At 68.1% G+C, this 111510-nt stretch carries 100 protein-coding genes, 1 tRNA gene, 1 other RNA gene and 2 pseudogenes (1 of these 104 running past the window's edge); 62 read left to right on the top strand and 42 right to left on the bottom strand.

Features of this window, described 5'->3' with window-relative positions; genetic code table 11:
• From FG99_RS11680 to FG99_RS11655, 6 genes are all read right to left on the bottom strand, one after another.
• Window positions 1–931, bottom strand: the 5' portion of a protein-coding gene (locus FG99_RS11680) for an APC family permease (protein WP_043269742.1). It extends 602 nt beyond the left edge of the window; only the first 931 of its 1533 coding nucleotides appear in the window; its start codon is at window positions 929–931; its stop codon lies beyond the left edge, outside the window.
• A gap of 109 nt (window positions 932–1040) precedes the next feature.
• Window positions 1041–2057: a heme-dependent oxidative N-demethylase family protein gene (locus FG99_RS11675; protein WP_043269740.1), complete on the bottom strand. Its 1017-nt coding sequence runs from the start codon at window positions 2055–2057 to the stop codon at window positions 1041–1043.
• A gap of 14 nt (window positions 2058–2071) precedes the next feature.
• Window positions 2072–3040 carry a PDR/VanB family oxidoreductase gene (locus tag FG99_RS11670; RefSeq protein ID WP_043269737.1) on the bottom strand — a complete coding sequence of 323 codons (969 nt, stop codon included), beginning with the start codon at window positions 3038–3040 and terminating at the stop codon, window positions 2072–2074.
• Window positions 3037–3633: a dimethylamine monooxygenase subunit DmmA family protein gene (locus tag FG99_RS11665; protein ID WP_043269736.1), complete on the bottom strand. Its 597-nt coding sequence runs from the start codon at window positions 3631–3633 to the stop codon at window positions 3037–3039. Before FG99_RS11665 ends, FG99_RS11670 begins: the two co-directional genes overlap by 4 nt.
• A 601-nt stretch (window positions 3634–4234) precedes the next feature.
• Window positions 4235–5659 (bottom strand): sigma-54 interaction domain-containing protein, encoded by a 1425-nt coding sequence (locus FG99_RS11660; RefSeq protein WP_043269734.1) that lies wholly within the window; start codon window positions 5657–5659, stop codon window positions 4235–4237.
• On the bottom strand, window positions 5656–6786 hold the full coding sequence (locus tag FG99_RS11655) for a PAS domain-containing protein (protein ID WP_043269731.1): 1131 nt from the start codon (window positions 6784–6786) through the stop codon (window positions 5656–5658). The genes FG99_RS11660 and FG99_RS11655 overlap by 4 nt, the downstream gene beginning before the upstream one ends.
• A gap of 282 nt (window positions 6787–7068) precedes the next feature.
• Between FG99_RS11655 and FG99_RS11650 the strand changes: the two genes are divergently transcribed.
• Window positions 7069–8718, top strand: a complete 1650-nt coding sequence (locus tag FG99_RS11650) for a SulP family inorganic anion transporter (protein ID WP_043269730.1) — start codon at window positions 7069–7071, stop codon at window positions 8716–8718.
• 379 nt (window positions 8719–9097) lie between these two features.
• On the opposite strand, the gene FG99_RS11645 is transcribed toward FG99_RS11650, so the two are convergent.
• Entirely contained in the window at window positions 9098–9280 is a 183-nt protein-coding gene (locus tag FG99_RS11645; protein ID WP_009615001.1) for a ribbon-helix-helix domain-containing protein, read from the bottom strand.
• Window positions 9281–9370: 90 nt separating this feature from the next.
• Window positions 9371–9808: a CBS domain-containing protein gene (locus tag FG99_RS11640; RefSeq protein WP_043269727.1), complete on the bottom strand. Its 438-nt coding sequence runs from the start codon at window positions 9806–9808 to the stop codon at window positions 9371–9373.
• A gap of 236 nt (window positions 9809–10044) precedes the next feature.
• On the opposite strand from FG99_RS11640, the gene FG99_RS11635 reads away from it, so the two are divergent.
• Window positions 10045–10224: a hypothetical protein gene (locus FG99_RS11635; protein ID WP_043269725.1), complete on the top strand. Its 180-nt coding sequence runs from the start codon at window positions 10045–10047 to the stop codon at window positions 10222–10224.
• A gap of 13 nt (window positions 10225–10237) precedes the next feature.
• Here FG99_RS11635 and FG99_RS11630 read toward each other — a convergent pair whose 3' ends face one another.
• On the bottom strand, window positions 10238–10966 hold the full coding sequence (locus FG99_RS11630) for a hypothetical protein (RefSeq protein ID WP_043269723.1): 729 nt from the start codon (window positions 10964–10966) through the stop codon (window positions 10238–10240).
• Window positions 10967–11249: 283 nt separating this feature from the next.
• Between FG99_RS11630 and sfnG the strand changes: the two genes are divergently transcribed.
• The 6 genes from sfnG (at window position 11250) to FG99_RS11600 (ending at window position 17761) form a co-directional block, all read left to right on the top strand.
• On the top strand, window positions 11250–12341 hold the full coding sequence (gene sfnG / locus FG99_RS11625; RefSeq protein ID WP_043269721.1) for a dimethylsulfone monooxygenase SfnG: 1092 nt from the start codon (window positions 11250–11252) through the stop codon (window positions 12339–12341).
• 192 nt (window positions 12342–12533) lie between these two features.
• Window positions 12534–13748, top strand: a complete 1215-nt coding sequence (locus FG99_RS11620; RefSeq protein ID WP_043269719.1) for an SfnB family sulfur acquisition oxidoreductase — start codon at window positions 12534–12536, stop codon at window positions 13746–13748.
• A 9-nt stretch (window positions 13749–13757) separates the two neighbouring features.
• The gene (locus FG99_RS11615) at window positions 13758–15131 is read left to right on the top strand and encodes an LLM class flavin-dependent oxidoreductase (protein WP_043269717.1); all 1374 of its coding nucleotides are present in this window, start codon (window positions 13758–13760) and stop codon (window positions 15129–15131) included.
• The gene (locus FG99_RS11610) at window positions 15128–15793 is read left to right on the top strand and encodes a methionine ABC transporter permease (RefSeq protein WP_043269715.1); all 666 of its coding nucleotides are present in this window, start codon (window positions 15128–15130) and stop codon (window positions 15791–15793) included. The genes FG99_RS11615 and FG99_RS11610 overlap by 4 nt, the downstream gene beginning before the upstream one ends.
• Window positions 15794–15893: 100 nt before the next feature.
• Entirely contained in the window at window positions 15894–16664 is a 771-nt protein-coding gene (locus FG99_RS11605; protein ID WP_043269713.1) for a MetQ/NlpA family ABC transporter substrate-binding protein, read from the top strand.
• Between the two features lie 53 nt (window positions 16665–16717).
• A complete protein-coding gene (locus FG99_RS11600) occupies window positions 16718–17761 on the top strand; it encodes a methionine ABC transporter ATP-binding protein (protein WP_043269711.1) in 1044 nt (347 codons plus the stop codon).
• 6 nt (window positions 17762–17767) lie between these two features.
• On the opposite strand, the gene FG99_RS11595 is transcribed toward FG99_RS11600, so the two are convergent.
• From FG99_RS11595 to FG99_RS11575, 5 genes and pseudogenes are all read right to left on the bottom strand, one after another.
• Complete coding sequence (locus FG99_RS11595) at window positions 17768–18895, bottom strand: sigma-54 interaction domain-containing protein (protein ID WP_043269709.1); 1128 nt, start codon at window positions 18893–18895, stop codon at window positions 17768–17770.
• Between the two features lie 9 nt (window positions 18896–18904).
• Entirely contained in the window at window positions 18905–20092 is a 1188-nt protein-coding gene (locus FG99_RS11590) for an acyl-CoA dehydrogenase family protein (protein ID WP_009615013.1), read from the bottom strand.
• Window positions 20093–20103: 11 nt separating this feature from the next.
• Window positions 20104–20664, bottom strand: a complete 561-nt coding sequence (gene msuE, locus FG99_RS11585) for an FMN reductase (protein WP_043269707.1) — start codon at window positions 20662–20664, stop codon at window positions 20104–20106.
• A gap of 280 nt (window positions 20665–20944) precedes the next feature.
• Window positions 20945–21127, bottom strand: a pseudogene (locus tag FG99_RS11580) (helix-turn-helix domain-containing protein); the annotation flags it as partial.
• A 136-nt stretch (window positions 21128–21263) separates the two neighbouring features.
• Entirely contained in the window at window positions 21264–22307 is a 1044-nt protein-coding gene (locus FG99_RS11575) for an LLM class flavin-dependent oxidoreductase (RefSeq protein WP_043269702.1), read from the bottom strand.
• Between FG99_RS11575 and FG99_RS33215 the strand changes: the two are divergent.
• Together FG99_RS33215 and FG99_RS33210 are read left to right on the top strand one after the other, a co-directional pair.
• Window positions 22282–23598, top strand: a pseudogene (locus FG99_RS33215) (cache domain-containing protein); the annotation flags it as partial. The gene FG99_RS11575 and the pseudogene FG99_RS33215 sit on opposite strands and share 26 nt — an antisense overlap.
• Before the next feature lie 129 nt (window positions 23599–23727).
• Window positions 23728–24456: a methyl-accepting chemotaxis protein gene (locus FG99_RS33210; protein ID WP_371263865.1), complete on the top strand. Its 729-nt coding sequence runs from the start codon at window positions 23728–23730 to the stop codon at window positions 24454–24456.
• Window positions 24457–25242: 786 nt separating this feature from the next.
• Here the strand turns inward: FG99_RS33210 and FG99_RS11565 are convergent.
• Window positions 25243–25728 carry a flavin reductase family protein gene (locus FG99_RS11565; RefSeq protein ID WP_043269698.1) on the bottom strand — a complete coding sequence of 162 codons (486 nt, stop codon included), beginning with the start codon at window positions 25726–25728 and terminating at the stop codon, window positions 25243–25245.
• A 564-nt stretch (window positions 25729–26292) separates the two neighbouring features.
• Between FG99_RS11565 and FG99_RS11560 the strand changes: the two genes are divergently transcribed.
• A complete protein-coding gene (locus tag FG99_RS11560) occupies window positions 26293–27699 on the top strand; it encodes a purine-cytosine permease family protein (protein WP_043269696.1) in 1407 nt (468 codons plus the stop codon).
• Window positions 27700–28176: 477 nt separating this feature from the next.
• Here FG99_RS11560 and FG99_RS11555 read toward each other — a convergent pair whose 3' ends face one another.
• The 5 genes from FG99_RS11555 to ribBA all read right to left on the bottom strand — a co-directional run bounded on the left by FG99_RS11555 (window position 28177) and on the right by ribBA (window position 33587).
• The gene (locus FG99_RS11555; protein ID WP_043269694.1) at window positions 28177–29316 is read right to left on the bottom strand and encodes an ABC transporter ATP-binding protein; all 1140 of its coding nucleotides are present in this window, start codon (window positions 29314–29316) and stop codon (window positions 28177–28179) included.
• A gap of 17 nt (window positions 29317–29333) precedes the next feature.
• Window positions 29334–30143, bottom strand: coding sequence for an ABC transporter permease (locus FG99_RS11550; protein WP_009615023.1), 810 nt, complete (start codon window positions 30141–30143; stop codon window positions 29334–29336).
• A gap of 6 nt (window positions 30144–30149) precedes the next feature.
• Window positions 30150–31097 (bottom strand): ABC transporter permease, encoded by a 948-nt coding sequence (locus tag FG99_RS11545; protein ID WP_116424685.1) that lies wholly within the window; start codon window positions 31095–31097, stop codon window positions 30150–30152.
• Window positions 31082–32107 carry an ABC transporter substrate-binding protein gene (locus FG99_RS11540; protein ID WP_043270318.1) on the bottom strand — a complete coding sequence of 342 codons (1026 nt, stop codon included), beginning with the start codon at window positions 32105–32107 and terminating at the stop codon, window positions 31082–31084. The genes FG99_RS11545 and FG99_RS11540 overlap by 16 nt, the downstream gene beginning before the upstream one ends.
• 349 nt (window positions 32108–32456) lie before the next feature.
• On the bottom strand, window positions 32457–33587 hold the full coding sequence (gene ribBA, locus FG99_RS11535; protein WP_043269690.1) for a bifunctional 3,4-dihydroxy-2-butanone-4-phosphate synthase/GTP cyclohydrolase II: 1131 nt from the start codon (window positions 33585–33587) through the stop codon (window positions 32457–32459).
• Window positions 33588–33664: 77 nt separating this feature from the next.
• Here ribBA and FG99_RS11530 point away from each other — a divergent pair, with 77 nt between their 5' ends.
• On the top strand, window positions 33665–33958 hold the full coding sequence (locus FG99_RS11530; protein WP_043269688.1) for a DUF1330 domain-containing protein: 294 nt from the start codon (window positions 33665–33667) through the stop codon (window positions 33956–33958).
• Between the two features lie 342 nt (window positions 33959–34300).
• On the opposite strand, the gene FG99_RS11525 is transcribed toward FG99_RS11530, so the two are convergent.
• The 7 genes from FG99_RS11525 to FG99_RS11495 all read right to left on the bottom strand — a co-directional run bounded on the left by FG99_RS11525 (window position 34301) and on the right by FG99_RS11495 (window position 39668).
• Complete coding sequence (locus FG99_RS11525) at window positions 34301–34864, bottom strand: NUDIX hydrolase (RefSeq protein ID WP_043269686.1); 564 nt, start codon at window positions 34862–34864, stop codon at window positions 34301–34303.
• 4 nt (window positions 34865–34868) lie between these two features.
• Window positions 34869–35621 (bottom strand): GntR family transcriptional regulator, encoded by a 753-nt coding sequence (locus FG99_RS11520; protein WP_043269684.1) that lies wholly within the window; start codon window positions 35619–35621, stop codon window positions 34869–34871.
• A gap of 41 nt (window positions 35622–35662) precedes the next feature.
• A complete protein-coding gene (locus FG99_RS11515) occupies window positions 35663–36052 on the bottom strand; it encodes a carboxymuconolactone decarboxylase family protein (RefSeq protein ID WP_043269682.1) in 390 nt (129 codons plus the stop codon).
• A gap of 191 nt (window positions 36053–36243) precedes the next feature.
• Window positions 36244–36729, bottom strand: a complete 486-nt coding sequence (locus tag FG99_RS11510) for a flavin reductase family protein (protein WP_009615031.1) — start codon at window positions 36727–36729, stop codon at window positions 36244–36246.
• Window positions 36730–36739: 10 nt separating this feature from the next.
• Window positions 36740–38221 carry an aldehyde dehydrogenase gene (locus FG99_RS11505; RefSeq protein WP_043269680.1) on the bottom strand — a complete coding sequence of 494 codons (1482 nt, stop codon included), beginning with the start codon at window positions 38219–38221 and terminating at the stop codon, window positions 36740–36742.
• Window positions 38218–39051, bottom strand: coding sequence for an alpha/beta fold hydrolase (locus FG99_RS11500; protein WP_009615033.1), 834 nt, complete (start codon window positions 39049–39051; stop codon window positions 38218–38220). The genes FG99_RS11505 and FG99_RS11500 overlap by 4 nt, the downstream gene beginning before the upstream one ends.
• A gap of 26 nt (window positions 39052–39077) precedes the next feature.
• Complete coding sequence (locus FG99_RS11495) at window positions 39078–39668, bottom strand: amino acid synthesis family protein (protein WP_009615034.1); 591 nt, start codon at window positions 39666–39668, stop codon at window positions 39078–39080.
• Between the two features lie 300 nt (window positions 39669–39968).
• Here FG99_RS11495 and FG99_RS11490 point away from each other — a divergent pair, with 300 nt between their 5' ends.
• The 3 genes from FG99_RS11490 to FG99_RS11480 all read left to right on the top strand — a co-directional run bounded on the left by FG99_RS11490 (window position 39969) and on the right by FG99_RS11480 (window position 41669).
• Window positions 39969–40532: a peptidase associated/transthyretin-like domain-containing protein gene (locus FG99_RS11490; protein WP_070065485.1), complete on the top strand. Its 564-nt coding sequence runs from the start codon at window positions 39969–39971 to the stop codon at window positions 40530–40532.
• Window positions 40533–40630: 98 nt separating this feature from the next.
• On the top strand, window positions 40631–41032 hold the full coding sequence (locus FG99_RS11485; protein WP_043269678.1) for a hypothetical protein: 402 nt from the start codon (window positions 40631–40633) through the stop codon (window positions 41030–41032).
• The gene (locus tag FG99_RS11480; RefSeq protein ID WP_043269676.1) at window positions 41025–41669 is read left to right on the top strand and encodes a BRCT domain-containing protein; all 645 of its coding nucleotides are present in this window, start codon (window positions 41025–41027) and stop codon (window positions 41667–41669) included. The genes FG99_RS11485 and FG99_RS11480 overlap by 8 nt, the downstream gene beginning before the upstream one ends.
• 16 nt (window positions 41670–41685) lie before the next feature.
• Here the strand turns inward: FG99_RS11480 and FG99_RS32820 are convergent, their stop codons facing one another.
• Complete coding sequence (locus FG99_RS32820) at window positions 41686–41808, bottom strand: hypothetical protein (RefSeq protein WP_256204849.1); 123 nt, start codon at window positions 41806–41808, stop codon at window positions 41686–41688.
• A gap of 288 nt (window positions 41809–42096) precedes the next feature.
• Window positions 42097–42173, bottom strand: a tRNA-Arg gene (locus tag FG99_RS11475).
• Window positions 42174–42781: 608 nt separating this feature from the next.
• Here FG99_RS11475 and gabD point away from each other — a divergent pair.
• The 3 genes from gabD (at window position 42782) to FG99_RS11460 (ending at window position 47163) form a co-directional block, all read left to right on the top strand.
• A complete protein-coding gene (gene gabD, locus FG99_RS11470; protein ID WP_009615037.1) occupies window positions 42782–44233 on the top strand; it encodes an NADP-dependent succinate-semialdehyde dehydrogenase in 1452 nt (483 codons plus the stop codon).
• A 196-nt stretch (window positions 44234–44429) separates the two neighbouring features.
• On the top strand, window positions 44430–45710 hold the full coding sequence (gabT, locus tag FG99_RS11465; RefSeq protein WP_009615038.1) for a 4-aminobutyrate--2-oxoglutarate transaminase: 1281 nt from the start codon (window positions 44430–44432) through the stop codon (window positions 45708–45710).
• Window positions 45711–45933: 223 nt separating this feature from the next.
• On the top strand, window positions 45934–47163 hold the full coding sequence (locus FG99_RS11460) for an HDOD domain-containing protein (protein ID WP_043269674.1): 1230 nt from the start codon (window positions 45934–45936) through the stop codon (window positions 47161–47163).
• A gap of 412 nt (window positions 47164–47575) precedes the next feature.
• Here the strand turns inward: FG99_RS11460 and argH are convergent, their stop codons facing one another.
• The gene (argH, locus tag FG99_RS11455; protein WP_043269672.1) at window positions 47576–48970 is read right to left on the bottom strand and encodes an argininosuccinate lyase; all 1395 of its coding nucleotides are present in this window, start codon (window positions 48968–48970) and stop codon (window positions 47576–47578) included.
• 231 nt (window positions 48971–49201) lie between these two features.
• On the opposite strand from argH, the gene FG99_RS11450 reads away from it, so the two are divergent.
• The 6 genes from FG99_RS11450 to FG99_RS11425 all read left to right on the top strand — a co-directional run bounded on the left by FG99_RS11450 (window position 49202) and on the right by FG99_RS11425 (window position 55276).
• Window positions 49202–50272, top strand: a complete 1071-nt coding sequence (locus tag FG99_RS11450) for a sensor histidine kinase (RefSeq protein ID WP_009615041.1) — start codon at window positions 49202–49204, stop codon at window positions 50270–50272.
• A 4-nt stretch (window positions 50273–50276) separates the two neighbouring features.
• Window positions 50277–51023 carry an alginate biosynthesis regulator AlgR gene (algR, locus tag FG99_RS11445; RefSeq protein WP_043269670.1) on the top strand — a complete coding sequence of 249 codons (747 nt, stop codon included), beginning with the start codon at window positions 50277–50279 and terminating at the stop codon, window positions 51021–51023.
• 177 nt (window positions 51024–51200) lie between these two features.
• Window positions 51201–52142 carry a hydroxymethylbilane synthase gene (gene hemC, locus FG99_RS11440; protein ID WP_043269669.1) on the top strand — a complete coding sequence of 314 codons (942 nt, stop codon included), beginning with the start codon at window positions 51201–51203 and terminating at the stop codon, window positions 52140–52142.
• On the top strand, window positions 52139–52903 hold the full coding sequence (locus FG99_RS11435) for a uroporphyrinogen-III synthase (RefSeq protein ID WP_043269668.1): 765 nt from the start codon (window positions 52139–52141) through the stop codon (window positions 52901–52903). Before hemC ends, FG99_RS11435 begins: the two co-directional genes overlap by 4 nt.
• A 22-nt stretch (window positions 52904–52925) precedes the next feature.
• Window positions 52926–54041: a uroporphyrinogen-III C-methyltransferase gene (locus FG99_RS11430; RefSeq protein ID WP_043269667.1), complete on the top strand. Its 1116-nt coding sequence runs from the start codon at window positions 52926–52928 to the stop codon at window positions 54039–54041.
• Window positions 54038–55276, top strand: coding sequence for a heme biosynthesis HemY N-terminal domain-containing protein (locus tag FG99_RS11425; protein ID WP_043269666.1), 1239 nt, complete (start codon window positions 54038–54040; stop codon window positions 55274–55276). Before FG99_RS11430 ends, FG99_RS11425 begins: the two co-directional genes overlap by 4 nt.
• A gap of 62 nt (window positions 55277–55338) precedes the next feature.
• On the opposite strand, the gene FG99_RS11420 is transcribed toward FG99_RS11425, so the two are convergent.
• A complete protein-coding gene (locus tag FG99_RS11420; RefSeq protein WP_051878782.1) occupies window positions 55339–56439 on the bottom strand; it encodes a PQQ-dependent sugar dehydrogenase in 1101 nt (366 codons plus the stop codon).
• A 114-nt stretch (window positions 56440–56553) separates the two neighbouring features.
• On the opposite strand from FG99_RS11420, the gene FG99_RS11415 reads away from it, so the two are divergent.
• From FG99_RS11415 to FG99_RS11405, 3 genes are all read left to right on the top strand, one after another.
• Window positions 56554–57036 (top strand): disulfide bond formation protein B, encoded by a 483-nt coding sequence (locus tag FG99_RS11415; protein WP_043269662.1) that lies wholly within the window; start codon window positions 56554–56556, stop codon window positions 57034–57036.
• Between the two features lie 246 nt (window positions 57037–57282).
• Window positions 57283–57750 carry an Rsd/AlgQ family anti-sigma factor gene (locus FG99_RS11410; RefSeq protein WP_009615050.1) on the top strand — a complete coding sequence of 156 codons (468 nt, stop codon included), beginning with the start codon at window positions 57283–57285 and terminating at the stop codon, window positions 57748–57750.
• Window positions 57751–58074: 324 nt separating this feature from the next.
• Entirely contained in the window at window positions 58075–59346 is a 1272-nt protein-coding gene (locus FG99_RS11405) for an AlgP family protein (RefSeq protein WP_043269659.1), read from the top strand.
• Here FG99_RS11405 and FG99_RS11400 read toward each other — a convergent pair.
• Window positions 59343–59819 carry a TIGR02444 family protein gene (locus FG99_RS11400; RefSeq protein ID WP_043269657.1) on the bottom strand — a complete coding sequence of 159 codons (477 nt, stop codon included), beginning with the start codon at window positions 59817–59819 and terminating at the stop codon, window positions 59343–59345. The two genes, FG99_RS11405 and FG99_RS11400, sit on opposite strands and share 4 nt — an antisense overlap.
• Window positions 59820–59866: 47 nt before the next feature.
• Between FG99_RS11400 and FG99_RS11395 the strand changes: the two genes are divergently transcribed.
• The 6 genes from FG99_RS11395 to FG99_RS11370 all read left to right on the top strand — a co-directional run bounded on the left by FG99_RS11395 (window position 59867) and on the right by FG99_RS11370 (window position 66802).
• Window positions 59867–61780, top strand: coding sequence for an ATP-binding cassette domain-containing protein (locus FG99_RS11395; protein ID WP_043269655.1), 1914 nt, complete (start codon window positions 59867–59869; stop codon window positions 61778–61780).
• The gene (locus FG99_RS11390) at window positions 61780–62340 is read left to right on the top strand and encodes a mechanosensitive ion channel family protein (protein ID WP_043269653.1); all 561 of its coding nucleotides are present in this window, start codon (window positions 61780–61782) and stop codon (window positions 62338–62340) included. Before FG99_RS11395 ends, FG99_RS11390 begins: the two co-directional genes overlap by 1 nt.
• 39 nt (window positions 62341–62379) lie before the next feature.
• Window positions 62380–63138: a TerC family protein gene (locus FG99_RS11385; protein WP_043269651.1), complete on the top strand. Its 759-nt coding sequence runs from the start codon at window positions 62380–62382 to the stop codon at window positions 63136–63138.
• Window positions 63139–63678: 540 nt separating this feature from the next.
• Window positions 63679–64308 (top strand): LysE family transporter, encoded by a 630-nt coding sequence (locus FG99_RS11380; protein WP_009615056.1) that lies wholly within the window; start codon window positions 63679–63681, stop codon window positions 64306–64308.
• Between the two features lie 77 nt (window positions 64309–64385).
• Window positions 64386–66281: a cytochrome c/FTR1 family iron permease gene (locus FG99_RS11375; protein ID WP_043269649.1), complete on the top strand. Its 1896-nt coding sequence runs from the start codon at window positions 64386–64388 to the stop codon at window positions 66279–66281.
• Between the two features lie 68 nt (window positions 66282–66349).
• Window positions 66350–66802 carry a YaiI/YqxD family protein gene (locus FG99_RS11370; protein WP_043269647.1) on the top strand — a complete coding sequence of 151 codons (453 nt, stop codon included), beginning with the start codon at window positions 66350–66352 and terminating at the stop codon, window positions 66800–66802.
• Between the two features lie 42 nt (window positions 66803–66844).
• Here FG99_RS11370 and elbB read toward each other — a convergent pair whose 3' ends face one another.
• Window positions 66845–67498, bottom strand: coding sequence for an isoprenoid biosynthesis glyoxalase ElbB (gene elbB, locus FG99_RS11365; protein ID WP_043269645.1), 654 nt, complete (start codon window positions 67496–67498; stop codon window positions 66845–66847).
• A gap of 140 nt (window positions 67499–67638) precedes the next feature.
• Between elbB and FG99_RS11360 the strand changes: the two genes are divergently transcribed.
• Entirely contained in the window at window positions 67639–68877 is a 1239-nt protein-coding gene (locus tag FG99_RS11360) for a sterol desaturase family protein (protein WP_043269643.1), read from the top strand.
• On the opposite strand, the gene FG99_RS11355 is transcribed toward FG99_RS11360, so the two are convergent.
• The gene (locus tag FG99_RS11355) at window positions 68878–69441 is read right to left on the bottom strand and encodes a DedA family protein (RefSeq protein ID WP_099049022.1); all 564 of its coding nucleotides are present in this window, start codon (window positions 69439–69441) and stop codon (window positions 68878–68880) included.
• Window positions 69442–69685: 244 nt separating this feature from the next.
• Between FG99_RS11355 and hemB the strand changes: the two genes are divergently transcribed.
• On the top strand, window positions 69686–70699 hold the full coding sequence (gene hemB / locus FG99_RS11350) for a porphobilinogen synthase (RefSeq protein ID WP_043269641.1): 1014 nt from the start codon (window positions 69686–69688) through the stop codon (window positions 70697–70699).
• Between the two features lie 22 nt (window positions 70700–70721).
• Window positions 70722–72932, top strand: coding sequence for a polyphosphate kinase 1 (gene ppk1, locus FG99_RS11345; RefSeq protein WP_043269639.1), 2211 nt, complete (start codon window positions 70722–70724; stop codon window positions 72930–72932).
• A gap of 346 nt (window positions 72933–73278) precedes the next feature.
• Here ppk1 and ppx read toward each other — a convergent pair whose 3' ends face one another.
• On the bottom strand, window positions 73279–74781 hold the full coding sequence (gene ppx, locus FG99_RS11340) for an exopolyphosphatase (RefSeq protein WP_009615068.1): 1503 nt from the start codon (window positions 74779–74781) through the stop codon (window positions 73279–73281).
• Window positions 74782–74975: 194 nt separating this feature from the next.
• Here ppx and trxA point away from each other — a divergent pair, with 194 nt between their 5' ends.
• The 4 genes from trxA (at window position 74976) to FG99_RS11320 (ending at window position 79525) form a co-directional block, all read left to right on the top strand.
• Window positions 74976–75302 (top strand): thioredoxin TrxA, encoded by a 327-nt coding sequence (gene trxA / locus FG99_RS11335; RefSeq protein ID WP_009615069.1) that lies wholly within the window; start codon window positions 74976–74978, stop codon window positions 75300–75302.
• A gap of 246 nt (window positions 75303–75548) precedes the next feature.
• A complete protein-coding gene (gene rho / locus FG99_RS11330; RefSeq protein ID WP_009615070.1) occupies window positions 75549–76811 on the top strand; it encodes a transcription termination factor Rho in 1263 nt (420 codons plus the stop codon).
• 116 nt (window positions 76812–76927) lie between these two features.
• On the top strand, window positions 76928–78394 hold the full coding sequence (ubiD, locus tag FG99_RS11325) for a 4-hydroxy-3-polyprenylbenzoate decarboxylase (RefSeq protein ID WP_043269637.1): 1467 nt from the start codon (window positions 76928–76930) through the stop codon (window positions 78392–78394).
• Window positions 78395–78556: 162 nt separating this feature from the next.
• Entirely contained in the window at window positions 78557–79525 is a 969-nt protein-coding gene (locus tag FG99_RS11320; protein WP_043269635.1) for a CDP-6-deoxy-delta-3,4-glucoseen reductase, read from the top strand.
• Between the two features lie 304 nt (window positions 79526–79829).
• On the opposite strand, the gene FG99_RS11315 is transcribed toward FG99_RS11320, so the two are convergent.
• Entirely contained in the window at window positions 79830–80729 is a 900-nt protein-coding gene (locus FG99_RS11315) for a LysR substrate-binding domain-containing protein (protein ID WP_009615073.1), read from the bottom strand.
• A 218-nt stretch (window positions 80730–80947) separates the two neighbouring features.
• On the opposite strand from FG99_RS11315, the gene FG99_RS11310 reads away from it, so the two are divergent.
• The 7 genes from FG99_RS11310 (at window position 80948) to FG99_RS11280 (ending at window position 89341) form a co-directional block, all read left to right on the top strand.
• A complete protein-coding gene (locus FG99_RS11310) occupies window positions 80948–82066 on the top strand; it encodes an ABC transporter ATP-binding protein (protein ID WP_043269633.1) in 1119 nt (372 codons plus the stop codon).
• A gap of 10 nt (window positions 82067–82076) precedes the next feature.
• Window positions 82077–83003 (top strand): ABC transporter permease, encoded by a 927-nt coding sequence (locus FG99_RS11305; RefSeq protein WP_043269631.1) that lies wholly within the window; start codon window positions 82077–82079, stop codon window positions 83001–83003.
• The gene (locus FG99_RS11300; RefSeq protein ID WP_043269629.1) at window positions 83003–83809 is read left to right on the top strand and encodes an ABC transporter permease; all 807 of its coding nucleotides are present in this window, start codon (window positions 83003–83005) and stop codon (window positions 83807–83809) included. The genes FG99_RS11305 and FG99_RS11300 overlap by 1 nt, the downstream gene beginning before the upstream one ends.
• Before the next feature lie 26 nt (window positions 83810–83835).
• Window positions 83836–84870 (top strand): ABC transporter substrate-binding protein, encoded by a 1035-nt coding sequence (locus FG99_RS11295; RefSeq protein ID WP_043269627.1) that lies wholly within the window; start codon window positions 83836–83838, stop codon window positions 84868–84870.
• A gap of 156 nt (window positions 84871–85026) precedes the next feature.
• Complete coding sequence (locus tag FG99_RS11290; RefSeq protein ID WP_043269624.1) at window positions 85027–86484, top strand: amidase; 1458 nt, start codon at window positions 85027–85029, stop codon at window positions 86482–86484.
• A 23-nt stretch (window positions 86485–86507) separates the two neighbouring features.
• Window positions 86508–87809 carry a malonyl-CoA decarboxylase gene (locus tag FG99_RS11285; protein WP_043269622.1) on the top strand — a complete coding sequence of 434 codons (1302 nt, stop codon included), beginning with the start codon at window positions 86508–86510 and terminating at the stop codon, window positions 87807–87809.
• 8 nt (window positions 87810–87817) lie between these two features.
• Window positions 87818–89341, top strand: a complete 1524-nt coding sequence (locus FG99_RS11280) for a malonate--CoA ligase (RefSeq protein WP_043269620.1) — start codon at window positions 87818–87820, stop codon at window positions 89339–89341.
• A gap of 438 nt (window positions 89342–89779) precedes the next feature.
• Here FG99_RS11280 and FG99_RS11275 read toward each other — a convergent pair whose 3' ends face one another.
• Window positions 89780–90760 carry an NADPH:quinone oxidoreductase family protein gene (locus FG99_RS11275; protein WP_043269618.1) on the bottom strand — a complete coding sequence of 327 codons (981 nt, stop codon included), beginning with the start codon at window positions 90758–90760 and terminating at the stop codon, window positions 89780–89782.
• A gap of 157 nt (window positions 90761–90917) precedes the next feature.
• On the opposite strand from FG99_RS11275, the gene FG99_RS11270 reads away from it, so the two are divergent.
• From FG99_RS11270 to FG99_RS11255, 4 genes are all read left to right on the top strand, one after another.
• Window positions 90918–91322 carry a flagellar basal body-associated protein FliL gene (locus tag FG99_RS11270; protein WP_009615084.1) on the top strand — a complete coding sequence of 135 codons (405 nt, stop codon included), beginning with the start codon at window positions 90918–90920 and terminating at the stop codon, window positions 91320–91322.
• Window positions 91323–91459: 137 nt separating this feature from the next.
• Window positions 91460–92533 (top strand): HlyD family secretion protein, encoded by a 1074-nt coding sequence (locus FG99_RS11265; RefSeq protein ID WP_043269616.1) that lies wholly within the window; start codon window positions 91460–91462, stop codon window positions 92531–92533.
• Window positions 92530–95271 carry a ribosome-associated ATPase/putative transporter RbbA gene (gene rbbA, locus FG99_RS11260; RefSeq protein WP_043269614.1) on the top strand — a complete coding sequence of 914 codons (2742 nt, stop codon included), beginning with the start codon at window positions 92530–92532 and terminating at the stop codon, window positions 95269–95271. The genes FG99_RS11265 and rbbA overlap by 4 nt, the downstream gene beginning before the upstream one ends.
• A 3-nt stretch (window positions 95272–95274) precedes the next feature.
• Window positions 95275–96399, top strand: coding sequence for an ABC transporter permease (locus FG99_RS11255; RefSeq protein ID WP_043269612.1), 1125 nt, complete (start codon window positions 95275–95277; stop codon window positions 96397–96399).
• 330 nt (window positions 96400–96729) lie between these two features.
• Here the strand turns inward: FG99_RS11255 and FG99_RS11250 are convergent, their stop codons facing one another.
• A complete protein-coding gene (locus tag FG99_RS11250) occupies window positions 96730–97185 on the bottom strand; it encodes an EVE domain-containing protein (protein WP_043269610.1) in 456 nt (151 codons plus the stop codon).
• Window positions 97186–97371: 186 nt separating this feature from the next.
• On the opposite strand from FG99_RS11250, the gene FG99_RS32815 reads away from it, so the two are divergent.
• The gene (locus tag FG99_RS32815; protein ID WP_256204848.1) at window positions 97372–97503 is read left to right on the top strand and encodes a hypothetical protein; all 132 of its coding nucleotides are present in this window, start codon (window positions 97372–97374) and stop codon (window positions 97501–97503) included.
• 34 nt (window positions 97504–97537) lie between these two features.
• On the opposite strand, the gene FG99_RS11245 is transcribed toward FG99_RS32815, so the two are convergent.
• The 4 genes from FG99_RS11245 to FG99_RS11235 form a co-directional block, all read right to left on the bottom strand.
• Window positions 97538–98146, bottom strand: coding sequence for a 5-formyltetrahydrofolate cyclo-ligase (locus tag FG99_RS11245; protein WP_043269608.1), 609 nt, complete (start codon window positions 98144–98146; stop codon window positions 97538–97540).
• Between the two features lie 10 nt (window positions 98147–98156).
• Window positions 98157–98335, bottom strand: a non-coding RNA gene (gene ssrS / locus FG99_RS31310) — 6S RNA.
• A gap of 31 nt (window positions 98336–98366) precedes the next feature.
• On the bottom strand, window positions 98367–98681 hold the full coding sequence (locus FG99_RS11240; protein WP_009615099.1) for a cell division protein ZapA: 315 nt from the start codon (window positions 98679–98681) through the stop codon (window positions 98367–98369).
• Complete coding sequence (locus FG99_RS11235) at window positions 98678–98887, bottom strand: TIGR02449 family protein (RefSeq protein ID WP_009615100.1); 210 nt, start codon at window positions 98885–98887, stop codon at window positions 98678–98680. Before FG99_RS11235 ends, FG99_RS11240 begins: the two co-directional genes overlap by 4 nt.
• Before the next feature lie 172 nt (window positions 98888–99059).
• On the opposite strand from FG99_RS11235, the gene FG99_RS11230 reads away from it, so the two are divergent.
• From FG99_RS11230 to gcvP, 10 genes are all read left to right on the top strand, one after another.
• Window positions 99060–99614, top strand: a complete 555-nt coding sequence (locus tag FG99_RS11230) for a UPF0149 family protein (RefSeq protein WP_043269606.1) — start codon at window positions 99060–99062, stop codon at window positions 99612–99614.
• Between the two features lie 9 nt (window positions 99615–99623).
• The gene (gene pepP, locus FG99_RS11225) at window positions 99624–100958 is read left to right on the top strand and encodes a Xaa-Pro aminopeptidase (protein WP_043269605.1); all 1335 of its coding nucleotides are present in this window, start codon (window positions 99624–99626) and stop codon (window positions 100956–100958) included.
• 1 nt (window position 100959) lies between these two features.
• On the top strand, window positions 100960–102144 hold the full coding sequence (ubiH, locus tag FG99_RS11220; protein ID WP_043269603.1) for a 2-octaprenyl-6-methoxyphenyl hydroxylase: 1185 nt from the start codon (window positions 100960–100962) through the stop codon (window positions 102142–102144).
• Between the two features lie 9 nt (window positions 102145–102153).
• Window positions 102154–102636, top strand: coding sequence for a DUF4442 domain-containing protein (locus tag FG99_RS11215; protein WP_043269601.1), 483 nt, complete (start codon window positions 102154–102156; stop codon window positions 102634–102636).
• 22 nt (window positions 102637–102658) lie between these two features.
• Window positions 102659–103876 (top strand): 2-octaprenyl-3-methyl-6-methoxy-1,4-benzoquinol hydroxylase, encoded by a 1218-nt coding sequence (locus tag FG99_RS11210; RefSeq protein ID WP_081884616.1) that lies wholly within the window; start codon window positions 102659–102661, stop codon window positions 103874–103876.
• Window positions 103877–103993: 117 nt separating this feature from the next.
• Window positions 103994–104995, top strand: a complete 1002-nt coding sequence (locus tag FG99_RS11205; RefSeq protein WP_043269597.1) for an extracellular solute-binding protein — start codon at window positions 103994–103996, stop codon at window positions 104993–104995.
• An 88-nt stretch (window positions 104996–105083) separates the two neighbouring features.
• Window positions 105084–106724, top strand: coding sequence for an ABC transporter permease (locus FG99_RS11200; RefSeq protein ID WP_043269596.1), 1641 nt, complete (start codon window positions 105084–105086; stop codon window positions 106722–106724).
• Between the two features lie 73 nt (window positions 106725–106797).
• Entirely contained in the window at window positions 106798–107880 is a 1083-nt protein-coding gene (gcvT, locus tag FG99_RS11195) for a glycine cleavage system aminomethyltransferase GcvT (protein ID WP_043269594.1), read from the top strand.
• Between the two features lie 51 nt (window positions 107881–107931).
• The gene (gene gcvH, locus FG99_RS11190; RefSeq protein ID WP_043269592.1) at window positions 107932–108321 is read left to right on the top strand and encodes a glycine cleavage system protein GcvH; all 390 of its coding nucleotides are present in this window, start codon (window positions 107932–107934) and stop codon (window positions 108319–108321) included.
• A gap of 100 nt (window positions 108322–108421) precedes the next feature.
• Window positions 108422–111298, top strand: coding sequence for an aminomethyl-transferring glycine dehydrogenase (gcvP, locus tag FG99_RS11185; protein ID WP_043269590.1), 2877 nt, complete (start codon window positions 108422–108424; stop codon window positions 111296–111298).
• Window positions 111299–111510: the final 212 nt, after the last annotated feature.

Here is a 111510-nt window from a genome sequence, read left to right as displayed (position 1 = left end):
CCAGGCGCGAACCCAGCGGGCCGAAGGCGTTGGCCAGGATGGTGGCGACCGGGTCGGTGTCCTCGCCGGCGAGCACCTTGTGCATGTCCGGCACCGAGAGGATCAGCGCGAGGCAGGCGAACATCGCGGCGGCGCCGCCGATGTAGATGGTCATGCGCATCGCCTTGGGGATGCGCTTGCCGGGGTTGGGGGTTTCTTCGGCGACGTCGCCACAGGCCTCGAAGCCGTAGTACTGGAACAGCCCGGCCAGGGAGGCGGCGAGGAACGCCGGCAGGTAGGAACCCTGCGCCGCGCCGAGGCCGAAGGTGTCGAAGAGCACGCTGAACGGCTGGTGGCGCTCGAAGATCAGCAGGTAGCCGCCGACCAGGATGGCGCCGACCAGCTCGCAGAGGAAGCCGAACATCGCCACCCGCGCCAGCAGCTTGGTGCCCACCAGGTTGAGGCCGGTGGAAACCAGGATCAACGCCAGGGCGATGTAGATGCTGACGTCCGCGTCCGGGGCGAAGCCCAGCAGCGCCGCCAGGTAGGGCCCGGCGCCGACCGAGACGCCGGCGATGGTGGCGCACAGCGCCCAGGCGTACACCCAGCCGACCATCCACGCCCAGCGCTTGCCCACCAGGCGCCGCGCCCAGGGGTAGACGCCGCCGGAGATCGGGAACTGCGAGACCACCTCGCCGAACACCAGGCACACCAGCAGCTGGCCGAGGCCGATCAGCAGGTACGACCAGAACATCGGCGGGCCGCCGGCGGCCAGGCACAGGCCGAACAGGGTGTAGACGCCGACGACCGGCGACAGGTAGGTGAAGCCCAGGGAGAAGTTCTCCCACAGGCTCATGCTGCGCTCGAAGTTCGAGCTGTAGCCGAGCGCGGCGAGCTGCTCGGCATCGGAATCGGTTACGCCAGCGGCACGCTTGGCAGGGGACCCACTCATCGTTGTTTCCTCTCAGGGGGTAATGGGCAGTGGCGGATTGTCCGCGGCGGAGCTTGCGCATCCGCCGCTGCCCTCTACGGGCTCATTGTCGTTATGGAAAGCGCAGCGCTTATTTGCCGTCGTCGTACTGCGAGAGCCACTCCACCGCCGCGTCGCGGTAGCGGGTGAAGCCCTTGTAGTCCACCAGCTCCTGGTTGAGGGACTTGAGCACGCGGTGCATGCGCCTGGCCCAGACGGGGTTGCTGGCGATGTCCTGCAGGCTCAGCAGGTAGGTGCGGATCGGGAACACGATGGCGTTGCTGCGCGGCAGGCGGTGCAGCGGCTGCAGCTCGATGCGCAGGTAGACCTTCTCGCCGGCGTTCTCGGCGGTCACCGTGGTGCGGTCCGGGGCCCAGTCCGGCAGGCTTTCGGCGGACACGTCCAGGCGCGGGTTGACCGTCAGCGACCAGTTCAGGCGGCGCACCGGGTGGCCGTTGCGCAGGCGCAGGAGGAACTTCAGCGCGCGGTCGAGCATGCCGGTTTCCTTCACCAGCGGCACCGGGCCGTGGTACTCGTGCCAGGCCATGCCCAGGTTGAAGCGCAGCGAGTAGTCGGCGCGCTGGGTGGCGATGCCGGCGCCCCAGTACAGGGTGCCGTCGCGCTCCTCCTGCAGCACCCAGTCGCCCTGGGCCTGGCGGGTGATGTATTCCATCGGCTCGTAGGGCAGGGTGGCCGGGTCGCCGAAGGTGAAGGTGTCGTCGATGTTTAGCAGCCTGTTGGTCCAGTGCCAGCGGGTGCCGTCGCGCTCCAGGGCGAAGTACTCCGGGTAGTCCTTGGCGTAGGACTCCATGATCAGCTCCAGCAGGTCCCACTGCGCCTCCATCATGTGCGGCGCCGAGACGTAGTGCATGCCCGGGTCCTTCTCCAGGGTGATGGCGCGGTCACGGCACTCGCTGATGTAGTGCTCGTCGATGTCGAACACCGCACGGAAGGCGCCGTCGCCGACGGAGACGTGGGGTTCCAGGTTCATCGAGTACATGTACTCGTCGTCCGGGAAGGGGAAGGGCGCGCGGGCGATGCACTCGGGGCTGTTGGCGTAGGTGTAGTCGTCGCGGTAGGTTTCGTCGGGGCGGAATTGGATGGTCATGGTCGTTCTCCGGCTCAGCAGTCGATGACCAGCCGCGAGCACTTGGCGCGCGACACGCAGGGCATGATTTTCTTGTTGGCGGCCTTGTCCTCGTCGGACAGCCAGTCGTCGGTGTGGAGGATCTCGCCGTCCAGCTCCAGGACGTTGGTCTCGCACATGCCGCAGGCGCCGCCGCGGCACAGGTAGGGAATCTCGTGGCCGGCGGCCTCGGCGGCCTCCAGCAGGCTCTGGTCGGGCGACACCTCGATGGTCGCGCCGCTGCGCGCCAGGGTGACCTTGAACGGCTCGCCGGAACTGCCCTGTTCGAGGAAGCGCTCGTAGTGGATGTGGCTGTCGGTCCAGCCGTGGGCGTGGGCCGCGTCTATGGTGGCCTGGATCATGCCCTCGGGGCCGCAGACGTACACGTCGCTGCCCAGCGGGCGGTCGGCCAGCACGGCGGAGATGTTCAGGCGCTCGCCGCGGTCGTCGCGGTACAGGCGCACGGCATCGCCGTATTCGCGCGCCAGTTCCTCGCCGAGGCGCGCATGTTCAGCGCCGCGCACCGCCAGGTGCACTTCGAACGGGGTGCCGCGCAGGCGCAGCTCGGCCAGCTGCGAGCACACCGGGGTGATGCCCACGCCGCCGGCGATGAACAGGTGCAGGCGCGCGTGCTTGCTCAGCGGGAACAGGTTCACCGGGCGGAGGATTTCCAGCTCGTCGCCTTCCTGCACCGCATCGTGCATGCGCCTGGAGCCGCCGCGGCCGTCTTCCACGCGGCGCACGGCGATCTGGTAGGCGCTGGCGTCGTAGGGCGAACTCATCAGCGAGTAGGCGTTGCGGTAGGTACCGCCGTCGTGGGGGATCAGCACCACCACGTTGCTGCCGCCGGAGAAGGGCGTGAGCTGGCCGCCGTCGCGCGGCACCAGGGTGAAACGCTTGATTTCCGGGGTCACCTGCTCGATGCGGGCGACGCGGACGTTGAGGGTTCCGCTGGACTGGCTCATGTGTCGAGCTCCTCGGCTGCCGGCAGCTCGCCGGGGACTTCGGCGTCGGCCTTGACCGCCTGGAAGGCGGCGAGGCGGCGCGAGTAGTGGTCGCGGACCACCAGGGTGCGGGCGCAGTGCGGGCAGATGAACACGCGCTGGGTGACGTTCTCGGTGTAGCCGTCGCAGTGCACGCACCAGACGCGGCGCACGAAGGAGCCGCAGTGCTCGCGCAGCACTTCGTCCCGGTTCAGGTTGATCGCATCGGCGGCCTGCATGGCGGTGCCGATGAAGCTTTCCGAGCCGGCCAGGTACAGGCGGGTGCCCATGCGCGACTGGCCGAGCAGGGCGTGCAGGTCGTCGACCAGCGAGCGGTTGCTCGGGTAGACGCTCAGCTCGACGTCGGCGATGTCGCGCAGCGCGGCCAGATGGTTCTGCCCGGAGAAGGATTCGGTGGAATAGAGCACGCGGATGGGCGCGGTGCGCGGCATTTCGGCCAGCAGCCGGAGCATGGCGCTGCCGCCGCTGCCTTGCCCTGCGACTATGTGGTTGCTGCCGGCGAGCGGGCGCAGGTCGTCGTAGACCGGCCTGCTCTTGATACCTGTGATGAGCATTGTTGTTGTGCCTCCAGAACTGCCGGCAACCCCGGTCGGGGATGCCTGGCGCGATTCGAGGACCCGCGCACGGTCACGGGTCGATGGAGGTGGAGCACAGGGTGTGCCAAGAAATTAAGTTGTTGAAAATTAATGGATTATTGTTTTTGAGGGGAGGAAATGTAAGCAGAAATGACAAGGGGATAGGCAGAAATGCAGCGTTGGTGGGGGTGGTTATCCTGGGGCGGCGGTGTGTTGGTTGGGGGCCGCCCCTCTCCCCAGCCCTCGGCTGCGCGCCCCGCCCTGAAGGGAGAGGGGGCTAGTCCGTGCCGAGATGAGCATGGCTTTAGCCGGAAACCATCAGAGCTGCCGGCTAACTCCGTAATACCCGTTTCTGCCCAACGGTCCCCTCTCCCTTCAGGGAGAGGGTTAGGGAGAGGGAAGGGAGGTCAGAACAATGCCAATGCACCCGGCAAACACAACCCCCGTAGGATGGGTTGAGCGAAGCGATACCCATCACCGCCACCGCATGGGTTTCGCAAGCTCAACCCATCCTACGAAAAGCGCCTCGGCGCAGCCGGAAAGACAGTTGCTCCTGCAAAAGAAAAGAGCAGCCTGGCGCTCAATCCCTCTGCAACTTCCGAATCAAGGTCCCGACGTCGATCCCCAGGTGCTGCGCCGCCTTGCGCTTGCTGCCGCACAGGCGCACGGCCTGGAGGATCACCTGGCGCTCGAAGCGCTGTACCTGCGCCTTGAGCGGCTCGTCGGCGCTGGCGAAGGGCAGCGGTTCTTCCTCCCCGGCGGACACGGCCTGGCCCAGCAGCTCCGGTGGCAGGTGCTGCTCTTCGGCGACGTCGTCGGCCAGCACCGCCAGGCGTTCGAAGATGTTCACCAGCTCGCGGATGTTGCCCGGGAAGTCATGGCCCAGCAGGCGCTGGCGGCAGGCCGTGGACAGCCGCAGCGGCGGCTGGCGGTCGCGGTTGATGCGCGCCAGGAGGATGTCCATCAGCACCGGCAGGTCGTCGCGGTGGGCGCGCAGCGGCGGGATGTCCACCGGCAGCACGGCCAGGCGGTAGTAGAGGTCGGCGCGGAACAGGCCGGCGGACACCTGTGCCTTGAGGTCCTTGTTGGTGGCGGCGATCACCTGCACCTGGACCTTCTTCGACAGCGGCGAGCCCACCGGCTGGATGGTGCCGTCGTCGAGGAACTTGAGCAGCTTGGCCTGCACCTGCAGGGGGATCTCGCCGATCTCGTCGAGGAACAGCGTGCCGCCGGCGGCGCTCTCGATGTAGCCGCGCTTGCCCTGCTGCAGCGCGCCGGTGAAGGCGCCGCGCTCGTAGCCGAACATCTCCGACTCGAACAGCGTCTCGGGGATGCTCGCACAGTTGACGTCGACGAAGGGCCGGTCGCCCCAGCCGGCGGCGCGGTGGATGTGCCGGGCGATGGCGGTCTTGCCCACGCCCGGCTCGCCGAGCAGCAGCAGGCGGGCGCGGCGGCGGAAGGCGCGCACGCCCATGTCGGCGATGTCCGAGAGCAGCGGCGACATGTGCAGCGCGTTGTCCTGGGGGTCGCCCAGGCTCGCCGGGCTGTCCGCCAGCGACGGCGCCGGGGCGTTGCGGCCGGCGCTTTCGCGTGCTTCGTATTCGCGCTGGATCAGCAGCGTGTAGGGCTTCTCGTAGGCGCCGGCGGGCACGCTCTGCAGGCGGGTGAGGAACAGCCGGCCGTCGCGCGAGCGCGTCAGCGCGCTCTTGCCGCCGCGGCGCACGGCCTGCAGGAAGTCGTCGAACTGCAGCGCCGAGCGCTGGTAGAAATCGCTGTCGCTCAGGCCCAGCACGTCCTGGCGCGCCACGCGGTTGATGCGCTCGGCGGCCAGGTTGAGGAAGCGCACCCGGGAGTCGCCGTCGCAGACGATCAGCGCCTCGCCGAAGCCGTCGAGCAGGGCGTGCAGCGCCGGCGCCTCCAGCAGCGCGGCGAGCATCTCGGCGCTGACGTTGACCGAGGAGCGCATGCCCATGCGCATCGGCGCGAAGAAGCCCTCGCCGCTCATGGGTGCAGCTCTGCCGGCCGGCGCTCGACGCCGTCCGGGCGCAGCACCACCACGCGCCAGGCCTGGTCCTCGCGGATCAGGATGCGCGAGCAGTGGCTGTCGAAGGCGCGGTAGCGGCCGTACTGGTCGGGCAGCTCCAGGCGCTGCCAGGTGCGCTCGGGCAGCGGCAGGCGGTCGAGGGTGGCGGCTACGCCGGCGGCGCGGGTGATGCCGAACACCTGCTCGAAGGCGGCGTTGCGCCATTGCGGCTGGGCGGCTTCGTCGATCACCAGCACCGCGTCGGGCACCGCGTCGAACACCCGGCGCAGGGCCTCGATGCGCTGTTCGGCGTCGTGCTGCATGCGCAGCTCCTGGCTGACGTCGCGCAGGCTGCCCCACATGCGCAGCAGGCGGCCGTTGTGGATGCTGGCGCGCACGTCGTTCTCCACGTAGGCCGGCGAGCCGTCGTGGCGGCGGTCCACCGAGAGCGCGCCGTCGACGTGGAAGTCGGCCTCGATCAGCCGCCGCACGAACTCCTCGTTGGCCGGGCTGCGCGGCCAGTACAGGCGCACCGGCTGCTGGCCGAAGTCGACATCGGCGGGCATCTCGTAGATCGCCGCCATGGCGCGGTTGCACATGCGCCAGTAGGAGCGGTTCTCGAACACCTGGCGGACGATCTCGTCCGGCGTCTGGCGCACGTCCACCGGCTCGGCGAACTCGATGCACCAGTAGGCCACCTTGGCGCTGTAGAGCATCTGGCTCATGACTTCGTTGGCGTTCTGCAGCTCGCCCAGGCGCCGGCTGATGCCGCCCAGGGGCATCTTCACCAGGTGCAGGCGCGCCGGCTCGCCGTCGCGCCACTGCAGCACGCCGCTGGCCAGCACCGGCAGCAGGCCGCCGTTGTGGCGGATCAGCGTCAGCTCCAGGTCCTGCACCCGTTCGTCGGCCGGCGGGTTGGCGAAGAGCTGCTGCAGGGCGCGCACCGAATCGGCGGTGTAGACCTGTTCCATGCCCTGGCCGTGCAGCGCGCCGGGCGGGTAGCCGAGCTGGTCGCTCTGCTCGGCGGAGACGTCGAGGAAGCGGCCATCCGCGGCGATGCTGTCGGCCAGCAGCAGGCCACGGTCGAGCAGCAGGCGTAGCGGGTCCATCTGGGGTTCTCCATGGGGGATGACGGGGCCGGCGCGGTGGCGCGGGCCGGTCGTCTACCCAGGCAGGTTGCATGCCAGGACGCCACGCCCGTGGCATGGGGGCCGGCGGCCCGGCGCCGTGGCGACTGTATGCAGAAATGCAGCGCTGTCGGCGTTTGCGCAGCGCCCCTCGGCAAGCGTAGCGCCTCCCCGGGGAAGGCGTAAGACAGGACTTTGGCCTAGTACACGTCCATTAACATGGCGTGTTAATCTGATGCGCATTCTTCCGCGGAGGAGTGGACGATGATCGCCGTACGTGACGCCTGGGCGGCCGGGCTTCTGAAGTTGCAGAACTGGCCACGCAACCTGCTGGCCGGGGTCATCGTCGGGGTGGTCGCGCTGCCCCTGGCCATGGCCTTCGCCATCGCCTCCGGGGTCAAGCCCGAGCAGGGCCTGTACACGGCTATAGTGGCGGGCATCGCGGTGTCGCTGTTCGGCGGCAGCCGGGTGCAGATCGCCGGACCCACCGGGGCCTTCATCGTCATCCTCGCCGGCATTACCGCGCGCTACGGCGTCGACGGCCTGCAGCTGGCCACGCTGATGGCCGGGGTGATCCTCCTGCTGCTGGGCATCACCCGCCTGGGCAGCGTCATCAAGTACATTCCCGACCCGGTCATCGTCGGCTTCACCGCCGGCATCGGGGTGATCATCTGGGTTGGCCAGTGGAAGGACTTCTTCGGCCTGCCGGCGGTGGGCGGCGAGCACTTCCACCAGAAGCTCTGGCACCTGCTGCAGGCGCTGCCGCAGCTACACCCGGCGACCACCCTGCTGGCCCTCTTAGGCCTGGCCGCGGTGCTCTACGGCCCGCGCCTGCCGTACCTGGGGCGGGTGCCGGGGCCGTTGCTGGCGATGGTGCTGGTCAGCGTGCTGCAGGCGCTGTTCCAGTTCGACGGCGTGGCCACCATCGGCAGCGCCTTCGGCGGCATCCCCCGCGGCCTGCCGGTGCCGAGCCTGCCGGAGATCAGCCTGCCGCGGATGCTGGAACTGATCGGCCCGGCCTTCGCCATCGCCATGCTCGGCGCCATCGAGTCGCTGCTTTCGGCGGTGGTCGCCGACGGCATGGCCGGCACCCGCCACGACTCCAACCAGGAACTGGTCGGCCAGGGCATCGCCAACCTGCTGGCGCCGCTGTTCGGCGGCTTCGCCGCCACCGGCGCCATCGCCCGCACCGCCACCAACATCCGCAACGGCGGCAACAGCCCGATCGCCGGGGTGGCCCACGCGGCGACCCTGGTGCTGATCATCCTGTTCCTCGCCCCGCTGGCCTCGAGCATCCCGCTGTGCGCGCTGGCGGCGATCCTCTTCGTGGTGGCCTGGAACATGAGCGAGGCCCGCCACTTCGTGCGTATGCTGCGCCGCGCGCCCAGGGCCGACGTGGCCATCCTGCTGATCACCTTCGGCCTGACGGTGTTCAGCGACCTGGTGATCGCGGTGAACATCGGGGTGATCCTGGCCATGCTGCTGTTCATGCGGCGCATGGCCTCCTCGGTGGAAGTGCTGCAGCAGGGCAGCGCCGAGCTGCGGGGCGAACTGCAAGGCGCGCTGCCGCCGGGGGTGCTCGTCTACACCATCGAGGGGCCGTTGTTCTTCGGTGCTGCGGAAACCTTCGAACGCGCCCTGGCGCAGACCCGCAGCGACCCCCAGTTGCTGGTGATCCGGCTAAGGCGGGTGCCGTTCATGGACATCACCGGGATGCAGACGCTGGAGGAGATGATCCAGCAACTGCGCAAGCGCGGGGTGACGGTGAAGCTCTGCGAGGCCAACCAGCGGGTGCGGCACAAGCTGGTGCGGGCGGGGATCATCGAGGCGGTGGGTAGGCGGAATTACCATGCCAGTTTTGCCATGGCGCTGGCGGCCTGCGAGGGGCGGGGGGAGGAGGTGGTTTCTTCGTAGGGGGGGATTCGGCGCCGCCTGGGAGCAATCGCGGACGGAGTCCGCTCCTACGGTTCCAGGAAGCACGGCTTTTCGTAGGATGGCGTTGAGCGAAGCGATACCCATCAGCGCAACCGCATGGGTTTCGCAAGCTCAACCCATCCTACGAAAAGCGCCCCGGCGCGGCTTGCAAGACAGTTGTTCCTACGCCCGCCGGCAACGCAACGTCCGTAGGATGGGTTGAACGAAGCGATACCCATCACCACGCCCGCATGGGTTTCGCAGGCTCAACCCATCCTACGAAAAGCGCTGGCGAGACCGGGCCCAGGGAAGCACGGGCGTAGGAGCGGACTCCGCCCGCGATCGAGCCGGCAGGCTGCTCCGGACTGGCCGGTGGCCCTCAATCCTGCCCGCCCACCTTCGGCTGCGTGGCATAGCTCACCCCGTGGCTCTCCAGGTAATCGCGGATCAACTGGCGAACCACCTGGGAAGGTGTCAGGTCCTGGCTGGCGCAGAGTTCCTCGAAGGCCTTCTTCTTCACCGGGTCGATCAGGACGGTCAGGCGGGCGGTGCGGTTTTCCATGGGTTCTACTTGTTCGGTTCGCGGATGTTAATCAAATTCTAATGCCCCATCCGCGCCCCTGTCATGGCGCCGTCCGCCGCAGCCGCCGGCTCACTGTTCGCCGCGGATGTACTGCTCCAACTGCTGGATCAGCTGGGCCTGCTCGGCGATGGCTTCCTTGACCAGGTCGCCGATGGACAGCAGGCCCACCAACTGGCCGTTCTCCACCACCGGCAGGTGGCGCAGGTGGCGCTCGGTCATGATGCTCATGCAGGTGTCGATGTTCTGCTGCGAATCCACCGTGACCACCGGCGAACTCATGATGGCGCTGACCGGGGTGCCCACCGAACTGCGGCCCTGGAGGATCATCTTGCGCGCGTAGTCGCGTTCGCTGACCACGCCCACCACCTGGCCGTTGTCCACCACCGGCAGGGCGCCGACGTTCTTCACCGCCATCACCCGCAGGGCGTCGAGCACCATCTCGTGCGGGCCTATGGTGTGCACCTGCTGGCTCTGCTTGGCGTGGAGGAGCTGTGCGACGGTCTTCATGCTGGATGTCCTTCTGCTGTTGTGCGCAGGGCTATTACCCCAGGGTGGCGACAGGATCGGCAAGCGAGGCTTCCCGCACAATGCTGGAAACGGCATCGCCCCCATAGGAAAACGTCATGACGTTCCTTCTGACTTATAGCCAAATGCGCCGCGCCGCGCGACCGCCGAGGCTTTGCGCGGGCCCGGCGAGGCCGTAGCATTGAGGCCTGCCGCACCCCGCCTGCCGAGACCGCACCATGCACGACGACGACATCGACCTCCCCGAGCCGGAGCACGAGCACCTGCTCGACCACGAGTGGGACGAGGATTCCCCGGAGGATTTCGAGCACGACGCCACCGGCCTGCGCGACGAGCCCGAGGACGATGAGGACGACTGGGACGACGAGGACGGCGACGCCCACTGGCACGACGATTGAGGCGCGCCGGCGCTCACTGCGAAGTGATGCGCCGGTACTCGTTCTGGTACTGGTCGAACGGCAGGTTGCTGCGCTGCAGCTTCTGCAGCTGGCGTTCCTGGTTCTCCACCGCCACCACCGGCTTGGCCGCCGCCTCCCGGCTGGCCACCGACTGGCCGGGCGCCGGGGCCGGCGCGGGGCGGGCCGGTTGCTCGGCCGGCGTGCTGGCCGGCATCGGCGCTGCCGGTAGCGGGTCGCGCTTGGCGATGCGCTGGGCGCTTTCGACTTCCTCGATGATCGCCTTGGAAATGTCCTTGAGCTGGCCTTCCAGCGCCTCGGGCTCGGCGGAGTCGGTCTCGTAGCGGCGCGAGCCCATCAGCCGGCCGCTGGGGCCGTCGGTGAAGCGCACGTTGACGCGCAGGCTGCCCTTGCCCAGGCCGTCGCCGTCGGCCTGCTGGCGCAGGCGGTCGACTTCCACCACCAGCAGCGTCGCTGGCAGCGCGGTGGGGGTCACCGCGCCGGCCTGCTCGCCCAACTGGTAGTCGGACGAGGCCGCGCGGTCCGTGAGGATGCGCCGCCAGGTAGTGGTCAGCCGCGTCCAGCCCGGCGTCGCGGTCACGCTGGCGTCGCCCTGGAAGTTCACCAGCAGGCGGTTGCGGGTGTCGGCATAGGTGCTGATGGGGGAGAGCGCGTCGGCGCGCTTCACATCCGCCGCGCAGCCGGCCAGGCCGGCCACGAGGAGCAGTACGAAACAGGTACGCACGATGGCCTCCTTGGAAAATGCACGGGCCGGGAGTTGCAAGTCTAGTCGGTGCTTTGGCGCTTGCAGGGCGCGGCGGCACATTTCCGTCGCCCGGCTGTTCACCTGGCAACAGCGCATCAGCAGCTTGCCCGGCGGCGGACAGGACGATAACCCGGCGCCTGTTGCAAGTTCATGATCCGCAAGGCTTTCCGGCACTGGCACGGTTGCTGCTCCGGCCCAGGTGGAAGCCGCGTGGCGCCTGGCCGCGCGGCATGCAATCGCGCCACTCCCGGAGAGCAGAACCATGAGCCAGCAACCCATCCGCTTCGCCTACTGGGTGCCCAACGTCAGCGGCGGCCTCGTCGTCAGCAACATCGAGCAGCGCACCAGCTGGGACTTCGACTACAACCGCCGGCTGGCGCAGAGCGCCGAGAAGGCCGGCTTCGACTACGCCCTGTCGCAGATCCGCTTCACCGCCGGCTACGGCGCCGAGTACCAGCACGAGTCGGTGGCCATCAGCCACGCGCTGCTGGCGGCGACCGAGAAACTCAAGGTCATCGCCGCCATCCTCCCCGGCCCGTGGAACCCGGCGCTGGCGGCCAAGCAGCTGGCGACCATCGACCAGCTGACCGGCGGCCGCATCGCGGTGAACATCGTCTCCGGCTGGTTCAAGGGCGAGTTCCACGCCATCGGCGAGCCCTGGCTGGAGCACGACGAGCGCTACCGCCGCTCCGAGGAATTCATCCGCGCGCTCAAGGGCATCTGGACCCAGGACAACTTCACCTTCAACGGCGACTTCTACCGCTTCCGCGACTACAGCCTCAAGCCCAAGCCGCTGCAGCGCCCGCACCCGGAAATCTTCCAGGGCGGCAGCTCGCGGGCCGCGCGCGACATGGCCGCGCGGGTGTCGGACTGGTACTTCACCAATGGCAACACGCTGGAAGGCATCAAGGCCCAGGTCGACGACATCCGCGCCAAGGCCGCGGCCAACGGCCACGCGGTGAAGATCGGGGTGAACGCCTTCATCATCGCCCGCGACAGCGAGGCTGAGGCCCGCGCGGTGCTGCAGGAAATCATCGACAAGGCCAACCCCGAGGCGGTCAACGCCTTCGGCCACGAGGTGAAGAACGCCGGCGCCGCCAGCCCGGAGGGCGAGGGCAACTGGGCGAAGTCCAGCTTCGAGGACCTGGTGCAGTACAACGACGGCTTCAAGACCAACCTGATCGGCACCCCGCGGCAGATCGCCGAACGCATCCTCGCGCTCAAGGCGGTGGGCGTGGACCTGGTGCTCTCCGGCTTCCTGCACTTCCAGGAAGAGGTGGAGTACTTCGGCGAGAAGGTCCTGCCGCTGGTGCGCGAGCTGGAAGCCGAGGCGCAGCGCAAGGCTGTTGCCTGACGGGCAACTGTTGGCTGCCGGACAGTGCTTCAACAAACAGTGTCCGGCTAGCGACTCGGCTGCCTTTTCTAACCAGTAAGTGGCTGATTTATAGGAAGAAAATTTCGGGCATGGATCGTGCTCAGCCAGGACAGGGCCCGCTGCCGGGAGGTCCCGGCCCCACACGGGCCACTGTTCGCCACGAGGAAGACCATGTCCGTTTCTGCTGCCTATCCGATCAACCGCCCCGCCGCGCGGATCATCCGCGACGACGCCGAGGCCATCCGCGTCGCCCACGAGGTCGCCGAGCTGCTGCTGGCCGGCGCTTCCGAGCGCGACCTCAACCGCTTGGTGCCGGTGGAGATCGTCGACGCCTTCTCCAACAGCGGCCTGTGGGGCATCACGGTGCCGCGCGAATACGGCGGCGCCGAGGTGTCCCACGCCACCCTGGCCCAGGTCATCGCCATCGTCTCGGCGGCCGACCCGTCCCTGGGGCAGATCCCGCAGAACCACTACTGCCTGCTGGAGGACATCCGCCTGCAAGGCAGCGAGGAGCAGAAGCGGCACTTCTTCGCCCTGGTGCTGGAAGGCCACCGCTTCGCCAACGCGCTGTCGGAAACCGGCGGCAAGAACGTCCAGGACATCCGCACCCGCCTGGTCGCCGACGGCGACGGCTACCGCATCGACGGCCGCAAGGGCTACTGCACCGGCTCGCTCTACGCGCACTGGCTGGGCGTGCTGGCGCTGGACGAGCAGGACCGCGCGCAGCTGGCCTTCGTCCCGCGGGAAAGCGCCGGGCTGACGGTGGTGGACGACTGGGACAGCATCGGCCAGCGCACCACCTCCAGCGGCACCGTCTTGCTGGAGGGCCTGCGCGTGCCGGCCTTCCACCTGTTCCCCAGCTACCGCTCCTACGAGAGCCCGACCCTGGCCGGGCCCTTCGCCCAGATCACCACCGCCGCCATCGACGCCGGCATCGCCCGCGCGGCGCTGCGCGACACCATCGCCTTCGTCCGCGAGCAGGCGCGCCCGTGGATCGACGCGGGGGTGGAGAAGGCCAGCGAGGACCCGCTGACCATCATCCAGGTCGGCGGCCTGGACATCCGCCTGGAGGCCGCCGAGGCCCTGCTGGAGCGCGCCGGCCGCGTGCTCGACGCCGGCAAGGCGGCGCCCGACGAGGACAAGGTGGCCGCCGCCTCCCTGGCCGTGGCGCGGGCCAAGGTGCTGACCACCGAGATCGCCATCGAGGCGTCGAACAAGCTGTTCGAGCTCGGCGGCACCCGCTCCACCCTGCGCAAGCACAACCTCGACCGCCACTGGCGCAACGCCCGCGTGCACACCCTGCACGACCCGGTGCGCTGGAAGTACCACCTGGTCGGCAACTGGCTGCTCAACGGCAAGCGCCCGCCGCGCCACGACTGGAACTGAGGTGGCGCCATGAGCAAGCAGATACGCCTCAACGCCTTCGCCATGAACACCGTCGGCCACCTCTCGCCCGGCCTCTGGCGCCACCCGCGCGACCAGGCGCGGCGCTACACCGACATCCACTACTGGGTCGAGCTGGCGAAGACCCTGGAACGCGGCAAGCTCGACGGCCTGTTCATCGCCGACGTGCTGGGCGTCTATGACGTCTACGGCGGCAATGCCGACGCCGCGCTGCGCAGCGGCGCGCAGGTGCCGGTGAACGACCCGCTGCAACTGGTCCCGGCGATGGCCGCGGCCACCCGCCACCTGGGCTTCGGCGTGACCGCCTCGGTGTCCTTCGAGCACCCGTTCCCCTTCGCCCGGCGCATGTCTACCCTCGACCACCTGACCGGCGGCCGCGCCGGCTGGAACATCGTCACCTCGTACCTGGCCAGCGGCGCGCGCAACCTCGGCCAGCAGCGCCAGCTGTCCCACGACCAGCGCTACGCCCTGGCCGACGAGTACCTGCAGGTCTGCTACAAGCTGTGGGAAACCAGCTGGGAAGACGACGCCGTGGTCGCCGACCGCGACAGCGGCGTCTATGCCGAGCCGTCCAAGGTCCACGGCATCCGCCACGAAGGCGAATACTTCCAGGTGCCCGGCTTCCACCTTTGCGAACCCTCGCCGCAGCGCACCCCGGTGCTCTACCAGGCCGGCGCCTCCAGCCGTGGCCGGGCCTTCGCCGCGGCCAACGCCGAGTGCGTGTTCGTCGCCGCGCCGAGCAAGGCGGTGCTGAAGAAGCAGGTGGCCGACCTGCGCGAAGCGGTGCGCGCCGCCGGGCGCGAGCCGGGCGACGTGCTGGTGCTGGAACAGCTCACGGTGATAGTCGCGCCGACCGACGCCGAGGCCCTGGCGCGCCTGGCCGAGTACCGCGAATACGCCAGCGCCAGCGGCGCCCTGACGCTGATGTCCGGCTGGACCGGCATCGACTTCGCCGAATACGCCCCCGGCCAGGTGCTGCGCGAGGTGCCCAGCGACGCCATCCAGTCGGCGGTGGAAGCCTTCACCCGCGCCGACCCGACGCGCACCTGGACCACCGCCGAGATCGCCGACTACTGCGCCATCGGCGGCGACGGCCCGGTGCTGGTGGGCTCGCCGCAGACCGTGGCCGACCAGCTGCAGGAATGGGGGGCGGAAACCGACGTCGACGGCTTCAACCTGGCCGGCGTGGTCATGCCGGAAACCTTCGAGGCGGTGGTCGACCTGCTGGTGCCGGAGCTGCAGGCCCGCGGCCTGTTCAAGCGCGACTATGCCGAGGGCACCCTGCGCCACAAGCTGTTCGGCGCCGGCGACCGCCTGGCTGCGCCGCACCCGGTCGCCAACCTGCGCGAGGAGGCCCGGCGATGAACGACTGGCTGGCCAACGTCGACTGGAGCGAGATCGCCCAGGCCTGCCTGGACACCCTGAGCATGCTCGGCGCGGCCCTGGGCTGCACTGTGCTGCTGGGGCTGCCGCTGGGCGTGCTGCTGTACCTCACCGGCCAGCGCCAGCTGCTCGACTCGCCGCGCCTGTACCGGGTGCTCTCGGTGCTGGCCAACGTGCTGCGCTCGATGCCCTTCATCATCCTGCTGATCGTGCTGATCCCCGCCACCGAGCTGCTCACCGGCACCTCGCTGGGCGTGCGCGGCGCCATCCCGCCGCTGGTGGTGGGCTGCACGCCGTTCTTCGCGCGGCTGGTGGAAAGCTCGCTGCGCGAGGTCGATCGCGGCCTGGTGGAAGCGGTGCAGGCGATGGGCGCGAGCACCCGGCAGATCGTTTTCCACACCCTGCTGCCGGAAGCGCGCACCGGGCTGATCGCCGCTATCACCGTGACCGCCATCGTGCTGGTCGACTACACGGCCATGGCCGGCGTGGTCGGCGGCGGCGGCCTGGGCGACCTGGCCATCCGCTTCGGCTACCAGCGCTTCCAGACCGACGTCATGGTGGTCACCGTGCTGCTGCTGATCCTGCTGGTGCAGGCCCTGCAGATGAGCGGCGACCGCCTGGTGCGCCACTACACCCGGCGCTGAACCCAAACACCCGCTCGCGGCGGCCGGGAAAACGCCGCCGCTGGCCCCACGTCCAACCCACGACGGCCATTCCAAGAAACCACTGATCGGAGCAAACAGCATGAAGAAAGTCCTGGCCGCCCTGGCTGCCGTAATAGCCATCAACGCCCACGCCAACGAGCACCTCGTCGTCGGCGCCACCCCGGTGCCCCACGCGGAAATCCTCGAATTCGTCAAACCGGCCCTGGCCAAGGAGGGCGTGGACCTGGAAGTGAAGGTGTTCAACGACTTCATCCAGCCCAACCTGCAACTGGCGAAGAAGAACCTCGACGCCAACTACTACCAGTACCGCCCGTTCCTCGACGACTTCAACAAGACCCGCCACACCAACCTGGTGCCGGTGGTGGGCGTGCACATCGAGCCCTTCGGCGCCTACTCGGCCAAGTACAAGAGCCTGAGCGAGCTGCCCGATGGCGCCAGCGTGGCCATCCCCAACGACCCGGTGAACACCGGCCGCGCGCTGGTGCTGCTGGCCGAGGCCGGGCTGATCAAGCTCAAGGACCCGAGCAATCCGCAGTCCACCGAGCGCGACATCGTCGATAACCCCAAACACCTGAAGATCCGCGAACTGGAAGGCGCCATGCTGGCGCGCTCGGTGAAGCAGGTCGACCTGGCCTTCGTCTTCGCCAACTACGCGCTGGAAGCCGGCATCGACATCAAGAGCGCGCTGATCGTCGAGAAGGGCAAGGACCTCTACGTCGAGTTCCTGGTGGCGCGTCCGGACAACATCCAGGATCCGGGTATCCAGAAGCTGGCCAAGGCGCTCAACTCGCCGGAAGTGCGCAACTTCATCCTGACCCGCTACAAGGGCGAGATCGCCCCCGGCTTCTGATGTGACCCGGCGCGGCGCCCAGGACGGGCGCCGCGCCCGGCAGGAACGCACCCATGGTCAGCTTCAACCATTCGCAGCCCCTGGCGGCTGCCACCCACATCCGCCTGCGCGGCCTGGCCAAGCACTACCTGGCCGGCGGCCGGGAAGTGCAGGCGCTGCACGGCATCGATCTGGAGATCCGCCGCGGCGAGGTGTTCGGCATCATCGGCCGCAGCGGCGCCGGCAAGTCCTCGCTGCTGCGCTCGCTCAACCGCCTGGAGCGGCCCAGCGCCGGCCAGGTGCTGGTCGACGGCGAGGACATCGGCGCCTTCGACGACGCGCGCCTGGCGCAGCTGCGCCGGCGCACCGGGATGATCTTCCAGCACTTCAACCTGATGGCCTCGCGCAGCGTCGGCGACAACGTCGCGCTGCCCCTGGTGCTGGCCGGCGTGCCCCGCGCCGAGCGCGAGCGGCGGGTGGCCGAGCTGTTGCAGCTGGTGGGCCTGGCGGACAAGCGCGAAGCCTACCCGGCGCAGCTTTCCGGCGGGCAGAAGCAGCGTGTCGGCATCGCCCGCGCGCTGGTGCTGCAACCGGACCTGCTGCTGTGCGACGAGGCCACCTCGGCGCTGGACCCGGAAAGCACCCAGTCGATCCTCGCGCTGCTGCGCGACATCAACCGTCGCCTGGGCCTGACCATCGTCCTCATCACCCACGAGATGGAAGTCATCCGCGACCTCTGCGACCGCGTGGTGGTGCTGGAGCGCGGCCGGGTGGTGGAGCAGGGCGAGGTCTGGGAAGTGTTCGGCGACCCGCGCCACGAAGTGACGCGCAGCCTGCTCGGCACGCTGCATCACGATATTGACGGCGAGACGGCGGGCGAGGGCCTGCTGCTGGACCTGCACTACAGCGGCGCCAGCGCCCGCGAACCGGAGCCAGCGGCCATCGGCCGCGAACTGGGCTACGAAGTGCGCCTGGTGCAGGCCAGCCTGGAGCGCATCCAGGGCCGCTCCCTGGGCAGCCTGCGGCTGCGTGTGGCGGCGCCGGTGGCGGAGCGCGAGGCGGTAGTGGCGCGCGCGAAGGCGCTGGCGGATCGGGTCAGCCTGGTGGGCAGTGCCTGACGGGGCTCAGATGGACAGCCGCACCACGCGGTTGTCCAGCGCCTGCTCCGGGCCGCGGCGCTTGTTCACCACCAGCTCGCCGATGGCGATCAGCCGCGTGCGGGTGACGTTGCGCGACAGGCCCAGCAGGTTGGCGGTGTGCACCTGGTTGTGGTGGCAGAAGCGGTAGGCGGCGCGCAGCAGGCTTTCCTCGACGCGTTCGTAGAGCGCCCCGGCGGATTCCTCGAACAAGCGGCGGAAGGCGCGCTGCAGCAGTTCCTCGGCGGACTCGCCGCCATTGGCCGCAGGGCTGCCGGCATGGCCGGCCGGGGCTTCCTCCTGGCGCTCCAGGCGCAGGTTGGACAGGCGCAGGTCGTCCTCGCGCACCAGGCCGTCGCGGCAGGTCAGCAGGCTGTGGTGGATGACGTTCTCCAGCTCGCGGATGTTGCCCGGCCAGCCGTAGCCCACCAGCTTGCGCTCGGCCTCGGCGCTGAGCTGCACCTGGCCGTAGCCCAGGCGCTCGCTGTAGCTGCGGATGAAGTGGCGGGTCAGCGGCAGGATGTCGCCGGGGCGCTCGCGCAGCGGGTGCAGCTGCAGGGTGACGACGTTGAGGCGGTAGTACAGGTCCTCGCGGAAGTGCCCGGCGTTGATCGCCCGTTCCAGTTGCACGTTGGTCGCCGCCAGCACCCGCACGTTGATCGGGATGCTCTTGCGCGAGCCCAGGCGCACCACCTCGCGCTCCTGCAGCACGCGCAGCAGCTTGACCTGGATGGGCATCGGCAGGTCGCCGATCTCGTCGAGGAACAGGGTGCCGCCGTCGGCCTCTTCGAACCAGCCGGCCTTGGCGCTCAGGGCGCCGGTGAAGGCGCCCTTCTCGTGGCCGAACAGCTCGGCCTCCACCAGCGATTCGGAGAAGGCCCCGCAGTTCACCGCGACGAAGGGCCCGTTGCGCCGCCCGCTGAGGTTGTGGATGTGCCGCGCCACCAGCTCCTTGCCCGTGCCGGTTTCGCCGATGATCAGGACGCTGGCCTCGCTGGGGGCGACCTGTTGCAGATGGGCGAGCAGCGCCTGCGATTTCGGGTCTTCGAAGACCTGTGCGGTCGCCCGGATCGAGGTGGCCAGTGCGGGGGAGGGGGGTAGCGTCAGCAGTTGCATGTCTCTGCCTCAGGAATAGAAGGTGGGTGTCGGCCGCGTACCGTTGAGCGCCCAGTCCCCCAGCTCGTGGAGCTTGTAGTCCAGCGGGTCGTGCAGGGACTGGGTGCGCAGGTTGCGCCAGAAGCGGTCCAGGCGCAGCGAGGCATGGGTGGCGCGGGCGCCGGTGACCTCGAACAGGCGGTTGCAGATGTCCAGGCCGGCGCGGCTGGCGGCGACCTTGGCGGTGGCGATGGCCACCGCCAGCTGCGCGCGTTCCTCGGCGCCCAGGGCGTGTTCCTTGCGCCAGGCTTCGTCCAGCAGCGCGGCGGCGCGCTGCACCAGCAGGCGCACGCTCTCCAGGCCGACCCAGAACTCGCCGTAGTGGCGCAGCACGTACGGGTCCTCGCCGACGCTGCGGGCGCTGGAGCGGAACCACGGGCGGCTTTCCTTGAGGCTGTACTGCCGCGCCTCCTCGAAGGCGCCCTCGGCCACGCCGAGGAACAGGTTGGCGAACAGCAGCTGGGCGATCAGCGGGCGCAGGCAGGCGAAGGGCGTGCTCAGCGGGCCCGGGTCCAGCAGCAGCTCGGATTCCTCCACGCGCACCCGTTCGAAGGTGGCGCTGCCGCTGTCGGTCTGCCGCTGGCCCATGTTGTCCCAGTCGCCGTGCAGGGTGATGCCGGTGCGGCCGCTGGGGATGGCGGCGATCAGCAGCTTGCCGCCGTTGCCTTCGTCCACTGCCGAGGCGATGAGCATTTCCGAATCGCTGGCGCCGGAGCAGAAGCTCTTCTTGCCGGAGAACTCGCGCCAGCCGTCGAACTTCTTCACCACGGTGCGGGTGTCCAGCGGGTTCAGGGCGTTGCCCCAGAACCAGTGCTTGCGCGCGGTCTGCTCGAACCACGGCTGCCACTGCTCGGGGCGGGCGAACAGGCGCACGGTGGCCAGCATCAGGTGCTGGAAGCCGAACACGTGGGCGATGGAACTGTCGACGCGGGCGAACTCGCGGGTCACTTCCAGGGCCTCGCTCCAGCTGGCGCCCAGGCCGCCGTACTGTTTGGGGATGACCAGGCCGAGCAGGCCGCTGCGGCGCAGGGCGTCGCGCTCGGCCTTCGGCGTGCCGCCGAGCCGGTCGCGCTCGACGGCGCTTTCGGCGAATTCCGCCGCCAGCTGGCGGGCCAGTTGCAGCGGGCTGAGGATGGAGGCTTGTGCCGGCGAATTCATCGGGCGGCTCCTCAGGCGATGCGGCGCAGCGCGCGGTGGTCGCCGAACAGCGGCAGGGCGCGCTCCACGGCCAGGCGGATGCGCGCCTGGAGCAGTTCGCAGCTGATGCGGTAGTCCTTGAAGTCGGCCTCGCTGGCGTACACGCCCAGCGGCAGGGTCAGGGACTGGAAGAAGCTGAACAGCGGGCGCAGCTGGTGGTCGATGACCAGCGCGTGGCGTTGGCTGCCGCCGGTGGCGGCGAGCAGCACCGGGGTGCCGATCAGCGCGTCCTGGCCGATCAGGTCGAACAGGTGCTTGAGCTGCCCGGGATAGGAGCCGCGGTACACCGGCGAGGCCACCAGCAGCAGGTCGGCGCCCTCGATGGCGCGCAGCTGCGCCTCCACGGCCTCCGGCAGCTCGGCGCGGCTCAGGGCGCCGCCCACCGGGCGGGCGATGTCGGCCAGCTCGATGAGCTGGACCTCGGCGTCCAGGTGGCGGCCGATCTCGGCGAGGATGGCCTCGGTCAGGGCCAGGGTGCGCGAGGGGCGATAGGCGCCGCCGGATACGGCGACCACTTTCAAGGGGGCAGTCATGTTCGGTTTCCTGTGCTGTTGCCCTGCCGGCAGGGCGGGTTCAGGTCGGGTTTCGCAAGACCTGTGCCAGGACTCAAGTCATTGATTGGTATGGGTATTCATCAAGTGTTGCTGGGCGAACTGTTGGCTGGCGGCTAGTTGCTGCTGGGCAACTGTTGGCAGCGCAACAGTGGAGCGGCCGTCGATTCCTGCGCAGTTATAGAGGAATCGAGGTTGAGGTAAAAAAGAATAAATTCAGATTTTATTATTCTTTAATTGAATATAAGGGTTACAGGCCGCGTCAGGCGGCGCCCTGGCTGCGGAACTCGCTGGGCGACAGGTGCGTGTGCTTGCGGAAGAAGCGGCTGAAGTAGCCGATGTCGGAGAAGCCCAGGTCGTGGGCGATGGCCTTGATGCTCTGGCGCGAGTGGGCCAGCTCGCGCTTGGATTCCAGCACCAGGCGCGCGTTGATCGCCGCCATGGGGCGGCGCTGGCCGCCCTGGCGGTGTGCGCCCAGGGCCGCCGCGCGGCGCGAGCCGGTTCCTGGTGAGCCGGGCCTGAATGCACAACGCCGGTCAGGAAACTGACCGGCGTTGTCGTTGCGAAGCCTGGGCGGGTGCTCAGCGGAAGGCCGGCACCACGTGCTTGATGAACAGTTCCAGGGACTTCTTCTTCTGCTCGTAGGGCAGGCTGTTGTCGGCCCAGAAGCTGAACTCGTCGACGCCCAGATCCTGGTAGTGGCGGATGCGCGCGATGATTTCCTCGGGGGTGCCGATCATGGTGTTCCTGCGGATGTTCTCCAGCTCGAACTCCGGGCGTTCCTTGAACTTTTCCTCGGGGCTGGGCGGCAGCAGGCCGTTGACCGGGGTCTGCTTGTTGCCGAACCAGGCGTCGAAGGTGCGGTAGAAGCGCGAGATGGCCTGCGCGCCGACCTTCCAGCCTTCCGGGTCGTCGGCGCTGTGCACGTGGGTGTGGCGCAGCACCATCAGTTGCGGGCGCGGCACGCCGGGGTTGTTGGCCAGGGCCGCTTCGAACTTGTTCTTCAGGTCGACCACTTCCTCGTCGCCTTTCATCAGCGGGGTGACCATCACGTTGCAGCCGTTGGCCACGGCGAAGTTGTGCGAGTCCGGGTCGCGCGCGGCGATCCACATCGGCGGGGTGGGCTTCTGGATCGGCCGCGGCGAGGAGGTGGCGGTGGGGAACTTCCAGATCTCGCCGTCGTGGGCGACGTCGCCCTGCCACAGCGCGCGCACCACCGGGACCATCTCGCGCAGGTACTTGCCGCCCTCGGTGGCCGGCATGCCGTTGGCCATGCGGTCGAATTCGTACTGGTAGGCGCCGCGGGCCAGGCCCACTTCCATGCGGCCGTTGCTGATCACGTCGAGCAGGGCGCATTCGCCGGCCACGCGGATGGGGTGCCAGAAGGGCGCGATGATGGTGCCGGCGCCCAGGCGGATGGTTTCGGTGCGGGCGGCCAGGTAGGCCAGCAGCGGCATGGGGCTGGGCGAGATGGTGTATTCCATGGCGTGGTGCTCGCCGATCCACACGGTGCTGAAGCCGCCGGCCTCGGCCATCAGCGTCAGTTCGGTGAGTTCCTCGAACAGCTGGCGGTGGCTGGTTTGCTCGTCGTAGCGCTCCATGTGCACGAACAGGGAAAATTTCATATCGCTTACCTCGAACCTTTTTTGTATCCGGCGCTGGGCGGGCCGGCGGATGGGATGCGCCTGCGCGCACCGCTGCTTCGGGGAATGGGCGCGGTCATGGCGATTGGCCACAAGCGTGCTGGGTGTCCGTGGTTTATTGGTATACCATAATACGGAATATCTGCAAGGCGTTTCTGCCCGGCGCCACCCCAAGGAGTTAAGGATGAACCTCAAACAGAAACTGATCCTGGCCTTCGCCGCCATCGCCAGCCTGCCGGTGCTGCTGGTCGCCGTGCTGGTGATCTTCAACCTGCGCGGCGAGGCGCGGGAAGGCTTCATCGACAGCAGCAGCCGGGAAATCCGCCAGGTGGAGAACGCCATGCAGCTGTTCTTCGACGGCATCGCCCAGAACGTCGAGTACCTGGCCGCGCACCCGCAGCTGCAGGCCATCGACGGCAGCCTCAAGCAGTACATCGGCGTCGACGCCGCGCAGCACCCGGCCGGTGAGCTGGACCGCCAGGTGTTCGACCTGTTCGCCGGCCTGGCCCACAGCCACCCGGACTACGCCTACGTATCCCTGGGCACCCGCGACGGCGGCTACGCCTTCTGGCCGGGCGACGACAAGCTGGCCAGCTACGACCCGCGCAGCCGCCCCTGGTACCAGGCGGCCATGGCCCAGCCGGGCCGCACCCTGCGCACCCATGCCTACTACTGGGCGGCGGACAAGGTGGTGCTGGTCAGCAGCGTGCGCACCTTCGCCAACCGCCTCGGCGAGCAGGGCGGGGTGGTCAACATCGACGTGTCGCTCAAGCGCCTGACCGACATCGTCAAGGGCATCCGCCTGGGCGACAGCGGCTACCTGATGCTGATGGAAGGCGACGGCACCGTGCTGGTCGACCCGCACCAGCCGGAGCACAACTTCAAGAAGCTGGGCGAGCTGGGTGCCGGCTACGCCAGCCTGGCCAGCGCCGACAAGGGCCTGGTGGAGGTGGAGATCGACGGCGAGCGCTACCTGGCCAACGTCTGGCCGTCGGAGGGCCTGGGCTGGCGTTTCGTCGGCCTGATCAAGGAAAGCGAGGTGATGGCCGGGGCGACGCGCCTGACCTGGCTGGTCGGCCTGATTGCCGCGGTGATAGCGCTGGGCTTCGCCGGCGTCGGTGCCGTATTCGCCGGCCTGGTGGTGCGCCCGGTGCGCGCGGTGGCCGACGGCCTGGAGGGCATCGCCCAGGGCGACGGCGACCTGACCGGGCGCCTGGCGGTGCGCGGCCGCGACGAGACGGCGCAGCTGGCCGGCTGGTTCAACCAGTTCCTCGAGGCCATCCGCCGCCTGGTGCAGCACATCGGCCAGGCCGCCTCCGGCATCCACCAGAGCGCCGGCAGCGCCAGCGGCACCTCCCAGGCCCTGGCCGAGGCCGCGGCGCGCCAGCGCGAGGCGGTGGACATGGTGTCCACGGCGTTCAACGAGATGGTCATGACCGCCAACGAGGTGGCGCGCTCCTGCAGCCAGGCGGCGACTTCCGCCGACAGCGGCCAGCGCCAGGCCCACGACGGCCAGCAGCAGATCGACGAGGCGGTGGACAGCGTCGGCCGCCTGAGCGAGGAAATCGCCGGCTCGGCGAGCGCCATGCGCCAGCTGGAACAGGACAGCAACGACATCCAGTCGATCCTCGGCACCATCCGCTCCATCGCCGAGCAGACCAACCTGCTGGCGCTCAACGCCGCCATCGAGGCGGCCCGCGCCGGCGACCAGGGCCGCGGCTTCGCCGTGGTGGCCGACGAGGTACGAGCACTGGCGCGGCGCACCGCCGAATCTACCGGCGAGATCGACGCGCTGCTGGGCAACCTGGCCCGCCGCACCCACGACACCGGCCGGCAGATGCAATCCAGCCTGGAGGCCTCGCAGCGCACCGTCGGCTCCATCCGCGAGGCCCGCGCCTGCTTCGGCGCCATCCGCGAGTCGGTGGACGTGATCCGCGACATGAACGCGCAGATCGCCACGGCGGCGGAAGAGCAGCACCAGGTGGCGGAAGAGATCAACCGGCACATCGCCCAGATCCACCGCGACGCCCAGGAAGTGGCGGGACTGGCGGAGGCCACGCGGGGGGATGCGCAGACGTTGAATGGGTTGTCGGAGGAGTTGAATCGGCTGGTGTCGCGGTTCAAGACCTGAGCCACTGCCGGGAAGGCTTTTCGTAGGAGCGAGCTTGCTCGCGAACAGTGGTTACCGGCGGGCTGCGGTGTTGGGTGTCAAGAGCGCCCTCTCCCCAACCCTCTCCCGCAAGCGGGAGAGGGGGCTGTTCGGAGTGGGAGGGGAATTTGGAGTCATCCTGATACTCCTCACTCCCCCTCGTCATTCCCGCGAACGCGGGACCCAGTGACTACGGGGGTCGCGAGCAAGCTCGCTCCTACGAAGAGCAGGATTTCCAGAGGAATATCCGAGCGCACCGGAACGCCCCTTCAGAAGGCCGAGTGAAACCCTCGCTCAGGAGGTCATGCGACATGGATGTCGCGAGAGCCCCGCGGGCTACAGGGACGTACCCTCGGGGCGGGCCTCCGTGGCGGGGGAGTTCGCGAGGGTAGCCCGACTCTGTCGTGCCCGTATGCGGGGCAAGCCTTTTTGGTTCCTTTTTGCGGGGGTGGCCTTCCACCGTTTGACAAAAGGGACTCGCCCGAGGGGGCGAAACAAAAAATCTCCGCAGACTCGGAGCGGCGCGCTACACCAAGCCCCCAAGCCACCGGGTTATTCCCCTTCGGGCCAGCGCAAGCGCTGTTCGCGATGGGGCCGCGTCCCGCGTTCGCGGGAATGACGAATTGGAAGGATGGCGCCTGACCGACACGCCGCTCAGGACAGCCCCCTCTCCCGCTTGCGGGAGAGGGTTGGGGAGAGGGCGCTCTTGAACCCAGCACCTACGCCCCGGGAAACACCGTTCGCGAGCAAGCGCGCTGGCAATCGGCGTCACGCCAAAGCCGGCAACGCCCCCATCTTCCCACGGCAATAAACCATCGGCGGCACCCGCTGTTCCGGCACCACCAGGTTCTTCACCGCGCCGACCATGATCGCGTGATCCCCACCCTCGTACTCACGCCACAACTCGCACTCGATCACCGCAGTCGCGCCTTCCAGCAACGGATTGCCCAGCTCGCTCAGCTGCCAGTCGATGCCCAAAGCCTTGTCCTTGCCCTTCTTGGCGAAGCTGTAGGCCTCGCGCTGCTGCTCGGCGGAGAGCAGGTGGATGGCGAACTGCTTGCGGCGGATCAGCACCGGGTAGGAGTCGGAGGTGTAGTTGGGGCAGAACAGCACCAGCGCCGGGTCCATCGATAGCGAGCTGAAGGCGCTGGCGGTCAGGCCCACCAGCTGGCCGTCCTCGTCCAGGGTGGTGATCACGGTCACGCCGGAGGGGAAGGAGCCCATGACTTGCTTGTAGAGGTTGGCGTCGATCATTGCGGTTACCTGCTGCCACGGGGGCGGGCGTTGGAGGAATTATTTTCGTCTGATGGTATACCGTATTATTGAAAGTTCAAGCCCCTGGATGACCGCCAGTCGGTTGCCGACGAACGTCGCGCTCGTGGCTGGAATCCGCATGTGGACTGGGCTCCAAGGCTTCGGCGGGGTGCCGGGAGGGACCCCTGGATAGCCCATGGTCGGAGCCGTTGGCGGGGAAGGGGCTTGCCGGAATATTGGAATACCATAATATGGTGTTCGACTGGGCATGCCTGCCGGCCCTTTCCGGGGCTTGCTGCCCAAGGCAAATACATACGTAGCTTTCGTACAAAGAAGACAAGAAGATGCTGTGCATGATGTTCCCCCGCCGCGCCCCCGACCGGGCCTGGCTCGATGATTCCCCGAGGTTGCACCCGTCCCTGGACCGCCGGTCCTGCGCCAGGCCGTCCGCGGCCTGATTCCTGCAACCCCGATTCCCGACTGTCCGCGCCCGCAGTGGATCGACGTCGGCCGCCCGGCCGGCCGATCCGTGCTCGCGCCCGGCCATCCGCAGCGAGCCAGAAGATGTCCCATACCGAGTCCACCCCGCTCATCGAGAACCACACCGTCGACTACGTGCCCCCGGCCGAGCGCCATGGCCGTGCGCGCGACCTGTTCACCCTGTGGTTCAGCACCAATATCGCGCCGCTGCCGGTGGTGACCGGCGCCATGGTGGTCCAGGTCTACCACCTGGACCTGCTCTGGGGCCTGCTGGCGATCTTCCTCGGGCACATGCTCGGCGGCGTCGGCATCGCCCTGGCCTCGGCCCAGGGGCCGCAGCTGGGCATTCCGCAGATGGTGCAGAGCCGTGGCCAGTTCGGCCGCTACGGCGCGCTGCTGATCGTGTTCTTCACCGCGCTGATCTACCTGGGCTTCTTCATCTCCAACATCGTCCTGGCCGGCGAATCCATCCACAGCATCGCCCCGGCCGTGCCGCTGCCGGCGGGCATCCTGCTCGGCGCCCTGGGCGCCACCGCCATCGGCGTGATCGGCTACCGCTTCATCCACACCCTCAACCGCATCGGCACCTGGGTGATGGGCGGCGCGCTGCTGGTGGGCTTCGTGTGGATCTTCTGCCAGCAGCTGCCGGCGGACTTCTTCAGCCGTGGCGGCTTCAACCTCTCCGGCTTCGTCGCCACCCTGTGCCTGGGCATCATCTGGCAGGTCAGCTTCTCGCCCTACACCTCGGACTACTCGCGCTACCTGCCGGCCAGCGTCGGCATCGCCAGGCCGTTCTTCGCCACCTTCTTCGGCGCGGTGCTGGGCACCAGCCTGTCGTTCAGCTTCGGCGCGGTGGCGGTGCTGGCCACGCCCGAAGGCACCGAGGCGATGGCCGCGGTGAAGCAGGCCACCGGTGTGTTCGGCCCGGCGCTGATGGTGCTGTTCCTGCTCAACATCATCAGCCACAACGCGCTGAACCTGTACGGCGCGGTGCTTTCCATCGTCACCTCGATCCAGACCTTCGCCGCCGCCTGGACGCCCAGCGTGCGCCTGCGCGTGGCGCTGTCCTCGGTGGTGCTGGCCGGTAGCTGCCTGGTGGCGCTGAGCGCTTCGGCGAACTTCATCTCGCAGTTCATCGGGCTGATCCTCACCCTGCTGCTGGTCCTGGTGCCCTGGGCCTGCATCAACCTGATCGACTTCTACCTGGTCAAGCGCGGGCGCTACGACATCGCCTCGATCTTCCGCGCCGACGGCGGCATCTACGGGCGCTTCAACCCGCACGCGATCATCGCCTACGCCATCGGCATCCTGGTGCAGCTGCCGTTCGCCAACACCGCGCTCTACGTCGGGCCCTACGCCAACTACCTGGAAGGCGCCGACCTGTCCTGGCTGGCTGGCCTGCTGGTGACCTGCCCGCTGTACTACTGCCTGGCCACCCGCGGCCAGGCACGTGAAAGCCTGCGGCAGGGGCGCCTGGGCCTGGCCGACTGATTCCTCGTTCCACTCTCCGCCCCGCCCCGAGAGCAGCTCTGGCGGGGCTTTTTTTCGTCTGCGGGAAAGGGCGTGGGATTGGCGGGCAGGCATGGATGGGAGACTCGGCGTCAACCTGTAACTGCGCCGAGATGCCCTTCGTAGGAGCGAGCTTGCTCGCGAACAAACGCCGTGCCATGCGGTTCGCCTGTAGGAGCGGGCCCTGCCCGCGATTCGCGCGCAGGGCGCGCTCCTACATGGGAATGGCGGGGGTGGGGTGGCGTAGGAGCGGATCTCATCCGCGAGGCGCGCCGGTGGTTCCGGCTATCGCGGACAAGGTCCGCTTCTACGGGGGGAATGCCGTGCCTCCCGGCAATCTGTAGGAGCGGGCCCTGCCCGCGATTTCGCGCGCAGGGCGCGCTCCTACAGGGGAATGGCGCAGGCAAAAAAAAGCCCCCGGCCGCCACAACGGCCGGGGGCGCAAGGGACTTCAAAGGGTCAGTGCGCGCCCTTCACCAGGTCGCTTTCGTTCCACTGGCTGTAGACGCAGGCGTCGGCCGCGGCCCAGCGCACGCGCACCGGGATGCCCGGGTGCAGCGACTGGCCGCCGGAGAGGGCCTTGAGGGTCAGCTGGGTGCCGCCCACGGTGGTCACGCTGCAGGTCTGGCTCTCGCCGAGGAACACCACTTCCTGCACGGTGGCGCCGAGTTCGTTCCAGCCGGCTTGCAGGGGCTGCGCGGCGGCCTGTTCGGCGCTCAGGGCCAGGGCCTTTTCCGGGCGGATCATCAGCACCAGGTCCTGCCCTTCGCGCAGGCCGCTGGTGGGGCGGATGGCCAGGCTGGCGCTCTCGAAGCGCGCCGCGGCGTTGCCCTGGGCCTGCACGCGGAGGAAGTTGGAGTTGCCAAGGAAGGAGGCGACGAAGGTGTTCGGCGGGTTCTGGTAGAGGTCGTAGCCGCTGCCCAGGCCGACGATCTTGCCATGGCTGAAGATGGCGATGCGCTGGGACAGGCGCATGGCCTCTTCCTGATCGTGGGTGACGTAGACGATGGTGATGCCGAGGCGGCGGTGCAGGTGGCGCAGTTCGTCCTGCAGGTCTTCGCGCAGCTTCTTGTCCAGCGCGCCCAGGGGTTCGTCCATCAGCAGGATGCGCGGCTCGTAGACCAGCGCGCGGGCGATGGCCACGCGCTGCTGCTGGCCGCCGGAGAGCTGCGCCGGGCGGCGCTGGGCGAACTTCTCCAGCTGCACCAGCTTGAGCATGGCGTCGACGCGGCGCTCGCGGGCATCGCCCTTCTGCTTGCGGATGTCCAGCGGGAAGCCGATGTTGTCGCGCACCGACAGGTGCGGGAACAGCGAGTAGCGCTGGAACACCATGCCGATGTCGCGCTTGTGCGGCGGCACGTTCACTAGCGACTGGCCTTCCACCAGGATCTCGCCGCTGCTGGGCGTCTCGAAGCCGGCCAGCATCGACAGCGTGGTGCTCTTGCCCGAGCCGCTGGAGCCGAGGAAGGTGAGGAATTCCCCGTCGCGGATGTCGAGGTTGATGTTGTCCACGGCGGTGAAGTCGCCGTAGTGCTTGTTCAGGTTGCGCAGGCTGACCAGGGTCCCGCCCTGCGCGGTTTCTTGGATGACGGCACTCATTGTCTGACTCCTCGCGCTCAGGCGCTGACTTCATTGCGCCGGCGCAGCAGCGCGGCGGCGAGCATCACCAGGACCGACAGGCCGATCAGCAGCGTCGAGGCGACGGCGATCACCGGGGTCAGGTCCTGGCGCAGGGTGGTCCACATCTTCACCGGCAGGGTCTGCAGGGTCGGGCTGGCCATCATCACGCTGAGCACCACCTCGTCCCAGGACACCAGGAAGGCGAACAGGCCGCCGGCGACCATGCCCGGGCGGATGGCCGGGAAGGTCACCTTGAACACCGCCTGCAGGCGCGAGGCGCCGCAGATCACCGCGGCGTCCTCGGTGGACTGGTCGAACAGCTTCAGCGAGTTGATGATCGAGATGATGGTGAAGGGCAGGGCGACTATCACGTGGCTGACCACGAAGGCGAACAGCGTGCCGGTGTAGCCCAGCTTGAGGAACAGCGCGTACACCGCCACAGCGATGATCACCAGCGGCACTATCATCGGCAGGGTGAACAGCCCGTAGAGCAGCTCGCGGCCGGGGAACCTGCCGCGCACCAGGGCGAAGGCGGTGGGCAGGCCCAGGGCTACCGCGCAGATGGTGGTCAGCACCGCGACCTTGAGGCTGGCCAGGGCCGCGTCCATCCACTCGGGGTTGGCGAAGAACTGCGCGTACCACTTCAGCGTCCAGCCCGGCGGCGGGAACACCAGCCACTGCGAGGAGCCGAACGACAGCAGCACGATGAACACGATCGGCAGCAGCAGGAAGGCGGCGATCAGGCCGGTGGTGAGGTACAGCCCGCCGCGCAGGCGCGGGCCCATGGCGTTGGGGGAGAGCAGCATGGCGGCTTACCTCGCGTTACTGGCGCCGACCGGGGATTCCGGCTGCACTTTCAGGTAGACGTAGAACAGCACCAGGGTGATCAGGATCAGCAACGCCGCGGCGGCGCTGGCCAGGCCCCAGTTGAGGAAGGACTGCACCTGCTGGACGATGAATTCCGGCAGCATCATGTTCTGCGCGCCGCCCAGCAGCGCCGGGGTGACGTAGTAGCCCAGGGACATGACGAACACCATCAGCCCGCCGGAGAACAGCCCCGGCCGGCACAGCGGCAGGAACACCTTGAAGAAGTTGCTCCAGGGGCTGGCGCCGCAGATCGAGCCGGCCTGCAGCACCATGGGGTCGATGGCCGCCATGGTCGCCTGCAGCGGCAGGACGATGAACGGGATCATGATGTAGCTCATGCCGATCACCACGCCGGTGAGGTTGTGCACCAGCTCCAGCGGCTGGTCGATGATGCCCAGGGCCATCAGCACCTTGTTGATCACCCCCGAGGCCTGCAGCAGCACCAGCCAGGAGTAGGTGCGGGCGAGCAGGCTGGTCCACATCGACAGCAGCACGATGTTCAGCAGCCAGCGGCCCCAGCCGCGCGGCACCAGGGTGATCGCCCAGGCCAGGGGGAAACCCAGCAGCAGGCTGATCAGGGTGACCAGCGCGCCGACCGCGAAGGTGTTGAACAGCACCCGGGTGTAGGCCGAGTTGGCGAACAGCTGGGCGTAGTTGTCCAGGCCCGGGGTGGGTTCGAGCACGCCGCGCAGCAGCAGCCCTACCAGCGGGGCGAGGAAGAACAGGCCGAGGAACAGCAGGGCCGGCAGCAGCTTGGCCGAACCGCGCCAGGGCGACACGCCTTGCGGCTTCATCGGCGACCTCGTTTGCACCGCGTCGGCGGCGCGCGCGGCGCCGTCGACGGGCGTGGAGCGGCCGTGGGGAACGGCCGTCATTTTCACTTGACCAGCCATTCGTTCCACCGTGCCGCGATGGCCGGGCCGTTCTTGGCCCAGTACGCGTAGTCGAGGGTGATCTGATCCTTAGCGTAGGCGGTCGGCAGGTTGGGGGCGAGGTCGCCCTTGAGCTGGCCGACGCTGTCGAGGTTCACCGGGGCGTAGGCGGTTAGGTTGGCGAAGTCGGCCTGGCCCTTGGCGCTGGAGGCCTCGGCGAGGAACTTCATGGCCGCGTCCTTGTTCTTCGAGCCCTTGGGCACCACGAGGAAGTCGGCCATGACCAGGTTCTGCTTCCAGCTCACGCCCACCGGCGCGCCGTCCTGCTGCAGGGCGTAGATGCGGCCGTTCCAGAACTGCCCCATGGTCGCCTCGCCGGAGGCCAGCAGTTGCTGGGACTGGGCGCCGCCGCCCCACCAGACGATGTCCTTCTTGATGCTGTCGAGCTTCTTGAAGGCGCGGTCCAGGTCCAGCGGGTAGAGCTTGTCGGCGGGCACGCCGTCGGCCAGCAGGGCCAGTTCCAGCACGCCGGGGCTCGGCCACTTGTACAGCGCGCGCTTGCCCGGGTAGGTCTTGGTGTCGAACAGCGCGCTCCAGTCCTGCGGGGCGTTGCCGCCGACCTTGCCCTGGTTGTAGCCGAGCACGAAGGAGAAGTAGAAGGAGCCGACGCCGTGGTCGGAGACGAAGCGCGGATCGATACGGTCGCGCTTGACCACGTTGAAGTCCAGCGGCTCCAGCAGGCCTTCGGCGGCGGCGCGCAGGGCGAAGTCCGCCTCCACGTCCACCACGTCCCACTGCACGTTGCCGCTTTCGACCATGGCCTTGAGCTTGCCGTAGTCGGTGGGGCCGTCCTGCACCACGCGGATGCCGCTGGCCTGGCTGAAGGGCTCGGCCCAGGCCTGCTTCTGGGCGTCCTGGGTGGTGCCGCCCCAGCTGACGAAGCTGATCGCGTCGGCGGCGCTGGCGGCGGTGCCGGCCAGGCCCAGGATGGCGGCGAGAGTCGCCGCGACTGCACGTTTCTTGAACACCATGTACATGCCCTCGTTGTTGTGTTTGTGCGCGGGCAGGCGGTCTGTGCCTGCCCATCAGGAGCAGTGGCCATCTGGGCCTGTCAGGGTCGGCCTTGTCCGGAGCGTTGTTCAGGCTGCCCGTGTTCGGGGCGGCGGAACAATCGTCGGCCTACGGAATGTCATATTATGGTATTCCAAACTTTCTGCAAGTCTCCTCCCCGTTACAGCCCCCGTGGATTGCCGCTTGGCGCCGTCCCTGGCGGCTTTTCGGCTACCGCCTGGTGGCGGCAATCGACTGATTTTTCTAGCCTTTATCCACATGTCCGGGCGCCGGCGAGCTGGCCGGCGGCCAGTATCGACCGACCGGTGGTCAGGCCTCGGTTGCCGGCTTCCAGTCGTCGAAGGGCAGGCTTTCCACCACTTCCAGGCCATAGCCGGTGAGGCCGGCGTATTTCAGCGGCGGGCCGAGGTGGCGCAGCTTGCCCACGCCCAGGTCCTGGAGGATCTGCGCGCCGGTGCCGATCTCCGAATAGATGCGCGACTGCGAGCGGGTGAACGGCCGGCTCGGCTGGGTGAGCTGCGGCACGCGCTCCAGCAGCGCCTGGGACGACTCGTGGTTGGCCAGCACCACCACCACGCCGCGGCCTTCCTCGGCCACCCGTTGCAGGGCTGCCCACAGCGTCCAGTTGGGCGGCCCGGCGTACTCGGCGCCGACCAGGTCGCGCAGCGGGTCGATGACATGCACGCGCACCAGGGTCGGCTCGGCGGGGTCGACCTCGCCCATCACCATGGCCATGTGCACGCCGCCCTCGATGCGGTCCTCGAAGGTCACCAGGCGGAAGTTGCCGTGCACCGTGGGCAGCTCGCGCTCGCCGATGCGCCGCACGGTGTGCTCGGTGCTCAGGCGGTAGTGGATGAGGTCGGCGATGGTGCCGATCTTTATCCCGTGCTGCGCGGCGAAGGCTTCCAGCTCGGGGCGGCGGGCCATGCTGCCGTCGTCGTTCATCACTTCGACTATCACCGCCGCCGGCGTCAGCCCGGCCAGGCGCGCCAGGTCGCAGCCGGCCTCGGTGTGCCCGGCGCGGGTGAGCACGCCGCCCTCGCGGGCGCGCAGCGGGAAGATGTGCCCGGGCTGGACGATGTCCTCGGCGCTGGCGCCCGGCGCCACGGCGGCCTGCACGGTGCGCGCGCGGTCGGCGGCGGAGATGCCGGTGGTCACCCCGGTGGCCGCCTCGATGGAGACGGTGAAGGCGGTGGAGTAGGGGCTGCCGTTGTTCGGCACCATCTGTTCGAGGCCCAGGCGCTGGCAGTGTTCCTCGGTGAGGGTCAGGCAGATCAGCCCGCGCGCCTCGCGGGCCATGAAGTTGATGGCCTCGGGCGAGCAGAACTCGGCGGCCAGCAGCAGGTCGCCCTCGTTCTCGCGGTCCTCGTCGTCCACCAGCAGCACCATGCGGCCCTGGCGGAAGTCCTCGATGATTTCTTCGGTGGTATTGAACGGCATGACCGGCTCCGGGGTGTGGCAGTCAGAAAATTCTGGTATACCATCATACACAAAATATCCATCGCCAAGAGGTTGCCATGAAGGCCTACTGGATCGCCCACGTGGACGTCACAGACCCCGAGCAGTACAGCCAATACACCCGCCGCGCGCCAGCGGCCTTCGCCCTGTACGGCGGCCGCACCCTCGCCCGCGGCGGCCGCTCCGAAGCCCTGGAAGGCCGCCCGACGCCGCAGCGCAGCGTGGTGATCGAGTTCGATTCCTATGAGCAGGCGATGGCCTGCTATCGGTCGAAGGAGTACCAGGAGGCCTGGGCGCAGCGGCAGGGGGCGGCGAGGGCGGAGGTGATCATTGTCGAGGGCGTCGAGCCCTGAGGGTGGGGGTTTTCGTAGGAGCGAGGGGGACGTCTAGTTCTTGCTCGCGAACCGGCATTCCCCGGCAGCACTGGTGTTTGAGGTGAACCTCGTCCCCTCTCCCCAACCCTCTCCCTGAAGGGAGAGGGGGCTTGTCCGTGCCGAGAGGAGGAGTGGTTTCAGTCGGTAGTCTCTGTGCTAGCCGGCTAACGCCGAAACACCCGAGCACTCTGAACGGTCCCCTCTCCCTTCAGGGAGAGGGTTAGGGAGAGGGAGCGGAGTCAACCAAAAACACCGTAGTCACCGGGTGGCACCGTTCGCGAGCAAGCTCGCTCCTACAAAAGAGGAAGCGACGTAGGAAGCTCAGCGAATAAAATGAATCTTCCCGCTATCGTCATTCCCCATGTAGATCCCATACACCCCCGCCTGCCGCTCCTCGATGTAGCGCTCGAGAATCTGCCGGATCGCCGGGTAGTAGATCTGCTCCCAGGGAATGTCCTCGGGCGCGAAGAAGCGCCGGTCGAGGGTCTCCGGCCCGTAGGCGTCGGCGATCTCCAGGGCCTGGGCGCGGAAGATGATGTAGACCTCGCTGATCTTCGGCACGCTGAAGATGGAGTAGGGCGAGAGGATTTCGGCGCGCACGCCGCTCTCTTCCCAGACCTCGCGCAGGGCCGCCTGCTCGGTGGTCTCGCCGCTTTCCATGAAGCCGGCCGGCAGCGTCCAGGTGCCGGGGCGCGGCGGGATGGCGCGTTGGCACAGTAGGTAGCAGCCGTCGCGCTCGATGATGCAGCCGGCGATGACCTTGGGGTTCTCGTAGTGGATGTAGCCGCAGGCGCCGCACAGCAGCCGTTCGTGGGTGTCCCCCGGCGGCTGGCGGCGTTGCATCCGGTCGCCGCCGCACTGCGGGCAGAAGCGCGGGGCGGGCATGGCGTCAGCGGCCTATGCGCGGCTCTTTGAGGACGATGGGGGTGGCGATCTCGCGGACCTTGCCACCCTCTTCCTGCTTGGACTTCAGGTAGTCCAGCGCCACCTTAGCCGCTGCGCGCACGTGGTCCACCGAGGCCTGGTGCGCGGCCGCCGGGTCGCCGCTCTTGATCGCCGCGACCATCTTCTCCATCTCCTGGTTGCTCGCCCCGCGGCGGTTGGCCTGGGACACCGAAGTGGCGCGCAGGTAGCTGATGCGCGCCTGCAACTGGCGCAGCTGGGTGGCGGCGATGCGGTTGCCCGAGCCTTCCAGCAGCACGTCGTAGAAGCCCTGCACCGAATCCAGCACCTGCTGCAGGTCGCCTTCCTCCAGGGCCTTGCGGTTCTCCTCGAGGGCGCGTTCCAGGGCGCGGATGTCCTTGGCCTTGGCGTTGAGGGTGAACAGCTGGACGATCATCCCTTCGAGCACGCAGCGCAGCTCATAGATGTCGCAGGCGTCTTCCAGGGTGATGATGGCCACCCGCGGGCCCTTGGCGTCGGCGAACTCCACCAGCCCCTCGGACTCCAGGTGGCGCAGGGCCTCGCGCACCGAGGTGCGGCTGACGCCCAGGCGGTCGCAGAGGTCGCGCTCGACCAGGCGGTCGCCGGGCAGCAGCTGGAAGTTGAGGATGGCGCCGCGCAGCTTGTCCAGCACAATCTCGCGCAGGGTCACGGGGTTGCGGTTGACCTTGAAGCTATCGTCGAGGGGCAAGCGTTTCATGTGGTCCGCTCTGGTAATGGCTGTCCGTAGGGTGAAGCGGCCTAGCCCTGGGTCTCGGCATCGGCCTCGGCGAAGGCCTCGCGGGCCAGGCGGAAGCTGTCGACCGCCGCCGGGATGCCGCAATAGATGCCGACCTGGAGCAGGATTTCGCGGATCTGCTCGCGGCTGAGCCCGTTGCGCAGGGCGCCGCGGATGTGCAGCTTCAGTTCGTGCGGCCGGTTGAGGGCCGAAATCATCGCCAAGTTTATCATGCTGCGTTCTTTCAGCGACAAACCCTCGCGGCCCCAGACGTGGCCCCAGCAGTACTCGGTGACCAGCTCCTGCAGCGGCTTGCCGAAGTCGTCGGCCGCGGCCAGCGACTTGTTCACGTAGGCCTCGCCCAGCACCTGGGTGCGGATCGCCAGGCCCTTTTCGTACTTCTCGTTGCTCATCGCATGCTCCTGCTTTCATGTAGGAGCAACTGTCTGCCGGCTGCTCCGAGGGGCTTCTCGCAGGATGGGGCGAGCTTGCGAAACCCATGCGGCCGTGGTGATGGGTATCGCTTCGCTCAACGCCATCCTGCGTCAGTGTTTCTCCGCTACCTGTAGGAGCGAGCAGGCTCGCTCCCACGAGGACGGGACGATCAGGCCAGCTGCGGCAGGGCGCCGAGCTTGCCGCGGTGGTAGACCATGGGCGTCACCGCCTGCTCGGGCAGGATCAGGTTCTTCACCGCGCCGACGATGATGGCGTGGTCGCCGCCGTCGTATTCGCGCCACAGCTCGCACTCGATGATCGCCGTGGCCTTGGCCAGCAGCGGGTTGCCCAGCTCGCTCAGGTGCCAGTCGATGCCCTTGGCCTTGTCCTTGCCCTTACCGGCGAAGGCGTAGGCCTCGGCCTGCTGGTCGGCGCACAGCAGGTGGATGGCGAACTGCTTGCTGTCGCGCAGGATCGGGTAGGTGTCCGAGGCGTAGTTGGGGCAGAACAGCACCAGCGCCGGCTCGATGGACAGTGCGCTGAAGGCGCTGGCGGTGATGCCGACGATGCCGCCCTCGGCGTCCAGGGTGGTGACCACGGTCACCCCCGAGGGGAAGGAGCCCATGACTTCCTTGTAGATTCCGGGTTCGATCATGGTCTGTTCCTCAACGCATCACGAAGGGGTCGGGCATGGGCGCCTGCGAGAGGTTGATCCACACCGTCTTCAGTTCGGTGTAGGCCAGCACCGAGTCGATGCCGCTCTCGCGGCCGTAGCCGCTCTGGTGGAAGCCGCCGATCGGCGCCATGGCCGAGACCGCGCGGTAGGTGTTGACCCAGATGATCCCCGAGCGCACGTCGCGCGCCAGGCGGTGGGCGCGGCCCAGGTCGCGGGTCCAGATACCGGCGGCCAGGCCGTACTGCGAGTCGTTGGCCAGGGCCAGCGCCTCGGCTTCGTCGTCGAAGGGGATGACCGAGGCCACCGGGCCGAACACTTCCTCCTGCATGATGCGCATGGAGTGGCTGTCGCAGGCGAACAGCGTCGGCTCGTAGTACCAGCCTTCGCCCTGGCCCTCGGGGCGCTTGCCGCCCATCAGCAGGCGCGCGCCCTCGGCCTTGGCCGCGGCCACCAGGCCTTCGACCACCGCCAGTTGCTGCGCGGTGGCCATAGGGCCCATCTCGCTGGCGTCTTCCTGCGGGTTGCCGATGCGGATGCGCTGGGCGCGTGCGATCAGGCGGGCGACGAATTCGTCGTAGATCTCGCGCTGCACCAGCAGGCGCGAGCCGGCCACGCAGCTCTGCCCGGTGGCGGCGTAGATGCCGGCCACCACGCCGTTGATGGCGCTGTCCAGGTCGGTGTCGGCGAAGATGATGTTCGGCGACTTGCCGCCCAGCTCCAGGGACAGCTTGGCGAAGTTCTCCGCGCTGCTGCGCACCACGTGGCGGGCGGTGGCGGCGCCGCCGGTGAAGGCGATCTTGCGCACCAGCGGGTGGCGCGTCAGGGCCGCGCCGGTGCTCGGGCCGAAGCCGGTGACCACGTTGACCACGCCGGCCGGGAAGCCGGCTTCCAGGGCCAGGCGGGCCAGTTCGAGGATGGTCGCCGAGGCGTGTTCCGAGGGCTTGAGCACGATGGTGTTGCCGGCGGCCAGGGCCGGGGCCAGCTTGATCGCGGTGAGGTACAGCGGGCTGTTCCAGGGGATGATCCCGGCCACCACGCCCAGCGGCTCGTGCACGGTGTAGGCGAACATGTCCGGCTTGTCGATCGGCAGGGTGCCGCCTTCGAGCTTGTCGGCCAGGCCCGCGGTGTAGTGGAAGAACTCCGGCAGGTAGCCGACCTGGCCGCGGGTCTCGCGGATCAGCTTGCCGTTGTCGCGGCTCTCCAGCTGGGCCAGGTGCTCCCTGTTCTCGGCGATCAGGTCGCCCAGGCGGCGCAGCAGCTTGCCGCGGGCGGTGGCGCTGAGCTTGCGCCAGGCCGGGTCGTCGAAGGCCTTCTGCGCGGCCTGCACGGCGCGCTCGACGTCTTCCTCGGCGGCGTCGGGCAGCAGCGCCCAGGGCTGCGCGCTGGACGGGTCGAGGCTTTCGAAGGTCTTGCCGGAGAGCGCATCGAGCCATTGGCCGTCGATGCACATCTGGAAGCGGGTGAGTGTCATGCGACTATCCCCTTGGTCTGGTTCGGCAGGCTCAGGGCCTGGTGCAGGAAGTCCAGCAGCACCTGGTTGACCAGGCGCGGCGACTCCACCGGCATCATGTGGCGCTGTTCATCGAGTATGGCCACCTGCGCGCCGGGAATGCGCGCGGCCAGCTGCCGGGCCATCTCCGGGGTAGAGCCGGGGTCCAGCTCGCCGGTGGCGACCAGGGTCGGCGCCTGGATGCTGCCCAGGTCGTCGGCGCGGTACATGTCCTGGGTGGCGAACAACTCGTAGGTGGTCAGGTAGCCCTGCGGGTCGTTGCTCGCCAGGGTCTGGCGGATGGCCGCGATCTGCGCCGGGTTGGCGGCCTGGTACTCGCGGCTGAACCAGCGCGACAGGGCCGCCTCGGCGTTGGCGTCGGGGCCGTGTTCGGCGGCCTGGCGGGTGCGCTCGATGACGCCGGCGCGCTGTTCGGCGCTGCGGTTGAACACACTGTTGAGGATCACCAGCCCCTGCAGCCGCTGCGGATGGTGCAGGGCGAAGGCGCGCGCCACCAGGCCGCCCATGGAGAAGCCGATGACCGTGGCCTGCGGGATCTGCAGGTGGTCGAGCAACTCGCGCAGCTGCGCGGCGTAGCCGACCAGCCCGGTGCCCGCTTCGGGGCGCGGGCTGGCGCCGTGGCCGAGCATATCGTAGGCGATGACCCGGTAGTGCGGGGCCAGGCCGACGATCTGCCCGCCCCACATTTCCTTGTTCAGGCCCACGCCGTGGATCAGTACCACGGGCTGGCCCTGGCCGGTCGCCAGGTAACTGGTGCCGGCCGGTGTGTGTTCAGCGGTGAGCCGAATCATGGAACGCTCCTGCACTGGCCGCGGGATCACTGGGCCTGCTCGGCGGCCAGCTCTTCCAGGTCGATGTAGCGGTTGCCGATGCGCGGGTGCAGGCGGCCGCCGTCGGCGGCGCCCAGGACCACGATGATCTCGTCGGCGCGCGGCGCGTCCTCGATCTGCATCTCCAGGGTGATGTAGTGCGAACGCAGGCCCTCGTCGTCCTTGTGCATCATCGGGACCTGGATCGAGGTGCCCGGGCCGCCGCGCTTGTTGGTGAAGCTCAGGTAGCTCTTGGCGTCCACCGCCTTGCGGTAGTGGTTGCCGAAGCGCAGGGTGTGGATCACCGCCGAGGCGTGCTCGATCTCGCCATCGGCACCGACCACGGCGGCCTTGCCATAGGCCTCGATCCTGTCGGCGCCGCCGATCAGCGCGGTCAGGCGCTCGACCATCAGCGCGCCCAGCTCGGAGCAGTTGGCCTTGATCTCCGGCTTGAGGTCCTCGACGAAGCCGCGGCCCGCCCAGGGGTTCTTGATCACCACGGCCAGCCCGGCCATGGACACCGGTTTCTCGGCAGCCTTGCCGCCCTCGATGAAGGTTTCCTCGACGTAGCTGACGATCTTGCGGATTTCGAAGCTCATGGGCACTCCTTGGGTGTCTCTGTGCGATTTGGTCTGATGGTATACCATAATATTGGAAGTGCAAGAGGCAGGGTGGCAAAGGCGGTGGGGTCTGGCGACGGATGGTTGAGGAGGGGCTTGTCGGAAGGCTCGGGGACTCGGCGGGAATGGGCTTTGGCTGGTTGGTGAGGAAGGGGGAGCCTGTCGCCAGCTTTGAAAGTTGGCTGGCTCGATCAATTGGGAGGTTGGGGCATACCGCCGGCGGATGACGTGGCTTCTTCTTTGGTGGCAAAATGCCTCCAAACTGACAAGGAGGTCGCCATGCGCATCAAGCTACTCGCTGCAATCCTATCCGCCCCTCTGCTGCTCTCCGGCTGCGCCAGCATATTCACCGAGCAGGTCTACCCGGTCCAGGTAACCAGCTCGCCAAGCGGTGCCAATGTGGAGATCAAGGACGAAGACGGAAACATCGTCTACAACGGCATCACTCCTGCTACGGTGAAGCTCGAGGCAAGCGCCGGTTACTTCGATGGCCAGACCTACACGGTCAGGTTCCGCAAAGATGGCTATGCCGACGAGACAACCGTAATCGACTCCGGCGTGGAGGGTTGGTACTGGGGCAACCTGCTTCTCGGTGGTGTGCTGGGGATGCTGATCATCGACCCCTCAACCGGGGCGATGTTCGACTTGCCGAGCAAGGCATCCACCACCATGAAGGAAGCCGCGGCTCCGCAAGAAGCCGTCGCCTCGGCTGCCACCTATTCGACTTCGGCGCCTGGTCTCTCCAGGGACCAGTGGCAGCAGCAACAACTGCAGCAGCTCCAGGCTCAACCGATGTCCTACGAGGAATACCAACGCCGCTATCAGCAGATCATGGCGCGGTAGCCTTTTATCTACCTAGAGCCGTCAGGCGTGTGCTCAGGTTTTCTGCTTCTCGAATTCAGCGTTGCCTGGCGAGGGTAACGGACGGGGAGATTTACAAAGTGAATACCATCCATCGTGCAATCAGCGAACCTCTACGTTCAGGCCTGGATTGGTACGAGACCTGGAAGGGAGCCGACCGGGGGTTTATCCAATGCTGGGAGGTTGGCCGGAGACGTGCTGCGGCCGAGCCGCAGTTGGCCGAGGCCTGCCTGGCAGGGCAGTTGCCGCCCTTGGGGTGGAAAGGCGGCGTCGTGAAACGCCTCAAGAAACCTGAGAAGTTCGGATCCTTTCGGTACCTGGCCGAATGGCAGGGCCTGCGTGGTGAGGATCTGCACATCGACCTCGCCAAGGAGCTCTCCCTGGTTTGCTCGGCAACGGGCATGACGGTGGCGTTCACCTCCGACCTGGCGAAGCTGGCCGGCCCTGGAGGCAGCGATGAAGTAGAGGATGCCAATGGTTGATCTGCATCGGGAATTCGAAGACAGCCGCTTTTTCCATGAGGCGCGTATCGATCGGCGCTCTGCGGACGCTCTGGTGGGCCTGGCCGCCGGTATTACTGCAGACGGGCATATCAACCAGCAGGAGGCCGAGTTTCTGGAGAATTGGATCTCGGCCAACCTCGTGCACCTCGAGGATCCGGTGATCAACCTGTTGTATCGCCGGCTATCGGACATGCTCTCCGATGGAGTGCTGGATGCCGACGAGTCCGCGGAGCTGCTGGAAATTCTCCGCAGCTTCGCAGGCTTGAGCGCAGCCAAACCCAAGGCGAGCGACAACGCTTTCGTTCCTTCGAATGCACTGCCTCTCGATCGCCCCGTCCCTGAGCTCGTATGGAATGGGCGGTTGTTTCTGTTCACGGGCGTCATGGCCTACGGCCCGCGCAAGGACTGCGAGGCATTGGTTATCGAGCGCGGAGGCCAGATCGCACCCGGTGTGAGCAAGAAGATCCACTATCTGGTCGTTGGCGAAATAGGGAACGAGCAATGGCTCCACAGTACCTATGGCACCAAGATCAAGAAGGCGATGGAGCTGCGGGAGAATGGCTGTTCATTGGCCATCGTCAGTGAGAAGCACTGGCAGGCGGCGCTGTTCGGTTAAGTAGGCTAGGACTGGTTTAGTCCTTTCGTTGCTCGATCTGTCGGGTGACAGGCCTGATCGCCGCCGGACGCTGGATCGGGAAGACCTTCAGCTTCAGTGTCTCGACCAGAAAGGCATAGCCGATGAATTGGCTTTCCATTCGGTGCTCCTGGCTAGAGATTTTTGAATTGGACCAACATTATTTGAAATAGCGGCGTCTGAATAGACAAAATTTTACAGGCGCTGGGAAGAGTAGTTTCAGGTGGGTTTGGCTATCTGCCTGCAGCAGGAAAGAAGAGGGTAGCCTTGCCAATGTCGGTTCCGGTACCCGCGATGGCATGAAGCCCGCATAGCACTGAACCCCATTGGACTCGGGGCCGTTCTGATCGCATGGGCGGCGGCGGGAAACGAAAAAGGCCCAGGTTTTCACCTGGGCCTTTTATATGGATGGCGCATCCGGCGGGATTCGAACCCACGACCCCTGCCTTCGGAGGGCAGTACTCTATCCAGCTGAGCTACGGATGCGCATGGCCGCGGCTGGCGCGGCAGGCGGCAATCATACGCATCTGATCGGCTTGCGTCCATCGTTCGGGCGTGGCCCGGGTTAATTCGAAATCGGTCTGCCGCCCGTCGGCCGGGGCTGGCCTGGAGGCGCCGGGTGGCATGTACTTTCGTTGGTTTTTTCGAACGACCCCTTGCCCTTTGGGGGATGGGGCCCTAGGATGCGTTTGACATTTCAAACGCCCACCACAACAACAGGAGACAGGGGAATTGGCGTCACAGTACCCGGCCTCGTGCCAGTGGGATGACCGACTTCCGTACTGCCTGGCGAATGCGCGCGATGCCGTGCAGCAGCCGATTCCTGCAGTGGTGGCGTTTCCGCAGCGTATCCCGTCCATGGACCTCCCGGTTGACCTGACCGGCTACGGCTACCGCCGTGGTCCGTTTGCGCGCGCCCGTGCGCGACGATCGGCGACCCTGCGCTAGCGCCGGTGCCGTCCCCTGGCGGGCGGCGCGGCGGGACGATGGAACGGGTGGGGCGAGCGCCCCTCCAATGCTTCCCGGACAACAAGAGCAGGCGGGGTAGTCGAGGTAGACCCGCTGCTTATGGCTTTCCTCGAAGGAGACTGGTCATGCAACTCAATGATGCCAAGCTGTTCCGCCAACAGGCCTACATCGACGGTTCCTGGGTGGACGCCGACAGCGGTCAGACCATCAAGGTCAACAACCCGGCCACCAACGAGATCATCGGCAGCGTGCCGAAGATGGGCGCCGCCGAAACCCGCCGCGCCATCGAGGCCGCCGACAAGGCCCTGCCGGCCTGGCGCGCGCTGACCGCCAAGGAGCGCGCCAACAAGCTGCGCCGCTGGTTCGAGCTGATGATCGAGAACCAGGACGACCTGGCCCGCCTGATGACCATCGAGCAGGGCAAGCCGCTGGCCGAAGCCAAGGGCGAGATCGCCTATGCCGCCTCCTTCCTCGAGTGGTTCGGCGAAGAAGCCAAGCGCATCTATGGCGACACCATCCCCGGCCACCAGCCGGACAAGCGCATCATCGTCATCAAGCAGCCGATCGGCGTCACCGCGGCCATCACTCCGTGGAACTTCCCCTCGGCGATGATCACCCGTAAAGCCGGCCCGGCCCTGGCCGCCGGCTGCACCATGGTGCTCAAGCCCGCTTCGCAGACTCCGTATTCCGCCCTGGCCCTGGCCGAACTGGCCGAGCGCGCCGGCATTCCGAAAGGCGTGTTCAGCGTCGTAACCGGCAGCGCCGGCGAAGTCGGCGGCGAGCTGACCAGCAACCCGATCGTGCGCAAGCTGACCTTCACCGGTTCGACCGAGATCGGTCGCCAGCTGATGGCCGAATGCGCCAAGGACATCAAGAAGGTGTCCCTGGAGCTGGGCGGCAACGCGCCCTTCATCGTCTTCGACGACGCCGACCTGGATGCCGCCGTCGAAGGCGCGCTGATCTCCAAATACCGCAACAACGGCCAGACCTGCGTCTGCGCCAACCGCCTGTACGTGCAGGACGGCGTGTACGACGCCTTCGTCGAGAAGCTGAAGGCCGCCGTGGCCAAGCTGAACATCGGCAACGGCCTGGAAAGCGGCGTGACCACCGGCCCGCTGATCGATTCCAAGGCCGTGGCCAAGGTCGAAGAGCACATCGCCGACGCCGTGGGCAAGGGCGCCAAGGTCGTTGCCGGCGGCAAGCCGCACGCCCTGGGTGGCACCTTCTTCGAGCCGACCATCCTGGTCGACGTGCCGAAGAACGCGCTCGTTTCCAAGGACGAGACCTTCGGCCCGCTGGCCCCGGTGTTCCGCTTCAAGGACGAGGCCGACGTGATTGCCATGTCCAACGACACCGAGTTCGGCCTGGCCTCCTACTTCTACGCTCGCGACCTGGGCCGCGTGTTCCGCGTGGCCGAGGCCCTGGAGTACGGTATGGTGGGCATCAACACCGGCCTGATCTCCAACGAGGTCGCGCCGTTCGGCGGCATCAAGGCCTCCGGCCTGGGCCGCGAAGGTTCGAAGTACGGCATCGAGGACTACCTCGAGGTCAAGTACCTCTGCCTGGGCGGCATCTGATTTCCCGTGGGCGCGGGGGTGGCAGGCAAGAGCCGGCAGCCACCCCCGCGCCGGCGTTTTCCGGTGGTGGCACCGGACAACCCACCCGGCGGGCCGCAAGTGCCGCGACAGTCGATCATCGTATGCTGTCGCGAGTGGCTTCTCCCCGTCTTCATCCTTTGACCCGGCCGACCGATGAGCGGCCACTGAGGAAGCTATGAGCAAAACCAACGAATCCCTGCTGCAACGCCGCCAGGCCGCCGTTCCGCGCGGCGTGGGCCAGATCCACCCGGTCGTCGCCGAGCGCGCCGAGAACGCCACCGTGTGGGACGTCGAAGGCCGCGAGTACATCGACTTCGCCGGCGGCATTGCCGTTCTGAACACCGGCCACCTGCACCCGAAAGTGGTCGCCGCCGTTCAGGAGCAACTGACCAAGCTGTCCCACACCTGCTTCCAGGTGCTGGCCTACGAGCCCTACATCGAGCTGGCCGAAGAGATCGCCAAGCGCGTGCCGGGCAACTTCCCGAAGAAGACCCTGCTGGTCACCTCCGGCTCCGAAGCGGTCGAGAACGCCGTGAAGATCGCCCGTGCCGCCACCGGCCGCGCCGGCGTGATCGCCTTCACCGGCGCCTACCACGGCCGCACCATGATGACCCTGGGCCTGACCGGCAAGGTGGTTCCGTACTCCGCCGGCATGGGCCTGATGCCGGGTGGCATCTTCCGCGCCCTGGCTCCGTGCGAGCTGCACGGCATCAGCGAAGACGAGTCGATCGCCAGCATCGAGCGCATCTTCAAGAACGACGCCCAGCCGCGTGACATCGCCGCCATCATCATCGAGCCGGTACAGGGCGAGGGTGGCTTCTACGTCAACTCCAAGCCGTTCATGCAGCGCCTGCGCGCCCTGTGCGACGAGCACGGCATCCTGCTGATCGCCGACGAAGTGCAGACCGGCGCTGGCCGTACCGGCACCTTCTTCGCCACCGAGCAACTGGGCATCGTCCCGGACCTGACCACCTTCGCCAAGTCCGTCGGCGGCGGCTTCCCGATCTCCGGCGTCGTCGGCAAGGCCGAGATCATGGACGCCATCGCCCCCGGTGGCCTGGGCGGCACCTACGCCGGCAGCCCGATCGCCTGCGCCGCGGCCCTGGCCGTGCTGAAGGTGTTCGACGAAGAGAAACTGCTGGAGCGTTCGCAAGCCGTTGGCGAAACCCTGAAGGCCGGCCTGCGCGAGATCCAGGCCAAGCACAAGGTGATCGGCGACGTCCGTGGCCTGGGTTCGATGGTCGCCATCGAGCTGTTCGAAGGCGGCGACGTGAACAAGCCGGCGGCCGAGCTGGTCAGCAAGATCGTCGTGCGTGCTCGCGAGAAGGGCCTGATCCTGCTCTCCTGTGGCACCTACTACAACGTGATCCGTTTCCTGATGCCGGTAACCATCCCGGACGCCCAGCTGAAGCAAGGCCTGGCCATCCTGGCCGAGTGCTTCGACGAACTGGCCTGATCGGCTCGTTCGGCAGTACCGGAAGAGGCCCGCGCAAGCGGGCCTTTTCTTTTTCCGGGGTTCCGCTCCGGCTGCGGCGCCGTGATGCATCTACCCCCTTGGTCGTATCGGAGAGCGGCGCCGCATCAGCTATCCTGTCCTGCGCGCGATGTCGTCCGGGCTGCCCTCTGGCAGGCGCCTTGCGACTCGGTTAAGGTGCGCGCGCATCTGCGAGAGGATCTCCATGACAGCACTCAGCGCCGCGCCGACCGTTCTGGTCGCCGCCGCCGACCCCTGGAACCGCGAACTGCTTGGGCAACTGGTGCTGAGCGTGCGTTGCGACGCGGCCATCGAATACTGCGAGGACGGCGACCAGGCCATCGATGCCTGCCGCTTGCGCGCCTTCGCCCTGGTGCTGGCCGAGCAGGAACTGGCCGGCACCGACGGCATCGACCTGCTCCGCCACCTGCGCCGCAGCCGCCGCGGGGCGAGCGCGCCGGACTTCATCCTGATCAGCGCCAAGGCCGATGGGGCCAGCGTGCGCGCGGTGCTGCCGCTGGCGCCCAGCGCCTACCTGGTCAAGCCGTTCAATGCCGAGGACCTGCGCCAGCGCCTGCGCAGCCTGCTGCTGGAGCCGGGGCAGGAAGTCAGCTGCGCCGTGCCCCGGGAGCCCACCGGCAGCCTGGCCGACTTTCTCGCCGAGGCCCGCGACGCCGCCGAGGGCGCGCCCCTGCTGGCGGAGGTCGGCGAGTCGGCGAGCCGTTGCCTGAACACCGAGGGCGTCAGCCTGGAGCAGTTGGAGGAAGAATTCGGTCGCGACCCGCAGATCACCGCCTGCCTGATCGCCGCGGCCAACAGCGCCGCGCGGCACGTCGGCATGCCCTGCCTGACCCTCGCCCAGGCGCTGGCCCGCCTCGGCCTGGCCCAGGCCTGCAACCTGGTCCTGGGGCTCAGCCTGGAGCGCGCCGCGCAGCTTGTGGAGCCACGCCTGAAGGAGCGCGCCGCGGCGTTCTGGGCGCTTTCCCAGCGCACCGCGGATGCCGCCGAGGCCCTGGCCGAGAGCCTCGACGTCGACGCGCCACGCTGCTACACCGCGGGCTTGCTGCATTGCCTGGGCGACCTCGCGGTGCTGCGTACCCTGGAAGAGTGGTGCCGGCGTGGCGGGGCGCTGGAAGACCAGGAGATCGACGACAGCCTCAAGACCTTCGGCGCCAGTTTCGGCTCCACGCTGCGCGCGCGCTGGCGCCTGCCGCTGGAGCTGCGCGGGTTGGTCGCCGCGTGCTACGGCATGGGCAGCGGGGTGTTCTCGCGCAAGGCGCTGATCCTCAACCTGGCGGCCAGGGCGGCGCGCTTGCCGGCGTCCCAGGCTGGGCAGTTGAAGGAAGAGAAGGCGCTGCGGATGCTTGGGCTGGGGCCGGTGGAGTTGCAGTTGCTGCAGAAGTTCTGTGACGCCGAGGAGCCAAGCGCCTCATAGGATCAACCGTTTTCCGGCTGCACGAGAAGCCGCGCCCGCCGGTTGTGGTGGGAGCGGCTGTCTTGCCGGCTGCGCCGAAGCGCTTTTCGTAGGATGGGTTGAGCTTGCGAAACCCATGCTGCCGTGGTGATGGGTATCGCTTCGCTCAACACCATCCTACGAAAAGCCGTGCTTCCTGGAACGTAGGAACTTTTCCGCGATAGCCGGACGTTCCGGCGCGTTTCGCGGTCCTACGCCGCTCCACCTGCGCCATTCCCCTGTAGGAGCGCGCCCTGCGCGCGAAATCGCGGGCAGGGCCCGCTCCTACCGTTCACAGCAGGGCATGGACCGCACGCAGACAATAAAAAACGCCGCTTCCCCTCACGGGAAGCGGCGTTCCTTTATGGCTGACTATGGCTGACGCGCCAACGCCTCAACGCTTGGCCAGCAGCTCCCGGCCGCGCGCCACGGCGGCGCGGACCTGGGCGGGGGCGGTGCCGCCGATGTGGTCGCGGGCGTTCACCGAGCCTTCCAGGGTCAGCACGGCGAAGACGTCGTCGTCGATCTGGTCGCTGAACTTGCGCAGCTCTTCCAGGCTCATCTCGGCCAGGTCCTTGCCGCTGTCCACACCGTATTTCACTGCGTGGCCGACGATCTCGTGGCAGTCGCGGAAGGGCAGGCCCTTGCGCACCAGGTAGTCGGCCAGGTCCGTGGCGGTGGAGAAGCCGCGGCGAGCCGCCTCGCGCATGATTTCGCGCTTGGGCTTGATCGCCGGGACCATGTCGGCGAAGGCGCGCAGGCTGTCGCGCAGGGTGTCGGCGGCGTCGAACAGCGGTTCCTTGTCTTCCTGGTTGTCCTTGTTGTACGCCAGCGGCTGGCCCTTCATCAGCGTCAGCAGGCCGGTGAGGTGGCCGAACACGCGGCCGGACTTGCCGCGCACCAGTTCCGGCACATCGGGGTTCTTCTTCTGCGGCATGATCGAGGAGCCGGTGCAGAAGCGGTCGGGCAGGTCGATGAACTGGAACTGCGCGCTGGTCCACAGCACCAGCTCTTCGGAGAAGCGCGACAGGTGCATCATCGCCAGGGAGGCGGCGGCGCAGAATTCGATGGCGAAGTCACGGTCGGACACGCCGTCCAGCGAGTTGCCGGAGATCGCTTCGAATCCCAGCAGTTCGCAGGTGATTTCCCGCTGGATCGGGTAGGTGGTGCCGGCCAGCGCGGCGCTGCCCAGGGGCATGCGGTTGACGCGCTTGCGGCAGTCCACCAGGCGCTCGTAGTCGCGGCTGAGCATTTCGAACCAGGCCAGCAGGTGGTGGCCGAAGGTCACCGGCTGCGCGGTCTGCAGGTGGGTGAAGCCGGGCATGATGGTGTCGGCTTCCGCCTCGGCCAGGCCCAGCAGGCCCTGCTGCAGGCGGGTGATCTCGGCCAGGATCAGGTCGATCTCGTCGCGCAGCCACAGGCGGATGTCGGTGGCCACCTGGTCGTTGCGGCTGCGGCCGGTGTGCAGCTTCTTGCCGGTGACGCCGATGCGGTCGGTCAGGCGCGCCTCGATGTTCATGTGCACGTCTTCCAGGTCGACGCGCCAGTCGAAGCTGCCGGCCTCGATCTCGGCCTGGATCTGCTTCAGGCCGTCGATGATGGCGTCGCGCTCGGCGTCGGTCAGCACGCCGGCCTTGGCCAGCATGGTGGCGTGGGCGATGGAACCCATGATGTCGTGGCGGTAGAGGCGTTTGTCGAAGTCGACGGAGGCGGTGAAGCGGGCGACGAAGGCGTCGACGGGCTCGCTGAAGCGGCCGCCCCAGGACTGGTTGGTCTTCTCTACGCTCATGGATCTCTCTCGCGGAAACGGGCAGGCGCGTTCGCCGCCTGCAGGAAGGGCAAAGTCCGACGATAATAGCAGGCTGAAGGTCAAAAACGGCGTGCGCCGCGACGGGTGTGGCGGGGGGAAGGACAAGGGCGCCCCGCCCGGGCGCGGCGCAGTCGACATTTCGGTGCTCGAATTCGCCCGGCAGGCTACGAGCCGCTTGCCGAGGCGTGGAGGCTTGCGGAAACTTCGTCGATGCCAAACCAAGCCAAGACCGGCGACCAGCCGGCAACCCAAGACGATTTCTTCATTCCCGAACTGTGCCAGAGCGAAGCGCTGTTCAGCCTGGTCCTGCTGGCCGAGCTGCTGGTGCTGGTACTGGTGCTGGCCGAGCCGATGACGCCCAGTTTCAACTGGGTGCGCCTGGCCCTGGCCTCGCTGTTCGTGCAGTGGATAGTGCTGCTCTCGGCCGGCCTGCTGTGCCGCCTGCGGCCGCTGCTGGCGCGCTGGCCGGCGTGGGGCGCGGGGCTGGCCAGCTGCCTGCTGGTGGTGCTGCTGACCCTCGGCTGCACCGCGGTGGCCGACTACTACGCCCTGGGCGGGCCGCTGTCGATCAAGGGCGAGGTCAACCTGTACCTGCGCCATGCGTTGATCGCCCTCATCATGTCGGCCTTGTTGCTACGCTACTTTTATCTGCAGAGCCAATGGCGCAGGCAGGAACAGGCCGAGCTGCGCGCGCGCATCGAGTCGTTGCAGGCGCGCATCCGTCCGCACTTCCTGTTCAACAGCCTGAACAGCATCGCCAGCCTGATCGAGCTGGACCCGGGCAAGGCCGAACAGGCGGTGCTGAACCTGTCGGACCTGTTCCGCGCCAGCCTGGCCAAGCCGGGGACTTTAATTTCCTGGGGGGAGGAACTGGAGTTGGCCAGGCGCTATCTTTCCATAGAGCAGTATCGCCTGGGCGACCGGCTGCAACTGGATTGGCAGGTGAGCGGCGTGCCCGACGGCGTGCCCATCCCGCAGCTGACCCTGCAGCCACTGTTGGAGAATTCATTGATCTACGGTATCCAGCCGCGCATCGAAGGCGGCCTGGTGAAGGTTGAGGCGGACTATCGTGACGGTGTGTTCCAGCTGTGCGTGAGCAACCCTTACGACGAGTCGACGCAGACGCTGCCCACGAAGGGGACCAAGCAGGCGCTGCAGAATATCGCAGCGCGAATTGCGGCACTTTTCGGGCCAAAAGCGAGTCTCAGCGTCGAACGCCGTGACGGACGGCACTACACCTGTCTACGCTATCCATGTGCGCGTCTCATGCAGGAAGCCTGAGCTTATGAATGTCCTGATCGTCGATGACGAACCCCTGGCGCGCGAGCGCCTGGCCCGACTGGTGGGGCAACTGGACGGCTACCGCGTCCTCGAACCCTCCGCCAGCAACGGCGAAGAAGCGCTGGCGCTGATCGACAGCCTGAAGCCGGATATCGTCCTGCTGGATATCCGCATGCCCGGCCTGGATGGGCTCCAGGTCGCCGCCAAGCTGTGCGAGCGCGAAGCCCCCCCGGCGGTGATCTTCTGCACCGCCCACGATGAATTCGCCCTGGAGGCCTTCCAGGTCAGCGCGGTCGGCTACCTGGTCAAGCCGGTGCGCGCCGAGGACCTGGCCGAGGCCCTGAAGAAAGCCTCCAGGCCCAACCGCATCCAACTGGCGGCGCTGACCAGGCCGCCGGCCGCCGGCGGCCCCGGCCCGCGCAGCCACATCAGCGCGCGGACGCGCAAGGGCATCGAGCTGATCCCCCTGGAGGACGTGATCTTCTTCATTGCCGACCACAAGTACGTGACCCTGCGCCACGCCGGCGGCGAGGTGCTGCTGGACGAGCCGCTGAAGGCGCTGGAGGACGAGTTCGGCGAGCGCTTCGTGCGCATCCACCGCAACGCCCTGGTCTCGCGCGAGCGCATCGAGCGCCTGCAACGTACTCCGCTGGGGCATTTTCAGCTTTACCTCAAGGGCCTGGACGGCGACGCCCTGACCGTGAGCCGGCGCCACGTCGCCGGCGTGCGCCGGTTGATGCATAACCTTTGAGGGCGGCAGGCTGCAGGCTATAGGCGGCAGGCTAAGAGCATGCGGCGTAGGCGGCGGCTCTGCGGGCGAAGCGCAATCCCGGGGATGGGCTGAATGCTTGCCTCGGCGTCGCAGGGGGGAAAGCCTGGGCGCCGAAGCCTGTTATCATCCTCGGCAGTCCTTTGTCCGGAATTGCCCATGTCGTCCCGCGAAATCCGCATCGCCACCCGTCAGAGCGCTTTGGCCCTGTGGCAGGCCGAGTACGTCAAGACCCGTCTGGAGCAGGCCCATCCCGGCCTGCGCGTGAGCCTGCTGCCGATGACCAGCCGCGGCGACAAGCTGCTCGATGCGCCGCTGGCGAAGATCGGCGGCAAGGGCCTGTTCGTCAAGGAGCTGGAGACCGCCCTGCTGGAGGGCGCGGCCGACATCGCCGTGCACTCCATGAAGGACGTGCCCATGGACTTCCCCGAGGGCCTGGGCCTGTACTGCATCTGCGAGCGCGAGGACCCGCGCGACGCCTTCGTCTCCAACACCTACGCCAGCCTCGCCGAGCTGCCCGCCGGCAGCGTGGTCGGCACCTCCAGCCTGCGCCGCCAGGCCCAGTTGCTGGCCAGCCGCCCGGACCTGCAGATCCGCTTCCTGCGCGGCAACGTCAACACCCGCCTGGCCAAGCTCGACGCCGGCGAATACGACGCCATCATCCTCGCCGCCGCCGGCCTGATCCGCCTCGGCTTCGAGGCGCGCATCCGCTCCAGCATCGGCGTCGAAGACAGCCTGCCGGCCGGCGGCCAGGGCGCCGTGGGCATCGAGTGCCGCAGCGCGGACGCCGAGATCCACGCGCTGCTGGCGCCGCTGCACCACGCCGACACCGCGCTGCGGGTGACCGCCGAGCGCGCCCTGAACAAGCGCCTCAACGGCGGCTGCCAGGTGCCCATCGCCTGCTACGCCGTGCGCGAGGGCGAGCAGCTGTGGCTGCGCGGCCTGGTCGGCCAGCCCGACGGCTCGCAACTGCTGCGCGCCGAAGCCCGCGCGCCCCTGGCCGAGGCCGAGGCGCTGGGCGTGCAGGTCGCCGAAGACCTGCTGGAACAGGGCGCGGCCGATATCCTCGCCGCCGTCTATGGCGAGGCCGGCCCGCAGTGAGCCACTGGCGCCTGCTGCTGACGCGGCCGCAGGACGAGTGCGCGGCCCTGGCCGCCAGCCTCGCCGAGCACGGCGTGGCCAGCGCCAGCCTGCCGCTGCTGGCTATCGAGCCGCTGGAAGAAACCCCCGAGCAGCGCAGCCTGCTGCTCGACCTGGACCGCTACTGCGCCGTGGTGGTGGTCAGCAAGCCTGCTGCGCGCCTGGGCGTGGAGCGCATCGACCGCTACTGGCCGCAGCCGCCGGCGCGCCAGGACTGGTTCGCGGTCGGCGCGGCCACCGCGGCTATCCTCGATGACTACGGCCTGCGTGTGCACCACCCGGAGAACGGCGACGACAGCGAAGCGCTGCTGGCCCTGCCGGCGCTGGCCCGCGCCCTGCAGGTGCCCGGGCCGCGGGCGCTGATCCTGCGTGGCGAAGGTGGCCGGGAATTCCTCGCCGAGCGCCTGCGCGGCCAAGGCGTGGCGGTGGATTATCTGGAACTCTACCGTCGCGTGCTGCCGGGCTACCCGGCGGGCGAGCTGGCGCGGCGGGTGCGTGACGAAGCACTGAACGGCCTGGTGGTGAGCAGCGGCCAGGGCCTGGAACACCTGCTGCGCGTGGCCGGGGAGGACTGGCCGCGCCTGGCCGGGCTACCCTTGTTCGTGCCCAGCCCGCGGGTCGCCGAACTGGCCCGGGACGCCGGTGCGCGACGCGTGATCGATTGCCGCGGGGCGAATGCCGCGGCCCTGCTGGAGGCGCTCAGGGGCGCCGACGAAGAATAATTTCCGAGCGAAGGATGGACCTGTGAGCGAAGCCGTCACTCCCCAAGACACCCCGCAAGATACCCCCGTCGAGCCGACCCCGCCCGCTCCGGCCCGGTCCGGCAACGGCCTGGCCCTGCTCGCCCTGCTGGTCGGCGTCGCCGGCCTCGGCGTCGGTGGCTGGGGGCTGTGGCAGACGCAGCAACTGCAGGCCCGCGACCAGGCCCGCGCGCAGCAGCTGGAAGAAACCCGCGGCGAGGCGCAGAGCCTGCTCAACCACAACAGCGCGCTGGACAAGCGCCTGGATGCGCTGCCCAGCGCCGACGAGCTGGAGGCCCGCCGGCGCCTGGTGGTCGAGCTGCAGGGCGACCAGCAGCACCTGGCCCAGCAGTTCAAGCAGGTCCTCGGGCAGAGCCGCCAGCAGTGGCGCCTGGCCGAGGCCGAGCACCTGATGCGCCTCGCCTCGCTGCGCCTTTCCGCGCTGCAGGACATCGACAGCGCCACGCAACTGGTGCAGGGCGCCGACGACATCCTCCGCGCGCAGAACGACCCGGGCGCCTTCGCTGCCCGCGCGCAACTGGCCAAGAGCCTCGAAGCCCTGCGCAGCCTGCCGCAGCCGGACCGCACCGGGCTGTTCCTGCAACTCGGCGCGCTGCGCGAGCAGGCCGCCCAGCTGCAACCGCTGGAGCCGAGCTTCAAGGAAGGCCCGGGCAAGGCCTCGACCACCGCCTGGGGCGACGGCAGCAGCACCCTGGACCAGTGGTGGGAACGCATCTCGCGCTACGTGCGCATCGACTTCAACGCCGGCCAGGACGTGCGCCCGCTGCTCTCCGGGCAACAGCTGACGCGCGTGCGCCTGGCCCTGAGCCTGGCCCTGGAGCAGGCGCAGTGGGCCGCGCTCAACGGGCGCCAGGAAGTCTACCAACAGGCCCTGAAGCAGGCCCGGCAGATCCTCGGCGACTTCTTCAACGCCGACCTCGCCGACAGCCGCGCCCTGGGCCTGCGCATCGACGAGCTGGCGCAGCAGCCGGTGGCCGTGCAGGTGCCCGACCTGACCCCGGCGCTGGGCGCCCTGCAGGCCTACGTGGTGCGCCGCGACCAGGCCGCCCTCGACCAGCAGCAGGCGCCCGCCGCGCCCCAGGCGGAGGGTAGCCAATGAGCCGCGTCTACCTGCTGGTCCTGGCCCTGGTGGTCGCTGCCACCCTGGTCGGCCTGGCCATCGCCGAGCAGTCGGGCTACGTGCTGATCGCCTACAAGAGCTTCCGCTACGAATCCAGCCTGTGGACCTTCCTCGCCCTGCTGGCGCTGGTCTGGCTGCTGTACCTGGCGGTGCGCCTGGTATTGCGCCTGGTCGGCGTGTCCGGGCGGGTGGTCAACCCCTGGTCGCGCTTCAACCGCCGCCGCCGCGCCGAAATGGCCGAGGAACACGGCCAGCGCGACCTCGCCGAAGGCCACTGGGCCCCGGCCCTGCGCCACCTGCGGCGCGCCGCCGAACTGAACCAGCACAGCCTGTCCAGCTACCTGGGCGCGGCCCGCGCGGCCAATGAGCTGGGGCGCTTCGACGAGTGCGACCTGTTGCTCGACCGCGCCCTGGAACGCCAGCCCGGCACGGAGCTGGCCGTGGGCCTGACGCGCGCGCAACTGCTGATCAACCGTGGCGCCTTCGAGCCGGCCCGCGCGGTGCTGGTGAAGCTGCACGAGGAACACCCGCGCCACCCCACGGTGCTGCGCCTGCTCCAGCAGCTCTACGTCAGCCTGCAGGACTGGCGCCCGTTGCTGGCCCTGCTGCCGGAGCTGCGCAAGGAGCGCGTGCTGGAGAACGCCCAGCTCAGCGACCTGGAGCGCCGCGCCTGGATCGCCGCCCTGGAAGCCGCCGGCGAGCAGGGCGTGGGGCAGGGCGAGACGGCCCTGCAGCCGCTCACCCAGACCTGGCAGAACCTGCCCGCCAACCTGCGCGCCCAGCCGCTGCTGGTCGCCGCCTATGCCCAGCAGCTGCTGCGCCTGGGCGCGCCCGAGGAGGCGGAGAAGGTCCTGCGCCAGGCCCTCAAGGAAGGCTACGACGAACGCCTGATGCTGCTCTACGGCAAGGCCCGCGGCGGCGACCCGGCGCGCCAGCTGCAGAACGCCGAGGCCTGGCTGAAGAAGTATCCCGACGACCCCGTCCTGCTCTTGTCCCTGGGCCGCCTGTGCCTGGCCGACAAGCTCTGGGGCAAGGCCCGCGACTACCTGGAGGCCAGCCTGGCCCGCCAGCACAGCGCCGAGACCTGTGCCGAGCTTGCGCGCCTGCTGGCGCACCTGGGGGAAACCGAGCGCAGCAACAGGCTGTTCCAGGAAGGCCTCGGTCTGTTCGGCGCGCCCGTAGGCAGTGCAGTCCAGTTGCCTGCGAAAGCGTAAGACGGTTCGGATGAAACGCGGCGCCCTCGGGCGCCGCTTTCGTTTGGGCTGACAGCTGCCGCCTACTTGCCGGCCTGCTTGCCGACGTAGCGGATGCGGTAGATCGCCCCGGCCATGTCGTCGCTCACCAGCAGCGACCCGTCCGCGGCCACCAGCACGTCGGCGGGGCGCCCCAGCACTTCCTCGCCGGGCTGCAGCCAGCCTTCGGCGAACAGGCTCTGGCGTTTCAGCGAGCCGTCCGCGTTCAGCTCGACGCGCACCACCCGGTAGCCCACCTTGCGGCTGCGGTTCCACGAGCCGTGCTCGGCGATGAAGACGTTGCCGCGGTACTCGGCGGGGAACTGCCCGCCGCTGTAGAAACGCATGCCCAGCGCCGCCACGTGGGCGCCGAGGCCGGCCACCGGCGCGACGAAGGCCGAGCAGGGACGCTGGGCGAACTCCGGGTCGGCGATGCGCCCGGCATGGCAGTCCGGGTAGCCGAAGTCGTCGCCGGCCTTGCCCACGCGGTTCAGCTCGTCGTCGGGCTGGTCGTCGCCGAGCAGGTCGCGGCCGTTGTCGGTGAACCACAGCCGGCCCTGGGCGTCCCAGTCGAAGCCCGCGGTGTTGCGCACGCCATAGGCCACCACTTCGCGCTGGCTGCCGCCCGGCTGCATGCGCTGCAGGTTGGCGTAGCGCTCGCGGTCCGGGCGGCAGATGTTGCAGGGCGCGCCCACCGGCACGTAGAGCTTGCCGTCGGGGCCGAAGGCGATGAACTTCCAGCCGTGGTGCGTCTCGCCGGGGAACTGCGGCGGCAGTTCCTCGGGTTTTGGCGGCGCATCCAGGTGCGTCTCGATGTCGCGCAGCACGTAGAGGCGGCTGACAGCCGAGACGTACAGATCGCCCTGGTGGAAGGCCACGCCGCTGGGCATCTTCAGGCCGCTGGCGATCACCCGCGGGCGCTGTTCGCCGGGGCGCAGGGCGTACACCTTGCCGGCCTCGCGGCTGCCGACGAAGAGCGTGCCCTCGCTGCCCAGGGCCATGGCGCGGGCGTTGGGCAGCTGGTCGCTGAGCACCTCGATGCGGAACCCTTCGGGCACCTTGAGCCGCTCCACGACCGAGGCGGCGAATGCACCGGGGAGGGGGACGAACAGCAGCGCGGCGAGTAGGATCAGCTGTCGACGCATGGTAGGAATTCCCTGATGGCTGTCCGGCCCAGTCTAGCCCGCCGCCTTGAAAGGCCCGCGGAATTTCCTCTACCGTAGCGGCCTTTCCGAAAATGCCGTGCCACTGGAGCCGCCATGAACCTGGCCAGCCCGCGTTCCCTGTTCTTCCTCGCCTTCCTCGCCTGCGCCGCCATGCTCGGCGCCGGTTTCTACCTGCAGTACGTCGTCGGCCTGGAACCCTGCCCGCTGTGCATCGTGCAGCGCATCTTCTTCGCCGGCGCCGGGCTGTTCTCGCTGATCGCCGCGCTGCATGGCCGCGGCCGGCGCATCTACTCGGTGCTGGTGCTGCTCTGCTCGCTGGGCGGGGCCGGCACCGCCGGCCGGCAGATCTGGCTGCAGACCCTGCCGCCGGACCAACTGCCGTCCTGCCTGCCGCCGCTGGACTACATGATGCAGACCATGCCCTACGCGGACATCCTCTGGACCATGTTCCACGGCTCGGCCGACTGCGCCGAGGTGACCTGGACGCTGCTCAGCCTGAGCATCCCGGAGTGGAGCCTGCTGGCCTTCGTCGGCTTCGCCCTGTTCGCCGTCTTCCAGTTTCTGCGCCGCGGCTGATCGCCGCGCGGCGGCAGAACTGTCCTACGGCGCGAAGCCAGCGCCGTCGCGGGCTGCCGATTAAACGCTCGTATGAATTTTCCCACGAAAGGTGTCTTGAAGCGGACATCCCGCGGGCATACTCTGGTCTTCCGCACCGCCGGGATTCCGCCATCAGAGCGGTAGAACGCCGGCGAGTGCCCGCATTCGACAGAGAACTGTCCCGCCGCGGAACCGCCGGGACAGGCCGAGGGAAGCGAGGACAAGATGCTCGAGAGCTGCCGCAATGCCCAGGAACGTTGGGGAGGCGTCCACCAACTGATCGACCGCTGGTTGCGTGACCGCCAGGAACTCATCCAGGCCTTCGATTCGCTATCCGGACCCCAGGCGCCCGCCGTCAATGGCGAGGGGCTGGAGAACTTCTGCCAGCGCCTGGTCGACTACGTCTCCGCCGGCCACTTCGAGGTCTACGAACAGCTGATGGACGAGGCCAAGGCCTTCGGCGATGCGCGCGGCCTGGAACTGGCCAAGCAGATCTACCCGCGCCTGGAAGCCATCACCGCGTCCGCATTGAACTTCACCGATCGCTGCGACAACGGCGATTGCCGCGAAGGCACCTGCCTCACCAACGAGTTGAAGCTGCTGTGCCAACAGCTTCACGAGCGTTTCGAACTGGAAGATTGCCTGATCGAGGTGCTGCACAACGCCCACGAACAGCGCACGGTCACCGCCTGATTCTGGCGGGCGGGAAAAGGGGCGCGGTCCTTGCGGACGCGCCCTTTTTTCATGCCCGCGAAAACCTCGTCGAGGTGGCTGAAAGCCGCGTACTACGAGGCTTACAGCCATTCGGAAAGTTCCGCCTGACGGCCTCGTGGCGGCAGTCTGTGGCGTCGTTGGCGAGGGTGTCGCTGGAGATGGCGTGCCCGCGGGCTGCTGTCCGGCCTGTGGAAAAACGGCTGCAGATTGTGCCTGGCGCGGGTTTCAGCTTTATGGGGGCGTTGGCGAGAGGGCCTGCGCGGGTCTAGTATGGGCGCAACCACGTACGCCAGGAGGCACGTCATGTCGGCCAACAAGAAACCTGTCACCACCCCTTTGCATCTGCTGCAGCAACTTTCCCACAGTCTGATCGAGCACCTGGAGACCGCTTGCAAGCAGGCCCTGGTGGACTCCGAGAAACTGCACGCCAAGCTGGAAAAGCAACGTGCCAAAGCGCAGGACAAACTGCACAAGGCACGCACCAAACTGCAGGAAGCAGGCAAGTCCGGGAAGGCCAAGGCACAAGCCAAGGCCAAGGCCGGCATCGCAGAGCTGGAAGAGGTGCTGGAAACACTGAAGGGCCGTCAGGCGGAAACCCGCGCCTACATCGCCAACCTCAAGCGTGACGTCCAGGAAAGCCTGAAGCTGGCCCAGGGCGTGAGCAAGGTGAAGGAAGCGGTCGGCAAGTCGCTGGCCACCCGCAAGCCGGTTGCCGCCGCCAAGCCTGTCGCCGCCAAGCCGGTGGTCAAGGCTGCCGCTGCCAAGCCTGCCGCCAAACCGGCCGCCAAGGCCGTTGCCGCCAAGCCGGCTGCCAAGGCTGCTGCCGCGAAGCCCGCCGCTAAACCGGCTGCCAAGGCTGCTGCTGCGAAGCCCGCCGCTAAACCGGCTGCCAAGGCTGCTGCTGCGAAGCCCGCCGCCAAGCCGGCTGCCAAGGCTGCTGCTGCGAAGCCCGCCGCTAAACCGGCTGCCAAGGCTGCTGCTGCGAAGCCCGCCGCTAAACCGGCTGCCAAGGCTGCTGCTGCGAAGCCCGCCGCCAAGCCGGCTGCTAAAACTGCTGCTGCGAAGCCCGCCGCTAAACCGGCTGCCAAAGCTGCTGCCGCGAAGCCCGCCGCCAAGCCGGCTGCCAAAGCTGCTGCTGCGAAGCCTGCCGCCAAGCCGGCTGCCAAGGCTGCTGCTGCGAAGCCTGCCGCCAAGCCGGCTGCCAAAGCTGCTGCCGCGAAGCCCGCCGCCAAACCGGCTGCCAAGCCCGCTGCTGCGAAGCCTGCTGCCAAACCGGCCGCCAAGCCCGCTGCTGCGAAGCCTGCCGCCAAACCGGCTGCCAAGCCTGCTGCTGCGAAGCCTGCCGCCAAACCGGCTGCCAAGCCTGCCGCTGCGAAGCCTGCTGCCAAACCGGCCGCCAAGCCCGCCGCTGCGAAACCCGCGGCCAAGCCTGCCGTCGCCGCCAAGCCTACAGCTCCGGCCGCTACCCCGGCTGCTCCCGCTGCCCCGGCCGCGTCGACCGCTCCGGTCGCCAGCGCCGCACCGGCTCCGGTAGCGCCGAGCGCTCCGGCCGCCACTCCGAGCAGCGCTTCCTAAGACGCCGCTCGCGAAGCCGCCGCGGTGCGCAGCTGTTGCAGCGCACCGCGGCGTGCCTTCCCCGCTTCGCCGGCGCAGCCCTGCAGCCAGGCGTCCAGTTCGCTTCCGGCCTCTTCTTCCGTCCAGTCCCGTCCCGCTTCCGCCAGCCGCTCCAGTTGCAGGCGTTCGGCGCGCAGCTCCAGCGTTTTCAGGGTTTCCCGTAGTTCTTCCAGATGGGTGTCGTCCTGCGCCCCCGCCTTCCACTGTTGGCGCAGCGTCCGCAGCGGCTTCACCACCTCGCGTTGCCAGTTGGCGGAGGCCTTCGCCAGGGTGTCCAGGCGTTGTTCGGAGCAGGCCCGGCCGCGAGCGGCGAACCAGGCCCCGGCCAGCAGCAGGCAGACGTCGGCGCCGGCTTCCTGCAGCTCCAGGCAGGCCGCCTCGACGCCCGGCTGCGCGTAGAGGTCGAGGGCAAACGACCAGATATCTTCTGTCATAGGGCTCCCACAGCGGTTGCGCGGCGAAGCTGATAAACTCCGCCGCCATGATTCGACTCCAAAATCTTACGCTACAGCGTGGCCCCCAGCGCTTGCTGGAAGGTGCCGAACTGACCTTGCATGCCGGCCAGAAAGTCGGCCTGATCGGCGCCAACGGCGCCGGCAAATCGAGCCTGTTCGCCCTGCTGCGCGGCCAACTCGGCCAGGACGCCGGCGACTGCCGGATCCCCGCCGACTGGCGCATCGCGCACATGCGCCAGGAGGTGGACACCCTCGAGCGCCAGGCCGTGGACTACGTCCTCGACGGCGACGTGCGTCTGCGCGAGATCCAGGCGCAGCTGGCCATCGCCGAGAACGCCCACGACGGCGCCGCCGTAGCGCGCCTGCACACCGAGCTGGACAACGCCGACGGCTACACCGCCGACGCGCGGGCGCGCAAGCTGCTGGCCGGCCTGGGCTTCACCGCCGAGCAGATGGAGCGCCGCGTCGGCGACTTCTCCGGTGGCTGGCGGATGCGCCTGAACCTGGCCCAGGCACTGATGTGCCCGTCCGAACTGCTGCTGCTCGACGAACCCACCAACCACCTCGACCTTGACGCCATCCTCTGGCTGGAGGAGTGGCTGAAGGGCTACCCGGGCACGCTCATCCTGATCTCCCACGACCGCGACTTCCTCGACGCCGTGGTCGACCACGTGGCGCACCTCGAACAGCGCAAGCTGACGCTCTATCGCGGCGGCTACTCGGCCTTCGAGCGCACCCGCGCCGAGCGCCTGGCGCAACAGCAGCAGGCCTACGAGAAGCAGCAGGCGCAGCGCGCCCACATGGAAAAGTACATCGCCCGCTTCCGCGCCCAGGCCACCAAGGCGCGCCAGGCGCAGAGCCGCATCAAGGCCCTGGAACGCCTGGAGGAGCTGGCCCCGGCCCACGTCGACTCGCCGTTCGACTTCGTCTTCCGCGAGTCGGACAAGATTTCCAGCCCGCTGCTGGACCTGTCCGAGGCGCGCCTGGGCTACGGCGAGAAGACGGTGCTGGAGAAGGTCAAGCTGCAACTGGTGCCCGGCGCGCGCATCGGCCTGCTGGGCCCCAACGGTGCCGGCAAGTCGACCCTGATCAAGACCCTTTCCGGCGACCTGCCGCTACTGGCCGGGCACCTGGCGCGCGGCGAGAACCTCGCCATCGGCTACTTCGCCCAGCACCAGCTCGACTCGCTGGACGCCAAGGCCAGCCCGCTGCTGCACCTGCAGCGTATCGCCCCGGGCGAGCGCGAGCAGACCCTGCGCGACTTCCTCGGCGGCTTCGATTTCCGCGGCGCGCGCTGCGACGAGCCGGTGCTGAACTTCTCCGGCGGCGAGAAAGCGCGCCTGGCGCTGGCCCTGATCGCCTGGCAGAAGCCCAACCTGCTGCTGCTCGACGAGCCGACCAACCACCTTGACCTGGAGATGCGCCTGGCCCTGACCATGGCCCTGCAGGAGTTCTCCGGGGCGGTGGTGGTGGTGTCCCACGACCGTCACCTGCTCAAGAGCACCACCGACCAGTTCCTGCTGGTGGCCGACGGCCGCGTGCAAGACTTCGACGGTGACCTCGACGACTATGCCCGCTGGCTGGTGGATTTCCGCGCGCGCCAGGCGCCGGTCGCCAATGCCGGCGCGGCGGCCGCCGAGAAGACCGACAAGCGCGCCCAGCGCCAGGCCGCCGCCGCGTTGCGCCAGCAGCTGGCGCCGCACAAGCGCGAGGCGGACAAGCTGGAGAAGGAGCTGGGCGGCATCCACGAGAAGCTCGCCGCGCTGGAGGAAAAGCTCGGCGACAGCGCCCTCTACGAGAACGCGCGCAAGGACGAACTGCGTGACCTGCTGGCCCGGCAGGCGAGCCTGAAAGCCCGCGAGGCCGAGGTCGAGGAAGCCTGGCTGGTAGCCCTGGAAACCCTGGAGAACCTCCAGGCCCAGCTCGAAGGAGCCGAGTGATGGAAGACCTGCCGCTGCTCGTCGCCTGGAGCGATCCATTGCTGCGCGGCCTGCAGATCGTCCTCATCCTGCTGCTGGCCTGGGTGCTGCAGCGCATGGTGGCGCGCGGGCTGAACCGCCTGGCGCAGCGCTACCCGATCCCCCACGAACTGCTGCTGCCGCTGCGCGGCGGCCTGCGCTGGCTGATCATGGGCTCGGCGCTGATGATGGTGCTGGAGCGCCTGGGGGTTTCCGCCCAGGTGCTGTGGACCGCGCTGACCGGCTTCGTCGCGGTCGCCGCGGTGGCCTTCTTCGCCATCTGGAGCGTGCTCTCCAACCTGTTCTGCGCGCTGCTGATCTTCACCGTCGGGCCGTTCCGCCTGGGCGACCTGGTGGAGGTCATCGAGTCGGCCGACAAGCCCGGCGTGAAGGGCCGCGTCAGCGCCATCAACCTGCTCTACACCACCCTCGAGGAAACCTTCGAGGACGGCACCAGCGCCCTGCTGCAGGTGCCCAACAGCCTGTTCTTCCAGAAGGCCATCCGGCGCTGGAAAGGGCCCGGGCTGAGCAGCGGAAGATAACAACCACAACCCCTGTTCCCACACGGATACCCACGCACTATGGAATGGCTCGCTAGCCCTGAAATCTGGGTCGCCTTTCTGACCCTGACCGCCCTGGAGATCGTCCTGGGCATCGACAACATCATCTTCATCTCCATCCTGGTCAGCCGCCTGCCGGCGGCGCAGCAGCCCAAGGCGCGGTTCTTCGGCCTGGCGCTGGCGATGGGCACGCGGATCCTCCTGCTGCTGTCGATCACCTGGGTGATGCGCCTGACCGCCGACCTCTTCGAGGTGTTCGGCCAGGGCGTTTCCGGGCGCGACCTGATCCTGTTCTTCGGCGGCCTGTTCCTGCTGTTCAAGAGCACCATGGAGATCTACCACAGCCTGGAAGGCGCCGAGGAAGGCGGGCAGGGCAGCGCCAGGAGCCGCGGCTTCATGGCGGTGATCGTGCAGATCGCGATCATCGACATCATCTTCTCCCTGGACTCGGTGATCACCGCCGTGGGCCTGGTGCAGAACGTGCCGGTGATGATCGCCGCCATCGTCATCTCGGTCGGCGTGATGATGCTCGCCGCCGGCACCATCAGCGACTTCATCGACAAGCACCCGTCGCTGAAGATGCTGGCGCTGTCGTTCCTCATCGTGGTCGGCACCGTGCTGGTGGCCGAGGCCTTCGAGGTCCACGTGCCCAAGGGCTACGTCTACTTCGCCATGGCCTTCTCGCTGGCGGTGGAAGCCCTCAACATCCGCCTGCGCGGCGCCCTGGCGCGCAAGCGCGGCGAAGAGCCGGTGAAGCTGCGCAAGGACCTGCCGAGCTGATTGGCTGGCCCCGCGCCGGGCTTCCTCCACACCTGTAGGAGCGGGCCCTGCCCGCGATTCGCGCGCAGGGCGCGCTCCTACAGGGGAATGCCGGAGTCACGGTGATGGGTATCGCTTCGCTCAACGCCATCCTACGAAAAGCCATGCTCGCTCATGCGGTAGGCGGGCCCTGCCCGCGATTCGCGCGCAGGGCGCGCTCCTACAGGGGAATGCCGGAGTCACGCCGATGGGTATCGCTTCGCTCAACGCCATCCTACGAAAAGCCATGCTCGCTCATGCGGTAAGCGGGCCCTGCCCGCGATTAGCGCGCAGGGCCCGCCTACAGGGGAATGCCGGAGTCACGCCGATGGGTATCGCTTCGCTCGACCCATCCTACGGCTCGACGCGCCCGGAAAGAGGTGCTCCGTGACCAAGCCCGAAGCGCGCCTGGGATCAAGGTCAAACGGCGGATAACCGCGAACGGTTATCCGCCCTACACGGCAACGCGCGACTCGGGCACACTGGCTACCCGTAACAAGATTTTTCGCCACGAGGTCCACCATGCTCGCCAGTACCTGGTTCGCCTTCCTCATCGCCTGCTGGGTGATCAGCCTGTCGCCCGGCGCCGGGGCCATCGCCTCGATGTCCTGTGGCCTGCAGTACGGCTTCTGGCGCGGCTACTGGAACGCCCTGGGCCTGCAGATCGGTCTGGCTCTGCAGATCGCCGTGGTCGCCGCGGGCGTCGGCGCGCTGCTGGCCACCTCGGCGCTGGCCTTCAGCGTGATCAAGTGGTTCGGCGTGGTCTACCTGGCCTACCTCGCCTGGCGCCAGTGGAGCGCCGCCCCGCAGGTGATGCAGGCCGACGCCGAGCGCCCCATCGGCCGCCCGCTGAGCCTGGTGCTGCGCGGCTTCCTGGTCAACGCCAGCAACCCCAAGGCGGTGATCTTCATGCTCGCCGTGCTGCCGCAGTTCGTCGACCCGCACCGGCCGATGGCGATGCAGTACGTGATCATGGGCGCCACCATGATCTGCGTCGACCTGATCGTCATGGCCGGCTACACCGGGCTGGCCGCGCGGGTGCTGCGCGCGCTGCGCTCGCCGCGCCAGCAACGGCTGATGAACCGCACCTTCGCCAGCCTGTTCCTCGGCGCCGCCGCGCTGCTGGCCACCGTCCGCCGCGCCCCGGTGTGAAGCCGACGGGCGCCGCCTAGGCGCCCGAATGGTGGCGGAGTAGTATTGGCGCCCTCCATTCTCATTCTTCTTTCGCCATGCGCCTTCCAAAGCTTCTCATCTGGCTGCTGCCGCTGCTTTGCGGCGCTAGCCTCACGGCCCTGGCCGACGCGCCGGTCGACCCCTCCCAGGCCCTGCACCTGCTGAGCTACCTGGCTGCCGACTACCCGCCGACGGTGAACGCCGGGCAGGTGGTCGATGCCACCGAATACAAGGAGCAACTGGAGTTCGCCGGCCAGCTGCAGGCGCTGCTGCCGGCCCTGCCGGCGCGCCCCGAGCGGGCCGACCTGGAGCGCGAGGTGGCCGGCCTGCGCCGGGCCATCGAGCAGCGCCAGCCCGGCGCCCAGGTGGCGCAGCAGGCGCGGCACCTGGAAGCGCGCCTGGCAGACGTCTACCAGGTGGTGCAGACCCCCGCCATCACCCCCGACCCGGCCCGCGGCGCCCCGCTCTACGCCCAGCAGTGCTCGATCTGCCACGGCGATGCCGGCAAGGGCGACGGCCCGGCGGGCATCGGCCTGCAGCCGCCGCCGGCCGACCTCACGGCCCGCGCGCGCCTGGACCAGCTGAGCCTCTACGACCTGCGCACGGTGATCGGCCTGGGCATCGCCGGCACCGACATGCCGGCCTTCGCCGACCAGCTGGACGAGCGCCAGCGCTGGGACCTGGCCGCCTACGTCGCCGGCCTGAGCGCCGCCGCCGCCCAGCCCGACGGCGCCCACGCCTACCCGCTGGCGAGCCTGGCCACCCAGACCCCGGCCGAAGTGGCCGCCCGTGACGGCGACGCCGCCGCGCAGAGCTTCCGCGCCCTGCGCGCGCACCCGCCGCTGGAACACCGCGGCCCGGCGCAGCTGATCGACTACACCGCCGCGACCCTGGACAAGAGCTTCGCCATCTACCGCCAGGGCGACCACGACCAGGCCTACGACCTCTCGGTAGCCGCCTACCTGGAAGGCTTCGAGCTGGTGGAAAGCTCGCTGGACAACGTCGACGCCACCCTGCGCAAGGCCACCGAGAAAGAGCTCATGGCCTATCGCCAGACGCTGCGCGACGGCCTGCCCGAAGCCCAGGTGGCGCAGCAGCTGGAGCGCGCCAAGGGCAAGCTTGGCGAAGCCGCCAAGGCGCTCAGCGGCGACTCCCTGAGCAGCACCATCAGCTTCGTCTCGGCCCTGCTGATCCTGCTGCGCGAGGGCGTGGAAGCCATCCTGGTGCTCGCCGCCATCCTCGCCTTCCTGCGCAATACCGGGCAGGAAGCTGCTACCCGCGGCGTGCACGTCGGCTGGGGCCTGGCCTTCGTCGCCGGCTTCGCCACCTGGGCGCTGGCGGCCTACGTGATCGACATCGGCGGCGCCCAGCGCGAGCTGATGGAGGGCTTCACCTCGCTGTTCGCCTGCGTGATGGTGCTCTGGCTCGGCGTGTGGATGCACGACCGCCGCCACGCCGCGGCCTGGCAGGACTACATCCGCAGCAGCCTGGTGGGCGGCGGCGGGCGCTTCGGCTTCGCCGTGCTGGCGTTCTTCTCGGTGTACCGCGAGCTGTTCGAGGTCATCCTGTTCTACGAAACCCTCTGGCTGCAGGCCGGCCCGGCCGGGCACAGCGCGGTCATCGCCGGCGCCGGCTGCGCGGTGGTGCTGCTGATCGGCCTGGCCTGGGTGATCCTGCGCGGCTCGGCGAAACTGCCGCTGAAGCTGTTCTTCACCGTTAACGCCGCGCTGCTCTGCGCGCTCTCGGTGGTGTTCGCCGGGCACGGCGTGGTGGCCCTGCAGGAAGCCGGGGTGATCGGCACCCGCCCGGTGCCCTTCTTCGACTTCGACTGGCTGGGCATCAAGGCCGACGCCTACTCGCTATCGGCCCAGGCCCTGGCGCTGCTGGCGGTGGTGGTGCTCTACGGGCGCAGCCTGCTGGCGGAAAAACGCAAGGCCGCGGCGCTGCCCTGAGGCGGTACGCGGCAAACCCCGACGGCCAGTGCGATACTGGCCGTCGTCATTTTCGGGAAACGAGTCCGATGCGTATCTGGATCGATGCCGACGCCTGCCCGCGCGCGGCGAAGGAACTGGTGGCGAAGTTCGCCCTGAAGCGCAAGCTGGAAGTGGTGCTGGTCGCCGGCCAGCCGGTGGCCAAGCCGCCGTTCGCCTGCGTCAGCCTGGTGGTGGTGCCCAGCGGCATGGACGCCGCCGACGATTACCTGGTGGAACAGGCCGAGCCGGGCGACCTGGTGATCTGCAGCGACGTGCCGCTGGCCGACCGCCTGGTGAAGAAGGGCGTGGACGCCCTGGACCCGCGCGGCCGCGAGTTCGACGCGAAGAACATGGGCGAACGCCTGGCGCTACGCAACCTGATGACCGACCTGCGCGACCAGGGGCAGATGGGCGGCGGCCAGGGGCCTTATGGCGACAAGGATCGGCAGGCTTTCGCCAATGCGCTGGATCGGTTGTTGACGCGCTTGAGCAGAAGCTAAAAGAGACGCTGGAAGCTTCCAGCTTCCAGCTCCAATCCTGCCTTACGCCAACTCCAACACCCGATCCACCAACTTGTTGATCCCGCTGGCCGCCTCGGCGATGTTCTGCGCCAGCATGTAGGCCGGGGTGGTCACCAGCTTGTGGCGGCTGTCCTCGACTATCTCGTCCACCGGGCATTCGACGTGCTTGGCGCCCATGCGGGTGAGGGCGGCGGCGGTGTCGGCGTCGCAGCCGATGGTGCATTCGATGCCCGGGCCGTAGATGCGCTCGGCCATGGCCGGGGCGATGCAGATCAGGCCCACCGGCTTGTGCGCGGCGGCGAAGGCCTTGGCCAGGGCCAGCACGTCCGACTCGACCTCGCACTGGTCGCCCTCGAAGGCGAAGTTGCACAGGTTCTTCGCCGCGCCGAAGCCGCCGGGGACGATGAGCGCGTCGAAGTCCTCGACCTTCGCCTCGCGCACGTCCTTGATCTCGCCGCGGGCGATGCGTGCGGATTCCACCAGCACGTTGCGGCTCTCCGGCATTTCCTCGCCGGTGAGGTGGTTGACCACGTGGTGCTGGGCGATGTCCGGGGCGAAGCACTGCACCTGCGCGCCGCGCTGGGACAGGCGCAGCAGGGTGATCACGCTTTCGTGGATCTCGGCGCCGTCGTAGACGCCGCAGCCGGAGAGGATGACGGCAACTTTCTTGTGCATGCAGGTACTCCTGGTTCGGGGTGGCCGGCGTGGCGACGTGCCTGTCGCCATATGCCGGCCGGGTTGTCATCGGCAGCCGTTGTACCCGGGCGCCAGAGGACTAGGATCGGTATCCATAAGCATAACGATTCGGTCGCGCCATGAACTACATCCTCTTCGCGGTGCCGTTCTTCTTCCTGCTGATCGCGCTGGAGCTGTTGGCCGACCGCTGGCGCGGCACCTCCACCTATCGCCTGAGCGACGCCCTGAACAGCCTCAGCGCCGGGGTGCTGTCCACCACCAGCGGCCTGCTGACCAAGGGCGTCGGCCTGGTCACCTACGTGTTCGCCTGGCAGCACCTGGCGCTCTTCGAGCTGTCCGCGCAAAGCGCCTGGGTCTGGGTATTCGCCTTCGTCTTCTACGACCTCTGCTACTACTGGAACCACCGCCTGGGCCACGAGCGCAGCATCCTCTGGGCGGCCCACGCGGTGCACCACCAGAGCGAGGAATACAACCTCAGCACGGCGCTGCGGCAGACCAGCACGGGCTTCCTGTTCGGCTGGATCTTCTACCTGCCGATGGCCGTGGCCGGGGTGCCGCCGCTGGTGTTCGTCAGCGTGGCGGCGCTTAACCTGCTCTACCAGTTCTGGGTGCACACCCGGCACATTCCCAAGCTGGGCTGGTTCGAATGGTTCTTCGTCAGCCCGTCGAACCACCGCGTGCACCATGCGCAGAACCCCGTCTACATGGACCGTAACTATGGTGGCGTGTTCATCCTCTGGGACCGCCTGTTCAGCACCTTCCAGGAAGAGCTGGACGAGGAACCGGTGGTGTTCGGCGTGACCGTGCCGCTGGCCAGCTGGAACCCGCTGTGGGCCAACCTGCAGGTCTACGCCGCGCTGTGGAACGACGCGCGGCGGGCGGGCAGTTGGTGGGACAAGCTGCGCATCTGGTTCATGCGCACCGGCTGGCGCCCGGCCGACGTGGCGGCGCGCTACCCGCTGCAGAAGACCGACCTGGCCACCTTCCGCAAGTTCGAGGTGCCGCTGTCCCGCGGCCGGCAGTGGTACGCCACCGTGCAGTTCGCCGGCTACGTGATCGGCGGCACTTTGCTGCTGGGGCTGGGGGAGGGCTGGCCGCTGCCGGCGCTGCTGCTGGGCTGGGCGTGGATGGCCTGCGGCCTGTTCGTCATCGGCGCCTGGCTGGAGAACCGCGCCTGGGCGCTGCGGCTGGAAGGGCTGCGCCTATTGCTGAACCTGCCCTGGGTGGCAATCACCGCCGCAGCGGCCGGCCTGGCGCTGCCGGGATGGGCGTTGGCGCTGCTGGGCGCCCATGCCGCCCTCAGCCTGCTTGCGTTGTGGGGCCTGCGCCACGAGGGGCGGCAGGCGCAGCCGGCCTGATCAGTTGCCGTTGCGGCTGTTCTTGATGCGCCGGTGCAGCCACAGCAGCAGGCCGATGGCGAGCAGCCCGCCGAGGACCATGAGTTCGTACTTCTTGATGTTGCCCAGCACGCCTTCGAGCACGCTGCCGAAGTAGTACGCCGCCGAGCCGAGCGCGCTGGCCCAGACGATGGCGCCCAGGCCGTTGAGCAGCAGGTAGCGGCCCGGCGGGTAGCCGGACAGGCCGATGGCCACCGGCATCACGGTGCGCAGGCCGTAGACGAAGCGGAAGCTCAGCACCCACAGGTCCGGGCGTCGCCGCACGTGCTCCAGGGCGCGGTCGCCGAGCTTCTGCCAGCGCGGCTTGCGCGCCAGCAGCTTGCGCCCGTGGCGGCGGCCGAGGAAGTACCAGAGCTGGTCGCCCGCGTAGCTGCCGAGGAAGGCCACGGCGATCACGTATTCGAGCTGCATGTAGCCGCGGAAAGCAAGGAAGCCGGCCAGCACCAGAATGGTCTCGCCCTCGAAGAAGGTGCCGAGGAACAGGGCCACATAGCCGAAATCCTGCAGGAATTGTTGGAGCATTATCGAGGCAACGCAGCAAAATGAACGCGCAGCCTAACGCGGTTGTCGTCCGGGGGGAAGGCACCTGCTGGCGGCTTGCTGGCCTTTGCATGGCCCGGACCGCCTACTTTGGTCGTATGCTGCGGTTTCGGGTCCCTGCGACCGGTTGCCGCGACCCCGGGTCACTGTTACCCCTTGTTACCAATCGGTCATAATCCCCGACTATAACTGTCACACTGTGCCTGTCGTCAGGGCCCTGGAGTACGCCGTGAGCTTCATTTCCGCCGAACGCGCCTTCCCCTTCACCCGCCTGCGCCGCAACCGCCGCGACGAGTTCTCCCGTCGCCTGGTGCGCGAGAACGTGCTGAGCGTCGACGACCTCATCCTTCCGGTGTTCGTCCTCGACGGCAAGAACCAGCGCGAGGCCATCGCCTCGATGCCGGGCGTCGAGCGCCTGTCCATCGACCTGCTGCTGGAGGAAGCCGAGCAACTGGTGGAGCTGGGCATCCCGGCGCTGGCGCTGTTCCCGGTCACGCCGCTGGAGAAGAAGTCCCTCGATGGCGCCGAGGCCTACAACCCCGAGGGCATCGCCCAGCGCGCCACCCGCGCCCTGCGCGAGCGCTTCCCGGAGCTGGGCATCATCACCGACGTGGCCCTGGACCCGTTCACCATCCATGGCCAGGACGGCATCCTCGACGAGAACGGCTACGTGATGAACGACGAGTCGGTGGACGTACTGGTCAAGCAGGCGCTGTCCCACGCCGAGGCCGGCGCCCAGGTGGTGGCTCCCTCGGACATGATGGACGGCCGCATCGGCGCCATCCGCGAGGCGCTGGAATCCACCGGGCACATCAACACCCGGATCATGGCCTACTCGGCCAAGTACGCCAGCGCCTACTACGGCCCGTTCCGCGACGCGGTCGGCTCCGCCGCCAACCTCGGCAAGGGCAGCAAGGCCACCTACCAGATGGACCCGGGCAACAGCGACGAGGCGCTGCACGAGATCGCCGCCGACCTCGCCGAAGGCGCCGACATGATCATGGTCAAGCCGGGCATGCCCTACCTGGACATCGTCCGCCGGGCCAAGGACGAATTCCGCGCGCCGACCTTCGTCTACCAGGTCAGCGGCGAATACGCGATGCACATGGCGGCCATCGAGAATGGCTGGCTCAGCGAGGCGGTGATTCTCGAATCGCTGCTGGCCTTCAAGCGCGCCGGCGCCGATGGCATCCTGACCTACTTCGCCAAACGTGCGGCAGAACAACTGAAAAGGGGGCGCTGACGCCCCCGCGACGAGACTTGCGATGAATACCGAAGGCCAGAACGCTACCGACCTGATCGAAACCGAAGTGACTGTCAGCGAGACCCTGGAGACCGTCGAGGTCCCCGTGGTCGCCGAACCCCCCGTGGAGGCGCCCGCCGCCCCGGCGGTGGCGGTGAACGTCGACGACAGCGCCCTCTACATTCATCGCGAGCTGTCGCAGCTGCAGTTCAACATCCGCGTGCTGGAGCAGGCGCTGGACGAGTCCTACCCGCTGCTCGAACGCCTGAAGTTCCTGCTGATCTTCTCCAGCAACCTCGACGAGTTCTTCGAGATCCGCGTCGCCGGCCTGAAGAAGCAGATCACCTTCGCCCGCGAGCAGGCCGGCGCCGACGGCCTGCTGCCGCACCAGGCCCTGGCGCGGATCAGCGAGCAGGTGCACGAGCAGGTCTCCCGCCAGTACGCCATCCTCAACGACATCCTGCTGCCGGAGCTGGCCAAGCACGGCGTGCGCTTCATCCGCCGGCGCTACTGGACGCCGAAGATCAAGGCCTGGGTGCGGCGCTTCTTCCGCGACGAGATCGCCCCGATCATCACCCCCATCGGCCTCGACCCGACCCACCCGTTCCCGCTGCTGGTGAACAAGAGCCTGAACTTCGTGGTCGAGCTGGAGGGGATGGACGCCTTCGGCCGCGACTCGGGCCTTGCGATCATCCCGGCGCCGCGCTCGCTGCCGCGGATCATCCGCCTGCCCGAGGACGTGGCCGGGGAGGGCGACAACTACGTGTTCCTCTCCTCGATGATCCACGCCCACGCCGACGACCTGTTCTCCGGCATGAAGGTCAAGGGCTGCTACCAGTTCCGCCTGACGCGCAACGCCGACCTCTCGGTAGACGCCGAGGACGTCGAGGACCTGGCCCGCGCGCTGCGCGGCGAGCTGTTCTCGCGGCGCTACGGCGACGCCGTGCGCCTGGAGGTGGTGGACACCTGCCCGGCGCACCTGTCCAACTACCTGCTCAAGCAGTTCGGCCTGGCCGAGAGCGAGCTGTACAAGGTCAGCGGCCCGGTCAACCTGACCCGCCTGTTCAGCGTCACCGGCCTGGCCAGCCATCCGGAGCTGCAGTACCCGCCGTTCACCCCGACCATTCCGAAGCTGCTGCAGAAGAAGGAGAACATGTTCGGCGTGCTGGCCAAGCTGGACGTGCTGCTGATGCACCCCTTCGAGTCCTTCACCCCGGTGGTCGACCTGCTGCGCCAGGCCGCCAAGGACCCGAACGTACTGGCCATCAAGCAGACCCTGTACCGTTCCGGCGCCAACTCGGAAATCGTCGACGCCCTGGTGGAGGCGGCGCGCAACGGCAAGGAGGTCACCGCGGTGATCGAGCTGCGCGCGCGCTTCGACGAGGAGTCCAACCTGCAGCTGGCCAGCCGCCTGCAGCAGGCCGGCGCGGTGGTGATCTACGGCGTGGTCGGCTTCAAGACCCACGCCAAGATGATGCTCATCCTCCGCCGCGAGGACGGCGAGCTGCGCCGCTACGCGCACCTGGGCACCGGCAACTACCACGCCGGCAACGCCCGCCTGTACACCGACTACAGCCTGCTCACCGCCGACGTGGCGCTGTGCGAGGACCTGCACAAGCTGTTCAACCAGCTGATCGGCATGGGCAAGACGCTGCGCATGAAGAAGCTGCTGCACGCGCCCTTCACGCTGAAGAAGAACCTGCTGGAGATGATCAACCGCGAGGCGGCCCAGGCCGCCGAAGGCAAGCCGGCGCACATCATGGCCAAGGTCAACTCGCTGACCGACCCGAAGGTCATCCGCGCGCTGTACAAGGCCAGCCAGGCGGGGGTGAAGATCGACCTGGTGGTGCGCGGCATGTGCTGCCTGCGCCCGGGCGTGCCGGGGGTGTCGCACAACATCCAGGTGCGCTCGATCATCGGCCGCTTCCTCGAACACAGCCGCATCTACTACTTCTTGAACGGCGGCGACGAGAAGCTCTACCTCTCCAGCGCCGACTGGATGGAGCGCAACCTCGACATGCGCGTGGAGACCTGCTTCCCGGTGGAAGGCAAGAAGCTGGTGCAGCGGGTGAAGAAGGAGCTGGAGCTGTACCTGGCCGACAACACCCAGGCCTGGGTGCTGCAGGCCGACGGCAGCTACCAGCGCCTGAACCCCACCGGCAACCAGAACCCGCGCAACGCCCAGGCCATGCTGCTGGAGCGCCTGTGCACGCCGGTGATCAACGGACGCTGAGCCGCCCTGGTCCCGAAAGCCCCGCCGCGCAAGCGCCGGGGCTTTTTCATGGGCTCATCGCTCCTACAGGGGAATGGTGTGGGTGGGGCAGCGTGGGAGCGGATCTCATCCGCGAATCGCGCCGGGGGTTGTGGCTATCGCGGAGAAGCTCCGCTCCTACGGTCGAGGTTGGTGCGGCTTCTTGTAGGAGCGGGCCCTGCCCGCGATTCGCGCGCAGGGGAATGGTGGGGGTGGGGCCGTGGCCGTCGTAGGATGGGTTGAGCGAAGCGATACCCATCACCAGCACCGCATGGGTTTCGCAGGCTCAACCCATCCTCCGAAGAGCGCCTCGGCGCAGTCGGCTCCCTCAGCTCACGCTCAACTGGTACCCCACGCGCTGCAGCCAGCCGGCTTCCTGTTCGAAGTCGGCCTGGGTCAGCGGGTTGGCTTCCAGCCAACCCTTGGGGAAGCGCACTTCCAGGCTCTTCGAACCCACCTTGAGGGTGACGTCCGGCATTTCCTGGGTGCCGCGGATGTGGTGGAAGAGGATGGCGAAGCGCAGCACGATGCACAGGCGGATCAGCTTGTCGCCCTCAGGGCCCAGCTCGGCGAAGCGGTCCGCCGGGATGTTGCGGCGATGGCCGCGCACCAGCAGCGCCAGCACCTGCTGGTCCTCGCGGGAGAAGCCGGCCAGGTCCGAGTGCTCGATCAGGTAGGCGCCGTGCTTGTGATAGTGGTAGTGGGCGATGTCCAGGCCCAGCTCGTGGGTGCGCGCGGCCCAGCCGAGCAGTTCGCGGTGCCAGTCGTCCTGCAGGCTCCAGGGCTCGGCCACCTGCTCCAGCGCCTGGAGGGCCTTGGCCTCGACGCGGGCGGCCTGGTCGAGGTCGACGTGGTAGCGCTCGATCAGCGCGCTGATGGTGCGCTCGCGCACGTCTTCATGGTGATGACGGCCGAGCAGGTCGTAGAGCACGCCTTCGCGCAGGGCGCCTTCGGAGTGCTGCATCTGCTTGAGCTCCAGCGCGTCGAACAGCGCTTCGACGATGGCCAGGCCGGCCGGGAAGATCGGCCGGCGGTCCGGCTTGATGCCGTCCAGGTCGAGCTTGTCCACGTCGCCCAGTTTCAGCACCTTGCGCTTGAGCCAGGCCAGGCCGTCGGGGTTGATCTCGCCGTTGCCGTGGCCGCCGGCCTGGATCGCCAGGCACACCGCGCGGATGGTGCCGGAGGCGCCCAGGGCCTCGTCCCAGCCCAGGCGGCGCAGGCTGTTCTCGATGCCCATCAGCTCCAGGCGCGCCGAGGTGTAGGCCTGGGCGTAGCGGGCCGGGGTGATCTTGCCGTCCTTGAAGTAGCGCTGGGTGTAGCTGACGCAGCCCATCTGCAGGCTCTCGCGCAGCTGCGACTCGAAGCGCTGGCCGATGATGAACTCGGTGCTGCCGCCGCCGATGTCGGCCACCAGGCGGCGCCCGGTGGTGTCCGGCAGGGTGTGCGAGACGCCCAGGTAGATCAGGCGCGCTTCCTCGCGGCCGGAGATGACTTCCACCGGATGACCGAGGATTTCCTCGGCGCGGCGGGTGAATTCGTTGCGGTTGCGCGCCTCGCGCAGGGCGTTGGTGCCGACCACCCGCACCGAGCCCGGCGGCATGCCGTTGATCAGCTGGGCGAAGCGCCGCAGGCAGTCCAGGCCGCGCTGCATGGCCTCTTCGTTGAGCAGGCGGTCCTCGCCGATGCCGGCGGCCAGCTGGACCTTCTCGCCGAGCCGCTCGAGGATGCGGATCTCGCCATGATCGGCCTTGGCCAGGACCATGTGGAAGCTGTTGGAACCCAGGTCCAGGGCGGCGATCAGCGGGAAGGTCTTGGCGGGGGTATGGGGCATGGTGCGAAGGTCCGTTTGTTAACCCCGCCATCCTGCCACGATAGCCCTCCGGTGCCAACGAACGCCGGGCCTTCGATCGGTTTCGCCGCTGCCTGCGATAGCGACACTCAATCGCCTGCGCCTTTCGGAAGGCGGCCAAGGCGGGCTATGATGGGCCCACTTTTTTTCGCATCCGATTCCCACGGAGAGATTTCATGAGCGAACATATCGTCAGCGTTACCGATGCCAGCTTCGAGCAGGACGTGCTGAAGGCCGATGGTCCTGTGCTGGTGGACTACTGGGCCGAGTGGTGCGGTCCGTGCAAGATGATCGCGCCGGTACTGGACGAGATCGCCAAGGACTATCAGGGCAAGCTGAAAGTCTGCAAGCTGAACATCGACGAGAACCAGGAAACCCCGCCGAAGTACGGCGTGCGCGGTATCCCGACGCTGATGCTGTTCAAGGGCGGCAACGTCGAGGCCACCAAGGTCGGCGCCCTGTCCAAGTCGCAACTGGCGGCCTTCCTCGACAGCAACATCTGAGTCGCGGCAGCCCCCGGAAAAGCCCCGCACGACGCGGGGCTTTTTTCATTCCGTCCCCTAGACGCCCCTTGGCGCGGGTGTTACATTCGGGCCTGCAACGTTGTTTTACGTTGTCCCCTGCAAGCCGTCGCCGACGCACTTCCTATTCGAATTTCCAAGCGATCCTGTCGTCACTCTGCGGCACGGCATTAACGAGCTCACATGCTTGTTTCCCCTTTCCTCATATCTATCTAACACCTCCTTCTTATGAATCTGACCGAACTCAAGCAAAAGCCGATTACCGAATTGCTGGAAATGTCCGATGCCATGGGCCTGGAAAACATGGCCCGTTCGCGCAAGCAGGACATCATCTTCGCGCTGCTGAAGAAGCACGCGAAGAGCGGCGAGGAAATCTCCGGTGACGGCGTGCTGGAGATTCTCCAGGACGGCTTCGGCTTCCTGCGCTCCGCCGACTCCTCGTATCTGGCCGGCCCGGACGACATCTACGTCTCGCCCAGCCAGATCCGCCGCTTCAACCTGCGCACCGGGGACACCATCGTCGGCAAGATTCGCCCGCCGAAGGAAGGTGAGCGCTACTTCGCCCTGCTCAAGGTCGATTCGATCAACTTCGATCGTCCGGAGAACGCGAAGAACAAGATCCTGTTCGAGAACCTGACGCCGCTGTTCCCGACCAAGCGCCTGACCATGGAAGCCGGAAACGGCTCCACCGAGGACCTCACCGGCCGGGTGATCGACCTCTGCTCGCCGATCGGCAAGGGCCAGCGCGGCCTGATCGTCGCACCGCCGAAAGCGGGCAAGACCATCATGCTGCAGAACATCGCGGCCAACATCGCCCGCAACAATCCCGAGTGCCACCTGATCGTCCTGCTGATCGACGAGCGCCCGGAAGAAGTGACCGAGATGCAGCGCACCGTGCGCGGCGAAGTGGTCGCCTCCACCTTCGACGAACCGCCGACCCGCCACGTGCAGGTCGCCGAGATGGTGATCGAGAAGGCCAAGCGCCTGGTCGAGCACAAGAAGGACGTGATCATCCTGCTCGACTCCATCACCCGCCTGGCGCGTGCCTACAACACCGTGATCCCCAGCTCCGGCAAGGTGCTCACCGGTGGTGTCGACGCCCACGCCCTGGAGAAGCCCAAGCGCTTCTTCGGCGCCGCGCGCAACATCGAGGAAGGCGGCTCGCTGACCATCCTCGCCACCGCGCTGATCGAGACCGGCTCGAAGATGGACGAGGTGATCTACGAGGAATTCAAGGGTACCGGCAACTCGGAACTCATCCTCGACCGCCGCATCTCCGAGAAGCGCGTGTTCCCGGCGATCAACATCAACCGCTCGGGCACCCGTCGCGAAGAGTTGCTGACCGGCGAGGAAGAGCTGCAGCGCATGTGGATCCTGCGCAAGATCCTGCACCCGATGGACGAGATCGCCGCCGTCGAGTTCCTGCTGGACAAGCTCAAGCAGACCAAGACCAACGACGAGTTCTTCGACTCGATGAAGCGCAGCAAGTAAGCGCCGCTGGTTGATCGCTGCAAGCCACGAGGCCGGGGAAACCCGGCCTTCGTGTTTCTGCGAAGTGGTGTTAAAGGCTAAACTGTCGCATCTTCGCCTACGCCATCGAGACTTCCATGCAGTATCGCGACCTGCGCGAGTTCATCGCCGCCCTGGAGCAGCGCGGCCAGCTCAAGCGCATCCAGGTGCCGGTGTCCCCGGTGCTGGAAATGACCGAGGTGTGCGACCGCACCCTGCGGGCCAAGGGCCCGGCCCTGCTGTTCGAGAAACCCACCGGCTTCGACGTGCCCGTGCTCGGCAACCTGTTCGGCACCCCCGAGCGCGTGGCCCTGGGCATGGGCGCCGAGGACGTTTCCGAACTGCGCGAGATCGGCAAGCTGCTGGCCTTCCTCAAGGAGCCGGAGCCGCCCAAGGGCCTGAAGGACGCCTGGAGCAAGCTGCCGATCTTCAGGAAGGTCATCAGCATGGCGCCCAAGGTGCTCAAGGACGCGCCCTGCCAGGAAGTCATCGAAGAGGGCGAGGCGGTCGACCTGGGCAGGCTGCCGGTGCAGACCTGCTGGCCCGGCGATGTCGCGCCGCTGATCACCTGGGGCCTGACCGTCACCCGCGGGCCGAACAAGGAGCGGCAGAACCTCGGCATCTACCGCCAGCAGGTGATCGGCCGCAACAAGGTGATCATGCGCTGGCTCAGCCACCGCGGCGGCGCCCTGGACTACCGCGAGTGGTGCCAGAAGCACCCTGACCAGCCCTACCCGGTGGCCGTGGCCCTGGGCGCGGACCCGGCGACCATCCTCGGCGCCGTGACGCCGGTGCCCGACACCCTCTCCGAATACGCCTTCGCCGGGCTGCTGCGCGGCCACCGCACCGAACTGGTGAAGTGCATCGGCAGCGACCTGCAGGTGCCGGCCAGCGCCGAGATCGTCCTGGAAGGGGTGATCCACCCCGGCGAGATGGCCGACGAGGGCCCCTACGGCGACCACACCGGCTACTACAACGAGGTGGATCGCTTCCCGGTGTTCACCGTCGAGCGCATCACCCGCCGCCAGAAGCCGATCTACCACAGCACCTACACCGGCCGCCCGCCGGACGAGCCGGCGATCCTCGGGGTGGCGCTGAACGAAGTCTTCGTGCCCATCCTGCAGAAGCAGTTCCCCGAGATCACCGACTTCTACCTGCCGCCCGAAGGCTGCTCGTACCGCATGGCGGTGGTGACCATGAAGAAGCAGTACCCCGGCCACGCCAAGCGCGTCATGCTGGGCGTGTGGTCGTTCCTGCGACAGTTCATGTACACCAAGTTCGTCATAGTCACCGACGATGACATCAACGCGCGGGACTGGAACGACGTGATCTGGGCGATAACCACGCGCATGGACCCCAAGCGCGACACGGTGATGATCGACAACACGCCGATCGACTACCTCGACTTCGCCTCGCCGGTCTCCGGCCTGGGCTCGAAGATGGGCCTGGACGCCACCCACAAGTGGCCCGGCGAGACCAGCCGCGAATGGGGCCGCGCCATCGTCAAGGACGAGGCGGTGAGCCGTCGCGTCGATGAGCTTTGGGCCAGTCTGGGGATAGATTGAGCTGGAAGCTGGAAGCTAGAAGCTAGAAGCTAGAAGCTAGAAGCTAGAAGCTAGAAGCTAGAAGCTAGAAGCTAGAAGCTAGAAGCTAGACGCGGTTTTTACTTCCAGCTTCTGGCTTCCAGCTTCCAGCTCTCCAAGCTATAGAAAAAAGAGATCGATCATTTGAGAGTGACCTTGCAACCCTCCGGCGCCCAGCTTGAACTGCGCCCCGGCGAACGCATTCTCGACGGCGCGCGGCGCCTGGGCTACGACTGCCCGCAGAGCTGCCGCAACGGCAACTGCCACGTCTGCGCCGCGCTGCTGGTGGAAGGCAGCGTGCGCCAGGACGGCGAGGTGCGCGACCATGGCGAACTCTTCACCTGCCTGGCCGAGCCCCTGGAAGACTGTGTGCTGCACTGGGACGGCGTGCTCGCCCCGGGCGAGTTGCCGCTGCGCAAGCTGGCCTGCCAATTGACGCTGTGCGAAGCGGTGGGCGGCGACGTCTGGCGCGTGCGCCTGCGCGCCCCGGCCGGCAAGCCGCCGCGCTACCACGCCGGGCAATACCTGCTGATCGAGCGCGAGGACGGCAACGACTCGGCCTTCTCCCTGGCCTCGGCGCCCCACGAGGGGCGCGACCTGGAGCTGCACATCCTGGCGCGGGAGAACAGCGCCATCGAACTGCTCGGGCAACTGCAGCGCGAGCGCATCGCCCGCGTGCAGATGCCCTTCGGCGACGCCCACCTGGCCGAGCTGCCCGAAGGCCCGCTGGTGCTGATCGCCGCGGGCACCGGCATGGCGCAGATGCACAGCCTGATCGAGCACTGCCGCGCCCAGGGCTTCGCCCACCCGGTGCACCTGTACTGGGGCGTGCGCCGGCCCGAGGACTTCTACGCGCTGCCGCACTGGGACGAATGGAAGGGCCTGGCCAACCTGCACCTGCACAAGGTGGTCAGCGACCTGTGCGGCTGGCAGGGCCGCTGCGGCCTGCTGCACGAGGCGGTGTGCGAGGACTTCCCCGAACTGGGCAGCCTGACCGTCTACGCCAGCGGCTCGCCGGCGATGGTCTACGCCACCCTCGACGCCCTGGTGGCCGCCGGCATGGACGCCCACCAGATGCGCGCCGACGTCTTCGCCTACGCGCCACGGGATTAAGGCAAGCGGGCCCTGCCCGCGATTCGCGCGCAGGGCGCGCTCCTACAGGGGGCACGGTGCTGGGGCAACCCGTAGGATCTCATCCGCGAATCGCGCCGGAGATTACGGCTATCGCGGAGAAGCTCCGCTCCTACAAAAACACCTCGGCGCGGCCTTCAGGGAAATACCGTCGTAGGATGGCGTTGAGCGAAGCGATACCCATCGCCACGGCAACATGGGTTTCGCAGGCTCAACCCATCCTACGAAGAGCGCCCCGGCGCAGTCGGCAAGACGGTTGCTCCGGTATCGTTTCGCTTAATCCAACCTACGGCAACGCCGACGGAAACTCCGCGGCGAGGGTTTGCGCCAGCCAATCGCCGAACCACTCGATATCGGCGCTGCTCGGCCCCGGCGGGATCAGCAGCTGGTAGCTCTCCAGGCGCACCTGGTTAGGCAGCGGCCGCACCAGCGCGCCGGATTCCAGCTCCTTGCGCACCAGCACGTCGTTGGCCAGGGCGATGCCGGCGCCGGCCTCGGCCATGGACAGCGCGTGGTCGTTGCTGACGTAGAGCACGTCGGGGCTGACGCGGATGTCCAGCTGGTTGGCGGCGAACCAGGCGTTCCACCATTCGCCGTCGTGGACGTGGATCAGATCGTGGCGCACCAGCTCCTCGGCGCTGTCCAGCGGGCCGTGGGCCGCCAGGTAGGCCGGCGAGCACACCGGGAATACCTGCGGGTGCAGTAGCGTGGCCTGGCTCTGCGGGTACTGGCCGGGCATGCCGTAGGCGATGCCCAGGTCGGCGCTGTTGCCGTCCACCTCGGTGAAGGTCGGGTTCGGTTCGATCGCCACCTTCAGCCCCGGGCGCTGCTGGCGCAGGGTTTCCAGGTGCGGCATCAGCCAGCGCTTGGCGAAGGCCGGCACCACCAGGATCTTCAGCCAGCGCGCCGAGCCACCGGGCACCAGTTCGAGGCTGGCCTCGGCGATCTGCTGCAGCGCTGTGGATATCTTCGCGTAGTAGCGCTGCCCGGCCGGCGTCAGGCTGACGCCGCGCGGCGTGCGTTCCAGCAGCTGCACGCCCAGCCAGTCCTCCAGCAGGCGCACGTGGCGGCCGATGGCCGGCTGGGTGACGTGCAGCGCCCTGGAGGCGGCGACGTAGCTGCCCAGGCGCGCGGCCGCTTCGAAGGCGCGCACGGCGTTGAGCGGCGGCAAGCGGGGGAGTGACATGAGGGTGGGCCTCGTGCGTTGTTAAATTATTTAATATCGAATGTAAGAAAATTGAGCTTTTTGCTCAACCGCAATCTGGCCACACTCGGCCCCAGCAGCCTCACCACAAAACCAGCCGGTCACCGGCACACGCTGCAGCGCTTTCCCCATTCCTGCCACAACAAATACAAGCCTCCGCGCGCACCGCGCCAGCGGGGGAGGGAACCGGAGGTACATCCATGAGTGCCCTGCACAGCCTGCAGACGGCCGCCGTCTCCATCCGTTCGGTGCGCAAGGTCTACGGCGACCCCGACAGCGGCCCGGTGGCGCTGAAGAGCGTCGACCTGGACATCCGCGACAACGAATTCTTCACCCTGCTCGGCCCCTCCGGCTGCGGCAAGACCACCCTGCTGCGGATGATCGCCGGCTTCGAGTTCCCCACCGCCGGGGAAATCCTCCTCTACGGCGAGAACATCGCCGACCGCGCGCCCTACGATCGCCCGGTCAACACCGTGTTCCAGCACTACGCGCTGTTCCCGCACATGACCATCGCGCAGAACCTGGCCTTCGGCCTGGAATCGCACCCCATGGGTCAGCGCCTGGGCAAGGCGGCCGTCGCCGAGCGGGTGCGCGAGATGCTCGCCCTGGTGCAGATGGAACGCTTCGCCGAGCGCCGCCCGACGCAGCTCTCCGGCGGCCAGCAGCAACGCGTGGCCCTGGCCCGCGCGCTGGCCCCGCACCCCAAGGTGCTGCTGCTCGACGAGCCGCTCTCGGCCCTGGACCTGAAGCTGCGCCAGGCCATGCGCGAGGAGCTCAAGACGATCCAGGCCAAGACCGGGATCACCTTCATCTTCGTCACCCACGACCAGGAAGAAGCCCTGACCATGTCCGACCGTATCGCCGTGCTGGCCAACGGCGAGGTGCAGCAGGTCGGCCGGCCGACGGACATCTACGAGCAGCCGCGCAACCGCTTCGTCGCCGACTTCATCGGCGAGACCAACTTCCTCCCGGCGCAGGTCGCCGAGCTGGCCGGCGAGCAGGCGCTGTTCCGCATCCCCGGCGGCCGGACGCTGCGCGCGGCCGGCCGCGAGGGCCTGCGCGAAGGCGCCGAGGTGACCCTGTCGATCCGCCCCGAGCGCCTGCGCCTGGTCGGCGCCGACACCGCGGACGCCACGCCCTGCACCCTGGCCGAACAGGTCTACCTGGGCACCGACCTGCAGTACCAGGTGCAGTTGGCCGACGGCACCCGCCTGCGCGTGCGCACGCCCAACAGCGCCGGGCAGAGCCAGCGCTTCGCCGCCGGCGAGCGCCTGGGCCTGCAGTTCGACCGCGACAGCGCCAGCGTGCTGCTGGACTGAGGAACTCGCCATGACCACTCTCACCCTACGCCCCGGCAACGCCCTGGAGCGGCGCCGGGCCCTGGCCGGCCTGCTCGGCGTGTCGCCGGCGCTGCTGGCGATCGGCCTGTTCCTGGTGGTGCCGATCCTCATCGTCGCCGCCTACTCGCTGATGCAGGCCAACCCCTACGGCGGCGTCAACCATGTGTTCAGCAGCGACGCCTACGTCTCGCTGCTGTTCGAGCGCCAGCTGGACGACAGCCTGGCCTTCGCCGACTCCTACCTGGTCATCGCCCTGCGCTCGCTGGGCATCGCCGCCGCCACCACCGTCATCACCCTGCTGGTGGGCTTCCCGGTGGCGGTCTGGCTGGCCATGCAGCCGGCGCGCCGCCGCGGCCTGCTGATCTTCCTGATCACCGTGCCGTTCTGGGCCAACCTGCTGATCCGCACCTACGCCTGGATCCTGCTGCTGCGCGGCACCGGGGTGATCAACAACGGCCTCATGGGCCTGGGCCTGATCCACCAGCCGCTGCCGCTGCTCTACAACGACGGCGCGGTGCTGCTGGGCCTGGTCTACACCTACGCGCCCTTCGTGGTGCTGCCGATCTACTCGACCCTGGAGAAGATGGACATGCGTCTGCTGGAAGCCGCCCAGGACCTCTACGCCGGGCGCCTGCGCACCCTGCGCAAGGTGGTGCTGCCGATCGCCCGGCCGGGCATCCTGGCCGGCGCCATCCTCACCTTCGTGCCCTGCCTGGGCGCGATGATCGCCCCGGAGCTGCTCGGCGGCGGCACCAAGATGATGCTCGGCAACCTGATCTTCCGGCAGTTCGCCGACTCGCGTAACTGGCCCTTCGGCGCCGCCCTGTCGCTGGTGCTGATGGCGGCGGTGATGCTCGCCCTGACCTTCTACGCGATGCGCGCCGAGCGCCTGCGCGTGGCCCGGGGAGGTGTGTGATGCTGAGCCTGTTGCGCAAGCGCCGTCTCGGCGTGCAGGACTTCCCCGGCTTCGGCGGCTTCAGCCTGCTGTTCTATCTCTACCTGTACGCGCCCATCGTGGTGCTGGTGGTCTACTCGTTCAACGCCAACCAGTCCGCCACCGTGTGGACCGGCTTCAGCCTCGACTGGTACCGCGCCGCCTTCGCCAACCAGGCGCTGCGCAGCGCGGCCGGCAACAGCCTGCTGATCGCCGTGTGCGCCAGCATGATCGCCACCGCCATCGCCACCCTGGCCGCGCTGGGCACCTCGCGCGGGGCGAAGTTCAAGGGTATGCGCCTGTCCATGGGCGCCATCATGCTGCCGCTGGTGCTGCCGGAGATCGTCGTCGGCGTGGCCACCCTGGCGCTGTTCTCCAGCCTCGGCGTGTCGTTGGGCTACGGCAACCTGATCATCGCCCACACGGTGTTCTGCATCCCCTTCGCCTACCTGCCGATCCGCGCCCGCCTGGAGGACATGGACCTGTCCCTGGAGCAGGCCGCCGCCGACCTCTACGCCGGGCCCTGGCGGACCTTCCGCAAGGTCACCCTGCCGCTGCTGATGCCGGGGATCTTCTCCGGGCTGATGCTGGCCTTCATCGTCTCGCTGGATAACTTCGTGATCTCGATGATGGTCTCCCAGGCCGGCACCACCACCTTGCCGATCTTCATCTTCGGCCTGCTGCGGATGGGCGTCACGCCCGACGTCAATGCGGTGTCGACGCTGATCCTCGGGGTTTCCGTGTTCTTCGTCAGCCTTTCCTTCCTGCTCGGCAAAGCCAAAGCCTGAGCGCCACGCCACAACCGGGAGTCAACATGAGCAAGTCGATCGCAGTCATCGCCGCCACCCTGTCGCTGAGCCTGGCCGGCGCGGCCCACGCCGCCGGCCAGGTCAACGTCATCAGCTGGAGCGGCTACTTCTCGCCGCAGATCCTGGAGAAGTTCGAGAAGCAGACCGGCATCAAGGTCACGGTGGATTCCTATGATTCCAACGAGACGCTGCTGGCCAAGCTCAAGCAGGGCGGCAGCGGCTACGACGTGGCCATTCCTTCGCACCAGTTCGTGCCCATCCTGGTCCACGAGAACCTGCTGGAGCGCTTCGATCCGATCAAGCAGCCGTACTACGCGAACATCGAGGACAACCTGCGCAAGCCCACCTGGGACCCGGAAGGCGGCTACTCGGTGCCCTTCATCTGGGGCACCACCAGCGTGGTCTACGACACCGCCGCCTACAAGGGCCAGGCCGACAGCTATTCGCTGCTGTTCCAGCCGCCGCAGGAGCTGCAGGGCAAGATCAACATGCTCGACTCGGTCAACGAGGTGATGGACACCGCCAGCCTGTACCTGGGCGTGCCGCTGTGCAGCGAGGACCCGAAACAGGTGCAGCAGGTGCTGAACCTGCTCAAGGCGCAGAAGCCCTTCGTCAAGACGTACAGCTCCAAGGCCGGCTCGGTGCGCGAGAACCTCGCTTCCGGCGAGACCTCCATGTCGCTGTTCTGGGGCGGTTCGTCGCTGCGCGCCCGGGAGATGAAGCCGAGCCTGAAGTACCTCTACCCCAAGGAAGGCGTGATGGCCTGGGTGGACAACCTGGTGATCCCCAAGGGCAGCAAGAACCCCGACGCCGCCCGCCAGTTCATCGCCTTCATGAGCCAGCCGGAGAACTCGGCGATCACCCAGAACTTCCTCAAGCACCAGAGCCCGATCAAGGGCACCGACGCCTTCCTCGACCCGAGCCTGAAGGATGCGCCGGAGCTGCACATCCCCGAGGGCACCAAGGTGGTCTTCAGCAAGACCTGCGGCGAAGGCGCCATCCGCCTGGCCGACCGCCTGTGGACCAACCTGATGCGCTGACCGAAGGCGCTGGGCCCCCGCGTTCGCGGGGGTGACGGGGTGGGGCAGGGCGCCGCGAGGCGCCGTGGCTTCGCTCACCCCGCCAAAAGTCGCATCTGTACAAATATCGTTCCGTCATTCCCGCGAACGCGGGAACCCAGAGAAAGGCCGCGTCACATGAGCCAGAACCCGAATATCAGCCCCCTCGTCCAGCTCCAGGCCCATGAACTGGCGCAGCTCATCCGCCTGCGCCAGGTCTCCTGTCGCGAGGTGATGGGCGACTACCTGGCGCACATCGAGCGCTTCAACCCGGCGGTCAACGCCCTGGTCAGCCTGCAACCGGCCGAGGCGCTGCTGGCCCAGGCCGACGAGCGCGACGCCGAGCTGGCCCGCGGCGAGTACCGCGGCTGGATGCACGGCCTGCCCCACGCCATCAAGGACCTGTCGCTGACCAAGGGCATCCGCACCACCCTGGGTTCGCCGCTGTACCGCGACTACGTGCCCGAGCGCGACGGCATCATGGTCGAGCGCATCCGCGCCGCCGGCGCCATCCTCATCGGCAAGAGCAACACCCCGGAATTCGGCCTCGGCTCGCAGAGCTACAACCCGCTGTTCGGCGCCACCGGCTGCGCCTACGACCCCAGCCGCACCGCCGGCGGCAGCAGCGGCGGCGCCGCGGCGGCCCTGGCCCTGCAACTGGTGCCGGTGGCCGACGGCAGCGACATGATGGGCTCGCTGCGCAACCCGGCGGCGTTCAACAACATCATCGGCTTCCGCCCGTCCCAGGGCCGCGTGCCCTTCGACGACGCCGCCGACCTGTTCTTCGACCAGCTCGGCTACGAAGGCCCCATGGGCCGCAGCGTGCGCGACGTGGCCCTGCTGCTGTCGGTGCAGGCCGGCAGCGATGCCCGCGCGCCGCTGTCCATCGCCGAGTCCGGCAAGGCCTTCGCCGGCCCGCTGGAGCGCGACTTCAAGGGGGCGCGCTTGGGCTGGCTGGGCGACCTCGGCGGCCACCTGGCCATGGAGCGCGGCGTGCTGGAGCTGTGCCAGCGCGCGTTCGCCGACTTCCAGGCCATCGGCTGCGAGGTCGAAGCCTGCGAGCTGGGTTTTTCCGCCGAGCGCCTGTGGGACTGCTGGCGCACCCTGCGCCATTGGTTCGTCGCCGGCTCCCTCGGTGCCGCCTACGCCGACCCGGCCAAGCGCGAACTGCTCAAGCCGGAAGCGCACTGGGAAGTGGAGAACGGCCTACGCCTGTCGGCCATGGACGTGTACCAGGCCACGGTGGCGCGCAGCGACTGGTACCGCGCCATCCAGCGCCTGTTCGAGCGCTACGACTACCTGCTGCTGCCCAGCGCCCAGGTGTTCCCCTTCGACAAGAACCTGCACTGGCCGAAGGAAGTCGCCGGCCGCGCCATGGACACCTACCACCGCTGGATGGAAGTGGTGATCCCCGCCACCCTGTCCGGCTGCCCTGTCGCCAACGTGCCGGTAGGCTTCAATGAACAGGGCCTGCCCATGGGCCTGCAGATCATCGGCCGGCACCAGGCCGACATGGCCGTGCTGCAACTGGCCCATGCCTACGAGCAGGCCACCCAATGGTACCGGCGCTGCCCGCCGCCGCTGCTGGCGCAGTGAGGCGCGCCGAAGAAGGAGGTTCGATGAGCGTCAGCTTCTTCCAGGAACTGCTGCAGAGCATCAGCGAACGTGGCCGCCAACTGCTGGAATCCCGCGAGCCGGCGCCGATCAGCGCCGCCTCGCTGGTAGAGGCCAGCCGCCGGCTGCTCTCCGGCCACGGCGAGGCTTCCGGCGTGGCCCTGGCGCGCCAGGTGCTGTGCGCCTACCGCGACTGCCCGGCGGAGCAGCAGAAAGCTTTCTTCGACAACCTGCTGGACGACTTCGCGCCGCCCCGCGAAGCCCTGGCCGAAGCCTGCAGGCGCTACCTGGAGAACCCCGGCGCCGAGCAGGTCACCGCGCTGTTCGAAGCCTGCGAGCCGCCGCGCCAGGAGCTGTTCCGCCGCCTCAACCAGGCGCCGGGCGGCACCGCCGAGCTGATCGCCATGCGCCGCCGGCTGCTGCAGGAGCTCAAGGCGCGGCCGCAACTGGCGGCGGTGGACCACGACCTGCAGCACCTGCTGGCCTCCTGGTTCAACCGCGGCTTCCTGGTGCTGCGGCGCATCGACTGGTCGACGCCGGCGGCGATCCTGGACAAGATCATCCGCTACGAGGCGGTGCACGCCATCAAGGACTGGGACGACCTGCGCAGCCGCCTGCAACCGGCCGACCGCCGCTGCTTCGCGTTCTTCCACCCGGCCTTGCCGGAGGAGCCGCTGATCTTCGTCGAGGTGGCGCTGACCCGCCAGATGCCCGCCGCCATCGCGGAAATCCTCGAACAACCCGGCGAGGCCGCAGAAGCGCCGGACACCGCGGTGTTCTATTCCATCAGCAACTGCCAGGAGGGCCTGCGCGGCATCTCCTTCGGCAACTTCCTGATCAAGCAGGTGGTGGAGGAACTGGCCCGCGAAGTGCCGGGCCTCAAGCAGTACGTCACCCTCTCGCCGGTGCCCGGCTTGCGCCGCTGGCTCGACAGCCAGGCCGAGCGCCCCGAGGTCGCCGAATGCCTGAAGGCGCTCAAGCCCGACGCGCCGCCGCCGCCGCGCCTGGAACAGCCGCTGCTGGCGCTGGCCGCCGAATACTTCCTGCAGGCCAGGAACGCCCAGGGCCAGCCTCTGGACCCGGTGGCGCGCTTCCACCTGGGCAACGGCGCCCGCCTGGAACGCCTGAACTGGCGCGGCGACCTCTCCGCCGGCGGCCTGCGCCAGGCCGCCGGGCTGATGGTCAACTACCGCTACGAATTGCGTCAGATCGAGAAAAACCACGAAGCCTACGCCAACCAGGGCACGGTGATCGCCGCCAACGAGGTCAAGCGACATCTCGCCCCACCGGCCAAGCCACGCCGCTAGGAACCGCCATGAACCAGAGCCTTTTCGCCGCCGTCGGCGAGCACCTGCCCGAAGACCTGAACAAACCCTTCCTCCGCACCCCGGACGGCGGCAGCTACAGCTACGCCGAAATGCTGCGCAGCAGCGCGCAGTTCGCCCACGCCCTGGTGGAGCTCGGCGTGCAGCCGGGCGACCGCGTCGCCGTGCAGGTGGACAAGAGCCCCGAGGCGATCATGCTCTACCTCGGCACCCTGCGCGCCGGTGCCGTCTACCTGCCGCTGAACAGCGGCTACACCAGCGACGAGCTGAGCTATTTCCTGGGCGACGCCGAGCCTTCGCTGTTCGTCTGCACCCCGGCCTTCGAGGAGCAGGCCGGGGCGCTGGCGCAACAGTGCGGCGTGGCCCGCGTGGCGAGCCTCGGCCAGCGCTGCGACGGCAGCCTGATGCGCCACGTGGAAGGCAAGCCGGCGCGCTTCGCGGACGTCGAACGCAGCGCCGACGACCTCGCCGCCATCCTCTACACCTCCGGCACCACCGGGCGCTCCAAGGGTGCCATGATCAGCCACGGCAACCTGGTCTCCAACGCCCGCGCGCTGGTCGAGGCATGGGCTATCAGCAGCGAGGACTGGCTGCTGCACGCGCTGCCGATCTTCCACATCCACGGCCTGTTCGTGGCCATCAACAGCCTGCTGATGGCCGGCGGTTCGCTGCTGTACGTGGACAAGTTCGACGCCGCCGAAGTGCTGCGCCTGCTGCCCCAGGTGAACCTGCTGATGGGCGTGCCGACCTTCTACACCCGCCTGCTCGACCAGAGCGGCCTGACCCGCGAAGCGGTGGCGCACATGCGCCTGTTCGTCTCCGGCTCGGCGCCGCTCACCGCCGAGACGCACAAGGCCTTCCGCGAACGCACCGGGGTGGCGATCCTGGAGCGCTACGGCATGACCGAGACCGGCATGAACACCTCCAACCCGCTGAATGGCGAACGCATCGCCGGCACCGTCGGCTTCCCGCTGCCGGGCGTGGAACTGCGTATCACCGATCCGGGCGAGAAGGAAGCCAAGCTGCTGCCGCAAGGCGAGCCGGGGATGATCGAAGTGCGCGGCGCCAACGTGTTCCGCGGCTACTGGCGCATGCCCGAGAAGACCGCCGAGGAACTGCGTGGCGACGGCTTCTTCATGACCGGCGACATCGGCTTCATCGACGACAAGGGCTACGTGCAGATCGTCGGACGCAGCAAGGACATGATCATCAGCGGCGGCTACAACGTGTACCCGAAGGAGCTGGAACAACTCATCGACACCCTGCCGGGCGTGGCCGAATCGGCGGTGATAGGCGTGCCGCACCGCGACTTCGGCGAAGGCGTGACGGCGGTGGTGGTGGCCAAGCCCGGCGAGGCGCCGAGCGAGGCGGACATCCTGGCGGGCCTGGACGGTCACCTGGCGCGCTACAAGCAGCCCAAGCGGGTGGTGTTCGTGGAGGCGCTGCCGCGCAATGTGATGGGCAAGGTGCAGAAGAACCAGCTGCGCGAGCGCTTCAAGCAGCTGTACGCCTGAGCGTAGGGCGGATAACCGTTCGCGGTTATCCGCCGTTGGCCCCGGCGCGATAACGGCTTTTCGTAGGAGCGAGGGGGACGCCTAGTTCTTGCTCGCGAACGGGCGTCTGTCGGTGGCGCTTGGTGTTCATCTCGAAGAGCCCCTCTCCCCAGCCCTCTCCCTGAAGGGAGAGGGGGCTAGTCCGTGCCGAGAGAAGTAATGGTTTCAGCCGGAACCTGCCGGGCTAACCGGCTAACTCCAAAACACCCGCCTCTGCCCAACGGCCCCCTCTCCCTTCAGGGAGAGGGAGCTATCCGTGCCGTCGGTGGTTTTCGTGCCATCCGGCAACACCGACGTGGCCGACGAGCGCCGAAATAACACTTCACACCGAACGGTCCCCTCTCCCTTCAGGGAGAGGGTTAGGGAGAGGGAGCGGACTCTCCCCCAAACACCATCACATCAGGCGCGCACCTGCACCACCACCTTCCCAACAGCCCGACGCTGCCCGAGATGGTTGATGGCATCCCCAGCCTTCTCCAACGGATAAGTCTGCGAAACCAACGGCTTCAACTTGCCCTCCGCGAACCACTGGAACAGCTGCTGGAAGTTCGCCGCATTGTCCTGCGGCTGGCGCTGGGCGAAGGCGCCCCAGAACACGCCCACCAGCGAGGCGCCCTTGAGCAGCGGCAGGTTGGCCGGCAGCGCGGGGATGGTGCCGCTGGCGAAGCCCACCACCAGCAGGCGGCCGTTCCAGGCGATGCTGCGGAAGGCTTCCTCGAACAGCTCGCCGCCCACCGGGTCGTAGATCACGTCCACGCCCTGGCCGCCGGTGATTTCCTTGAGCTTGTCCTTCAGGCTGCCTTCGCTGTAGTTGACCAGCACGTCGGCGCCGGCGGCCTTGGCCACTTCCAGCTTGGCGTCGCTGCTGGCCGCGGCTATCACTTTCGCGCCCATGGCCTTGCCGATTTCCACCGCCGCCAGGCCCACGCCGCCGGAGGCGCCGAGCACCAGCAGGGTTTCGCCCGGCTGCAGGTTGCCGCGCTGCTTCAGCGCGTGCATTGAGGTGCCGTAGGTCATGCCGAAGGCGGCGGCGGTGGTGAAGTCCATGCCCGCCGGGATCGGCAGCACGTTGTAGGCGCCCACCGCCACCTGTTCGGCGAAGCTGCCCCAGCCGGTCAGGGCGATGACGCGGTCGCCGGGCTTCACGTGGCTGACCTTCTCGCCCACCGCCGCGACCACGCCGGCGGCCTCGCCGCCCGGGGCGAAGGGGAAGGGCGGCTTGAACTGGTACTTGCCCTCGATGATCAGGGTGTCGGGGAAGTTCACTCCGGCGGCGTGGACGTCCAGCAGCACTTCGTTTTTCTTCGGCGTGGGGCTGGCGACTTCTTCCAGCACCAGGGTTTCGGCGGGGCCGAAGGCTTTGCACAGCAAGGCTTTCATCGGAGGTACTCCTTTCGTGTAATGCCCGGCAGTGTAGGAGTGACGGGGCGGGGGGCAAATCAGTATGGTCCCGGCTTATGCCCGTGCATAACCGCCGGGCTTGGGCCGCGCGCCCGGTATGGCTATGCTTGCCGGCATCGTGCATGGAGAAGTCGCCTTGAAAGCCCTGATCGCCCTGTCGCTGGCCCTGTTCCTCAGCCCCCTGATGGCTTCCGAGGAGGCCAAGCCGGAAGACGCCAACAAACCGCTGTTCGTCGACCTCACCCCGGCCCTGGTGGGCAACTACGGCAGCGGCCCGAAACTGAAGTACTACAAGGCCGACATCGCCCTGAAGGTCACCGGCAAGGAGGCCGAGGAGAAGGTCGAGCACCACGAGCCGCTGATCCGCAACCAGCTGATCATGCTGTTCGCCCAGCAGACCGACGAGAGCCTCGGCAGCGTCGAGGCCAAGGAGAAACTGCGCCAGGAGGCGCTCAAGCAGGTACAGACGGTCCTCAAAGAAGAGGAAGGGAAGCCGCTGGTGGACGATCTGCTGTTCAACAACCTGATCGTGCAGCCCTGACAAGGCACAGGTTTCGCGCGTTTTCGCCCGCTATCCAGGTCTTTTCGGGCGGCTCTGACCTGTATCAAGGCCTTTTCCCCTCCCTTCGCTGAAGATCCCTACAAGATCGCTCTGATGAGCGTTGACCAGGGGGTACGATGAAGGGAAATTCGAAACGCTGGCTGTTCCGTGGCGGCGTGCTCGCGGCCTGCGCCGTGGTCGCCGCGCTGGCCTGGCAGACGCTCAAGCCCAACGGCCTGGGCGAAGGCTTCGCCAGCGGCAACGGGCGCATCGAGGCCACCGAGGTGGACGTGGCCACCAAGCTGCCCGGCCGCGTGGCCGAGATCAAGGTGGACGAGGGCGACTTCGTCAAGACCGGCGAAGTGGTCGCGCGCATGGACACCCAGGTGCTGGAAGCGCAGCTGGCCCAGGCCCAGGCCGAGGTGCGCCGGGCGCAGAATGCCAAGCTCACCGCCGAATCCGTGGTGACCCAGCGCAACAGCGAGAAGAGCACCGCCGAGGCAGTGGTGGCCCAGCGCCAGGCCGAACTCACCGCCGCGCAGAAGCGCTTCACCCGCACCGAACAACTGGTCAGGCGCAACGCCCTGCCGCAACAGCAATTGGACGACGACCGCGCCGTGCTGCAGAGCGCCCAGGCCGCGCTGTCAGCCGCGCGCTCCCAGGTGATCTCGGCCCAGGCCGCCATCGAGGCCGGGCGTTCCCAGGTGATCGAGGCGCAATCGGCGATCGAGGCGGCCACCGCCAGCGTCGCCCGGCTGCAGGCCGACATCGACGACAGCCTGCTGCGCGCCCCCCGCGACGGCCGCGTGCAGTACCGCGTGGCGCAGCCCGGCGAGGTGCTGGCCGCCGGCGGCAAGCTGCTCAACATGGTCGACCTGACCGACGTCTACATGACCTTCTTCCTGCCCTCGGCCCAGGCCGGCCGCGTGGCCCTCGGCCAGGAAGTGCACCTGGTGATAGACGCGGTGCCGCAGTACGTGATCCCGGCCAAGGTCTCCTACGTCGCCAGCGTCGCCCAGTTCACGCCCAAGACCGTGGAAACCGCCAACGAGCGCGAGAAGCTGATGTTCCGCGTCAAGGCGCGCCTGGACCCGGCGCTGCTGGAGCAGTACATCACCTACGTGAAGACCGGCGTGCCCGGCATGGCCTACCTGCGCCTGGACCCTGAGGCGCAATGGCCGGACAACCTGCAGATCAAGGTTCCGCAATGAGCGCCCCGCACGCCGCGGTGGCCAGCCTGGCCGGCGTGTCGCTGCGCTACGGGCAGACCCGCGCGGTGGACGACGTGACGCTGGACATCCCGGCCAACCGCATGGTCGGCCTGATCGGCCCGGACGGCGTCGGCAAGTCCAGCCTGCTGGCGCTGATCGCCGGTGCGCGCAAGCTGCAGGACGGCCAGGTGCACGTGCTCGGCGGCGACATGCGCGACGCCCGCCACCGCCGCGCGGTGTGCCCGCGCATCGCCTACATGCCCCAGGGCCTGGGCAAGAACCTCTACCCGACGCTCTCGGTGTTCGAGAACGTCGACTTCTTCGGCCGTCTGTTCGGCCACGACAAGGCCGAGCGCGAGCGGCGCATCGCCGACCTGCTGCACAGCACCGGCCTTGCTCCCTTCGCCGAGCGCCCGGCGGGCAAGCTCTCCGGCGGCATGAAACAGAAGCTCGGGCTGTGCTGCGCGCTGATCCACGACCCCGACCTGCTGATCCTCGACGAGCCCACCACCGGCGTCGACCCGCTGTCGCGCAACCAGTTCTGGGAACTGATCGGGCGCATCCGCGCCGGCCGCCAGGGCATGAGCGTGCTGGTGGCCACCGCCTACATGGAGGAGGCCGAGCGCTTCGACACCCTGGTGGCGATGGACGAGGGCAAGGTGCTGGCCACCGGCACCCCGGCCGAGCTGCGCGAGCACACCGGCACGCAAAGCCTGGAGGCGGCCTTCGTCGCGCTGTTGCCCGAGCGCAAGCGCGCCGGCCACCATGAACTGGTGATCCCGCCGCGCCAGCACAGCGAGGGCGCGCCGCAGATCGCCATCGAGGCCGAGGGGCTGACCTGCCGCTTCGGCGACTTCGTCGCGGTGGACCACGTCAGCTTCCGCATCGAGCGCGGGGAAATCTTCGGCTTCCTCGGCTCCAACGGCTGCGGCAAGTCCACCACCATGAAGATGCTCACCGGCCTGCTGCCGGCCAGCGAGGGCAACTGCGCGCTGTTCGGCCAGCCGGTGAACGCCAAGGACATGGCCACGCGCCGCCGCGTGGGCTACATGTCCCAGGCCTTCTCGCTGTATGCCGAGCTGACGGTGCTGCAGAACCTGGAACTGCACGCCAAGCTGTTCCACCTGCCGAGCGAGCAGATAGGCCCGCGGGTGGAGGAGATGCTCGCCCGCTTCGACCTCGGCAAGGTCCGCGACGAGCTGCCCGACAGCCTGCCGCTGGGCATCCGCCAGCGCCTGTCGCTGGCCGTGGCGGTAATCCACAAGCCGGAAATCCTCATCCTCGACGAACCCACCTCGGGCGTCGACCCGGTGGCCCGCGACGGCTTCTGGCAGCTGATGGTCGAGCTGTCGCGGCGCGACGGGGTGACCATCTTCATCTCCACCCACTTCATGAACGAGGCCCAGCGCTGCGACCGCATCTCGCTGATGCACGCCGGCAAGGTGCTGGACAGCGACACCCCGCAGGGCCTGATCGACAAGCGCGGCCTGCCGACCCTGGAGGCGACCTTCATCGCCTACCTGGAGGAGGCCGCCGGCAGCGCCGCGCCGCCGCCCGAGCCGCAGGCGCCGGCCAGCACCGCCGAGCAGGCGCCGCACAAGCCGCAGCGCCAGCGCTTCAGCCCGCTGCGCCTGTTCAGCTATGCGCGGCGTGAGTCCATGGAACTGCGCCGCGACCCCATCCGCCTGACCCTGGCGCTGCTGGGCACGGCGCTGCTGATGTTCATCATCGGCTACGGCATCAACATGGACGTCGAGGACTTGTCCTACGCCGTGCTCGACCGCGACCAGACCACCACCAGCCAGGCCTACGCGCTGAACATCGCCGGCTCGCGCTACTTCGTCGAGCACCCGGCGATCCGCGACCCCGACGACCTCGACCGGCGCCTGCGCAGCGGCGAGCTGAGCCTGGCGCTGGAGATCCCGCCGCACTTCGGCCGTGACCTCAAGCGCGGCGACGACCCGGCCATCGGCGTGTGGATCGACGGCGCCATGCCCACCCGCGCCAACACCGTGCAGGGCTACGTGCAGGGCCTGCACAGCAGCTACCTGGCCGAGCTGGCCCGGCAGAGCGGCAACGCCGAGGCCAGCGCGGCGGCCAGCACCGAGGTGCGCTACCGCTACAACCCCGACGTGGAGAGCCTCAAGGCCATGGTCCCGGCGGTGATCCCGCTGCTGCTGATCATGATCCCGGCGATGCTCACCGCCCTGGGCGTGGTGCGCGAGAAGGAGCTGGGCTCGATCACCAACCTCTACGTCACCCCGGTGACGCGCCTGGAGTTCCTGCTCGGCAAGCAGTTGCCCTACATCGGCATGGGCATGGTCAACTTCGTGCTGATGCTGGCCATGGCGGTGCTGCTGTTCCAGGTGCCGCTCAAGGGCAGCCTGCTGGCGCTGAGCCTAGGCGCGCTGCTGTACGTGATCACCAGCACCGGCCTCGGCCTGCTGCTGTCGACCTTCATGAAGAGCCAGATCGCCGCAGTGTTCGGCACCGCCATCGCCACCATGATCCCGGCCATCCAGTTCGCCGGGCTGATCCACCCGGTGTCCTCGCTTGAGGGCGCGGCGGCGCTGATCGGCAAGCTCTACCCGACCTCGCACTTCCTGATCATCAGCCGCGGCACCTTCTCCAAGGCCCTGGGCCTGAGCGACCTGTGGCTCTACTACCTGCCGCTGCTGGCGGCCATCGGCGTGCTGACGCTGCTCAGCGTGCTCCTGTTGAAGAAGCAGGAGGACTGAGCGATGAAGAAACTGGCGAACATCTTCAACCTGGGCATCAAGGAATTCCGCAGCCTCGGCCGCGACTACGCGATGCTGATCCTGATCGCCTGGGCCTTCACCCTGGGCGTCTACAGCTCCGCCACCGGCGTGCCGGAAACCCTGCACCACGCGCCCATCGCGGTGGTCGACGAGGACCAGTCGCAGCTCTCCTCGCGCATCGTCAACGCCTTCCAGGCCCCGTACTTCCGCACGCCGGAAATGATCGGTCACGCGCAGATGGACCGCGGCATGGACACCGGCCTGTACACCTTCACCCTGGACATCCCGCCGGACTTCCAGCGCGACGTGCTGGCCGGCCGCCAGCCGGCGGTGCAGGTCAACGTCGACGCCACCCAGACCGCCCAGGCCTTCTCCGGCGCCGGCTACATCCAGAACATCATCGCCACCGAGGTGCGCGAGTTCGTCAGCCGCTACCGCAGCGAGCCGGGCATGCCGGCGGAGCTGGCGGTACGCATGGAGTTCAACCCGAACCTGACCCAGGCTTGGTTCGGCGCGGTGATGGAGGTGATCAACCAGATCACCATGCTGTCGATCATCCTCACCGGCGCGGCGCTGATCCGTGAGCGCGAGCACGGCACCGTCGAGCACCTGCTGGTGATGCCGCTGACCGCCTTCGAGATCATGCTGGCCAAGGTCTGGTCGATGGGCGTGGTGGTGCTGGCGGCGGCCGCGCTGTCGCTGCAGCTGGTGGTGCGCGGCTGGCTGGACGTGCCGATCAGCGGGTCGGTGGGGCTGTTCCTGCTGGGCGCGGCGCTGCACCTGTTCGCCACCACCTCGATGGGCATCTTCCTCGGCACGGTGGCGCGCTCGATGCCGCAGCTGGGGCTGTTGGTGATCCTCACGCTGATGCCGCTGCAGATCCTCTCCGGCGGCACCACGCCGCGCGAGAGCATGCCGGAGCTGGTGCAGAACATCATGCTGTTCGCCCCGACCACGCACTTCGTCAGCCTGGCCCAGGCCATCCTGTTCCGCGGCGCCGGGCTGGCCATCGTCTGGCCGCAGTTGTTGGCGATCATTGGCATTGGCGCGGCGTTTTTCTGTGGGGCGTTGTGGCGGTTCCGCAGGACTATTTCGCAGATGGCTTGATGTATTACTTGTAGGAGCGAGCTTGCTCGCGAATGGTGGTTGCCGGTTGGCGCGGTGTATTGGATGGACTCCGTAACCCTCTCCCCAGCCCTCTCCCTGAAGGGAGAGGGGGCTAGTCCGTGCCGAGAGAAGTAATGGTTTCAGCCGGAACCTGCCGGGCTAACCGGCTAACTCCAAAACACCCACCTCTGCCCAACGGTCCCCTCTCCCTTCAGGGAGAGGGTTAGGGAGAGGGTGCTCTTCGGGATGAACACCAAGCGGTCACCGGCAAACACTGTTCGCGAGCAAGAACTAGGCGTCCCCCTCGCTCCTACGAAGAGCGTCAGTGGCTCAGCGCTTGGCCAACCCAAGAATGATCTTCCACTGCTCCTCGCTCACCGGCATCACCGACAAACGGCTGCCGCGCTGCACCAGGGCCAGCTCCTCCAGCCCAGCAGCGGCGCGGATGGCAGCCAGCGGCAGCACTTCCCTGAACGCCTCCACGAAGCTCACGTCCCGCGCGCTCCAGGGGTTCTTCTCGGCGCTGGCCTTGGCGTCGTGGTAGGGGCTCTGCGGGTCCAGCGCCGTGGGATCGGGGTAGGCCTCGCCCTCGATGCGGGCGATGCCGGCCACGCCCGGCTGCGGGCAGCTGGAGTGGTAGAAGAAGAACAGGTCGCCGGGCTGCATGCTGCGCACGAAGTTGCGCGCCTGATAGTTGCGCACGCCGTCCCAGCGCGCCTTGCCCAGGCGCTGCAGGTCATGGATCGACAGTTCGTCGGGTTCGGATTTCATCAGCCAGTGCGGCATGATCCTTGCTCCAGTTTCGCCGTTTTTGTGGGAAGCGACTGACTCCGACGACTGGACCAGGCATGGAATTGCGAGACGCTTTCCATTGTCGGAGAATGCCGCCGTTTTCAGCTTGGCACGCGCCGGACGGACCAAAAACCACCGCCGGCCATCGTTGACAGTTTGCCTGGAAGGGGGAGGCAATCGATGAAGCGTAAGCCCGATCTGTTGTGGGTGCTGGTGATTCTTTTCGGCCTGGGCGTTGTCACCACCGGTTACACCCAGAGCCTGTGGGATCGCCAGGGCGAGGTCCCGGCCCAGGTGACCAAACAGCCCTGATCCACCCCGCCTGGCGCCGCAGGGAACGCGGCGCCTAGGCGAGCGCGCCGTACCAGCCGGCGTCGCTGACGATGCCCTGCAGCGGCACATCCCAACTGGCCAGGTCCAGCCTGTCCACCTTCTGGCATTCGTGCGCCAGGCCCAAAAGTGTCGGTTTGCGCCAGATTTTGCGCCTGCCCAGGTACGCCAGGGTGCGGTCGTAGAAACCCTTGCCCATCCCCAGGCGCCCACCCCGTTCGTCGAAACCCACCAGCGGCAGCAGCACCAGGTCCAGCGCCCAGGGCTCGCGTTGGCGGCCACGGTCCGGCAACGGCTCGGCGATGCCGTAGCGGTTTTTCCGCCAGCGCTCGCCGTTGCCGACGCGCTGGAAGGTCATGTGGGTGTGCGGCCAGCGGCTGAGCACCGGCAGGTAGGTGGCCTTGCCGCGTTTCTGCGCGGCCTCGAGCAGCGGGCGCGGGTCGATCTCGCCGTCGGCGGGCAGGTACAGGGCGATGTGGCGGGCGCGGCGGAACAGCGGGTGTTGCGCCATGCGGCGCTGCAGGTCGCGGGCGGCCTGGCGTTGCTGTTGCGCGGTAAGCTTGCGGCGGGCCTGGCGCAGCAGACGGCGCAGGGCGGCGCGGGAAAGGTCTTGGGCGTGGATCATGGTAGGAGGAAAGCTCCCCGGACATGCCGCTGTCGGGTTAGCCCTTGAACCCGAAAGTTCAAGGTGGCGGTTGCAGTAGGCTTTAAGGCTTTCCGTCGTGCGGACATGCACACCAGCCCAACTGGCAACCTCCGTTGTTGCGATTATCGGCTCAGGGACATCACCGACTGGCCAACACACCAGGGAGCGTGGCCAGTATACCCCAGGGTTTTCTCCGGGGTCAGTCTTCCCGCCCGGGCTGATCGGTGGTAAGGGCGCGGTCCACGCGCTCGAGCAGTTCGCGCACGCGTTCGCGGGTGCTGCTGTGCTCGTTGTCCATGCGCTCCTGCTTGTGCAGCAGGTCGTGGGTGATGTTCAGCGCGGCCATCACGGCGACGCGGTCGGCGCCGATGACCTTCCCGCTCGAGCGGATCTCGCGCATCTTGCTGTCCAGGTAGCGCGCGGCGCTTTCCAGGTTGACGCGCTCCTCGGCGGGGCAGGTGATGCAGTATTCCTTGTCGAGAATCTGCACGTTCAGGGTGTTCGTCTGGCTCATGAGTCCTGCTCCAGGGCTTTCAGGCGCAAAATCATCGCTTCGACCTTGTGGCGCGCCAATTCGTTCTTCTCGATCAGATGAGCGCGCTCTTCGCGCCAACTTTTCTCGTTGGCCCGCAGCAGCCGGTTCTCCGCCTTGAGCTGTTCCAGGCGCTGGAGCAGGAGGTCGAATTTGGCGATCAGCGTTTGCAGGTCGGCGTCTTCCATGGGCTCTCGCTTGGGCAAGGGGATGACCGGAAACTATACAAGGTACGGCACCGCACGGGGCTGCCCGACATGCCGTCGCATGGTCTGAGCGCGCCCGGCGGTGCTAGGATAGCCACTCTCATTCTATGCATAGCGCCTGGTGGCGCCTAGCGTCGATATTCAGGTCCCGCGCATGTCCACAGTAAATTCCGCCTACACCGCTTTCGCCAACCTGCTCGCCGAGGCGGCCCTGCCGATCTCCCCGGCGGAACTGCACGGCCACCTGCTCGGGCGCGTCTGCGCCGGCGCCGGCTTCGACCAGGGCGAGTGGCTGCAGGCCGCTTCCGAACTGCTCGGCGGCGAACTCAGCGAACGCCTGCAGGCGGCCCTGGGCGGCCTGCTGGGCATGGTCCAGCAGGACCTGAGCGCCGGCGAGATGGCCGTGGTGCTGATGCTGCCCAACGACGACGCCCCGCTGGCCGAGCGCGCCCAGGCCCTGGGCCAGTGGTGCCAGGGTTTCCTCGCCGGTTTCGGCCTGGCGCTGCGCCAGGCCGGCCTGTCCGACGAGGCCGACGAAGTGCTCCAGGACATCGCCGCCATCGCCCAGGTCCAGGGCCAGCTGGAAGAGTCCGAGGATGGCGAGACGGACTACATGGAAGTCCAGGAATACCTGCGGGTCGCCCCGCTGCTGCTGTTCTCCGAATTCGGCAAGGTGCCGGCGCCGGCCGACAAACCCTCCCTGCACTGAGGTAGCTGCATGATCCGTATCGCCAAACCGGAATACGCCCGTCGGCGCAAGGCGCTGATGGCGCAGATGGAGCCCAACAGCATCGCCATCCTGCCCGCGGCGCCGATGTACATCCGCAACCGCGACGTCGAGCACGTCTACCGCCAGGACAGCGACTTCCAGTACCTCACCGGTTTCCCCGAGCCGGAAGCGGTGATGGTGCTGATCCCCGGCCGCGAGCACGGCGAATACGTATTGTTCTGCCGCGAGCGCGACCCCGAGCGCGAGCTGTGGGATGGCCTGCGCGCCGGCCAGGACGGTGCGATCAAGGACTTCGGCGCCGACGATGCCTTCCCCATCGGCGACATCGACGACATCCTCCCCGGTCTGATCGAGGGCCGCGACCGCGTCTACTACGCGCTGGGCGCCAACCCCGAGTTCGACCGCCGGCTGATGGACTGGATCAACGTGATCCGCTCCAAGGCCCGCCAGGGCGCGCAGCCGCCGAACGAGTTCGTCGCCCTCGACCACCTGCTGCACGACCTGCGCCTGTACAAGAGCGCCGGCGAAGTGAAGGTGATGCGCTACGCCGCCGAGGTTTCCTGCGGCGCCCATATCCGCGCCATGCAGGCCTGCCGGCCGGGGCTCTACGAATACCACCTGGAGGCGGAGCTGGAATACGCCTTCCGCCTGGGCGGGGCGAAGATGCCGGCCTACGGCTCGATCGTCGCCGCCGGGCGCAACGCCTGCATCCTGCACTACCGGGAGAACGACGCGCAGATCAAGGACGGCGACCTGATCCTGATCGACGCTGGCTGCGAGATCGACTGCTACGCCAGCGACATCACCCGCACCTTCCCGGCCAACGGCGTGTTCAGCCCCGAGCAGAAGGCCATCTACGAGCTGGTGCTGGAAGCCAACATGGCCGCCTTCGACTACATCGCCCCCGGCCGCCACTGGAACGAAGCCCACGAGGCCACCGTGCGCGTCATCACCGCCGGCCTGGTGAAGCTCGGCCTGCTCAAGGGCGACGTCGACGAACTGATCGCCAGCGAAGCCTACAAGGCCTTCTACATGCACCGCGCCGGCCACTGGCTGGGTATGGACGTGCACGACGTCGGCGAGTACCGCGTCGGCGGCGAATGGCGCGTGCTGGAGCCGGGCATGTCGATGACCGTCGAGCCGGGCATCTACATCGCGCCGGACAACACCGACGTGCCGAAGAAATGGCGCGGCATCGGCGTGCGCATCGAGGACGACGTGGTGGTGACCAGGAGCGGCTGCGAAGTGCTGACCAACGGCGTGCCCAAGACCGTCGCCGCCATCGAGGCGCTGATGGCCGAAGCCAAGGCCCGGGCGGCCTGAGATGCAGCGCGCGAACCTGGCGATCATCGGCGGCGGCCTGGTCGGCGCCAGCCTGGCGCTGATCCTGCAGGCCGGCGCCCGCGAGCGCGGCTGGCGCATCGTGCTCATCGAGCCGTTCGCCCCCGGCGACGCCTACCAGCCCAGCTATGACGCCCGTTCCTCTGCGCTGTCCTTCGGCAGCCGGCAGATCTACGAACGCCTCGGCCTGTGGCAGCGCATCGCCCAGCGCGGCGAGCCGATCAGCCAGATCCACGTGTCCGACCGCGGGCGCTTCGGCTCCGCGCGCCTGACCGCAATGGAGGAGGGTGTGCCGGCGCTGGGCTACGTGGTGGAGAACGCCTGGCTCGGCCAGTGCCTGTGGCAGGCCCTGGACCACGAAGTGGTGAGCTGGCGCTGCCCGGCCGAAGTGCGCTGTATGCAGGCGCTGGACGACGGCTACCGGCTGACCCTGGACGACGACTCGATCCTGGACTGCGACCTCGCCGTGCTCGCCGACGGCGGCCGCTCCGGCCTGCGCGAGCAGCTGGGCATCGGCGTGCGCGAGGCGCCCTACGGGCAGACCGCGCTGATCGCCAACGTCAGCCCCAGCGAGGAACACCGCGGCCAGGCCTTCGAACGCTTCACCGAACAGGGGCCCATGGCCCTGCTGCCGCTGCCGGACAACCGCTGCGCGCTGGTCTGGACGCGCCCGCCGCGCGACGCCGAGCGCCTGCGCGAGCTGCCCGAGCGGCAGTTCCTCGACGAGCTGCAGGCGGCCTTCGGCTACCGCCTGGGCGGCTTCCGCCAGGTTGGCGCGCGCTACTGCTACCCGCTGACCCTCAGCGAGGCCGAGGAACAGGTGCGCCCGCACCTGGTGGTGCTGGGCAATGCCGCCCACAGCCTGCACCCCATCGCCGGCCAGGGCTTCAACCTGTCGCTGCGCGATGCCCAGGCCCTGGCCGACCAGTTGCTCGGCGCCGACGCCGCGCCCGGCGACTTCGCCGTGCTGCAGCGCTACCTGGAAGGCCAGCGCCTGGACCAGCAGATGACCGTCGGCTTCTCCGACCGCGTCACCCGCCTGTTCTCCAACGCCCAGCCGGTGCTGGCCACCGGGCGCAACCTGGGCCTGCTCGGCCTCGACCTGCTGCCGCCGGCCAAGCGCTGGTTCGCCCGCCAGGCCATGGGCCTGGGCGCGCGGCCGGTCTAGGGAGCGGCGATGTCCTCAGGCAAGATGGCCCGCCGTGCCCGCCTGCTGCGCTTCGGCCTCAACCTCTACCCGCCCTACATCGGCGCCGGCGTGCGGGTGCGCCACATCGCCCCGGACTTCCGCGAGGTGCGGGTGAAGATGGTGCTGTCCTGGTTCAACCGCAACTACGTCGGCACCCAGTTCGGCGGCAGCCTGTACAGCATGACCGACCCCTTCTTCATGCTCATGCTGATGGAGAACCTGGGGCGCGACTACATCGTCTGGGACAAGGCCGCCAACATCGAATTCATCACCCCGGGCAAGGGGCCGGTGTACGCCGAGTTCCGCATCGACCAGCAGCTGCTGGACGAAGTCCGGGCGCAGACCGCCGACGGCGGCAAGTACCTGCCCAAGCTGCACGCCGAGGTGCGCGACGGCGAGGGCACGCTGGTCGCGCGGGTGCAGAAGACCCTCTACATCAGGCTCAAGCCGCGCCTGCGCAAGGCCGGCTGACGACATGGAAAAAGGAATGCAGATGCACGCGGATCTGGTGATTGTCGGGGCGGGGATGGTCGGCAGCGCGCTGGCCCTGGCGTTGCAGGGCAGCGGCCTGGAAATCCTGCTGCTCGACGGCTCGCCGCTGAGCGTGAAGCCCTTCGACCGCGCGGCGCGCTTCGAGCCGCGGGTCAGCGCCCTGTCCGAGGCCAGCCGGCGCATCCTCCAGCGCCTGCACGCCTGGGACGGCATCCTCGCGCGGCGCGCCGAGCCCTATCGCGAGATGCACGTGTGGGACGGCTCCGGCACCGGCCAGGTGCACTTCAGCGCGGCCAGCGTGCACGCCGAGGTGCTCGGCCACATCGTCGAGAACCGCGTGGTGCAGGACGCCCTGCTGGAGCGCCTGCACGACACCACCCTCGGCCTGCTGCCCGGCGCGCGCCTGGAGCAGCTGCGCCACTCCGGCGACGACTGGTTGCTGACCCTGGCCGACGGCCGGCAGATCCGCACGCCGCTGGTGGTCGCCGCCGACGGCGCCAACTCCGCCGTGCGCCGCCTGGCCGGCTGCGCCACCCGCGAGTGGGACTACCTGCACCACGCCATCGTCACCAGCGTGCGCTGCGAAAAACCGCACCAGGCCACCGCCTGGCAGCGCTTCACCGACGATGGCCCGCTGGCCTTCCTGCCGCTGTCCCGCGAGGGCGACAGGCACTGGTGCTCGATCGTCTGGTCGACCACCCCGGAGCAGGCCGAACGCCTGATGGCGCTGGACGACGACGGCTTCCGCGAAGCCCTCGGCGGGGCCTTCGAGCATTGCCTGGGCGGCATCGAGCAGGTCGACCCGCGCCTGTGCATCCCGCTGCGCCAGCGCCACGCCAAGCGCTACGTGGAGCCGGGCCTGGCGCTGATCGGCGATGCTGCGCACACCATCCACCCGCTGGCCGGGCAGGGCGTCAACCTGGGCTTCCTCGACGCCGCGGTGCTGGCCGAGGTGCTGATGCACGCCCACGCCCGTGGCGAGCGCATCGCCGACGAGCGCGTGCTGAGCCGTTTCGAGCGCCGGCGGATGCCGCACAACCTGGCGATGATGGCGGCGATGGAAGGCTTCCAGCGCCTGTTCCAGGCCGACCCGCTGCCGGTGCGCTGGCTGCGCAACGCCGGCCTGCGCCTGGTCGACCGCCACCACGAGGCCAAGGGCCTGTTCGTCCGCCAGGCCCTGGGGCTCTCCGGCGACCTGCCGACGCTGGCGCGGGTCTGAGGCGCCGCGACGCCGTGTCGCGGCGCGGTGAAACACCCGGTCACAAAGGTCGGCTCCGGGGCTAAATGAGGTTCCTTATCATCTGGAACCTCATTTCGCTACCCAGGAGCCGCCAGCATGTCGGTACGCAAAGGCCTTCTCGCTTCCCTCGCCCTCGCCGCACTGGCCGGCCCCGCCCAGGCCGCCGACGAGGTGGTGGTCTACTCCTCGCGCATCGACGAGCTGATCAAGCCGGTGTTCGACGCCTACACCAAGAAAACCGGCGTGCAGGTCAAGTTCATCACCGACAAGGAAGCGCCGCTGATGGCGCGGATCAAGGCCGAGGGCGCCAACACCCCGGCCGACCTGCTGCTCACCGTGGACGCCGGCAACCTCTGGCAGGCCGAGAAGATGGGCATCCTGCAGCCGTTCGATTCGCCGACCCTCGACGCCAACATTCCCCCGCAGTACCGCTCCGGCACCGACAGCTGGACCGGCCTGTCGCTGCGCGCGCGGACCATCGCCTACTCCACCCAGCGGGTGAAGCCGGAGGAGCTGAGCACCTACGAGGCCCTGGCCGACAAGCAGTGGGAAGGCCGCCTGTGCCTGCGCACGGCGAAGAAGGTCTACAACCAGTCGCTGACCGCCACCCTGATCGAGACCCACGGCGGGCAGAAGACCGAGCAGATCCTCAAGGGCTGGGTGGGCAACCTGGCCACCGACGTGTTCTCCGACGACACCGCGCTGCTCCAGGCCATCGCCGCCGGCCAGTGTGACGTCGGTATCGTCAACACCTACTACTACGGGCGCCTGCACAAGCAGAAGCCGGACCTGCCGGTGAAGCTGTTCTGGCCGAACCAGGGCGACCGCGGCGTGCACGTCAACCTCTCGGGCATCGGCCTGACCAGGCACGCGCCGCACCCCGAGCAGGCCAAGGCCTTGGTGGAGTGGATGACCGGCCCCGACGCCCAGGCGCTGTTCGCCTCGCTGAACCAGGAGTTCCCGGCCAACCCGAAGGTCGCGCCCTCGGAGGAAGTGGCGGCCTGGGGCAGCTTCAAGGCCGACAGCATCCCGGTGGAAGTCGCCGGCAAGCGCCAGGCCGAAGCCATCAAGCTGATGGACCGGGCCGGTTGGAATTGACCAGGAGCCGGAAGCCGGAAGCTGGAGGCTGGAGGTCGGCGTGGACCTGGCTCCCAGCTTCCGGCTTCTAGCTTCCAGCTAATCACTTATGCGCTGGTACCCCATCACCTTCTCCATCGCCGCCCTGGTGGCGTTGCCGCTCGTCGTGCTGGCGCTGAGCTGGGGCGAGGTCGACATGGAGATCTGGGCGCACCTGTGGGACACCCAGCTGCCGCGCCTGCTGGGCAACAGCCTGGTGCTGGTGTTCGGCGTCGGCATCGGCGTGACCCTGCTGGGCACCAGCCTGGCCTGGCTCACCGCGCTCTGCGAGTTCCCCGGGCGGCGCTGGCTGGACTGGGCGCTGATGCTGCCCTTCGCCATCCCGGCCTACGTGCTGGCGTTCGTCTTCGTCGGCCTGCTGGACTTCGCCGGGCCCTTGCAGACGCTGCTGCGCGAATGGTTCGGCAGCGGCCTGCGGCTGCCCCGGGTGCGTTCCACCGGCGGGGTGATCCTGGTCCTGGTGCTGGTCTTCTACCCCTACGTCTACCTGCTGGCGCGCGGCGCCTTCCTGGCCCAGGGCCGCGGCCTCACCGAGGCGGCGCGGGTGCTCGGGCTGTCGCCCTGGCAGGCCTTCTGGCGCGTGGCGCTGCCCATGGCGCGGCCGGCCATCGGCGCCGGCCTGGCCCTGGCGATCATGGAGACACTGGCCGACTTCGGCGCCGTCTCGGTGTTCAACTTCGACACCTTCACCACCGCCATCTACAAGACCTGGTACGGCTTCTACAGCCTGTCCAGCGCCACCCAGCTGGCCAGCCTGCTGCTGCTCGGGGTGTTCCTGGTGGTGCTCGGCGAGCGCCACAGTCGCGGCCGCGTCGTGGCCAGCAGCGAGAAGCCGCGCACCGCGCCGCTGTACCGCCTGCGCGGGTTCAAGGCGTTCGCCGCCAGCGCCTGGTGCGGCCTGGTGTTCGCCTGCGCCTTCGCCATTCCCCTGGCGCAGTTGCTGGCCTGGTGCTGGCAGCGTGGCCGCTTCGACCTCGACGAACGCTACTGGGGCCTGCTCTGGCACAGCCTTGGCCTGGGCGCCACGGCGGCGGCGCTGTGCGTGGCGGTCGGCCTGCTGCTGGCCTTCGCCCGCCGGCAGACGCCGGCGAGGCCGGTGCGCGCCGCGGTGGGCCTGGCCAACCTCGGCTACGCGGTGCCCGGCTCGGTGCTGGCGGTGGCGATCATGCTGGCCTTCAGCTGGCTGGACAACCACTGGGTGATCCCGCTCTCCAGCGCCCTGGGCGGCGCCGGCAAGCCGTTGCTGCTGGGCAGCCTGGGGGCGTTGCTGCTGGCCTACCTGATCCGCTTCCTGGCGGTGGCCGAGGGCCCGCTGGAAAGCACCCTGATGCGCATCCGCCCGTCCTTCGCCGAGGCTTCGCGCAGCCTCGGCGTGGCGGGGCCGGCGCTGTTCGCCCGCGTCTACCTGCCGCTGCTGGCGCCGGGGCTGATGAGCGCCGCGCTGCTGGTGTTCGTCGACGTATTGAAGGAAATGCCGGCTACCCTGCTGATGCGTCCCTTCGGCTGGGACACCCTGGCCGTGCGCGTCTTCGAGATGACCAGCGAGGGCGAATGGGCCCGCGCCGCGCTGCCGGCGCTGAGCCTGGTGCTGGCCGGGCTGCTGCCGGTGGTGCTGCTGATCCGCCGTTCCGCGGCCAGCGCGGCGGGGCGCGACTCGACCGTCGGCCGAGGTGTCCAGGCACCGGCCTAGCGGCTACAATGCGCCGGTTTCGTGCGGGCCGCCCTCGCGCTCCGCATCCGCCATTCCCGGAAGGAGAACACCCATGGGACAGCGCACCCCGCTCTACGACCTGCATGTCGCCCTCGGCGCGAAAATCGTCGATTTCGGCGGTTGGGACATGCCCCTGCACTATGGTTCGCAGGTCGAAGAGCACCACCAGGTCCGCCGTGACTGCGGCGTGTTCGACGTCTCCCACATGACCGTGGTCGACGTCACCGGCCCGCAGTCCAGGGAATACCTGCAACGCCTGCTCGCCAACGACGTCGAGCGCCTGCAGGTGCCCGGCAAGGCGCTGTACAGCGCCATGCTCAACGAGCGCGGCGGGGTGGTCGACGACCTCATCGTCTACCTGGGCGTGTACGGCTATCGCGTGGTGGTCAACGCCGCCACCCGCGAGAAGGACCTGGCCTGGATGCAGGCCCACACCGAGGGCTTCGAGGTCCAGCTGCAGGCGCGCCCGGACCTGGCCATGCTGGCCGTCCAGGGCCCCAACGCGCGGGACAAGACCGCCGAGCTGGTGAGCCCCTCCCGCGCCACCCTGATCCGCGAACTCAAGCCGTTCCAGGGCAAGGCCGACGGCGACTGGTTCATCGCCCGCACCGGCTATACCGGCGAGGACGGCCTGGAGATCATGCTGCCGGCCGCCGAGGCGCCGGGCTTCCTCAACGAACTGGTCGGCGCCGGCATTTCCCCCGCCGGCCTGGGCGCGCGCGACACCCTGCGCCTGGAAGCCGGGATGAACCTCTACGGCCAAGACATGGACGAAGAGATTTCGCCCCTGGCCGCCAACATGGGCTGGACCATCGCCTGGGAACCGGCCGGGCGCGATTTCATCGGCCGCCAGGCCCTGGAAGCCCAGCGCGCCGCCGGCGACCAGCCGAAGCTGGTCGGCCTGGTGCTGGAGGAGCGCGGCGTGCTGCGCGCCCACCAGGTGGTGCGGGTGGCCGGCATCGGCGAGGGCGAGATCACCAGCGGCAGCTTCTCCCCGACCCTCGGCAAGTCCATCGCCCTGGCCCGCCTGCCGGCGGCCACCGGCGACCGCGCCGAGGTGGAAATCCGTGGCAAGTGGTACCCGGTGCGCGTCGTTCAGCCGAATTTCGTGCGTCATGGCAAGGCCCTGATCTAAATTGCATAGGCGACCCGTCGTCGCCGCTGCCCCGTCCCCGAGGAAAACAAGATGAGCAACATTCCCGCCGACCTGCGTTACGCCGCCAGCCACGAGTGGGCGCGCCTGGAAACCGACGGTACCGTCACCGTGGGCATCTCCGACCATGCCCAGGAAGCCCTGGGCGACGTGGTCTTCGTCGAGCTGCCGGAGCTCGGCAAGCAACTCAACGCTGGTCAGGAAGCCGGCGTGGTGGAATCGGTCAAGGCCGCCTCCGACATCTACGCCCCGGTCGGTGGCGAGGTGATCGCCATCAACGAGGTCCTGGCCGACACCCCCGAGGAAGTCAACAACGACCCCTATGGCTCCTGGTTCTTCAAGCTCAAGCCGAGCAACCCGGCCGAGCTGGACAAGCTGCTCGACGCCGCCGGCTACCAGGCCGCCTGCGACGCGGACGCCTGATCGCCGCGCCGAACCCCCAGGGCCCCGCTCAGTCGGGGCCTTGTTCTTCCCGCCTGGCCTATCCTGTCTTGATCGTGCATTCCCGATCGAGGTCCAGGCCATGTCGAAAAGCCCTTCGCTGTCCCAGCTGAACCAGCCCGATGCCTTCCTGCGCCGCCATCTCGGCCCCGACGAGGCGGAGCGACGGAGCATGCTCGAGGCCCTGGGCGTCGCCAGCCTCGACGACCTGATCGTGCAGACGGTGCCGCCGACCATCCGCCTGAACCGCCCGCTGGAGCTGCCGCCGGCGCTGGACGAGCAGGGCGCCCTGGAGAAGCTCAGGGGCTATGCGCAGCAGAACCAGCTGTGGACCAGCCTGATCGGCACCGGCTACTACGGCACCGTCACGCCCACGGTGATCCTGCGCAACGTGCTGGAGAACCCCGGCTGGTACACCGCCTACACCCCCTACCAGCCAGAGATCGCCCAGGGCCGCCTGGAGGCGCTGCTGAACTTCCAGCAACTGACCATCGACCTCACCGGCCTGGAGCTGGCCAGCGCCTCGTTGCTCGACGAGGCCACCGCCGCCGCCGAGGCCATGGCCCTGGCCAAGCGCGTGGCCAAGGCCAAGAGCAACCTGTTCTTCGTCGACGTGAACTGCCACCCGCAGACCATTTCCGTGGTGCGTACCCGCGCCGAGGCCTTCGGCTTCGACCTGGTGGTGGACGAGTTGGACACGTTGGGCCAGCACACCGTATTTGGCGCGCTGCTGCAGTACCCGGACAGCCGCGGCGAGGTCCGCGACCTGCGCCCGCTGATCGACGCGCTGCACGCCCGGCAGGCCATCGCCTGCGTCGCCGCCGACCTGCTCAGCCTGCTGCTGCTGACGCCGCCGGGCGAACTGGGCGCCGACGTGGTGCTCGGCAGCGCCCAGCGCTTCGGCGTGCCCATGGGCTACGGCGGGCCCCACGCGGCCTTCTTCGCCACCCGCGACGAGTTCAAGCGGGCCATGCCCGGGCGGATCATCGGCGTGTCCCGCGATGCCCGCGGCAACACCGCGCTGCGCATGGCGCTGCAGACCCGCGAGCAGCACATCCGCCGCGAGAAGGCCAACTCCAACGTCTGCACCTCGCAGGTGTTGCTGGCCAACATCGCCAGCCTCTACGCCGTCTACCACGGTCCCGAGGGCCTCAAGCGCATCGCCCAGCGCGTGCACCGGCTCACCGCCATCCTCGCCGCCGGGCTGTTCGCCAAGGGCCTCAAGCGCGTCAATGCGCACTTCTTCGACACCCTGACCCTGGAAGTGGGCGCGCAACAGGCGGCGATCCTCGAACGCGCCCGCGCGGCGCGCTACAACCTGCGCATCGTCGGCGAGGACCGCCTGGGCGTCAGCCTGGACGAAACCTGCAGCGCCGAAACCGTCGCCACGCTGTTCGACATCTTCCTCGGCGCCGGCCACGGCCTGAGCATCGCCGTGCTGGACGCCGGCGACCTTTCCGACGGCATCCCCGGCACCCTGCAGCGCCGCTCCGGCTACCTGGGCCACCCGGTGTTCAACCGCCACCACAGCGAAACCGAGATGCTGCGCTACCTGCGTCAGCTCGAAGGCAAGGACCTGGCGCTGAACCAGGCGATGATCCCGCTGGGCTCCTGCACCATGAAGCTCAACGCCACTAGCGAGATGATCCCCATCACCTGGCCGGAGTTCGCCAACCTGCACCCCTTCGTGCCGCGCGAGCAGGCCGAGGGCTACCGGCTGATGATCGACGAGCTGGAGAGCTGGCTGCGCGCCATCACCGGCTTCGACGCCATCTGCATGCAGCCCAACTCCGGGGCCCAGGGCGAGTACGCCGGGCTGCTGGCCATCCGCAAGTACCACGAGAGCCGCGGCGAGGGGCACCGCAACGTCTGCCTGATCCCGTCCTCGGCCCACGGCACCAACCCGGCCTCGGCAATCATGGCGAGCATGCGCGTGGTGATAGTCGAGTGCGACAAGGGCGGCAACGTCGACCTGGAGGACCTCAAGCTCAAGGCTGCCGAGGCCGGCGCCCAGCTGGCCTGCCTGATGATCACCTACCCCTCGACCCACGGCGTGTACGAGGAGAGCATCCGCGAAATCTGCGGGGTTATCCACAGCCACGGCGGCCAGGTCTACATGGACGGCGCCAACCTCAACGCCCAGGTCGGCCTGGCGCGGCCGGCGGACATCGGCGCCGACGTGTCGCACATGAACCTGCACAAGACCTTCTGCATTCCCCACGGCGGCGGCGGCCCGGGCATGGGCCCGATCGGCGTGAAGAAGCACCTGGCGCCGTTCGTCGCCAACCACCCGGTGATCCGCGTCGAAGGCCCCAACCCGCTGAACGACGCGGTCAGCGCCGCGCCCTGGGGCAGCGCCAGCATCCTGCCGATCAGCTGGATGTACATCGCCATGATGGGCCCGCAGCTGGCCGACGCCACCGAGGTGGCCATCCTCAGCGCCAACTACCTGGCCCAACGCCTGGACGGCGCCTTCCCGGTGCTCTACCGCGGGCGCAACGAGCGCGTGGCCCACGAATGCATCCTCGACCTGCGCCCGCTCAAGGCGCAGACCGGGATCAGCGAGGAGGACGTGGCCAAGCGCCTGATGGACTACGGCTTCCACGCCCCGACCATGTCCTTCCCGGTGCCCGGCACGCTGATGGTGGAGCCCACCGAGAGCGAATCGCTGCACGAGCTGGACCGCTTCGTCGAGGCCATGCTGAGCATCCGCGCGGAAATCGCCAAGGTGGAAACCGGCGAATGGCCGGCCGAGGACAACCCACTCAAGCGCGCCCCACACACCCTGGCCGACGTCACCGGCCCCTGGGAGCGGCCCTACGGCATAGCCGAAGCGGTGACCCCCAGCGAACACACCCGCGCCTTCAAGTACTGGCCGGCGGTGAACCGGGTGGACAACGTGTTCGGCGACCGCAACCTGTTCTGCGCCTGCGTGCCGGTGGACGAGTACCGGGAGTGAGAAAATCCGCGCCTACGAAATGCCGAGCACACTGAGCGGGCCCTGCCCGCGATTCGCGCGCAGGGCGCGCTCCTACAAGGGTGCGGTGTGGAGGCAAACCGTAGGATGGCGTTGAGCGCAGCGATACCCATAGCCGCGGCCGCATGGGTTTCGCAGGCTCGATCCATCCTACGGTCTGGATGAGATCCGCTACGAAATCCCGAGCCCCCTGT

The organism is Pseudomonas sp. AAC (genome assembly GCF_000725445.1).
Classification (GTDB): domain Bacteria; phylum Pseudomonadota; class Gammaproteobacteria; order Pseudomonadales; family Pseudomonadaceae; genus Pseudomonas; species Pseudomonas citronellolis.
This window is presented reverse-complemented; position numbering and strand designations above follow the sequence as displayed.

What these genes read in the sequence shown, in the direction of transcription:
- FG99_RS11675 (WP_043269740.1), bottom strand. Translation starts at nt 2,057, where the DNA reads ATGACCATCCAATTCCGCCCCGACGAAACCTACCGCGACGACTACACC.
- FG99_RS11670 (WP_043269737.1), bottom strand. Translation starts at nt 3,040, where the DNA reads ATGAGCCAGTCCAGCGGAACCCTCAACGTCCGCGTCGCCCGCATCGAG.
- FG99_RS11665 (WP_043269736.1), bottom strand. Translation starts at nt 3,633, where the DNA reads ATGCTCATCACAGGTATCAAGAGCAGGCCGGTCTACGACGACCTGCGC.
- FG99_RS11660 (WP_043269734.1), bottom strand. Translation starts at nt 5,659, where the DNA reads ATGAGCGGCGAGGGCTTCTTCGCGCCGATGCGCATGGGCATGCGCTCC.
- FG99_RS11655 (WP_043269731.1), bottom strand. Translation starts at nt 6,786, where the DNA reads ATGGACCCGCTACGCCTGCTGCTCGACCGTGGCCTGCTGCTGGCCGAC.
- FG99_RS11650 (WP_043269730.1), top strand. Translation starts at nt 7,069, where the DNA reads ATGATCGCCGTACGTGACGCCTGGGCGGCCGGGCTTCTGAAGTTGCAG.
- FG99_RS11645 (WP_009615001.1), bottom strand. Translation starts at nt 9,280, where the DNA reads ATGGAAAACCGCACCGCCCGCCTGACCGTCCTGATCGACCCGGTGAAG.
- FG99_RS11640 (WP_043269727.1), bottom strand. Translation starts at nt 9,808, where the DNA reads ATGAAGACCGTCGCACAGCTCCTCCACGCCAAGCAGAGCCAGCAGGTG.
- FG99_RS11635 (WP_043269725.1), top strand. Translation starts at nt 10,045, where the DNA reads ATGCACGACGACGACATCGACCTCCCCGAGCCGGAGCACGAGCACCTG.
- sfnG (WP_043269721.1), top strand. Translation starts at nt 11,250, where the DNA reads ATGAGCCAGCAACCCATCCGCTTCGCCTACTGGGTGCCCAACGTCAGC.
- FG99_RS11620 (WP_043269719.1), top strand. Translation starts at nt 12,534, where the DNA reads ATGTCCGTTTCTGCTGCCTATCCGATCAACCGCCCCGCCGCGCGGATC.
- FG99_RS11615 (WP_043269717.1), top strand. Translation starts at nt 13,758, where the DNA reads ATGAGCAAGCAGATACGCCTCAACGCCTTCGCCATGAACACCGTCGGC.
- FG99_RS11610 (WP_043269715.1), top strand. Translation starts at nt 15,128, where the DNA reads ATGAACGACTGGCTGGCCAACGTCGACTGGAGCGAGATCGCCCAGGCC.
- FG99_RS11605 (WP_043269713.1), top strand. Translation starts at nt 15,894, where the DNA reads ATGAAGAAAGTCCTGGCCGCCCTGGCTGCCGTAATAGCCATCAACGCC.
- FG99_RS11600 (WP_043269711.1), top strand. Translation starts at nt 16,718, where the DNA reads ATGGTCAGCTTCAACCATTCGCAGCCCCTGGCGGCTGCCACCCACATC.
- FG99_RS11595 (WP_043269709.1), bottom strand. Translation starts at nt 18,895, where the DNA reads ATGCAACTGCTGACGCTACCCCCCTCCCCCGCACTGGCCACCTCGATC.
- FG99_RS11590 (WP_009615013.1), bottom strand. Translation starts at nt 20,092, where the DNA reads ATGAATTCGCCGGCACAAGCCTCCATCCTCAGCCCGCTGCAACTGGCC.
- msuE (WP_043269707.1), bottom strand. Translation starts at nt 20,664, where the DNA reads ATGACTGCCCCCTTGAAAGTGGTCGCCGTATCCGGCGGCGCCTATCGC.
- FG99_RS11575 (WP_043269702.1), bottom strand. Translation starts at nt 22,307, where the DNA reads ATGAAATTTTCCCTGTTCGTGCACATGGAGCGCTACGACGAGCAAACC.
- FG99_RS33210 (WP_371263865.1), top strand. Translation starts at nt 23,728, where the DNA reads ATGGTGTCCACGGCGTTCAACGAGATGGTCATGACCGCCAACGAGGTG.
- FG99_RS11565 (WP_043269698.1), bottom strand. Translation starts at nt 25,728, where the DNA reads ATGATCGACGCCAACCTCTACAAGCAAGTCATGGGCTCCTTCCCCTCC.
- FG99_RS11560 (WP_043269696.1), top strand. Translation starts at nt 26,293, where the DNA reads ATGTCCCATACCGAGTCCACCCCGCTCATCGAGAACCACACCGTCGAC.
- FG99_RS11555 (WP_043269694.1), bottom strand. Translation starts at nt 29,316, where the DNA reads ATGAGTGCCGTCATCCAAGAAACCGCGCAGGGCGGGACCCTGGTCAGC.
- FG99_RS11550 (WP_009615023.1), bottom strand. Translation starts at nt 30,143, where the DNA reads ATGCTGCTCTCCCCCAACGCCATGGGCCCGCGCCTGCGCGGCGGGCTG.
- FG99_RS11545 (WP_116424685.1), bottom strand. Translation starts at nt 31,097, where the DNA reads ATGGCTGGTCAAGTGAAAATGACGGCCGTTCCCCACGGCCGCTCCACG.
- FG99_RS11540 (WP_043270318.1), bottom strand. Translation starts at nt 32,107, where the DNA reads ATGGTGTTCAAGAAACGTGCAGTCGCGGCGACTCTCGCCGCCATCCTG.
- ribBA (WP_043269690.1), bottom strand. Translation starts at nt 33,587, where the DNA reads ATGCCGTTCAATACCACCGAAGAAATCATCGAGGACTTCCGCCAGGGC.
- FG99_RS11530 (WP_043269688.1), top strand. Translation starts at nt 33,665, where the DNA reads ATGAAGGCCTACTGGATCGCCCACGTGGACGTCACAGACCCCGAGCAG.
- FG99_RS11525 (WP_043269686.1), bottom strand. Translation starts at nt 34,864, where the DNA reads ATGCCCGCCCCGCGCTTCTGCCCGCAGTGCGGCGGCGACCGGATGCAA.
- FG99_RS11520 (WP_043269684.1), bottom strand. Translation starts at nt 35,621, where the DNA reads ATGAAACGCTTGCCCCTCGACGATAGCTTCAAGGTCAACCGCAACCCC.
- FG99_RS11515 (WP_043269682.1), bottom strand. Translation starts at nt 36,052, where the DNA reads ATGAGCAACGAGAAGTACGAAAAGGGCCTGGCGATCCGCACCCAGGTG.
- FG99_RS11510 (WP_009615031.1), bottom strand. Translation starts at nt 36,729, where the DNA reads ATGATCGAACCCGGAATCTACAAGGAAGTCATGGGCTCCTTCCCCTCG.
- FG99_RS11505 (WP_043269680.1), bottom strand. Translation starts at nt 38,221, where the DNA reads ATGACACTCACCCGCTTCCAGATGTGCATCGACGGCCAATGGCTCGAT.
- FG99_RS11500 (WP_009615033.1), bottom strand. Translation starts at nt 39,051, where the DNA reads ATGATTCGGCTCACCGCTGAACACACACCGGCCGGCACCAGTTACCTG.
- FG99_RS11495 (WP_009615034.1), bottom strand. Translation starts at nt 39,668, where the DNA reads ATGAGCTTCGAAATCCGCAAGATCGTCAGCTACGTCGAGGAAACCTTC.
- FG99_RS11490 (WP_070065485.1), top strand. Translation starts at nt 39,969, where the DNA reads ATGCGCATCAAGCTACTCGCTGCAATCCTATCCGCCCCTCTGCTGCTC.
- FG99_RS11480 (WP_043269676.1), top strand. Translation starts at nt 41,025, where the DNA reads ATGGTTGATCTGCATCGGGAATTCGAAGACAGCCGCTTTTTCCATGAG.
- FG99_RS32820 (WP_256204849.1), bottom strand. Translation starts at nt 41,808, where the DNA reads ATGGAAAGCCAATTCATCGGCTATGCCTTTCTGGTCGAGACACTGAAG.
- gabD (WP_009615037.1), top strand. Translation starts at nt 42,782, where the DNA reads ATGCAACTCAATGATGCCAAGCTGTTCCGCCAACAGGCCTACATCGAC.
- gabT (WP_009615038.1), top strand. Translation starts at nt 44,430, where the DNA reads ATGAGCAAAACCAACGAATCCCTGCTGCAACGCCGCCAGGCCGCCGTT.
- FG99_RS11460 (WP_043269674.1), top strand. Translation starts at nt 45,934, where the DNA reads ATGACAGCACTCAGCGCCGCGCCGACCGTTCTGGTCGCCGCCGCCGAC.
- argH (WP_043269672.1), bottom strand. Translation starts at nt 48,970, where the DNA reads ATGAGCGTAGAGAAGACCAACCAGTCCTGGGGCGGCCGCTTCAGCGAG.
- FG99_RS11450 (WP_009615041.1), top strand. Translation starts at nt 49,202, where the DNA reads ATGCCAAACCAAGCCAAGACCGGCGACCAGCCGGCAACCCAAGACGAT.
- algR (WP_043269670.1), top strand. Translation starts at nt 50,277, where the DNA reads ATGAATGTCCTGATCGTCGATGACGAACCCCTGGCGCGCGAGCGCCTG.
- hemC (WP_043269669.1), top strand. Translation starts at nt 51,201, where the DNA reads ATGTCGTCCCGCGAAATCCGCATCGCCACCCGTCAGAGCGCTTTGGCC.
- FG99_RS11425 (WP_043269666.1), top strand. Translation starts at nt 54,038, where the DNA reads ATGAGCCGCGTCTACCTGCTGGTCCTGGCCCTGGTGGTCGCTGCCACC.
- FG99_RS11420 (WP_051878782.1), bottom strand. Translation starts at nt 56,439, where the DNA reads ATGCGTCGACAGCTGATCCTACTCGCCGCGCTGCTGTTCGTCCCCCTC.
- FG99_RS11415 (WP_043269662.1), top strand. Translation starts at nt 56,554, where the DNA reads ATGAACCTGGCCAGCCCGCGTTCCCTGTTCTTCCTCGCCTTCCTCGCC.
- FG99_RS11410 (WP_009615050.1), top strand. Translation starts at nt 57,283, where the DNA reads ATGCTCGAGAGCTGCCGCAATGCCCAGGAACGTTGGGGAGGCGTCCAC.
- FG99_RS11405 (WP_043269659.1), top strand. Translation starts at nt 58,075, where the DNA reads ATGTCGGCCAACAAGAAACCTGTCACCACCCCTTTGCATCTGCTGCAG.
- FG99_RS11400 (WP_043269657.1), bottom strand. Translation starts at nt 59,819, where the DNA reads ATGACAGAAGATATCTGGTCGTTTGCCCTCGACCTCTACGCGCAGCCG.
- FG99_RS11395 (WP_043269655.1), top strand. Translation starts at nt 59,867, where the DNA reads ATGATTCGACTCCAAAATCTTACGCTACAGCGTGGCCCCCAGCGCTTG.
- FG99_RS11390 (WP_043269653.1), top strand. Translation starts at nt 61,780, where the DNA reads ATGGAAGACCTGCCGCTGCTCGTCGCCTGGAGCGATCCATTGCTGCGC.
- FG99_RS11385 (WP_043269651.1), top strand. Translation starts at nt 62,380, where the DNA reads ATGGAATGGCTCGCTAGCCCTGAAATCTGGGTCGCCTTTCTGACCCTG.
- FG99_RS11380 (WP_009615056.1), top strand. Translation starts at nt 63,679, where the DNA reads ATGCTCGCCAGTACCTGGTTCGCCTTCCTCATCGCCTGCTGGGTGATC.
- FG99_RS11375 (WP_043269649.1), top strand. Translation starts at nt 64,386, where the DNA reads ATGCGCCTTCCAAAGCTTCTCATCTGGCTGCTGCCGCTGCTTTGCGGC.
- FG99_RS11370 (WP_043269647.1), top strand. Translation starts at nt 66,350, where the DNA reads ATGCGTATCTGGATCGATGCCGACGCCTGCCCGCGCGCGGCGAAGGAA.
- elbB (WP_043269645.1), bottom strand. Translation starts at nt 67,498, where the DNA reads ATGCACAAGAAAGTTGCCGTCATCCTCTCCGGCTGCGGCGTCTACGAC.
- FG99_RS11360 (WP_043269643.1), top strand. Translation starts at nt 67,639, where the DNA reads ATGAACTACATCCTCTTCGCGGTGCCGTTCTTCTTCCTGCTGATCGCG.
- ppk1 (WP_043269639.1), top strand. Translation starts at nt 70,722, where the DNA reads ATGAATACCGAAGGCCAGAACGCTACCGACCTGATCGAAACCGAAGTG.
- ppx (WP_009615068.1), bottom strand. Translation starts at nt 74,781, where the DNA reads ATGCCCCATACCCCCGCCAAGACCTTCCCGCTGATCGCCGCCCTGGAC.
- trxA (WP_009615069.1), top strand. Translation starts at nt 74,976, where the DNA reads ATGAGCGAACATATCGTCAGCGTTACCGATGCCAGCTTCGAGCAGGAC.
- rho (WP_009615070.1), top strand. Translation starts at nt 75,549, where the DNA reads ATGAATCTGACCGAACTCAAGCAAAAGCCGATTACCGAATTGCTGGAA.
- ubiD (WP_043269637.1), top strand. Translation starts at nt 76,928, where the DNA reads ATGCAGTATCGCGACCTGCGCGAGTTCATCGCCGCCCTGGAGCAGCGC.
- FG99_RS11315 (WP_009615073.1), bottom strand. Translation starts at nt 80,729, where the DNA reads ATGTCACTCCCCCGCTTGCCGCCGCTCAACGCCGTGCGCGCCTTCGAA.
- FG99_RS11310 (WP_043269633.1), top strand. Translation starts at nt 80,948, where the DNA reads ATGAGTGCCCTGCACAGCCTGCAGACGGCCGCCGTCTCCATCCGTTCG.
- FG99_RS11305 (WP_043269631.1), top strand. Translation starts at nt 82,077, where the DNA reads ATGACCACTCTCACCCTACGCCCCGGCAACGCCCTGGAGCGGCGCCGG.
- FG99_RS11300 (WP_043269629.1), top strand. Translation starts at nt 83,003, where the DNA reads ATGCTGAGCCTGTTGCGCAAGCGCCGTCTCGGCGTGCAGGACTTCCCC.
- FG99_RS11295 (WP_043269627.1), top strand. Translation starts at nt 83,836, where the DNA reads ATGAGCAAGTCGATCGCAGTCATCGCCGCCACCCTGTCGCTGAGCCTG.
- FG99_RS11290 (WP_043269624.1), top strand. Translation starts at nt 85,027, where the DNA reads ATGAGCCAGAACCCGAATATCAGCCCCCTCGTCCAGCTCCAGGCCCAT.
- FG99_RS11285 (WP_043269622.1), top strand. Translation starts at nt 86,508, where the DNA reads ATGAGCGTCAGCTTCTTCCAGGAACTGCTGCAGAGCATCAGCGAACGT.
- FG99_RS11280 (WP_043269620.1), top strand. Translation starts at nt 87,818, where the DNA reads ATGAACCAGAGCCTTTTCGCCGCCGTCGGCGAGCACCTGCCCGAAGAC.
- FG99_RS11275 (WP_043269618.1), bottom strand. Translation starts at nt 90,760, where the DNA reads ATGAAAGCCTTGCTGTGCAAAGCCTTCGGCCCCGCCGAAACCCTGGTG.
- FG99_RS11265 (WP_043269616.1), top strand. Translation starts at nt 91,460, where the DNA reads ATGAAGGGAAATTCGAAACGCTGGCTGTTCCGTGGCGGCGTGCTCGCG.
- rbbA (WP_043269614.1), top strand. Translation starts at nt 92,530, where the DNA reads ATGAGCGCCCCGCACGCCGCGGTGGCCAGCCTGGCCGGCGTGTCGCTG.
- FG99_RS11255 (WP_043269612.1), top strand. Translation starts at nt 95,275, where the DNA reads ATGAAGAAACTGGCGAACATCTTCAACCTGGGCATCAAGGAATTCCGC.
- FG99_RS11250 (WP_043269610.1), bottom strand. Translation starts at nt 97,185, where the DNA reads ATGCCGCACTGGCTGATGAAATCCGAACCCGACGAACTGTCGATCCAT.
- FG99_RS32815 (WP_256204848.1), top strand. Translation starts at nt 97,372, where the DNA reads ATGAAGCGTAAGCCCGATCTGTTGTGGGTGCTGGTGATTCTTTTCGGC.
- FG99_RS11245 (WP_043269608.1), bottom strand. Translation starts at nt 98,146, where the DNA reads ATGATCCACGCCCAAGACCTTTCCCGCGCCGCCCTGCGCCGTCTGCTG.
- FG99_RS11240 (WP_009615099.1), bottom strand. Translation starts at nt 98,681, where the DNA reads ATGAGCCAGACGAACACCCTGAACGTGCAGATTCTCGACAAGGAATAC.
- FG99_RS11235 (WP_009615100.1), bottom strand. Translation starts at nt 98,887, where the DNA reads ATGGAAGACGCCGACCTGCAAACGCTGATCGCCAAATTCGACCTCCTG.
- FG99_RS11230 (WP_043269606.1), top strand. Translation starts at nt 99,060, where the DNA reads ATGTCCACAGTAAATTCCGCCTACACCGCTTTCGCCAACCTGCTCGCC.
- pepP (WP_043269605.1), top strand. Translation starts at nt 99,624, where the DNA reads ATGATCCGTATCGCCAAACCGGAATACGCCCGTCGGCGCAAGGCGCTG.
- ubiH (WP_043269603.1), top strand. Translation starts at nt 100,960, where the DNA reads ATGCAGCGCGCGAACCTGGCGATCATCGGCGGCGGCCTGGTCGGCGCC.
- FG99_RS11215 (WP_043269601.1), top strand. Translation starts at nt 102,154, where the DNA reads ATGTCCTCAGGCAAGATGGCCCGCCGTGCCCGCCTGCTGCGCTTCGGC.
- FG99_RS11210 (WP_081884616.1), top strand. Translation starts at nt 102,659, where the DNA reads ATGCACGCGGATCTGGTGATTGTCGGGGCGGGGATGGTCGGCAGCGCG.
- FG99_RS11205 (WP_043269597.1), top strand. Translation starts at nt 103,994, where the DNA reads ATGTCGGTACGCAAAGGCCTTCTCGCTTCCCTCGCCCTCGCCGCACTG.
- FG99_RS11200 (WP_043269596.1), top strand. Translation starts at nt 105,084, where the DNA reads ATGCGCTGGTACCCCATCACCTTCTCCATCGCCGCCCTGGTGGCGTTG.
- gcvT (WP_043269594.1), top strand. Translation starts at nt 106,798, where the DNA reads ATGGGACAGCGCACCCCGCTCTACGACCTGCATGTCGCCCTCGGCGCG.
- gcvH (WP_043269592.1), top strand. Translation starts at nt 107,932, where the DNA reads ATGAGCAACATTCCCGCCGACCTGCGTTACGCCGCCAGCCACGAGTGG.
- gcvP (WP_043269590.1), top strand. Translation starts at nt 108,422, where the DNA reads ATGTCGAAAAGCCCTTCGCTGTCCCAGCTGAACCAGCCCGATGCCTTC.